Source organism: Aliarcobacter cryaerophilus ATCC 43158 (genome assembly GCF_003660105.1).
Lineage (GTDB): Bacteria > Campylobacterota > Campylobacteria > Campylobacterales > Arcobacteraceae > Aliarcobacter > Aliarcobacter cryaerophilus.
This window is the reverse complement of sequence record NZ_CP032823.1, coordinates 1,095,758-1,211,100: the sequence shown is the minus strand read 5'-3', so window position 1 is coordinate 1,211,100 and position 115,343 is coordinate 1,095,758. Positions and strand designations below refer to the sequence as shown.

Annotated in this window: 125 protein-coding genes and 1 pseudogene (2 of these 126 running past the window's edge); 70 read left to right on the top strand and 56 right to left on the bottom strand. The window is 27.1% G+C overall.

Going from position 1 to position 115,343, the window contains the following annotated elements; genetic code table 11:
- The 14 genes from ACRYA_RS06090 to selD form a co-directional block, all read right to left on the bottom strand.
- Nucleotides 1–32, bottom strand: the 5' end (the start) of a protein-coding gene (locus tag ACRYA_RS06090; RefSeq protein ID WP_105916644.1) for a DsrE family protein. The gene continues 409 nt to the left of window position 1, outside the view; the window shows 32 of its 441 coding nt (coding positions 1–32); the start codon lies at nt 30–32; its stop codon lies off the left edge, out of view.
- Complete coding sequence (locus ACRYA_RS06085; protein ID WP_105916643.1) at nt 32–475, bottom strand: MOSC domain-containing protein; 444 nt, start codon at nt 473–475, stop codon at nt 32–34. The genes ACRYA_RS06090 and ACRYA_RS06085 overlap by 1 nt, the downstream gene beginning before the upstream one ends.
- Nucleotides 472–1,263 (bottom strand): thioredoxin family protein, encoded by a 792-nt coding sequence (locus ACRYA_RS06080; protein ID WP_105916700.1) that lies wholly within the window; start codon nt 1,261–1,263, stop codon nt 472–474. The genes ACRYA_RS06085 and ACRYA_RS06080 overlap by 4 nt, the downstream gene beginning before the upstream one ends.
- A gap of 90 nt (nt 1,264–1,353) precedes the next feature.
- Nucleotides 1,354–3,120, bottom strand: coding sequence for a thiosulfohydrolase SoxB (soxB, locus tag ACRYA_RS06075; RefSeq protein ID WP_105916642.1), 1,767 nt, complete (start codon nt 3,118–3,120; stop codon nt 1,354–1,356).
- Between the two features lie 75 nt (nt 3,121–3,195).
- Complete coding sequence (locus tag ACRYA_RS06070; protein ID WP_170144477.1) at nt 3,196–3,618, bottom strand: hypothetical protein; 423 nt, start codon at nt 3,616–3,618, stop codon at nt 3,196–3,198.
- Nucleotides 3,619–3,629: 11 nt separating this feature from the next.
- Entirely contained in the window at nt 3,630–4,544 is a 915-nt protein-coding gene (gene soxA / locus ACRYA_RS06065) for a sulfur oxidation c-type cytochrome SoxA (RefSeq protein ID WP_105916640.1), read from the bottom strand.
- Between the two features lie 35 nt (nt 4,545–4,579).
- Entirely contained in the window at nt 4,580–4,888 is a 309-nt protein-coding gene (soxZ, locus tag ACRYA_RS06060; RefSeq protein WP_066155796.1) for a thiosulfate oxidation carrier complex protein SoxZ, read from the bottom strand.
- Between the two features lie 68 nt (nt 4,889–4,956).
- Nucleotides 4,957–5,409: a thiosulfate oxidation carrier protein SoxY gene (gene soxY, locus ACRYA_RS06055; RefSeq protein WP_105916639.1), complete on the bottom strand. Its 453-nt coding sequence runs from the start codon at nt 5,407–5,409 to the stop codon at nt 4,957–4,959.
- Between the two features lie 15 nt (nt 5,410–5,424).
- A complete protein-coding gene (gene soxX / locus ACRYA_RS06050) occupies nt 5,425–5,781 on the bottom strand; it encodes a sulfur oxidation c-type cytochrome SoxX (protein ID WP_105916638.1) in 357 nt (118 codons plus the stop codon).
- Nucleotides 5,782–5,791: 10 nt separating this feature from the next.
- Nucleotides 5,792–6,994 (bottom strand): c-type cytochrome, encoded by a 1,203-nt coding sequence (locus ACRYA_RS06045; RefSeq protein ID WP_105916637.1) that lies wholly within the window; start codon nt 6,992–6,994, stop codon nt 5,792–5,794.
- Complete coding sequence (soxC, locus tag ACRYA_RS06040; protein ID WP_105916636.1) at nt 6,963–8,297, bottom strand: sulfite dehydrogenase; 1,335 nt, start codon at nt 8,295–8,297, stop codon at nt 6,963–6,965. Before soxC ends, ACRYA_RS06045 begins: the two co-directional genes overlap by 32 nt.
- A gap of 192 nt (nt 8,298–8,489) precedes the next feature.
- On the bottom strand, nt 8,490–9,671 hold the full coding sequence (locus ACRYA_RS06035; protein ID WP_105916635.1) for a cation:proton antiporter: 1,182 nt from the start codon (nt 9,669–9,671) through the stop codon (nt 8,490–8,492).
- A gap of 48 nt (nt 9,672–9,719) precedes the next feature.
- Nucleotides 9,720–11,759 (bottom strand): ATP-dependent helicase, encoded by a 2,040-nt coding sequence (locus ACRYA_RS06030; protein WP_105916634.1) that lies wholly within the window; start codon nt 11,757–11,759, stop codon nt 9,720–9,722.
- A 300-nt stretch (nt 11,760–12,059) separates the two neighbouring features.
- A complete protein-coding gene (gene selD, locus ACRYA_RS06025) occupies nt 12,060–13,097 on the bottom strand; it encodes a selenide, water dikinase SelD (protein ID WP_105916633.1) in 1,038 nt (345 codons plus the stop codon).
- Nucleotides 13,098–13,319: 222 nt separating this feature from the next.
- Between selD and ACRYA_RS06020 the strand changes: the two genes are divergently transcribed.
- From ACRYA_RS06020 to ACRYA_RS06010, 3 genes are read left to right on the top strand one after another with little or no spacing between them, the layout of a single operon-like run.
- Nucleotides 13,320–14,414, top strand: a complete 1,095-nt coding sequence (locus tag ACRYA_RS06020) for a transglutaminase-like domain-containing protein (RefSeq protein WP_105916632.1) — start codon at nt 13,320–13,322, stop codon at nt 14,412–14,414.
- Nucleotides 14,411–14,737, top strand: a complete 327-nt coding sequence (locus ACRYA_RS06015; RefSeq protein ID WP_105916631.1) for a transporter — start codon at nt 14,411–14,413, stop codon at nt 14,735–14,737. The genes ACRYA_RS06020 and ACRYA_RS06015 overlap by 4 nt, the downstream gene beginning before the upstream one ends.
- A gap of 2 nt (nt 14,738–14,739) precedes the next feature.
- Nucleotides 14,740–15,015, top strand: a complete 276-nt coding sequence (locus ACRYA_RS06010; protein ID WP_105916630.1) for a heavy-metal-associated domain-containing protein — start codon at nt 14,740–14,742, stop codon at nt 15,013–15,015.
- A gap of 4 nt (nt 15,016–15,019) precedes the next feature.
- Here the strand turns inward: ACRYA_RS06010 and ACRYA_RS06005 are convergent, their stop codons facing one another.
- The 3 genes from ACRYA_RS06005 to ACRYA_RS05995 are packed head-to-tail and all read right to left on the bottom strand — an operon-like array spanning nt 15,020 to nt 18,400.
- Nucleotides 15,020–15,679 carry a response regulator gene (locus ACRYA_RS06005; RefSeq protein WP_105916629.1) on the bottom strand — a complete coding sequence of 220 codons (660 nt, stop codon included), beginning with the start codon at nt 15,677–15,679 and terminating at the stop codon, nt 15,020–15,022.
- A complete protein-coding gene (locus tag ACRYA_RS06000) occupies nt 15,672–17,252 on the bottom strand; it encodes a sensor histidine kinase (RefSeq protein WP_105916628.1) in 1,581 nt (526 codons plus the stop codon). The genes ACRYA_RS06005 and ACRYA_RS06000 overlap by 8 nt, the downstream gene beginning before the upstream one ends.
- Nucleotides 17,249–18,400: an ABC transporter substrate-binding protein gene (locus ACRYA_RS05995; protein ID WP_105916627.1), complete on the bottom strand. Its 1,152-nt coding sequence runs from the start codon at nt 18,398–18,400 to the stop codon at nt 17,249–17,251. Before ACRYA_RS05995 ends, ACRYA_RS06000 begins: the two co-directional genes overlap by 4 nt.
- Nucleotides 18,401–18,545: 145 nt before the next feature.
- Here ACRYA_RS05995 and ACRYA_RS05990 point away from each other — a divergent pair, with 145 nt between their 5' ends.
- The 16 genes from ACRYA_RS05990 (at nt 18,546) to ACRYA_RS05915 (ending at nt 34,335) form a co-directional block, all read left to right on the top strand.
- Nucleotides 18,546–20,222, top strand: a complete 1,677-nt coding sequence (locus tag ACRYA_RS05990) for a 4Fe-4S binding protein (protein ID WP_105916626.1) — start codon at nt 18,546–18,548, stop codon at nt 20,220–20,222.
- Nucleotides 20,223–20,231: 9 nt separating this feature from the next.
- Nucleotides 20,232–20,960, top strand: a complete 729-nt coding sequence (locus ACRYA_RS05985) for a TorD/DmsD family molecular chaperone (RefSeq protein ID WP_105916625.1) — start codon at nt 20,232–20,234, stop codon at nt 20,958–20,960.
- 98 nt (nt 20,961–21,058) lie between these two features.
- Nucleotides 21,059–21,271, top strand: a complete 213-nt coding sequence (locus ACRYA_RS05980) for a Tat pathway signal protein (protein ID WP_105916624.1) — start codon at nt 21,059–21,061, stop codon at nt 21,269–21,271.
- Between the two features lie 18 nt (nt 21,272–21,289).
- A complete protein-coding gene (locus ACRYA_RS05975; protein ID WP_105916623.1) occupies nt 21,290–24,112 on the top strand; it encodes a formate dehydrogenase subunit alpha in 2,823 nt (940 codons plus the stop codon).
- 10 nt (nt 24,113–24,122) lie between these two features.
- Entirely contained in the window at nt 24,123–24,737 is a 615-nt protein-coding gene (fdh3B, locus tag ACRYA_RS05970; RefSeq protein WP_105916622.1) for a formate dehydrogenase FDH3 subunit beta, read from the top strand.
- Nucleotides 24,727–25,692: a cytochrome b/b6 domain-containing protein gene (locus tag ACRYA_RS05965; protein ID WP_228199727.1), complete on the top strand. Its 966-nt coding sequence runs from the start codon at nt 24,727–24,729 to the stop codon at nt 25,690–25,692. Before fdh3B ends, ACRYA_RS05965 begins: the two co-directional genes overlap by 11 nt.
- A gap of 71 nt (nt 25,693–25,763) precedes the next feature.
- Nucleotides 25,764–26,552 carry a formate dehydrogenase accessory sulfurtransferase FdhD gene (gene fdhD / locus ACRYA_RS05960; RefSeq protein WP_105916621.1) on the top strand — a complete coding sequence of 263 codons (789 nt, stop codon included), beginning with the start codon at nt 25,764–25,766 and terminating at the stop codon, nt 26,550–26,552.
- A complete protein-coding gene (locus tag ACRYA_RS05955) occupies nt 26,545–26,970 on the top strand; it encodes a ModE family transcriptional regulator (RefSeq protein WP_105916620.1) in 426 nt (141 codons plus the stop codon). Before fdhD ends, ACRYA_RS05955 begins: the two co-directional genes overlap by 8 nt.
- A complete protein-coding gene (locus tag ACRYA_RS05950; RefSeq protein ID WP_105916619.1) occupies nt 26,954–27,316 on the top strand; it encodes a winged helix-turn-helix domain-containing protein in 363 nt (120 codons plus the stop codon). The genes ACRYA_RS05955 and ACRYA_RS05950 overlap by 17 nt, the downstream gene beginning before the upstream one ends.
- 2 nt (nt 27,317–27,318) lie before the next feature.
- Nucleotides 27,319–28,308 carry a cysteine desulfurase gene (locus tag ACRYA_RS05945; protein WP_105916618.1) on the top strand — a complete coding sequence of 330 codons (990 nt, stop codon included), beginning with the start codon at nt 27,319–27,321 and terminating at the stop codon, nt 28,306–28,308.
- A 2-nt stretch (nt 28,309–28,310) separates the two neighbouring features.
- The gene (locus ACRYA_RS05940) at nt 28,311–29,558 is read left to right on the top strand and encodes a molybdopterin molybdotransferase MoeA (RefSeq protein WP_105916617.1); all 1,248 of its coding nucleotides are present in this window, start codon (nt 28,311–28,313) and stop codon (nt 29,556–29,558) included.
- A 16-nt stretch (nt 29,559–29,574) separates the two neighbouring features.
- Entirely contained in the window at nt 29,575–30,384 is an 810-nt protein-coding gene (locus ACRYA_RS05935; protein WP_105916616.1) for an ABC transporter substrate-binding protein, read from the top strand.
- A gap of 25 nt (nt 30,385–30,409) precedes the next feature.
- Nucleotides 30,410–31,105, top strand: coding sequence for an ABC transporter permease (locus ACRYA_RS05930; protein WP_105916615.1), 696 nt, complete (start codon nt 30,410–30,412; stop codon nt 31,103–31,105).
- On the top strand, nt 31,102–32,094 hold the full coding sequence (locus ACRYA_RS05925; protein ID WP_105916614.1) for an energy-coupling factor ABC transporter ATP-binding protein: 993 nt from the start codon (nt 31,102–31,104) through the stop codon (nt 32,092–32,094). Before ACRYA_RS05930 ends, ACRYA_RS05925 begins: the two co-directional genes overlap by 4 nt.
- A gap of 46 nt (nt 32,095–32,140) precedes the next feature.
- On the top strand, nt 32,141–32,341 hold the full coding sequence (locus tag ACRYA_RS05920; RefSeq protein WP_105916613.1) for a sodium-dependent tyrosine transporter: 201 nt from the start codon (nt 32,141–32,143) through the stop codon (nt 32,339–32,341).
- A gap of 119 nt (nt 32,342–32,460) precedes the next feature.
- Nucleotides 32,461–34,335, top strand: coding sequence for a hypothetical protein (locus ACRYA_RS05915; RefSeq protein ID WP_105916612.1), 1,875 nt, complete (start codon nt 32,461–32,463; stop codon nt 34,333–34,335).
- A gap of 23 nt (nt 34,336–34,358) precedes the next feature.
- Here the strand turns inward: ACRYA_RS05915 and ACRYA_RS05910 are convergent, their stop codons facing one another.
- Nucleotides 34,359–34,658 carry a DUF3817 domain-containing protein gene (locus tag ACRYA_RS05910; protein WP_105916611.1) on the bottom strand — a complete coding sequence of 100 codons (300 nt, stop codon included), beginning with the start codon at nt 34,656–34,658 and terminating at the stop codon, nt 34,359–34,361.
- Between the two features lie 87 nt (nt 34,659–34,745).
- On the opposite strand from ACRYA_RS05910, the gene ACRYA_RS05905 reads away from it, so the two are divergent.
- Nucleotides 34,746–36,275 (top strand): B12-binding domain-containing radical SAM protein, encoded by a 1,530-nt coding sequence (locus ACRYA_RS05905; protein ID WP_105916610.1) that lies wholly within the window; start codon nt 34,746–34,748, stop codon nt 36,273–36,275.
- A 95-nt stretch (nt 36,276–36,370) separates the two neighbouring features.
- Here the strand turns inward: ACRYA_RS05905 and ACRYA_RS05900 are convergent, their stop codons facing one another.
- Together ACRYA_RS05900 and ACRYA_RS05895 are read right to left on the bottom strand one after the other, a co-directional pair.
- On the bottom strand, nt 36,371–37,468 hold the full coding sequence (locus ACRYA_RS05900) for a DUF808 family protein (RefSeq protein WP_105916609.1): 1,098 nt from the start codon (nt 37,466–37,468) through the stop codon (nt 36,371–36,373).
- Nucleotides 37,469–37,535: 67 nt separating this feature from the next.
- Nucleotides 37,536–38,282 (bottom strand): polysaccharide deacetylase family protein, encoded by a 747-nt coding sequence (locus tag ACRYA_RS05895; protein WP_133160976.1) that lies wholly within the window; start codon nt 38,280–38,282, stop codon nt 37,536–37,538.
- 72 nt (nt 38,283–38,354) lie between these two features.
- On the opposite strand from ACRYA_RS05895, the gene ACRYA_RS05890 reads away from it, so the two are divergent.
- The 8 genes from ACRYA_RS05890 to ACRYA_RS05855 all read left to right on the top strand — a co-directional run bounded on the left by ACRYA_RS05890 (nt 38,355) and on the right by ACRYA_RS05855 (nt 44,396).
- Nucleotides 38,355–39,596: a BaiN/RdsA family NAD(P)/FAD-dependent oxidoreductase gene (locus ACRYA_RS05890; RefSeq protein ID WP_105916607.1), complete on the top strand. Its 1,242-nt coding sequence runs from the start codon at nt 38,355–38,357 to the stop codon at nt 39,594–39,596.
- A 17-nt stretch (nt 39,597–39,613) separates the two neighbouring features.
- A complete protein-coding gene (locus ACRYA_RS05885) occupies nt 39,614–40,456 on the top strand; it encodes a YitT family protein (RefSeq protein ID WP_105916606.1) in 843 nt (280 codons plus the stop codon).
- 94 nt (nt 40,457–40,550) lie between these two features.
- A complete protein-coding gene (locus ACRYA_RS05880; protein WP_105916605.1) occupies nt 40,551–40,973 on the top strand; it encodes a hypothetical protein in 423 nt (140 codons plus the stop codon).
- A gap of 15 nt (nt 40,974–40,988) precedes the next feature.
- On the top strand, nt 40,989–41,189 hold the full coding sequence (locus ACRYA_RS05875) for a hypothetical protein (RefSeq protein WP_105916604.1): 201 nt from the start codon (nt 40,989–40,991) through the stop codon (nt 41,187–41,189).
- On the top strand, nt 41,182–41,391 hold the full coding sequence (locus ACRYA_RS05870) for a hypothetical protein (protein WP_105911189.1): 210 nt from the start codon (nt 41,182–41,184) through the stop codon (nt 41,389–41,391). Before ACRYA_RS05875 ends, ACRYA_RS05870 begins: the two co-directional genes overlap by 8 nt.
- Nucleotides 41,378–41,821, top strand: coding sequence for a type II secretion system protein (locus ACRYA_RS05865; protein WP_133160975.1), 444 nt, complete (start codon nt 41,378–41,380; stop codon nt 41,819–41,821). Before ACRYA_RS05870 ends, ACRYA_RS05865 begins: the two co-directional genes overlap by 14 nt.
- Entirely contained in the window at nt 41,818–43,665 is a 1,848-nt protein-coding gene (locus ACRYA_RS05860; protein ID WP_105916602.1) for a primosomal protein N', read from the top strand. Before ACRYA_RS05865 ends, ACRYA_RS05860 begins: the two co-directional genes overlap by 4 nt.
- A gap of 38 nt (nt 43,666–43,703) precedes the next feature.
- Nucleotides 43,704–44,396: a tetrahydrodipicolinate N-succinyltransferase N-terminal domain-containing protein gene (locus ACRYA_RS05855; protein WP_105916601.1), complete on the top strand. Its 693-nt coding sequence runs from the start codon at nt 43,704–43,706 to the stop codon at nt 44,394–44,396.
- Nucleotides 44,397–44,427: 31 nt separating this feature from the next.
- Here the strand turns inward: ACRYA_RS05855 and ACRYA_RS05850 are convergent, their stop codons facing one another.
- From ACRYA_RS05850 to ACRYA_RS05835, 4 genes are all read right to left on the bottom strand, one after another.
- The gene (locus ACRYA_RS05850) at nt 44,428–46,035 is read right to left on the bottom strand and encodes a YcaO-like family protein (RefSeq protein WP_228199726.1); all 1,608 of its coding nucleotides are present in this window, start codon (nt 46,033–46,035) and stop codon (nt 44,428–44,430) included.
- Nucleotides 46,036–46,115: 80 nt separating this feature from the next.
- Nucleotides 46,116–46,949, bottom strand: a complete 834-nt coding sequence (locus ACRYA_RS05845; protein ID WP_228199725.1) for a methylated-DNA--[protein]-cysteine S-methyltransferase — start codon at nt 46,947–46,949, stop codon at nt 46,116–46,118.
- Between the two features lie 13 nt (nt 46,950–46,962).
- Nucleotides 46,963–48,225, bottom strand: coding sequence for a serine hydroxymethyltransferase (locus tag ACRYA_RS05840; RefSeq protein WP_121443287.1), 1,263 nt, complete (start codon nt 48,223–48,225; stop codon nt 46,963–46,965).
- Nucleotides 48,226–48,298: 73 nt separating this feature from the next.
- Nucleotides 48,299–48,613 (bottom strand): DUF6172 family protein, encoded by a 315-nt coding sequence (locus ACRYA_RS05835; RefSeq protein ID WP_105917901.1) that lies wholly within the window; start codon nt 48,611–48,613, stop codon nt 48,299–48,301.
- A 195-nt stretch (nt 48,614–48,808) separates the two neighbouring features.
- Between ACRYA_RS05835 and ACRYA_RS05830 the strand changes: the two genes are divergently transcribed.
- From ACRYA_RS05830 to ACRYA_RS05820, 3 genes are all read left to right on the top strand, one after another.
- Nucleotides 48,809–49,951 carry a hypothetical protein gene (locus ACRYA_RS05830; RefSeq protein WP_105917902.1) on the top strand — a complete coding sequence of 381 codons (1,143 nt, stop codon included), beginning with the start codon at nt 48,809–48,811 and terminating at the stop codon, nt 49,949–49,951.
- Complete coding sequence (locus ACRYA_RS05825) at nt 49,948–50,985, top strand: CNNM domain-containing protein (protein ID WP_105917903.1); 1,038 nt, start codon at nt 49,948–49,950, stop codon at nt 50,983–50,985. The genes ACRYA_RS05830 and ACRYA_RS05825 overlap by 4 nt, the downstream gene beginning before the upstream one ends.
- 86 nt (nt 50,986–51,071) lie before the next feature.
- Entirely contained in the window at nt 51,072–51,674 is a 603-nt protein-coding gene (locus tag ACRYA_RS05820; protein ID WP_105917904.1) for a YiiX/YebB-like N1pC/P60 family cysteine hydrolase, read from the top strand.
- A 14-nt stretch (nt 51,675–51,688) separates the two neighbouring features.
- Here ACRYA_RS05820 and ACRYA_RS05815 read toward each other — a convergent pair whose 3' ends face one another.
- Nucleotides 51,689–54,049 (bottom strand): ATP-binding protein, encoded by a 2,361-nt coding sequence (locus tag ACRYA_RS05815; protein ID WP_105917905.1) that lies wholly within the window; start codon nt 54,047–54,049, stop codon nt 51,689–51,691.
- Nucleotides 54,050–54,147: 98 nt separating this feature from the next.
- Here ACRYA_RS05815 and ACRYA_RS05810 point away from each other — a divergent pair, with 98 nt between their 5' ends.
- Together ACRYA_RS05810 and ACRYA_RS05805 are read left to right on the top strand one after the other, a co-directional pair.
- A complete protein-coding gene (locus ACRYA_RS05810) occupies nt 54,148–54,513 on the top strand; it encodes a hypothetical protein (protein ID WP_105917906.1) in 366 nt (121 codons plus the stop codon).
- Between the two features lie 83 nt (nt 54,514–54,596).
- Entirely contained in the window at nt 54,597–55,328 is a 732-nt protein-coding gene (locus tag ACRYA_RS05805) for a ferredoxin-thioredoxin reductase catalytic domain-containing protein (RefSeq protein ID WP_105917907.1), read from the top strand.
- A gap of 21 nt (nt 55,329–55,349) precedes the next feature.
- Here the strand turns inward: ACRYA_RS05805 and ACRYA_RS05800 are convergent, their stop codons facing one another.
- From ACRYA_RS05800 to panB, 3 genes are read right to left on the bottom strand one after another with little or no spacing between them, the layout of a single operon-like run.
- Nucleotides 55,350–56,399, bottom strand: a complete 1,050-nt coding sequence (locus tag ACRYA_RS05800) for an AI-2E family transporter (RefSeq protein ID WP_105917908.1) — start codon at nt 56,397–56,399, stop codon at nt 55,350–55,352.
- Entirely contained in the window at nt 56,396–57,427 is a 1,032-nt protein-coding gene (gene ruvB, locus ACRYA_RS05795) for a Holliday junction branch migration DNA helicase RuvB (RefSeq protein WP_105917909.1), read from the bottom strand. The genes ACRYA_RS05800 and ruvB overlap by 4 nt, the downstream gene beginning before the upstream one ends.
- A complete protein-coding gene (panB, locus tag ACRYA_RS05790) occupies nt 57,427–58,236 on the bottom strand; it encodes a 3-methyl-2-oxobutanoate hydroxymethyltransferase (RefSeq protein ID WP_105917910.1) in 810 nt (269 codons plus the stop codon). The genes ruvB and panB overlap by 1 nt, the downstream gene beginning before the upstream one ends.
- 98 nt (nt 58,237–58,334) lie before the next feature.
- Here panB and trpA point away from each other — a divergent pair, with 98 nt between their 5' ends.
- From trpA to ACRYA_RS05775, 3 genes are all read left to right on the top strand, one after another.
- Nucleotides 58,335–59,075: a tryptophan synthase subunit alpha gene (gene trpA / locus ACRYA_RS05785; protein WP_105917911.1), complete on the top strand. Its 741-nt coding sequence runs from the start codon at nt 58,335–58,337 to the stop codon at nt 59,073–59,075.
- Between the two features lie 3 nt (nt 59,076–59,078).
- The gene (locus tag ACRYA_RS05780; RefSeq protein ID WP_105917912.1) at nt 59,079–59,816 is read left to right on the top strand and encodes an arginyltransferase; all 738 of its coding nucleotides are present in this window, start codon (nt 59,079–59,081) and stop codon (nt 59,814–59,816) included.
- Between the two features lie 85 nt (nt 59,817–59,901).
- Nucleotides 59,902–60,246 carry a hypothetical protein gene (locus ACRYA_RS05775; RefSeq protein WP_228199724.1) on the top strand — a complete coding sequence of 115 codons (345 nt, stop codon included), beginning with the start codon at nt 59,902–59,904 and terminating at the stop codon, nt 60,244–60,246.
- A 9-nt stretch (nt 60,247–60,255) separates the two neighbouring features.
- Here the strand turns inward: ACRYA_RS05775 and feoB are convergent, their stop codons facing one another.
- Together feoB and ACRYA_RS05765 are read right to left on the bottom strand one after the other, a co-directional pair.
- The gene (gene feoB, locus ACRYA_RS05770; RefSeq protein ID WP_105917913.1) at nt 60,256–62,166 is read right to left on the bottom strand and encodes a ferrous iron transport protein B; all 1,911 of its coding nucleotides are present in this window, start codon (nt 62,164–62,166) and stop codon (nt 60,256–60,258) included.
- 2 nt (nt 62,167–62,168) lie between these two features.
- On the bottom strand, nt 62,169–62,387 hold the full coding sequence (locus tag ACRYA_RS05765; RefSeq protein ID WP_105917914.1) for a FeoA family protein: 219 nt from the start codon (nt 62,385–62,387) through the stop codon (nt 62,169–62,171).
- 144 nt (nt 62,388–62,531) lie between these two features.
- On the opposite strand from ACRYA_RS05765, the gene ACRYA_RS05760 reads away from it, so the two are divergent.
- Nucleotides 62,532–62,972 (top strand): Fur family transcriptional regulator, encoded by a 441-nt coding sequence (locus ACRYA_RS05760; protein WP_066164823.1) that lies wholly within the window; start codon nt 62,532–62,534, stop codon nt 62,970–62,972.
- 67 nt (nt 62,973–63,039) lie between these two features.
- On the opposite strand, the gene ACRYA_RS05755 is transcribed toward ACRYA_RS05760, so the two are convergent.
- The 5 genes from ACRYA_RS05755 to ACRYA_RS05735 all read right to left on the bottom strand — a co-directional run bounded on the left by ACRYA_RS05755 (nt 63,040) and on the right by ACRYA_RS05735 (nt 67,871).
- Nucleotides 63,040–64,275: an argininosuccinate synthase gene (locus ACRYA_RS05755; RefSeq protein WP_105917915.1), complete on the bottom strand. Its 1,236-nt coding sequence runs from the start codon at nt 64,273–64,275 to the stop codon at nt 63,040–63,042.
- Nucleotides 64,276–64,359: 84 nt separating this feature from the next.
- The gene (locus tag ACRYA_RS05750; protein WP_105917916.1) at nt 64,360–65,160 is read right to left on the bottom strand and encodes an ABC transporter permease; all 801 of its coding nucleotides are present in this window, start codon (nt 65,158–65,160) and stop codon (nt 64,360–64,362) included.
- Nucleotides 65,160–65,765 carry a 16S rRNA (guanine(966)-N(2))-methyltransferase RsmD gene (gene rsmD, locus ACRYA_RS05745; RefSeq protein ID WP_105917917.1) on the bottom strand — a complete coding sequence of 202 codons (606 nt, stop codon included), beginning with the start codon at nt 65,763–65,765 and terminating at the stop codon, nt 65,160–65,162. The genes ACRYA_RS05750 and rsmD overlap by 1 nt, the downstream gene beginning before the upstream one ends.
- An 18-nt stretch (nt 65,766–65,783) precedes the next feature.
- Nucleotides 65,784–67,328, bottom strand: coding sequence for a ribonuclease Y (rny, locus tag ACRYA_RS05740; protein ID WP_105917918.1), 1,545 nt, complete (start codon nt 67,326–67,328; stop codon nt 65,784–65,786).
- A 6-nt stretch (nt 67,329–67,334) separates the two neighbouring features.
- The gene (locus tag ACRYA_RS05735; RefSeq protein WP_105917919.1) at nt 67,335–67,871 is read right to left on the bottom strand and encodes a 5-formyltetrahydrofolate cyclo-ligase; all 537 of its coding nucleotides are present in this window, start codon (nt 67,869–67,871) and stop codon (nt 67,335–67,337) included.
- Nucleotides 67,872–67,930: 59 nt separating this feature from the next.
- Between ACRYA_RS05735 and ACRYA_RS05730 the strand changes: the two genes are divergently transcribed.
- The 3 genes from ACRYA_RS05730 to ACRYA_RS05720 are packed head-to-tail and all read left to right on the top strand — an operon-like array spanning nt 67,931 to nt 70,358.
- Nucleotides 67,931–68,476: a TlpA family protein disulfide reductase gene (locus tag ACRYA_RS05730; RefSeq protein WP_105917920.1), complete on the top strand. Its 546-nt coding sequence runs from the start codon at nt 67,931–67,933 to the stop codon at nt 68,474–68,476.
- 8 nt (nt 68,477–68,484) lie between these two features.
- Nucleotides 68,485–69,417, top strand: a complete 933-nt coding sequence (ftsY, locus tag ACRYA_RS05725; RefSeq protein ID WP_105917921.1) for a signal recognition particle-docking protein FtsY — start codon at nt 68,485–68,487, stop codon at nt 69,415–69,417.
- 14 nt (nt 69,418–69,431) lie between these two features.
- Nucleotides 69,432–70,358, top strand: coding sequence for a hypothetical protein (locus ACRYA_RS05720; protein WP_105917922.1), 927 nt, complete (start codon nt 69,432–69,434; stop codon nt 70,356–70,358).
- Between the two features lie 19 nt (nt 70,359–70,377).
- Here ACRYA_RS05720 and ACRYA_RS05715 read toward each other — a convergent pair whose 3' ends face one another.
- Both ACRYA_RS05715 and ACRYA_RS05710 read right to left on the bottom strand, forming a co-directional pair.
- Nucleotides 70,378–71,118 carry a thioredoxin fold domain-containing protein gene (locus ACRYA_RS05715; RefSeq protein ID WP_105917923.1) on the bottom strand — a complete coding sequence of 247 codons (741 nt, stop codon included), beginning with the start codon at nt 71,116–71,118 and terminating at the stop codon, nt 70,378–70,380.
- A gap of 56 nt (nt 71,119–71,174) precedes the next feature.
- The gene (locus tag ACRYA_RS05710) at nt 71,175–72,077 is read right to left on the bottom strand and encodes an AEC family transporter (protein ID WP_105917924.1); all 903 of its coding nucleotides are present in this window, start codon (nt 72,075–72,077) and stop codon (nt 71,175–71,177) included.
- Nucleotides 72,078–72,196: 119 nt separating this feature from the next.
- On the opposite strand from ACRYA_RS05710, the gene ACRYA_RS05705 reads away from it, so the two are divergent.
- The 4 genes from ACRYA_RS05705 to abc-f all read left to right on the top strand — a co-directional run bounded on the left by ACRYA_RS05705 (nt 72,197) and on the right by abc-f (nt 76,686).
- The gene (locus ACRYA_RS05705; RefSeq protein ID WP_105917925.1) at nt 72,197–72,778 is read left to right on the top strand and encodes an NAD(P)H-dependent oxidoreductase; all 582 of its coding nucleotides are present in this window, start codon (nt 72,197–72,199) and stop codon (nt 72,776–72,778) included.
- Nucleotides 72,779–72,808: 30 nt separating this feature from the next.
- Nucleotides 72,809–73,438, top strand: a complete 630-nt coding sequence (locus ACRYA_RS05700) for an NAD(P)H-dependent oxidoreductase (RefSeq protein ID WP_105917926.1) — start codon at nt 72,809–72,811, stop codon at nt 73,436–73,438.
- A gap of 56 nt (nt 73,439–73,494) precedes the next feature.
- The gene (locus tag ACRYA_RS05695) at nt 73,495–74,988 is read left to right on the top strand and encodes a hypothetical protein (protein ID WP_105917927.1); all 1,494 of its coding nucleotides are present in this window, start codon (nt 73,495–73,497) and stop codon (nt 74,986–74,988) included.
- Between the two features lie 105 nt (nt 74,989–75,093).
- Entirely contained in the window at nt 75,094–76,686 is a 1,593-nt protein-coding gene (gene abc-f / locus ACRYA_RS05690; RefSeq protein ID WP_105917928.1) for a ribosomal protection-like ABC-F family protein, read from the top strand.
- 30 nt (nt 76,687–76,716) lie between these two features.
- Here abc-f and ACRYA_RS05685 read toward each other — a convergent pair whose 3' ends face one another.
- The 4 genes and pseudogenes from ACRYA_RS05685 to ACRYA_RS05670 form a co-directional block, all read right to left on the bottom strand.
- Nucleotides 76,717–77,193, bottom strand: coding sequence for an acyl-CoA thioesterase (locus tag ACRYA_RS05685; protein ID WP_105917929.1), 477 nt, complete (start codon nt 77,191–77,193; stop codon nt 76,717–76,719).
- A 150-nt stretch (nt 77,194–77,343) separates the two neighbouring features.
- Nucleotides 77,344–78,312, bottom strand: a pseudogene (locus ACRYA_RS10955) (methyl-accepting chemotaxis protein); the annotation flags it as partial.
- Between the two features lie 1,143 nt (nt 78,313–79,455).
- The gene (locus ACRYA_RS05675; RefSeq protein ID WP_105917327.1) at nt 79,456–79,953 is read right to left on the bottom strand and encodes a type II toxin-antitoxin system antitoxin SocA domain-containing protein; all 498 of its coding nucleotides are present in this window, start codon (nt 79,951–79,953) and stop codon (nt 79,456–79,458) included.
- Between the two features lie 8 nt (nt 79,954–79,961).
- The gene (locus ACRYA_RS05670) at nt 79,962–80,420 is read right to left on the bottom strand and encodes a J domain-containing protein (RefSeq protein ID WP_105917326.1); all 459 of its coding nucleotides are present in this window, start codon (nt 80,418–80,420) and stop codon (nt 79,962–79,964) included.
- 93 nt (nt 80,421–80,513) lie between these two features.
- Between ACRYA_RS05670 and ACRYA_RS05665 the strand changes: the two genes are divergently transcribed.
- Nucleotides 80,514–80,780: a DnaJ domain-containing protein gene (locus tag ACRYA_RS05665; protein WP_105917325.1), complete on the top strand. Its 267-nt coding sequence runs from the start codon at nt 80,514–80,516 to the stop codon at nt 80,778–80,780.
- 8 nt (nt 80,781–80,788) lie between these two features.
- The gene (locus tag ACRYA_RS05660) at nt 80,789–81,877 is read left to right on the top strand and encodes a glycoside hydrolase family 3 N-terminal domain-containing protein (RefSeq protein ID WP_105917324.1); all 1,089 of its coding nucleotides are present in this window, start codon (nt 80,789–80,791) and stop codon (nt 81,875–81,877) included.
- Here ACRYA_RS05660 and ACRYA_RS05655 read toward each other — a convergent pair.
- Entirely contained in the window at nt 81,870–82,646 is a 777-nt protein-coding gene (locus ACRYA_RS05655) for a TIGR02757 family protein (RefSeq protein WP_105917323.1), read from the bottom strand. The two genes, ACRYA_RS05660 and ACRYA_RS05655, sit on opposite strands and share 8 nt — an antisense overlap.
- A gap of 55 nt (nt 82,647–82,701) precedes the next feature.
- On the opposite strand from ACRYA_RS05655, the gene ACRYA_RS05650 reads away from it, so the two are divergent.
- Genes ACRYA_RS05650 through lptB form a run of 5 tightly spaced genes read left to right on the top strand, consistent with a single transcriptional unit; the run spans nt 82,702 to nt 85,929 of the window.
- On the top strand, nt 82,702–83,523 hold the full coding sequence (locus ACRYA_RS05650) for an SDR family NAD(P)-dependent oxidoreductase (protein ID WP_105917322.1): 822 nt from the start codon (nt 82,702–82,704) through the stop codon (nt 83,521–83,523).
- A gap of 39 nt (nt 83,524–83,562) precedes the next feature.
- Complete coding sequence (locus ACRYA_RS05645) at nt 83,563–83,811, top strand: S4 domain-containing protein (protein ID WP_105917321.1); 249 nt, start codon at nt 83,563–83,565, stop codon at nt 83,809–83,811.
- On the top strand, nt 83,812–84,798 hold the full coding sequence (trpD, locus tag ACRYA_RS05640) for an anthranilate phosphoribosyltransferase (protein WP_105917320.1): 987 nt from the start codon (nt 83,812–83,814) through the stop codon (nt 84,796–84,798).
- Nucleotides 84,798–85,214 carry a tRNA (adenosine(37)-N6)-threonylcarbamoyltransferase complex ATPase subunit type 1 TsaE gene (gene tsaE / locus ACRYA_RS05635; protein WP_105917319.1) on the top strand — a complete coding sequence of 139 codons (417 nt, stop codon included), beginning with the start codon at nt 84,798–84,800 and terminating at the stop codon, nt 85,212–85,214. Before trpD ends, tsaE begins: the two co-directional genes overlap by 1 nt.
- On the top strand, nt 85,207–85,929 hold the full coding sequence (lptB, locus tag ACRYA_RS05630; protein ID WP_105917318.1) for an LPS export ABC transporter ATP-binding protein: 723 nt from the start codon (nt 85,207–85,209) through the stop codon (nt 85,927–85,929). Before tsaE ends, lptB begins: the two co-directional genes overlap by 8 nt.
- A gap of 19 nt (nt 85,930–85,948) precedes the next feature.
- On the opposite strand, the gene kdsB is transcribed toward lptB, so the two are convergent.
- Both kdsB and ACRYA_RS05620 read right to left on the bottom strand, forming a co-directional pair.
- Nucleotides 85,949–86,671: a 3-deoxy-manno-octulosonate cytidylyltransferase gene (kdsB, locus tag ACRYA_RS05625; RefSeq protein WP_105917317.1), complete on the bottom strand. Its 723-nt coding sequence runs from the start codon at nt 86,669–86,671 to the stop codon at nt 85,949–85,951.
- 57 nt (nt 86,672–86,728) lie between these two features.
- Nucleotides 86,729–87,604 carry a DUF234 domain-containing protein gene (locus ACRYA_RS05620; protein WP_105917316.1) on the bottom strand — a complete coding sequence of 292 codons (876 nt, stop codon included), beginning with the start codon at nt 87,602–87,604 and terminating at the stop codon, nt 86,729–86,731.
- A gap of 183 nt (nt 87,605–87,787) precedes the next feature.
- Between ACRYA_RS05620 and ACRYA_RS05615 the strand changes: the two genes are divergently transcribed.
- From ACRYA_RS05615 to ACRYA_RS05605, 3 genes are all read left to right on the top strand, one after another.
- Nucleotides 87,788–88,486, top strand: coding sequence for a response regulator transcription factor (locus tag ACRYA_RS05615; protein WP_105917315.1), 699 nt, complete (start codon nt 87,788–87,790; stop codon nt 88,484–88,486).
- An 11-nt stretch (nt 88,487–88,497) separates the two neighbouring features.
- The gene (locus ACRYA_RS05610) at nt 88,498–88,692 is read left to right on the top strand and encodes a hypothetical protein (RefSeq protein WP_105917314.1); all 195 of its coding nucleotides are present in this window, start codon (nt 88,498–88,500) and stop codon (nt 88,690–88,692) included.
- A 96-nt stretch (nt 88,693–88,788) separates the two neighbouring features.
- Nucleotides 88,789–89,292: an acyloxyacyl hydrolase gene (locus ACRYA_RS05605; RefSeq protein WP_105917313.1), complete on the top strand. Its 504-nt coding sequence runs from the start codon at nt 88,789–88,791 to the stop codon at nt 89,290–89,292.
- Nucleotides 89,293–89,314: 22 nt separating this feature from the next.
- On the opposite strand, the gene lgt is transcribed toward ACRYA_RS05605, so the two are convergent.
- Together lgt and ACRYA_RS05595 are read right to left on the bottom strand one after the other, a co-directional pair.
- Nucleotides 89,315–90,130, bottom strand: a complete 816-nt coding sequence (gene lgt / locus ACRYA_RS05600; RefSeq protein WP_105917312.1) for a prolipoprotein diacylglyceryl transferase — start codon at nt 90,128–90,130, stop codon at nt 89,315–89,317.
- A 3-nt stretch (nt 90,131–90,133) separates the two neighbouring features.
- Nucleotides 90,134–91,423, bottom strand: coding sequence for a (Fe-S)-binding protein (locus tag ACRYA_RS05595; protein ID WP_105917311.1), 1,290 nt, complete (start codon nt 91,421–91,423; stop codon nt 90,134–90,136).
- Between the two features lie 135 nt (nt 91,424–91,558).
- On the opposite strand from ACRYA_RS05595, the gene ACRYA_RS05590 reads away from it, so the two are divergent.
- The 3 genes from ACRYA_RS05590 to ACRYA_RS05580 all read left to right on the top strand — a co-directional run bounded on the left by ACRYA_RS05590 (nt 91,559) and on the right by ACRYA_RS05580 (nt 95,630).
- Nucleotides 91,559–92,122, top strand: coding sequence for a gamma-glutamylcyclotransferase (locus tag ACRYA_RS05590; RefSeq protein WP_105917310.1), 564 nt, complete (start codon nt 91,559–91,561; stop codon nt 92,120–92,122).
- Nucleotides 92,122–94,332 (top strand): tetratricopeptide repeat protein, encoded by a 2,211-nt coding sequence (locus tag ACRYA_RS05585; RefSeq protein WP_105917309.1) that lies wholly within the window; start codon nt 92,122–92,124, stop codon nt 94,330–94,332. Before ACRYA_RS05590 ends, ACRYA_RS05585 begins: the two co-directional genes overlap by 1 nt.
- Before the next feature lie 68 nt (nt 94,333–94,400).
- Nucleotides 94,401–95,630, top strand: coding sequence for a ComEC/Rec2 family competence protein (locus tag ACRYA_RS05580; RefSeq protein ID WP_105917308.1), 1,230 nt, complete (start codon nt 94,401–94,403; stop codon nt 95,628–95,630).
- A gap of 142 nt (nt 95,631–95,772) precedes the next feature.
- Here ACRYA_RS05580 and ACRYA_RS05575 read toward each other — a convergent pair whose 3' ends face one another.
- Nucleotides 95,773–96,297 (bottom strand): YbhB/YbcL family Raf kinase inhibitor-like protein, encoded by a 525-nt coding sequence (locus ACRYA_RS05575; protein WP_105917307.1) that lies wholly within the window; start codon nt 96,295–96,297, stop codon nt 95,773–95,775.
- Nucleotides 96,298–96,308: 11 nt separating this feature from the next.
- Nucleotides 96,309–97,190, bottom strand: coding sequence for a DMT family transporter (locus ACRYA_RS05570; RefSeq protein WP_105917306.1), 882 nt, complete (start codon nt 97,188–97,190; stop codon nt 96,309–96,311).
- A 129-nt stretch (nt 97,191–97,319) separates the two neighbouring features.
- Here ACRYA_RS05570 and sugE point away from each other — a divergent pair, with 129 nt between their 5' ends.
- Nucleotides 97,320–97,637, top strand: coding sequence for a quaternary ammonium compound efflux SMR transporter SugE (gene sugE / locus ACRYA_RS05565; protein WP_105915129.1), 318 nt, complete (start codon nt 97,320–97,322; stop codon nt 97,635–97,637).
- On the opposite strand, the gene ACRYA_RS05560 is transcribed toward sugE, so the two are convergent.
- The 5 genes from ACRYA_RS05560 to ACRYA_RS05540 form a co-directional block, all read right to left on the bottom strand.
- Nucleotides 97,627–98,769, bottom strand: coding sequence for a sensor histidine kinase (locus tag ACRYA_RS05560; protein ID WP_105917305.1), 1,143 nt, complete (start codon nt 98,767–98,769; stop codon nt 97,627–97,629). The two genes, sugE and ACRYA_RS05560, sit on opposite strands and share 11 nt — an antisense overlap.
- Nucleotides 98,759–99,418 carry a response regulator transcription factor gene (locus tag ACRYA_RS05555; RefSeq protein WP_105917304.1) on the bottom strand — a complete coding sequence of 220 codons (660 nt, stop codon included), beginning with the start codon at nt 99,416–99,418 and terminating at the stop codon, nt 98,759–98,761. The genes ACRYA_RS05560 and ACRYA_RS05555 overlap by 11 nt, the downstream gene beginning before the upstream one ends.
- A complete protein-coding gene (locus ACRYA_RS05550) occupies nt 99,415–100,359 on the bottom strand; it encodes a cache domain-containing protein (RefSeq protein ID WP_105917303.1) in 945 nt (314 codons plus the stop codon). Before ACRYA_RS05550 ends, ACRYA_RS05555 begins: the two co-directional genes overlap by 4 nt.
- A 15-nt stretch (nt 100,360–100,374) precedes the next feature.
- On the bottom strand, nt 100,375–101,373 hold the full coding sequence (locus tag ACRYA_RS05545) for a c-type cytochrome (protein ID WP_105917302.1): 999 nt from the start codon (nt 101,371–101,373) through the stop codon (nt 100,375–100,377).
- Nucleotides 101,374–101,468: 95 nt separating this feature from the next.
- Nucleotides 101,469–102,233 carry a M48 family metallopeptidase gene (locus tag ACRYA_RS05540; RefSeq protein ID WP_105917301.1) on the bottom strand — a complete coding sequence of 255 codons (765 nt, stop codon included), beginning with the start codon at nt 102,231–102,233 and terminating at the stop codon, nt 101,469–101,471.
- Between the two features lie 248 nt (nt 102,234–102,481).
- Between ACRYA_RS05540 and ACRYA_RS05535 the strand changes: the two genes are divergently transcribed.
- The 11 genes from ACRYA_RS05535 (at nt 102,482) to ACRYA_RS05490 (ending at nt 111,520) form a co-directional block, all read left to right on the top strand.
- Nucleotides 102,482–105,058: a bifunctional aconitate hydratase 2/2-methylisocitrate dehydratase gene (locus tag ACRYA_RS05535; RefSeq protein WP_105917300.1), complete on the top strand. Its 2,577-nt coding sequence runs from the start codon at nt 102,482–102,484 to the stop codon at nt 105,056–105,058.
- A gap of 141 nt (nt 105,059–105,199) precedes the next feature.
- Nucleotides 105,200–105,634 carry a phosphoribosyltransferase gene (locus tag ACRYA_RS05530; RefSeq protein WP_176549282.1) on the top strand — a complete coding sequence of 145 codons (435 nt, stop codon included), beginning with the start codon at nt 105,200–105,202 and terminating at the stop codon, nt 105,632–105,634.
- A 2-nt stretch (nt 105,635–105,636) separates the two neighbouring features.
- The gene (locus ACRYA_RS05525) at nt 105,637–106,029 is read left to right on the top strand and encodes a DUF423 domain-containing protein (protein WP_105917298.1); all 393 of its coding nucleotides are present in this window, start codon (nt 105,637–105,639) and stop codon (nt 106,027–106,029) included.
- Between the two features lie 130 nt (nt 106,030–106,159).
- Nucleotides 106,160–106,660: a YajQ family cyclic di-GMP-binding protein gene (locus ACRYA_RS05520; RefSeq protein ID WP_105917297.1), complete on the top strand. Its 501-nt coding sequence runs from the start codon at nt 106,160–106,162 to the stop codon at nt 106,658–106,660.
- 9 nt (nt 106,661–106,669) lie between these two features.
- Nucleotides 106,670–107,254, top strand: coding sequence for an NUDIX domain-containing protein (locus ACRYA_RS05515; RefSeq protein ID WP_105917296.1), 585 nt, complete (start codon nt 106,670–106,672; stop codon nt 107,252–107,254).
- Entirely contained in the window at nt 107,251–107,676 is a 426-nt protein-coding gene (locus ACRYA_RS05510) for a hypothetical protein (protein WP_105917295.1), read from the top strand. Before ACRYA_RS05515 ends, ACRYA_RS05510 begins: the two co-directional genes overlap by 4 nt.
- A gap of 83 nt (nt 107,677–107,759) precedes the next feature.
- A complete protein-coding gene (locus ACRYA_RS05505) occupies nt 107,760–108,290 on the top strand; it encodes an LPP20 family lipoprotein (RefSeq protein WP_165786078.1) in 531 nt (176 codons plus the stop codon).
- 8 nt (nt 108,291–108,298) lie between these two features.
- Nucleotides 108,299–108,427: a hypothetical protein gene (locus ACRYA_RS10885; protein WP_265735138.1), complete on the top strand. Its 129-nt coding sequence runs from the start codon at nt 108,299–108,301 to the stop codon at nt 108,425–108,427.
- Entirely contained in the window at nt 108,424–109,431 is a 1,008-nt protein-coding gene (locus ACRYA_RS05500) for a CsgG/HfaB family protein (RefSeq protein WP_105917293.1), read from the top strand. The genes ACRYA_RS10885 and ACRYA_RS05500 overlap by 4 nt, the downstream gene beginning before the upstream one ends.
- Nucleotides 109,428–110,426 carry an LPP20 family lipoprotein gene (locus tag ACRYA_RS05495; protein WP_105917292.1) on the top strand — a complete coding sequence of 333 codons (999 nt, stop codon included), beginning with the start codon at nt 109,428–109,430 and terminating at the stop codon, nt 110,424–110,426. Before ACRYA_RS05500 ends, ACRYA_RS05495 begins: the two co-directional genes overlap by 4 nt.
- Nucleotides 110,427–110,488: 62 nt before the next feature.
- The gene (locus ACRYA_RS05490; protein WP_105917291.1) at nt 110,489–111,520 is read left to right on the top strand and encodes a bifunctional 3,4-dihydroxy-2-butanone 4-phosphate synthase/GTP cyclohydrolase II; all 1,032 of its coding nucleotides are present in this window, start codon (nt 110,489–110,491) and stop codon (nt 111,518–111,520) included.
- Between the two features lie 98 nt (nt 111,521–111,618).
- On the opposite strand, the gene pckA is transcribed toward ACRYA_RS05490, so the two are convergent.
- On the bottom strand, nt 111,619–113,196 hold the full coding sequence (gene pckA / locus ACRYA_RS05485; RefSeq protein ID WP_105917290.1) for a phosphoenolpyruvate carboxykinase (ATP): 1,578 nt from the start codon (nt 113,194–113,196) through the stop codon (nt 111,619–111,621).
- A 198-nt stretch (nt 113,197–113,394) separates the two neighbouring features.
- On the opposite strand from pckA, the gene ACRYA_RS05480 reads away from it, so the two are divergent.
- Nucleotides 113,395–114,051 (top strand): LexA family transcriptional regulator, encoded by a 657-nt coding sequence (locus ACRYA_RS05480; RefSeq protein WP_105917289.1) that lies wholly within the window; start codon nt 113,395–113,397, stop codon nt 114,049–114,051.
- Here ACRYA_RS05480 and ACRYA_RS05475 read toward each other — a convergent pair.
- Nucleotides 114,048–115,046, bottom strand: a complete 999-nt coding sequence (locus ACRYA_RS05475; RefSeq protein WP_105917288.1) for a peptidoglycan synthetase — start codon at nt 115,044–115,046, stop codon at nt 114,048–114,050. The genes ACRYA_RS05480 and ACRYA_RS05475 overlap by 4 nt on opposite strands.
- Nucleotides 115,046–115,343: the end of a methionine--tRNA ligase gene (gene metG / locus ACRYA_RS05470; RefSeq protein ID WP_105917287.1), read on the bottom strand. It continues 1,670 nt past the right edge of the window; only the last 298 of its 1,968 coding nucleotides appear in the window; its start codon lies off the right edge, out of view — the gene reads right to left on this strand; the stop codon is at nt 115,046–115,048. The genes ACRYA_RS05475 and metG overlap by 1 nt, the downstream gene beginning before the upstream one ends.

Sequence of the window (115,343 nt, the reverse complement as noted above, 5' to 3'; positions counted from 1 at the left end):
AGACAAAGAATTAAAAAGAGTTTTTTTAACATTATACTTCCTTTACTTTCATATTTTTTAAAATCTTTCCAGACTCTATAATCTTACAATAAACTCCCCTATGACCTTTTAAAATTTTTGGTAAATTCTCATTAAAAATACTCAAGTGGTTGCAAACGGTACATATTTGAGTTATTTGAATTATAGCTTCATCTATTTTGAAACATTCTGCTACTTTAAAATCATGTGGATCAAAATCTAATAAGATATTTTCTCCTAAACTTCCAAACTCTAAATCTATGTTAAATTCTTTTGCTAATTCGTATGATTTTAAACCAACAATCATAACAGTTTGGTCAAGATGTTTTTGTGCAAATTTATCAAACTCTATTCCATAATTTTTTATTAAATTTAAGCTTTCAACTTTTGGTCTTGGAAGTCCACTTGACTCTTTTGTTGCACTAAATATTTCTAAAACTTCACCTAAAATTTTCATTTGTTCTCTTTTAAAATATCTATAAAATCTTTTTTCTTCCAAGCCCCAGGATATTGTGTTAAAAGTTTTTTATTGTTGTTTACAAAAAAGAAACTAGGAGTTACTCTTTTATACTCTTTTTGTAAATCAAAAGGAAGTGAAGTTTCATCCATATCAACTTCAATAAAAATATAGTTTTTTTCTAATAATTTTTTTATTTCATTATCTGCAAAAACCTCCTTATCCATTTTTTTACAAAAATAACAACTACTTGAAGTTGCATAAACTATAATTTTTTTATTTTCATTTTTTGCTTTTATTAGGATATTTTGTTCTTCTTCTTTAGAGTATTTTGGTTCTTTATATACCTCTTGCTCTTTAATATTATTTTTAAACTCCATAAAATAACTAACTAAATTTAGATAATCATCTTCACTTAACTCACCTTTCATACTGCTTTTATTTTCATAGTGTCCTAAAGCGCTATCATCACAAATTGAGTTAAATCTATCTGGATTTTCTAAATAAGATTTTAAATAACTATTTATTTCAATCTCTTGAAACTCTTTATCATTTTCATCACCAATTTTTTTTGAACTATCAAACATTGCCCAAACTATTAAGTTTGCACTTGGAGCTTTTAAATTTAAAAGAGTATTGTTTTTTTCAAGAAAATTTTCTTTTAATAAATTCATAGGAATATACTCTTTATGACAAGATGCACATTTTGCATCAAATACTTTTTTGCCATCTTCAAAATTTGCAAATAAAGCTATTATAAAAACAAATAAAATAGATAATATTTTCATAAATTCTCCAAAATTTTTGTAAATAGAACTATATAAATTTATGGCTCTATTTAAAAAAAACATAAAGAAAAAATCTTTATGTTTTCTAGTTTATATAATCCCTGGATTACCTTTAACTCCTACAATATCAGGAGTATCAATTTTTATTTTACTAATATGTTTCATATTTTTTAAATATGTCTCAACAGTTTCCCAAATTGGTTCACCTTCACTTTTGGCTCCTACAGTTGACCAACCAGCAACTTTATATGATTTATTAGCATCAAGTTTTTCACCTGTTTTGCTTAAAATAATATTTGTGATTCTCTCTCCAATTTTTGCTTTTGGATCTATTTTATAAGATATTCCACCTGTTCTTACCATATCTCCACCTTGTTGTAAAAATGGGTCTTCATTAAATAAGTTATCAGCAACATCCTCTAATATTAGTTTTAGTTCACTTCCTTTAATATCTCTTGCATAAGTTTCAGGATATGTCATAGCTGTTTGTGTCATTAAATCATCAAAAGTGATTGTTTGATTTGGCATAACAGAAGTTCCCCATCTAAATCCTGGGCTTAGAGAAATTTGAGCACCTTTTACATCGATTAATGCATCACATATAATTTGATCCCATGAACCATTGAAGTTTCCTCTTCTAAATAGTGTTTCTTCTGTTGTAGCTATTGGGCGTGTTAGCTCTTTTAAATATGGAAGTCTTACATCTTCTATATATTTTTTCATCTCTTTATTTTCAGGAACTAAATCAGAAAAAATTGGAAGAAGTGTAAATTTGAAATCTTTAATTTTTCCATTTTGAATATCTAAATCTAAAACATTTAAGAATTTTCCATTACTTCCTGCATTACAAACATAAGTTGTACCAGATGAATTTTTAACGGGATAAGCTTCTGGAACACCATCGTGAGTATGACCACCCATTATAAAATCAATTCCGGTACAAACTTCCGCCATTTTCTTATCTGTATCAAAACCATTGTGAGATAATACGATAATAGCATCAGGTTTCTCTTCATCTTTTATTTTATCAACTAACTCTTGCATACTATTTTCATTTATTCCAAATGTCCAATCAGGAATAAATCTTTGAGGATTTGCAATAGTTGTATATGGAAATGCTTGACCAATAATTGCAACTCTTGCTTTTCCTAAAGTTTTAATAGTATATGGTTTAAATGCATGACCACTATCTTCATCATAAGCTTCAACTCCATTCATCATAGAGTCCTCTTTTACAAAAATATTTTGAGCTAAAAATTCTGCATTTAAAGCTTTAATATTTTCTAAAACTTCTTCTGCTTTATATGTAAATTCCCAATGCCCAACACAAATATCGGCTCCAAGTAAATTTAAAGCCCCAATCATATCTTTACCTCTAGTCCATAAAGCTGTTGCACTTCCTTGCCATGTATCTCCACCATCTAAAAATAGAGTTTTATCTTTTCCAAAACTATCTCTTAAAAAATCAACTACTGTTTTTATTTGTGCAAAACCACCTGTTTTACCCATAACTTTTGCATGCTCTTCAAAATTTACACATGAAAATGCATATTCAAGCCTTTTGTTTCCTTTTATTCCATAATAATCTAAGAATTTTTCGCCAACAATATGAGGAGGCTTTCCTAGATTTCCATAAAATCCTAAATTAACACTAGGTTCTCTAAAATATACAGGCAATAACTGTGCATGGCTATCTGTCATATGTATAAATCTTGTATTACCAAATGGTTTTAATTTATAATAATCTTCAATTCTTTTTGTAGTTTCTACCATTCTTGTATGAGAGTTTGCAAATACAGGAGCAGCTCCTAAAATTGCCATCATATAAACAAACTCTCTTCGACTAAATTTACTCATTTTTATTCCTTTTGCTGTATAAATAAAAAAAGTCAAGATAAAATCTTGACTTTTAAAAAATAGTTTTAAATACTTTTAGTATTTGTAACCATCACTAGGACTAGCTAATTTCCAAGTTTTTTTTGCTTGAGCTTCTTGTGTTAAAGCACTAATTGCAAAGCTACAAGCTCTCCAAGTTGCAAATTCAATTGAAACTTTTTCACCAGTTGGCTTAGCTTTATCATCTACAAGCTCAATCTCTTTTGCATCATTTTTAATAGCATCTTTAGAAGCTTCAATATATTGACTATTTTTCATACCAAATCTCATAAACTCAACACCATGTTCAATAGCTACTTTATTGTATTTCTCAGCTGTTTGAATTACTTTTTCAAGTCCATTTGTTTTTACATCACACTCTTTTTTTACATCAAGTTTTGAGTAATTTTCCGCTGCACTTAAATTTAGTCCAAAAGATAAAAGAGCTACTGATATCGAAATTTTTAAAATATTTTTCATTTTCATATCCTTTATTTTCTTACATCTGGACCATCAACTGGCATATCATTTGACATATAAGCTAAGAAATATATCAATTCAATCATAGTTTGGCTTTCATCTTTTGGTGAAACTTGACCTTGATCTACAATACAACCAGAAAGTCTTCTTTCAATTGTTCCTATATCTGTCCATTTAAGTCTTAGTACAGGAAAGTGTGTTACTTGACCTAAAAGTGGTGATAAAACCTCATTTCTAACTCTTTGTCCAGAACCTTGAATATGACAAGTAGCACAAGATAGTTTTAAATAACCTCTTTGAGTATAGTAGTACTCTTTTCCTCTTTCATAAGCCTCTTTTTCAGCTTTACTATTGATTTTTATATCAAAATTTTTACCAGCTTCTTTACTCTCATTTACCCAATAAGCTTGAAATTCAGCCATAGGACCTTTTTTTGTTCCCCACTCTTTCTCACCATTTGCTCTTAAACAATCATTAACAGCTTTTGTTAAAGATATCATCTCTTTTTTATTTTTATCATAGTAAGGATATGTTCCAGCATTTGTTAAATCAGGGAAACATGTTTGCAATGAGTTTCCATTTGCAAACTTTTTAGTATATAAAGCTTCACCTTTTTCAATAGCATCTTCATAAGGTGGCATCTCTTTTAGTGCTTCATATTGACTTCTAGCATCTTTTGAATAAGCATAACTTCCAATATTAAAATCCATATGTTTTAAATTTTTATCATATTTTTGTTCAAGTTCTTCTTTTGTGAAATAATGAAAAAATCTATCTTTATTTTTTGCTGGATCTTCAAATTTTGCTTCAAAGAACTTTATCATCTCTAATCTATCTTTTTCGGCACCTGCATTAAAGTTTGCAGCACCTAAAGATGATATAAATAGAGCTAAAACAGTAGTAGATTTAACTATTTTTTTAAGCATTTTCTCTCCTTTTATTTAAAATCAAATAGTTTAAACTATTTGATTTTCTCTACTGTTGTATCACTATTTCCTTTTAAATCTTTCCAAGTAATTTCAATATCATCTCCAGCTTTTGCACCTGTAAATGAAAATTTGAAGTAAGGGTCTTTTGATAAGAATTGACTAGAAGATACTTCGTATACAACTTTTCCACCAACTTTTGCAACTAAATATGTAATAAAGTTTGCCTCTTTTTTAGCTCTTTCAGCTTCTTGATAACTTAACATATCATGACTTGCTAATGCTTTTACTTCACATACACCATTTTTATCAATTTTTGCTTTTATTTTTGTTGTTCCTGCCATTTTATATCCTTTTTTTATTTTTATAATTTTTTATTTTATCTTTTTATTTAGTGATTAGCTGAACTAGGTCAACCACCACAACCACCAATTGTAACTTTTATCTCTTTAGAAACAGAGTGTAGTTTTCCACCAACATCTGCAATTACTGTAACAGTACCTGTTTTTGCCATTTTAATTCTAAATGCATAATCTAAAACCATATCAGGAGTTGTTGTAAATACAGCAACTGCACTTTCAGGATTTGCATCTTGGAATACTGCAATTTTAGTTGCTTTTAAATCCGTTTTAAAAGCTATTGGAATAACTGCACCATTTTCAGCAATATCTGGAGCTGTTAATGAAATTCCACCTTGAGTTGTAGTTGTTGTTCCAAAAATTTCTTTAACTGCATCATCAACTTTTGTAGCTGTCCAAGCTTTTGGTTTGCTAGCTCTAAAATCCTCTGCACTTAAACTACTTGGAATTGCAGCAACTGCAATAGCACCTAAACCTAAACCTAAAAAATTTCTTCTATTTAACATAATTCTTCCTTTATTTTAATTTATTGTTTTTAAATAAGCAACAACTGCTTTTATCTCATCATCACTTAACCATCCATTTCTTCCAAATGCTGGCATAGCAGTTATTGGATCACCTGGATTTGTTGGGTCAAAAATTTTATTATACAAAACTTCATCTGGCCACATTGCAAGATACTGCAATTTTGGTCCCATAGTTCCAGGACCATCTAGTGTTTTTCCATTTGCATCATGACAAGCTATACAGTTACCTTTTGTATTAGTAGTATATATCTTCTCACCTTTTTTAATCAATTCTGAATTATCTGCTTGAGCATTTACTACAAATAGTAAGCTAAAAGCAAGATATGTAGCATATTTTTTGATTAAACTCATAATACTCTCCTTATTTACTTGATTGAATCATATAGTCAATGATTTTTTTAAGTTCATCATCACTTAAATCAGTTCCACCTCTAGGTGGCATACTATTTATACCATTTATTCCGTTATAATAAACTTTATCTATACCATTTTTAATAATTTTTTCCCAAGCAACTTTATCACCTAAAACAGGGGCTCCTATGGCTGCATTTGCATGGCAAGCAGAACAACCAGCATTTTCATACTCTACTTGTCCTGGTTTTTGAGCTGATTTATCATTTTTTGGTAAATCTCTTAAAGTTGATAGTGGCTCATTTGCAGTTGTAGTTAAATCATCTTGTATTCTCATAATAAGATGATTTATATCACCTTTTATACAATCTTTCATACATCTTTCACCCTTTCCATATAGTGTTGGATTTGAAAGATATTTTTTCATATTTTCAACACCTTCTTTTGGGTTATTTGGTGTGTTTGTCTCTGGATAAAAACCTTGTACATTAGGCATAACTATTTTCAAAAATTTCTCTTTATCTAAAATATAATCATCATCAAGTTCTTCACCATCAATAGTTATATTATTTAAAGATAATAAATATGCAGTAAGTGCATAAGTTTCGCTATTTGTTAAAGTTTTTGGTGCATTAAAAGGCATTGACTCTTGAATATACCAAAAAAGTGTACTAGCATATGGCCAAAATGAACCTATAGTTTTATCTGGATTTTCTGGATTTGGATTTTCATCTGCTGGATTTAATCTTTGATTTTTTAAACTCTCAACACTTCCTCCTGCTAGTTTTGGATAACCTTTTCCACCACTTCCAAAATCTCCATGACACATAACACATTGAGCATCATAAAGCTCATTTCCAAGCTCTACACTTCCTTGTGCTTTTTTAGGCTTTCCATCTTCTAAAACAACTTCACCTTCGTGCATATCAAATTCTGGAAGACCTGTTCCTTCATACATTACATCTTTATTCCAAGCAGCTATCTCTTTTTTAGTAGCATCTCTTCCAATATTTAAACCATCTAACTTTTGTGTATTTACATGATATTGTGTATATTTGTCATCTTTTACTGGATACTTAACAGCTCCATCAACAGAGGATTCAGTTTTTGAAGCTGTATTTGATGTTGTTTCATTACAACCTGTAACTAAAATAGCTAAACTAATAGCTAGAAGAGTACCTTTAAGCTTTGTGATGTTTTCTAATGTGAACATTATTACACTCTCCTTTTGAAGTTATTTCCCAAGTTACAATTGCATTTCTATGATAAACACTTTCTACTCCAACAGCTTTTGTTTCTTCATCAATAGTTGGTTGAACATTTCCAAAGTCATCGTAAGAACGGCTTGATAAAAACAGAGGTTTTCCATCCCATTTGTAAATATAACTAAATCTAGTCCATGATTTTGGTAAAACCAAACCTTTTAGTTTTGCTTCAACCCAATTATTCCCACCATCAAAAGATATATCAACACCTTTAATTGTCCCATGACCACTCCAAGCAAGACCTTCAATTTCTACCATATCACCAGCTTTTAGATGAGTCCAAGGTTTTTCAGGACAAGGTTTTGTAATTACAGAGTTTACTTCATTTACCCAGAAAAATCTTACTGATCTTCCATCTTTTTGAAGCATTGTATATTTTGAAGTCTCTTCTTTTGCGTGCCAAGGTTTATCACTAAATTCAAGTCTGTTTAACCATTTAGTATTTAAATTTCCTTCCCAACCTGGAACAACAAGTCTTACTGGGTATCCTTGTTCAGGTCTTAATGCTTCACCATTTTGAGCCCACACAACCATAACATCATCAAGTGCTTTTTCAACAGGAATTGTTCTTGGATTAGAAGCATTATCACTTCCAACAGCTAACATCCAAACAGCATCTTTTTCTAAACCAATATCATCAAGTATAGTTTTTAGCATAACTCCAGTCCATTGAGCTGAACTCATCATACCTTTTATAAATTGTAAACTATTAAATTGTGGACCTCTCCATTCAGGGCTTCCATTTGCAGGACATTCAATAAAATAAGTTCTAGTTTCACTTGGATATCTTTTTAAATCTTCTAAAGTTAAAACAACTTCTCTTTTTACTTTACCATGAATCATCAATCTAAATTCATTTGGATTAATATGTGCTGTTCCTCCATGGTTTCTTGTAAAAAATAGTCCATTTGGAGTAATTATTCCTTCACTTTCATGAATTGGGCATAAAGAAATAGAAGCATAAGCATCACCTGAAGATAGAAGGTTATGGGTTCTTCTAATATTGTTATGCTCATAAGGTGAAGGAATACCATATAGGTTTTTATCTACAGGGTCACCTAACTTTTGTCCCCATGGGGCTTCTTTTATTATTGCTTCATCATCAGCTCTTAAAGACATAGGTGACAAAACAGTTGCCGCACTTATTGCTCCAGCTAAATTGATAGCAGTTTTTTTAAAAAAATCTCTTCTACTTGTAGTCTCTGTAGACAAAGAGTCTTTTTTTATCTCTAAAACTTCACTATTTTTCAAGCTAACCTCCTAATAAAATTTAATATTATTTCAAATAATTCTGAATTTTAATTATAGGTTTTATAACTTAAAACGAAACTTAAAATATTAATTTTTCTTATATAATAATTTTTAAAAATACGAAAAAATAGCATATAAATAGCATGGATAAATATATATTATATTTTAAATTTGTTTTGTTTATAAAAATATTTAAGTTTTATTTTCTATCGTTTTATTATCTAATTTAAATAACTTATATAATTTTCTAATTACTATCATTAAAATCAATCCATCTAGCATACTTGCAATAATAAAAGAGAAATATTCTTCTTGAGTTATTAATCCATAATTGTATGAAATCATTGCAATTGCAACCATAAAAGTAAGTGGCATTGAATCACTTAATGCAAAAAGTGTTGTTTGTTTTGGTTTTAGATAGTTTAAAAAAACTAGATATGAACTAATTAATCTTATAGATATTATAGTTCCCATAATAAATATAGCATGTTTTAAAATTTCTAAAGTTATCATATCTAACTTTACAGTTGAACCTGTGTAAATAAAGAAAATTGGTGCAAAAAAACCAAATCCAAAAGACTCTATTTTGTGTAATAACTCTTCTCTTTGCATAAAAAACATTTTAAAGAAAAGACCAGCCGTAAATGCTCCTAGGACAACATCTATTTTTAAAATAAGCATGATTGATACTAAAATTAGCAATAAAGAGATTGAAAATCTAATATCTTGATTATGTTTATCATCTATACTATCTGGAATTAAATATTTTTTTACTTCTGGAAACCACCAAAAAAGCATATAAGAAAATCTAAGAAGCAAAATTGTACCAATTATTACACTAATAATTGTTAGAATTGATACAAAAAATCCACTACTTAAACCACTATTCTCTGTCCAACTAGTAAAAAGAGTAAGTGCTAAAATACTTACAATTTCACCAACAACTCCTATAGAAAGAGCTAAGTTTAACCACGGTTCATCTTTTCCATACTCTTTAATTAGCATCATTAACATTCCCAATGAGAAGATAGGAAGAGCTACAAAATATGTTAAACCCAAATTAAAAAACCAACAAACAGCTCCTGCAATTGAGTATAAAAGAACAAAATATAGTATTACATTTAGAGCCATTGTTGCTTTTATTATCTTTACTAGTTTGAAATTTATCTCTAAACCTGCTAAAAACATAAGGTAAATAAAACCAAATTTAGCAACTAATTTTAAAGTTTCATCATCATAAATAAGTCCAATATAACCACAAAATAGACCTAAAATTATCTCTACTACTACTACAGGAGCTTTTATAAGTTTTGAAACAAGTGGTGAAATCATTATTATTGTGCAAATTGTAATAATTAAAATAATCTTTTCCATATACATCCTAAAAAAATATTAATATTTTGAATTTCGATATTAATATAACTATTCTTTATCTTCTATTATCATTCCAGCTTCCCTCAAAAATGGGCTAGCAACGAAGCTTGTCTTTTTTAATTTATCGTATTTTGCAAAAGATAGATATAAAATATCTTTTGCTCTTGTAACTGCAACATAAAATAATCTTCTCTCTTCTTCAAGGCTTCCACCTTTACTCATAAGCTTTCTATTGGGAAATCTTCCATCCATTAAATCTATTATATAAACCTCTTTAAATTCCAATCCTTTACTAGCGTGAATTGATAAAAGATTAACTCCTTCTCCCTCACTAAGCTCACTTCCACCTAAAATCATAGAGTTTATAAACTTTGATAAATCGGAAAAATTTTTTGATAAATTTCTAAGTAACATAGCTTTTCTATTTATTTTTGCCAAAGATTTTGTTTTTTGTATAGAATTTACTGTACCATCTTTTTGAGTTGCTCTTTTTGTTGATAACATATCTTTTAATCTTGAATAAATCATTGAAGAACTAATTGATGTAACCATTGTTTCTGGATTTTTTGTTCTTTTTAATTGCTTTAAAAGAAGATATAAATCATAAATATATTTAGCTCCATCAACTCCTAGTTTTGGATGTTTTAATATAGGATTTCCTAAAAATGCTTCTTCAAAACTACAATCTTTAAATTTAGAAACTGTTCCTAGTTCTATAAAATCGTCAAAAAGACCTAGTTGTTGGCTTTTTCTTTTTGTTTCATAAGGATTATTTATATCTTTATTTGGGTAGAAAAGACCATTTAATAAATTCCCATTTCCTAGTTTTATTAAAGCATCAAAAATATCTTTTGCTATTGCTTTTCCTATTCCTTTTCCATGTTCAACTATGTGTATAAAAGCCATCATATCGTTACTTATAACTTGTAAAACCAAAATATCTAAAATAAATTTAACTTCAACAGAATCAAAAAAACTAAGTCCACCTTTTCTTTTTGCAGGAATTCCAAACTCTCTTAAGTTTGCTTCAATACCATCTGCACTAGAGTTATTTCTATAAATTATTGCAATTTCACTGTGAGCAGTATTACTTTTTGAGATAAGTTCTGAAATATATTCATATTGTGAAAAAAGTTCATCAAAAGCTAGAAGCTTTGGAAGGTAACTTGTTTGGTTTCTAACAACTTCTAATTTTTTTGGATAAATTCTTTCATTGTATTCAATAACTTTTGTTGCTAAGTCTAAAATAGGTTTTGTAGATCTATAATTTTTTCTTAATGTAAAAACATTTGCATCTGGATATCTTTTGCTGAAACTAGAAATAATACCAATATCAGAACCATTAAAAGCATAAATACTTTGGTCATAATCTCCTACACAAAATAGTGATTGTGGCAAAAAAGCATCAAGAAGTCTCCCTTGCAAAGGATTTGTATCTTGATATTCATCCACAAGTATCTCTTTGAAATTAAATCTTTTATCTTTTAAAATTTCAAGCATTGTTGTTAATAAATCATCAAAATTTACATATCCATACTGTTTTTTTAAATTATTAAACTCATCAATAACATCTTCATATATTAAGCTATATATCTCTTGAGTTGAATTTTTCTCTTTTAACCAGCTAGTGAAATCTTCACTATTATTTGAATTTAAGTACAAAGAGTACATATCATATAAATATCCACCATCATATGGATTCGCTTCATCACTTCTATCCATAAAAACTCGTTTTTCATAAATAGATTTAAAGAGTGTTTTAAGTTCATTTGGTTGTTTTAAAGTAATATTTATCTCTAATTCTTTTAAAAGTTTATATGATACAGAGTGAAATGTTCCAGCCATAATCTCTTTTGCTATCTGTTTTGAAAATATATTAGAAACTCTTGAAACCATTTCCGAAGCAGCTTTATTTGTAAAAGTTAAAAGTAAAATTTCATTTGGTTTTACTCCATTATTGAGTAAATGAGAAATTCTTCCAACAATTGTTGAAGTTTTACCAGTTCCTGCACTTGCAATTATAAGATTGTAACCGCTTTTGCAAAGTATGGCTTCTTTTTGTTCTTGATTTAGATTTGATAGTGGCATATTTAAAAGCTTGTGTATATTTTTATATAGAATGAAATCATTTTAAAATACTATCATAAAAGGTTTAAGCTATATTGAAATGGCATAAATGAAAAAGTAAGCAAAAAAAAAGGTCGCCTAGGGGAAGCGACCTTTCTACACAAGGAAACATAAAAAAATTATCTATTTAAGAAATTTATCTTAAAAAATACTCGTATAAATTAAGTTATTCACTTAACTTATGTTGAAATTATATACAGAAAAGATTAATGTAAAATTAATCAGTAGTAAAATTTAATAAATAAATTAAAAATTCCTATTTTAATATATAATTATAGGCTTTTTAGTTCTTTCTATAACCTCTCCAATAATTTTTGCATATCCAAAACTAAAATCTTCAATCTCTTTTATAAACTCTTTTGCATCATTTTTGTTTATTGCTACTAAAAGTCCACCAGAAGTTTGAGCATCACATAAAATTTCTTTTAAAGTTGGATCAATATCTTTTGAAAAATATGTTTTATCTTCCATAAATTTTAAGTTTCTTTTTGAACCACCTGGTAAAACACCATTTAGGCATAGCTCAAAAGCTTCTTTTATAAAAGGAACTTCGCTAGATGATATAGAAAAACTAATATTTTCACTGACACACTCAAAAGCATGTCCTAATAGTCCAAATCCTGTAATATCTGTACAAGAACTAACTTTATATTTTTTCATAATTTTTGAAGGTATATAGTTTAAACTAGCCATAATTTGGGCACAATGTTTTGTTAGATTTAAATCTATTAAATCTCTTTTTATAGCTGTTGTTAAAACTCCCATTCCAAGTGGTTTTGTAAGAACTAAAACATCACCAATTTCTGCACTATTATTTCTCTTTACATCTTTTGGGTGAATTATTCCTGTGACGCTCAATCCATAGTACATCTCTGGTGTTTGGATAGTATGACCACCTAAAAGTGAACCACCACACTCTTTTATTTTTTCAAGTCCACCTCTTAAAATTTCTCCTAAAGCCTCTTTTGAAACATTTGTACTATCAAATCCAACTATATTTAAAGCTGTTTTAACCTCTCCTCCCATTGCAAAAATATCACTCAAAGAGTTTGCTGCAGCAATTTGTCCATAAATATATGGATCATCAACTACAGGAGTTATAAAATCAACAGTTTGTACTAGAGCTAAATTTTCATCTATTTGGAAAATTCCAGCATCATCACTTGTATCAAATCCTACTAAAATTTTTTCATTTTTTTGGTTTAAACTACAAAGAGCTTGTTTTAGATCCCCCGGACCCATCTTTGCAGCACAACCAGCAGCTTGAACAAATTTTGTCAATTTGTGTTCATTATTCATTTTTATATCTTTCTTAAAAAATTGAATTATTATACTTAAGCAAATTTAAATTTTTAGTTAAACTAAAGTAAAAAATAATTTACTATTTAAGGTCTGGTTTATAAACAATTTACTATCATAGAAGTCTAATTAGTTCACAGAGCATAGGTTATGCTTTGAAATAAATAGAGTTAAACTCTATTTTATCTCTTGATAGAACATATAAATTATAAGAATCATATTATGAAAAGAAGAACATTTTTAAAAACAGCTGCTACTTTTTCGGCAGTTTCAGTTTTGACTCCAAACTTTACATTTGCAAATGAATATAAAAATCCATTTGGAATTACAAAAAATCCAAGAAAATTTCAAGTAACAAATAGTTATAACTTTGAACAAAGCAATGAAGAAACACAACTTTGGATACCACTTCCAAAAGATGAGTATTATCAAAAAGTTGTAGATTTTTCATATAATGGAAATTATAGTGAAGCAAAAATTGTAAAAAATCCATACAATACAAGAGTTTTATATGTAAAATGGAATGATGTAAATATTAAGCCAATTTTAGATGTTGATTTTGCAGTAGTTTTACAAGAAAGAACAACTGATTTTTCTAATGCTACATCAAATACAAACTATCCAAGCGAAGTATTGGAATTTTTAGAAGGAACAAAACATATTCCTATAACAAAAGGTTTAACAAAATACGTAAATGATATTACAAAAGATGCTAAAACGCCACTTCAAAAAGCACAAGCTATTTATGATTGGACAGTTAGCACAATGTATAGAGATGAGAGTGTTATTGGTTGTGGAATTGGTGATGCACAAAAATCAATTGAAGAGAAAATTTATGGTGGAAAATGTACAGATATAAGCTCTGTATTTGTATGTTTATTAAGAAATGCAAAGATTCCTGCAAGGGAGACTTTCGGAATTAGAGTAGGGCAATCAAAAATTTCAAATGCTTGTGGAAAATCAGATGAAAAAGGATTTGCTGATATTACGGGAGCTCAACATTGTAGGGCAGAGTTTTATATAGATGGACTGGGATGGGTTCCTTGCGATCCTGCTGATGTTGCAAAGGTAAAGTTAGCTGAAAAATTACCAAACGATAGTAAAAAACTAAAAGATGTAAAAGAGTATTTCTTTGGATCTTGGGAGATGAATTGGATAGGATTCAATAGTGCAAGAGATTTTATTTTAGAGCCAAAACCTACACAATACCCTTTAAATATGTTGGGGTATCCTTATGCTGAAGTTGGTGAAGATGCAAAAGATTACTACAAACCAAAAACTTTTGTATATAAATATACTTCTCAAGAAGTTTTATGAAAGAACATAAAATGGTGATAATAGGTGCAGTAATAACTGCACTTTTATCAACACTTTGTTGTTTACCTGCTTTTTTATTTATCTTTTTTGGAGTATCAAGTGGAGTTTTAAGTTTTTTTACAACTTTAGAATATACTAGAGTTCCACTTGCTATTTTAAGTATTATTTTTTTTATTATTTCGATATATAATTTTAGGAAAAAAATAGCTTGTAGATGTAATAAAAAAGATATATATAAAAACTATCTCTTTTTTATTATATTTTTTATTTTGATATTGGGATTAGTTTTTTATCCTGAAATTTTACCACTTTTTATGGAGTAAATATGAGAGTTGTATTTTTACTATTTTTATTTTTTAGTTTTGCTTTCTCTTCAAATATATCAGTTTTTAAAGTTGAAGGAATGCACTGTCCTTTATGTACAACAGCAGTTAAACAAGCTATTTCAAAACTAGATGGAGTTGAAAAAGTTAGTGCTAGATTAAATACAAAAGAGGTAAGCGTAATATATGATGAAAAAGTAAAAATAGATAATATTTTAAATGCAATTAAAACAACTTCATACGAAGGCGTAGAAGTTTCTACAAAAAGTTATGAATAAAAGTTTAAATATTTTCTAAAGATTTTTCATCAAATTGATAAGTTTTATGTTGAGTTTTAAATAATATATTTTTATCAGCCAAATCTTTAAAAAGTTTAATAAGCGTTGGTTTAGAAATAGAAAATTGCTCCATAATTTCACTATAAGAGCCAAAAAAATTGTTATTTTCATCAAGATTGTTAAAAATATATTTTATAATTTCAACTTGTTTACTATCAGTAATTGCTCCAATTGTTTTTATAATATTACTATTCTTTTTTATCTCTTTTTCTTGAATTTTTGGTAAAACAACATCGTATAAACTGTTTAGAAGTTCATCTATATTTATTGGTTTTAAAAGATAGTTTTCAACTTTTAGCTTAATTGATTCTATTAAATAGTTTGTATCAGTATGTGCTGTTGTTAAAATTGCAGGTATTTGAATATTTTTACTTTTGATATATTTTAAAAAATTGATACCATTTTCATTTTCAAGTAAAATATCGCTTATTATTACATCTACTTTTTTTTCAAGTAAAATTTTCATAGCATCAATAGTATTTTTAACACCATAAATATTTGCCACAAAATCTTCTAAAATATCACTAGTATGCTTTAAAAGATTTTCATCATCTTCCAAGTATAAAATATTAATATTTTTTAAAATATCTAGATTTTTATTCATTTTTTTCCTTTTTTTCTTCAATAATTTCTTTATTTATTGGTATTTTTATCAAAAATGATGTTCCTTTACATATTTGATTATCTATAACTATTTCTATATTTTTACAAGTAATTTGCCCTTTTATATGCTTCTCAACAATCTGCTTTGACATATAAAGTCCAATTCCAGTTCCTGCACTTTTGTATTTTGTTGTGTAATATGGTTCAAATATTTTTGGCATAATAAGTGTAGGAATTCCTCCACCATTATCACTAATATTTACAAAAACAAAATCTTTTTTGCAATTTACAATAATTCTTATTACTCTATTTTCTTTAGAGATATTATTTATTAAAGCATCTTTTGAGTTTGATATTATATTTAAAAAAACATGAGATAGTTCATTTTCAAAGCTATATATTTTTGTATCTTTTTTAACAATTAAATCTACTTTTATATTCTCTTTATTTAAAAAATATTTTGATAATTCTATCGAATTTTCTACACAATCTTTTATAAAAAAGCTATTTTTCGATTTATTTGGGCTGAAGAAATTTTTAAAATCATCAAGTGTATTTGACATATTTTGTGCTAAAAGTAGGGCATCTGAAACTTTTTGTTCTACAAAATCAAGTGAAAGTTTATTTAGCCTCATTTTTGTTTGAAAACTTTGAATAATCATAGATAAAGAACCTAAAGGTTGTCTCCACTGGTGTGCTATATTATTTAACATTTCTCCTAAAGATGCAAATCTTGCTTGCTGAAACATAATAATATCTTTTTTTCTATTTTTTGAAACCTCTTGAGATATTTTTAATTCCAAATTTGCGTTTAACTCTTTTAGCTCTTTAGTTTTTTCTTCTACAATTTTTTCTTGCAAATCATGAATTTTTCTAAAGTGTACAGTTATAAATAAAGATAAAAATATTGTAAATAAAACAACTAAAAAGATAGAGATAAAAGAAAAAATTGTTATAAGATGAAAGATATTATCGGTATCTCTTTTTTCATTTATTGCTAAATTTAAATCATAATTTACTAAACTTCCTAAATAGACCAATATAGTATCTATTTCAAAATTTAAATTCGTAAAGTATTCTTTATCATTTTTTTGTTTTATATCATTTAAATATTGTAATATTTTATTCATCTTATCATCAACATTTTGGATATTTAAATTTTTTATTAACTCATTTTTATAGTAGTTTTTATTTGAAAAATGTTTTTGTATATAATTTATTACAAAATTAGTTTTTGTAGAATATGAGGTATTTTTATACTCACTCCAATTCTTATTTATTATCTCATTTGCTATTTTTAAAACTTCTAAAGTTTGCTCATAGTTTAGATTGTTCTTTTCAAATTCGCTTAAAGTATTTTGAATATTTATTCTATATGAATCATTTATATTTTCAAGTTTTATTAGAGTTTTTGTTCTTTTATCAAAAAGTGTATCAAAATCATTTTTTAAAATAAAAATAGATAATTGAGATAGTATTATAATAGTAAACATTCCACCAGCAATTATAAAAATTAGGAAATTTGCTTTGTATGAAAATTTTAAGTTATTAAAATAGTTTAAAACTTTTTTCATTTTTCAATCTCTTTAAAGTTTCCATTTTCATACTCAAAAAGATATGTTTTATTTAGAAGTTGATTGTTTTTAAAATCTAACTCTAATTCATATAAAATATTTTTTGGTGGGTTTTTTAAAGCATTTAATAGATTTTTTGAGTTTAAATTTCCTGATTTTTCTATTTTTGATATTTGATTTACCAAAACCTTTGAAGCTAAAAATGCCTCAAATGATATGAATCCAAAATTACTCTCTTTTGAATATTTTTGAATAATTTCTTGATACTCTTGAACTATTTTTAAAGATTTATCATTGTAGTTTGGAACTATTTGAGAAAAAATTAGATTTTTTGTATTAGTATTTGAATCTTCTAGCTCTTTTACAATAGAGTTCGCATCTCCAAATGAGATATTGCAAAATATTACATTTTTTAAAACTTCATCATTTTTTGCTTTTTTAATAAATAAAGAGTTTGCCTTATATGCACCAATCATTAATATTACTTCAGGTTTTGAGTTTTTAATTTCATTAAAAGCATGATTTATAGAAAGGGTATTTCTTTTGTATGTACCTGTTGATATTAGTTCTATATTTTTGTTTTTTAGGATTTCTAAAGTGGATATATATCCCTCTTCTCCATACTCATCATTTTGATAAAAAATTGCTATTTTTTCTAATTTTTTTTCATCTACAATATAATTTAAAAGAGTTTCTAGTTCTTGTTTGTAAGAAGGTCTAAAGTTTATAATATTTGAAAGATTTTTATCTCTTAAAAATTGTGCACCTGAAAATGGTGAGAAATATACTATTTCACTATCTTCTAAAAGAGGAAGGACTCTCTTATTTGTAGGAGTTCCAACTATTCCATAAAAAGATAAAATATCATCTTTTAAAAGGTTTGTTATATTTTCATAGGTTAAATCAGGTTCATATTTATCATCAAGAACTTTTAAAACAATTTTTTTATCTTTTATCAAATTGTTATCATTTGCATAGTTAAAATAGCTATTTGTAGCAATTAAAACAGAATCTCCCCAAGCTTTTAAACCAGAACTTTGTGGCATAGAAGAAGCTATTAATATCTCATTTTTTGATTTAGTTTTTTCAAAATATATTAGAAATATTAAAATAATAATAAGTGTAACAAATAAAATTTTTTTAATCATTCATAAGTTTACATTGTTTGTGTTTAAAACTCTCAGTTTAATTGTAATATGATACTTTTTAATATATATAAATTCAGGTTTATTTAACTTCTTTATATATAAAATATGGTAAAATATTTTTTACTAAAAATTAAGGGCATAGGTTATGCAAGAGTATATATACCATAATAAAGAAGGGTTGGATTTCCCTTTAAGTGAAAAGATCCATGTAACTACTAGTTTAGATGATATTGAGGGTAAAAGCTTTTTAATATCGAATTCAAAAGATGTAAATAGTGAATTTATTGCAAATGAGATAGATTTTTATATTAAAAATTCACAAGATGACTTATCAAGAAAAATCGAAAATGTTTTAAAACTATATGAGATAAATGCTACAAGATTTGATTTTGCACAAGATATTTCACATAGTGTTGATATTTCAAAAGAGGTTTTGTTAATTACTAAAAACCAAGAGGAATATGATAGTTTTACTTCACAAATATCTAAAGATGATTTTGAACTGTTTAGAATAGATGAAACTATTTTAAAAACTATAAGTGGTGAAATTGGAAACTTTGAAGTAATAGTAAAAGATAGTCATAAAGATATAACTTTAAGAGTTTCTCAAATAGTTTGGTTTGATGCAAAACCATCTCCAAAAGAGAGAATTGGAGTTTTTGACCCAAACTTAAGTAGCATAGATGAAGTAGTTAAAATATTAAAAGATAATTTAAACTCATTCTCATATAGAAAATTTACAACTTATGATAAAACTATTTGTCAATATGATGGAAGAAGAGAAGTAGTTTGTAGTAAGTGTGAAGAAGTTTGCCCAACTGTTGCTATTACAAAAGATGATACAACAAAAACTTTAACTTTCTCTCAAGTAGATTGTCACGGTTGTGGTGGATGTGTAAGTGTTTGCCCAAGTGGAGCAATAGATTATACTCCTACAAATAAAGACTCACTTTATGAAATATCAAAGTTTTATAAAGAAACACACCCTTTAATTATTCCTTCAAAAATGTCTTTGGAAAATCTAAATATAAATCTTAAAGAAAACATCTTGCCTTTTGCAATTGAAGGTGAAAAATTCTTACATGAAGGAACACTTCTAACTTTACTTCAAATATCGAGTTCTCAAGTTATTTTTTATAGTGATTTTTTGTCAAAAGGTACAAAAGATGCTATTAGAATATTAAATGATATATATCAAAAAAAATACCAAAAAGATGCTGTCTTAATTGCTATGAATGAAGATGAATTAGCTTTGGCTTTAAAAGAAGTATCTTTTGTGGAAAACTCTTATTTTAACTTCAATCAAGATGGCTTCAAAAAAAGAGAAGTTTTTTCTCATAGACTTCAAAAGATTGTTGGAAATGATGATTTAGGAGAGATTAAAACAGGAGAACATATTCATTACGCAAAAGTTGAAGTAAATCAAGATACATGTACTTTGTGCCTAGTTTGTGTAGGTGCTTGTAATGTTGGAGCTTTAGTTGCTGATGCTAGTGATAATACTTTAAGAATTAATCCAAGTATTTGTACAGCATGTGGATATTGTGAAATGTCTTGTCCTGAAGCAAATTGCTTAACAATAAAACAAGATGTAATTGAACTAAAACCAACTTGGTTTAAAGAGAGTGTTTTAGCTCAAGATAAACTTTTTGCATGTGTTGAGTGTGGAGTTGAATTTGCAACAACAAAAGCAATAGAAAAAATTGCTTCTAAAATGGCAACAATTTTTGCAAGTGATCCTGTAAAAGTAAGAAGTTTGTATTGTTGTGCTAATTGTAAGCCTAAAATTATGATGCAAAACTATTTTGATAATAGAAAATAAGGATAAAAAATGCAAGATACACAATCTATAAATAAGGCTAGAGCAATATATTACAACTTATTTGCAAACTTTTTTGTTCCAAGTTCAGATATAAAAAACTATTTTGAACTTTTTAGACTTTTAAATCTTTTAAAAGATAGCTCTTTGGATGAAGCTTCTGAAGAGTCTATCAAAAATATTTTAAATCTTCTAGATAAAGATTCAAATCAATCTTTAATACAAGAGTATGATGATATTTTTCATAATCCTGTTTATGAAAAAGTTAGACAAACAGCTTCTTTTTATGATGAGGGTGTTGAATCTGGTAAAAAAAGAGTAGAGATGATTCAATTTGTTGCAAAAACAAGGCTTAGACGTGATGAAAAAAAATATTTTGAATATGAAGATTCTGTTGGTTTCATATTTTCAATAATGTCTGAATTGTCTAATTCAATTGCTCTTGGAGAAAAACAGTATGAAAATACTGTTCATTGTATTTTTGAACAGATTTTAAATCCTTTTGTAGATGAGTTTGCAAGAAGAATTTATGAGCATAAAAAAGCAAATATTTATAAAGAACTTATGGTTGTTTTACACTCATTTATTGAGTTTGAAAGATTATATTTAGAGGTTACAAAACCAGTAAAAAAAGATAAAGCTAAAAAACAAGTAACTGATAACTGGGGCGATATATCTGCTGAAGAAAGAGAAAGAAGAGCTAAAAATAAAGCACTAAAAGCTTTAGGTCCTAAAAACTAAAAAGGAATACCTTTTTAGGGATTTTATAAAAAAAGTTAAGCTTTTTTTATAAAGTCTCTTAAGTTTAGAGGGGCTTAATTTCTATAAGGAGGTCAGTCGTGCAAGAAAGCAGAAGAGCTTTTGCAAAAAAAGCAGCAATTATCACAGCTGCTGCAGTTGTTACAACTGGTACTGTTGTATTGGCTGGAAATGGTGAAACATCTGTTCAAGATGATTCAAACAATGGTGTTATTGTTGGAAAATCTAATAAAAAAGAGATTCTATACAAAAAAACTATGGCTTGGGAAGAGTTTTATAAAAACGCAAAATAAATTTAGTAGGAGAAGCTTATGTCAGCAAATACATATGAAGCTTTAAATGCAAAAGTAGGAAGACGGTCGTTTTTAAAAATGGCAGCAGTTTCTACAGCATTTGGAGTTACATCATCTTTTGCAAGTACAGTAGCAACTAGAGCAGCAACGCAAGAAGAGATTAAAAATCCTTTTCCTGGTTCGAAAATTGTAAAAACAATTTGTACAGCATGTTCAGTTGGTTGTGGTGTTATTGCAGAAGTTCAAAATGGTGTGTGGGTAAGACAAGAGGTAGCACAAGATCATCCTGTATCACTTGGAGGGCATTGTTGTAAAGGTGCCGATATGATTGATATGGTTAAATCTGAGGTTAGATTAAAATATCCAATGGTTAAGAAAAATGGTCAATGGCAAAGAATTTCATGGGATGACGCTTTAAATAATATTGCATCAAAACTTGAAGATTTAAGACAAAAAGATGGACCTGATTCAGCAATGTTTTTAGGATCAGCAAAATTTAATAACGAGCAAGCATATTACTATAGAAAATTTGCTGCTATGTTTGGAACAAACAATATAGATCATCAAGCTAGAATTTGACATAGCTCAACAGTTGCCGGTGTGGCAAATACATGGGGTTATGGTGCTATGACAAATTCTTTGGGAGATATTCAAAACTCTAAAGCAATTATAATTTTTGGAGCAAATCCAGCGGTTAATCACCCAGTTGGTTTCCAACACTTTTTAAAAGCTAAAGAGAGAAACAATGCAAAGATTATTGTAGTAGATCCAAGATTTACTAAAACTGCTGCAAAAGCAGATTTATATGCACAAATTAGACCAGGTACTGATATTCCATTTATGTATGGAATGTTAAATATCATTTTTGAAAATGGTTGGCATGACAAAAACTTTATTAATGATAGAGTTTATGGTATGGAAGATATTATGGCAGAGGCTAAAAATTGGCCAATTGAAAGAGTTGCTGATGTAACAGGAGTTAAAGCTGATTTAATAGTTCAAATTACAAAACTTTATGCAGCATCAAAACCTGGAACTTTGGTATGGGCTATGGGATTAACTCAACATACAATAGGAACTTCAAATACAAGAATGGCACCAATTTTACAATTGGCTCTTGGAAATATGGGAGTTGCTGGTGGTGGAACTAATATTTTAAGAGGTCATGATAATGTTCAAGGTGCAACAGACTTTGGTTGTTTATCAGATTCACTTCCAGGATATTATGGTTTAGCTGAAGGTTCATGGAAATATTTTGCTTCTTCTTGGGGAGTTGATTTTGATTGGCTTAAAGGAAGATTTAAAGATCCTTCTTGGATGGGTAAAAATGGATTTACACTTGCACGTTGGTGGGCTGGAGTTTTAGCTGGACAGGAAGGTGAAGATGCTATTCATAATGCTGGAACTAATCTAAAAGCACTTTTTGTAATGGGTAATGGAATTACTTCAACTGCACAAACAAAAAAAGTAAAAGAAGCTTTAGATAAGTTAGAATTAGCAGTATTTTGTGACCCATTTGTAAATGAGGGTGCAATTATTACTGATAAACAAAACGATGTTTATATTTTACCAGCAGCAACTCAGTTTGAAACAGCTGGATCTGTAACTGCAACGAATAGAAGTGGTCAATGGAGATATGAAGTTGTAAAACCTATGTATGAATCAAAACCTGATCAAGAAATCATGTTTGAATTAGCAAAAAGATTAGGATTTTATGAGCAATTAACTGCTGGAATGCAAAAAGGTAAAGATTTTGTTTGGCCAGAAGATGCAACAAATGAGATAGCTAGAATTATTAAAACTATTGGATTAACTGGATGGAGAGCAGAAAGACTTAAAAAACATACTGACAATTGGCATATGTTTGATGAGATTTCACTAGCTGGTTATGGTGATATGGCTGGAGAATACTATGGTTTACCATGGCCTTGTTGGACAGAAAAACACTCAGGAAGCCCAAATCTTTATGATATTACAAAACCAGTTAAATTTGGTGGTATGGGATTTAGACAAAACTTTGGTTTAGAGCATGAGGGAGTTTCATTGTTGTCGCCTAAAGGTTCTGCACCTGTTGGTGGAGTTCAAGATGGTGGATATCCTGAAATTACAAAAGAGAATATTGAGGCTGTTTTAAAAATTACTTTAAGTGAAGATGAAAAAGCAAAAATGGGTGCAAACTGGAAAGTTGATAAATCTAACTTAATAGTTGAAAAATGCCTCGAAGCTGGAATTGCTCCTTATGGAAATGCAAAAGCAAGAGCAAAAGTTTGGCAATGGGCTGATCCAATTCCAAAACATAGAGAGCCTTTACATACTCCAAGAACGGATTTAATTAAAGATTATCCAAGCTTTGCAGATAAAAAAGATCACTGGAGAGTTGATACTAGATATATTAGTGAACAGACAAAACAAGATTGGGCAAAAGATTTCCCAACAAATCTTGTAACTGGAAGATTAGTAAATTTAAATGGTGCTGGTGTTGAAAATAGAGCTAGTAAATATTTAGCTAGATTAACACCTGAAATGTTCTGTGATATTAATCCAGATTTAGCAGGAAGAAATGGTATTAGAGATGGTTCTATGATGTGGATTCATTCACCAAATGGAACGAAAATCAAAGTTAAAGCAAAATACTCTTACTCTGTTACACCTGATAGAGTATTCCTACCATTCCACTTTGCTGGAATTATGGAAGGTGTTGATTTAAGCCATAGATATCCAACTGGAACGCTACCTTATGCAATAGGTGAAAGTGCAAATACAGTTACTAACTACGGTTATGACATAGTTACACAAATCCCTGAAACAAAAGGTGGTTTATGTAGAGTAGAAAGAGCTTAGGAGAAGTAACATGAGTAATAATAAAATAAATTTTGCAAGAATGAAATTCTATTGTGATGAAAATAGATGTATTCATTGTGATGGTTGTTCAGTTGCTTGTGCCTCAGCACATGAGTTACCAGTTGAGATTAGTAGAAGAAAAGTTGTTACTGTAAATGAAGGTAAACAAGGAATGGAGTTTTCATTATCTGTTGCTTGTATGCATTGTACAGATGCACCTTGTGAACAGGTTTGTCCAGTTGATTGTTTCTACATTAGAGAAGATGGTATCGTTTTACATGATAAAAACAAATGTATAGGTTGTTCATACTGCTTATATGCTTGTCCTTTTGGAGCACCACAATTTCCTAGTAATGGAGCTTTTGGTACAAAAGGTGTTATGGATAAATGTACTATGTGTGCTGGTGGTCCTGAAGATACAAATAGTGAACATGAAAGAGAACTATATGGTCAAAATAGAATAGCTGAAGGTAAAGTTCCTGTATGTGCTGCTATGTGTTCAACAAAAGCTCTACTTGTTGGAGATGCTGAATCTATAGCAAATATATATAGACAAAGAGTTTTATCTTTTGGTCATGGAACTCAATCAGCACCATTTGGTTGGGATAAAGCTTATGGAAAATAAAAGTTTTCTAAGTGAATATAAAGCTTACGTAATAGTAGGCTTTTTGTTCATGCTTTTAACATATTGGTATTTTTGGTTGGCCTCAATAGCTGATATAAACTATGTTTACCAATTTTTAATGCAAATGTTAAAAGGAAATTTTACTGGACAAATTGTACCTTTTGATACTTTAACACAATATCAACAGATGGAAGTAGGTCTTTTTGGACCTAGATATGATGCAATTGCTCCTGAAGTTATAAGAGCATTTGAAGAGAGACAACATCTTCTTCCTTGGGTTTTTTTATTTGAATTTTGTCTATTTACAATAATGTTTATTGTTGCAAAAGGTAGAAAACAAGCTAAAATTACAAGAGAAAATGAGAAAGTGCAAGTTTATTCACTTTTTCAAAGAGTTGTTCTTTTATTAAATATTGTAATTATGATTTATCTGTTTATAACTGGTTTTTCAATAACATTTGGAAACTGGACAGGTGGAGGATATCTTCCTAGACTTATGAGAGCTACACATGAAGTTGTTGGTGTTGCTTGGATTCCAGTTTGGTTTATTGTTACAGTTATTGCATTTAAAGATCATAAATACTTTGTAAGACCTAGTTCTAAAATATGGCATAAATTCTTTTTAAGAGGAAAATATGAACCTATGAATAGAATCAACTACTATATGTATGTTGCTTTTGGGTTTTTACTTGTATTAAGTGGTTTTACAATCTGGTTTATGTTTCCAGATGCAGCAACACATGCTCAAACAATACAGATAAAAAGATTTATTCTATTTATCCATTTTATGGGTAGTGCAATTATTTCGTTCTTTACATTTGAAACAGTATATTCATACTTTGTTTCAGTAAAAGGTTATATTCCTGGAGTGATAACTGGGAAATTACCAATTGAGTACTTAGAACAACTAAGAGCTGATGTATTAGAAGAAGATAAAGATTTATTAAAAAGATAGGAAAGGCTTTAGGGCTTTTTCTATTTAAAAAAAGATTTTAAATATGCAAATTTTGCATATTAAGGAAAAACATGGATAATAGCAAATATTTAAAAACAGTAATTATTGACAAACTTATAGAAAATGAAGCCAATATGGTTGAAGACGTGACAATTGAAGAAGCGCGTCTAAACCTTTATTTAAACGGAGAAAAAGCTATATCTATGATGACAATCCCAAAAGACCAAGATGCTCATGCAATTGGTTTTTTAATGAGTGAAAATGTAATCTCTTCTATTGCTGACATAGAAGAGTTAACAGTTAGTTCTGATGGATTAAGAGTAGATGTAAAAGCAAAAATAGATGAAAACTCACTACAAAATTTATATAAAGAGAAGACTTTAGTAAGTGGTTGTGGTGGAGGAGTTACTGGAAATATTGAAGGAAGTTTAGAAATTCCATTTAATCAAACTGCTTTTAAAATAAAACCAGAAACTATTTATACTGAAGTAAAAAAGTTTTATCAAGAGAGTGAACTTTATAACTTAACAGGTTGTGTTCATAAAGCTATGATTTATCTACTTGATGGAACAACTGTAACGGCTGAAGATATAGGAAGACACAATGCTATTGATAAAGCAATTGGAAAGTGTAAACTGCAAGGTCTTGATACAACAAAATCAATTTTGTTTGTAAGTGGAAGATTAAGTTCTGAGATGGTTACAAAGGCTGTGATGCACAAAATCCCAATAGTTGTATCAAGAACAGCACCAACTCATTTAGGAGTTCAAACAGCACATAAGCACGGTCTTACACTTATTGGATTTGCAAGAGGTAAAAAGATGAATCTTTATACTCACAGTGGAAGAATTGATGTCTAGTATTGACGATAATTTTGAATTTATTTTAAGTGATGAGCAAAGAAAGATAGTTTTTGAAAATCTTGATGATAATAAAAAACTATCTTGTTTAAAAGCATTTAAAGTAGCCAAAAAGATGAAAGTTCAAGCTAAAGATATGAGTGCAATTACAAAATCTTTAGGCGTTAAAATAACAGATTGTGAGCTTGGAGTATTTGGCTCTTTAGATTTTTTAGCTAAAGATGAAGTGATTTATAATAGATTAAAAAAGAGTTATAAAGAGCAAAGAATTCCTTGTAAAAATTTGTGGCAAGAGGCAAAGAGTTCATCTTTAAGAGTAGTTGGATCAACTCTTAAAAACTCTGATATTGAAGTAAGTTATTGCCAACTAGGATGTTTTAGAGAAAAAAAAGGGCTTAAAAGTGGAAATCAAAGTTAAAATTTGGATTGAAGATAATAAGCAAAATCTTATTTTTGGAAGTGGAAAAACAGAGATTTTAAAAGAGATTGAAAAAACAGGTTCAATTAGTGATGCTTCAAAAAATTTAAATATGAACTATAAAAAAACGTGGAGTCATATAAAAATCCTTGAAGAGTTTATTGAAGATAGTTTAGTTGTTACAAAAAAAGGAAGGGCTGTTGATAGTGGTTCACAATTAACTACTAAAGCAAAAGAGTTAATAGAGCTTTATGAAATTTTAGAAAAAGATATAAAAGAGTACTCAAAAAAGAGATTTAATGAACTTTTTTTAAGTGAAAACTTAATAAAAATAAAGGATAAGTAAAAGTGTATAGACTAAATTTTTTACAGTATAAAAATATGCAAAACTTGCATATTAAAGATAGTTTATCTTTGAATATTTTATCAAATAATGAAGATTATAATAGTTTAGAAGATAGTTTCAAAAAAGAGTTTGTATTTGAAAATTTAAACTATTTCTCTTTTTGTAAGAGTGGTTTTTTATATTTATTACTTCAACTAAATAAAAAAGGAAAAATTGCAGTAAGTCTTGGTGAAACTCAAAGTTTAATAGATGCTTGTGAAATTTTTTGCTATCTTGGATTTGAGATTTTATATTTAGAATTAAATAAAAATGGAAGTGTTAATTTAGATAAATTAAAAGATAAAGATATAGATTTTTTGTTTATCTCATCATATACGGTTGATACTTTTTATAAAAATAGTTTAGAAAATGTAAAACATATAACAGATGCAAAAATTATCTCAAACGCAAGTGCATCTTTTGATAAAAATAGTGATTCTATATATTTTGATTCGTATAAACTAACTGGTTTTTCAACAAAAGCAATAATACTTTTTAATCAAAATTTATTTGAAGAACAAGCTATTTTTGAAAAAGATGGAATTTCACTAAATAATATTTTTCAATCTTTGAAAAACCAAAAATTTGAAAATAGTATGAAGGAGATTTTTAAAGCAAAATTAGAAGATAGTTTAAAAGATAATCTTTACTATTTTATTGACAATAAAAATAGCTTAGAATATACACTTCATTTTGCACTTAAAGATATAAAAGCAAGAGAGTTAATAAGAACTTTAGCTTTAGATGAAATTTCAATATCAAATGGTGAAGGGTGTAGTTTAGGTTTATCAAAACCTTCAAGAGTTATTCAAGCTATGGGTTATGATGAGCTTACTAGCAGAAATGCAATAACACTTAGTTTTGAAAAAAGCTATTCAATTAGTGAAATAGATAAAATTATTAATCTCATTTCAAAAAGATATTTACAAATAAAAGTATTAAATAAAGGATAAAAATGTTTGAAAAATTAAACTATTTAGATTTTAATGAAGCAATTAAAAAGAGTTTTGAGTTGTCAAATACAACTTTAAATAGCGAAATTATTCCAATAGCTTTTTCATTAAATAAAGTTGCTAGTAAAGATATTTTATGTGTAAAAAATCTTCCAGCTTTTGATAACTCTGCTATGGATGGATTTGCTTTTAAAGTTAGTGATGCTGGAAAAACTTTAAAAATTAAAAGAGCTATTTTTGCTGGAGATAAAGATAAAAGTAGTGATGAATTACTTAATGAAAATGAATGTTATAAAATAATGACAGGAGCAAAGGTACCAAAAGATGCTGATACTATTATTGCTATTGAAAACTGTTTAAATGTAACTCAAGATAGTGCAACAATACCTGATGATATAAAAAAAGGTTCAAACTTAAGATTAGAAGCTGAAGAGTTAAAAGTTAGTGATGTTTTAATAAAAAAAGGAGAGAAAATAAACTCTTCTCATATTGCTTTACTTGCAAGCCAAGGAATAGTTATGGTTGAAGTTTATAAGCAAATTTCAATTGCTGTTTTATCAACTGGAAATGAACTCAAAGAGCCATGGCAAACAGCTTCAAATGAAGAGATATATAACTGCAACTCATTTGCAATTATTGCTCAATTAAATGAAAAAGGCTTTAATGCAACTTATTGTGGTGTTATTCCAGATGATTTAGAAAAATCAACAAATTTTATAAATAGTTTAAAAAAATATGATGTAATTATTACAAGTGGAGGTATCTCTATGGGAGATGCTGATTTTGTAGCTGATGCTTTTTTAAAAAATGGATTAGAAGTAGCTTTTCATGGTGTAAATATAAAACCAGGTCGTCCTATGATGATGGGAAATATGGATAATAGTTTGGTTATTTGTATGCCTGGAAATCCACTAACAGCAATGGTAAATATAAACCTTTTTGTAATACCAATGTTAAAAAAACTTCAAGGTGAAAATGCTTTTTATCATGGTTATATAAAAGCTATAAATCAAAGTAGTTTTAAAACAAAAATAGGGAGGGTAAATATAGTTTTAGGAAGAGTTCAAAATGGTAATTTTTATGTTACAGATAACAATAATTATGGTTCTGGAATGATTACCGCTTTTTATAAGAGTAATTCAATTTTGGTAACAAATGCTTCTACTTCAAATATACAATCAAATCAAGATGTAAAAATTATTGATTTAAATGGTATTTATTTTGAAGAGATTACAGATATTTTAAATTAAAAATTAGGAGAAAAATATGAAAAAATTATTAGCAGGTTTAGGTTTTAGTGTAGTAATAGCTAGTGGATTATTTGCAAATAGTTTAATGATGGCAACAACAACAAGTACTGAAGATACAGGATTATTAGACACTTTAGCTCCAAAATTTAAGAAAGATACAGGAATAGAGTTAAAATGGGTATCAACAGGAACAGGTAAAGCTTTAAAAATGGGTGAAAATTGTGATGTTGATGTACTTTTGGTTCATGCTCCAGAAGCAGAAAAAAAGTTTGTAAATGAAGGTTTTGGTATTGATAGAAAAGAGGTTATGTATAATGACTTTGTTATTGTTGGTTCAAAAAAAGATCCAGCCAAACTTGAAGGAAAAACTACTCAAGAAGCATTTAAAACAATTAAAGATAAACAAGCAAATTTTATTAGTAGAGGTGATAAATCAGGAACTCATCAAAAAGAGCTAGAAATGTGGAAAAATGTTAGTGATGTAACACCTGAAAAAGATAAGTGGTATATTCAATCTGGTCAAGGAATGATTATTACACTAAATATGGCTGCTGAAAAAGAAGGGTATACATTAACAGATAGAGGAACTTGGATTAAATATGAGTCACAAAAAGGTGATGCGAATACAATGAAAATAGTTGTTGAAAATGACAATTCACTATTTAATCAATATAGTGTTATTCCTGTAAATAAAAATAGATGTCCAAAAGTTCAAGAAGAATTAGCAAAAAAATTCTCTGATTGGCTAGTTAGTGCTGATACACAAAAGTTTATAGGAGATTTTAAACTTTTAAATAAACCACTATTCACACCAAATGCAAAATAATACAAATAGGAAATAGTAATAAAATATGAGTTTATTAGTAGATGGTTTTAAAGAGGCTATTGAGCTTTTAATTAGTGGAAATGATAGTGTATATTCTGCAATAATTGTTACTGTTACAGTATCTTCTTGGTCAATATTGATTAGTTTAGTATTAGGTCTTCCTTTGGGATTTTTACTAGGTTATTATCAATTTAAAGGAAAAACTGTAATAAAAACTATTGTAGATACATTTTTAGCATTTCCTACCGTTGTAATAGGACTTCTTGTATATACAACTCTATCACAAGCAGGAGCTTTTGGAGAGTATAATCTACTATTTACTCAAAAAGCGATAATTATAGGTCAGATTTTTTTAGGTTTACCTATAATTATTGCATTAACAGCAGCACAAGTTGAATCAACAGATAAAAGGTTATATCTATCTTTAAAAGGTTTGGGTGCAAAACCTTATCAAATTTTATTAACAACTTTAGTTGAAGCTAGATTTGGTCTAATGACAGCAGCAATGACAGCTTATGGAAGAATTATCACTGAAATTGGAATTTCTATGATGGTTGGTGGAAATATAAAATATCATACAAGAACAATTACAACGGCAATTTCACTAGAGACTGGAAAAGGTGAATTTGAAACAGGTATTGCTTTAGGTTTGGTACTTTTTATAGTTGCTCTTATGGTTAATATAGCATTATCAATGCTAAAAAGGAGATGGACTCAATGAATATTTTATACGAGTTAAAAAATATTGAGTATTTTTTCGATGGGAAAAGAGTTTTAAGTATTGATAATCTTATATTAGAAGAGAATAAAATTATTGGTTTTTTTGGACCAAATGGTAGTGGAAAATCTACACTTTTTTCTATTTTATCTTTTATTTGTAAGCCAGAAAAAGGTGAAATTTTAATAGATGAAAATATTAAAAAAAGCGTTGTTATGCTTCCTCAAAATCCATATTTATTAAAACGAACAGTATTTGAAAATATTGCTTATGGTTTAAAAATAAGAGGAGAAAAAGTAGATTTAAAAAATAAAGTTGAAGAGGCTTTATCTTTGGTTGGTCTTGATAGTAATTTTTCAAATAGAAAATGGAATCAACTATCAGGTGGTGAAGCTCAAAGAGTTGCTTTGGCTTCAAGGTTAATATTAAAACCAAAAGTTTTAATATTAGATGAGCCAACAGTTGGAGTTGATACAAACTCAGCACAATTAATCAAAGATGCTATTTTATTGGCAAAGCAAAAATATAATACTACAATATTTATTTCAAGTCACGATTACACATGGTTAAAACATATAAGTGATAAAAAGATAGCACTTTTTCAAGGAAGTTTAGTTGAACATGGAAATATAAATTTACTATTTCCACCATGGAGTAAAAATGAAAAAGGTGATTTAGTTAAATTTTTTATTGATGGTCAGAAAATAGTAATTCCTAACTCAAAGAGTAAAAAAAGAGATTCTGTTGTAATAATCAATCAAAATAGTATAAAAATATCTAAATTCTACAAAGATAATAAAACAGATAAATTAATAGGAACAATAACATCAATCCAAAAAGATGAAAATCAAGATAATCTACAAATAGAGTTTTCTATTTGTGGTATTAATTTCTCTTGTTTAATCTCTAAATATGAGATTCAAAAAGATATTTTGTTTCCAGGAGATAAAGTAGAAGTATTTTTCAATTTAGAGAGTGTTTGTTGGATGTAAGAGATTAAATAGTAAACTTACGATTATGTAAAAATTAGGAGCAAATATGTTTGTACAATTAAATGAGAGAGTTCTTTTAAATCTATCTAAAATAACTAGAACGAAAATAGATCATGTTGAAGATGGAATTAGAGTTAGATTTTATGAAGGTCAATATCAAGTTGCAAAGTCAAAAAGATTTGAAACAGTTGAAGAGGCTAACAAATGGCTTTTTGAATTATTAAAACCTTTTAATACAAGAAATTAAGATTTAATGTCTAAATAATATACAAATAATAAAAAATATTATAATTAAAGTCTTATTCATATAAAAAGTATTTAGAAATTATTTGATAAGCTTTTGTTTTAAAATAAAAAGGAACATAAATGAAAAAATTGTTGATAGGATTTGTAGTTCTTCTAGTAGCAGGAGCTATATTTTTTACTGTAAATAGGTCAGTTGATAAGGCTGTTACTCTAAAAATTGAAGAGTTAAATCAAAATGGTTTTTCTATAACTCAAAATAATTCTAATCTTCCAATGAAAATAAGAAAAGATGGTGAAATCCAAGTTATAGATGCTATAAAAGCATTATATTTTATAAGCAAAAATATAGAAGAGAGCCAAGCAAAAGAGGTTTTTGTTGAGTTTTTAAATATTTTTGATAGTCAATCAAAACAGTTAGCGCTTGAGGGTACAAAGTTTGATTATGAGTTCTCTTTAAATATTTTTACAAAAGAGATGAATGCAGATTTATACTTAAAAGAGTTATCAGTTGTATTACAAAATGAGTTAGAAAACAGTGAAGATGAAGCTAGTAAAGAGCTTTTAAGTATCTTAAAACAAAAGGCTATTCACTTAAAAGTAGATGATAAAATGAACTTTACTTTAGATGATATTGCATTTAGTAATAATGGTTCTTTAATATCATTAAGAGGAATAACTGGAGATAAAAATAGTCTAAATATTGCTTTATTTAAAATTATTGGTGCAAATAATGAAAGCTTTGTCTTAGAAGATATGAAAAGTTATTATAAAGAGATTGAAAAAAATATAGAGACAAAATTCTCAGTTTCAAATCTATCAATAGAGAGTGAATTTGTAAAAATGAGTATAAAAAATATCTTATTTGATGGGTCTTCTAAAAATATCAATGATAAAGTTAGCACAAAAGATAAAATCTCTTTTGATGAGTTCTCTTTTATTAGTAATGATGTTCAAAGCTTGATGAATGGTTCAAATATAATAAATGTAAAAAATAGTGAGATATCTTTTGCTTTGGATAATTTACCATATAAACAGTACAAAGAACTAATGAAAGTTATAGATAGTGAAGATGAAGATATTTTTTCAAAAGCTTTTGATAGTTTTTTTGAAGAACTTGTAAAGAATGATGTAAAAGTTTCATCTTCTGGAATTTCATCTTCATTTTCTCAAAATTCAGAGAAAATCTTTGAAAAACTAAGATATGAAGCAACCTTTTCTTTAAATAAAAATATGAAACCAGCATTGGTTAATGGATTAAAGGATATTTTTGAAAAAATTGATATAAAAATTGATTTAGATAAAGTTTCAGCAGATAAGTTAATCTTACCTTTAAAAGAGAGTTTAGGATTAAATTATAAAGATATTCCAAATGATGATTTAAAAAGATTTGAGATATCTTTAAAAGATGGTATTTATATAAATAATATAAAATTTTTAGAAGAAAAAGATTTAAAATTTACTCAACAAGAGAGTGATTTTGAATATTATGATGATGAAAATCTCACAACTTCTTATAATATGATTGGTGAAAATCTTCTAAAAATAACTTTTGGATATAAATCTTCTTTAAATGAAAATAGTCAAAAAGGTTTAGTTGTATCTTTCCCTCAATTAAAAGATAAATCGAGAGTTGTTTCTACTATTTTAGGAGATTTAAAAGAGATAAATCTTTATGAACCAAATAGTGAGCTTTTTACTATAAATCCTTATGAAAGTATTAAAAATAGCTTTTTAGCTATTGAAGCTTATGATGATACTTTGAGTGAAAATTCACTAAAAGAGTTTAGTATAATTTTAAATATAAAAGATTTTAAAGATGAGATTTTAGAGATAAATTTTAGAGCTTATTCAATTGGTTCAACTGATCCAAATGGAACTATAAACTATGAGATCTCTCCAAAAATAGGAACTAGTTTTACAAAAGATGAACAGCAGTATCCTGTGAAAATTTCTGATATTGAATTATCTGAAGTAATTGAGCAAAAAGTAGAGTAAATTTATTTAGAAAGCCTTGCTTTCTAAATAGCTTTTTTTGTTTTCATAATCTCTTTTTCTATTAGTATAAATAAAAAAGGGATTAAAGAGTATATAAATAGTTTTAAACTAAATAAAAACTCCCACTTGTAGTGTTTCATAGCATTATATAAAGCTATACAAAAAAATATAAAAAATATTCCATGCATCATTCCAAATATCTTAACAGCCATAGGTTCTTCAAAGAGATATTTTAGAGGCATTGCTAGAAAAACTAGTATTAAATAAGAGATTCCTTCAATTACAGAGATAGCTCTAAATTGAGAAAATTTCGTTCGTAACATTTCACACCTTTTATTTTTTCTTTTAAGTATAGTAAACTATTCTTTATCAAAGGTTAATATAACACCATTTTAAGTAGAATCCGCAGCATGAATATAGAAAATAAAAATATAATATTAACAACACTAAACTCAAGATTTTCTCACTCAAGTCTATCTTTAAGATACTTGTTTGCAAATTTAAAAGAGTTAAAAGATGAAGCAAAAATTTTAGAGTTTGTAATAAATAGTCAAACTCAAACAATAGTTGAAGAGATTTTAGAGTACAAACCAAAAATTGTAGCAATTTCAACATATATTTGGAATGCAACAGATGTTGCAGAAATTGTAAAATATATAAAACTAATTAGCCCAAATACAATAGTTGCTCTTGGAGGTCCAGAAATTAGTCATTTACCACATAGAGTAGATTTTGAAAAAGCAGACTACTTTATGTTTGGAGAGGGTGAAATAAGTGTTTATAACTTATGTAAAAATATCTTAGGTGGAATAAGACCAAAAGATAAGATAATTCAAGCAAAGCCAGTTGAGTTTGATAAGATTGAACTTCCTTATGATTACTATACAGATTTTGATATAAAAAATAGACATATTTATATAGAAAGCAGTCGTGGTTGTCCTTTTACTTGTGAATTTTGTTTATCTAGTATTGATAGTAGTATGAGATATTTACCAGTTGATGTTTTTTTAAATGAGATTGACAAACTTTGGAATAGGGGTGCTAGAAACTATAAGTTTATAGATAGAACTTTTAATCTAAAGATTTCTTATGCAAAGGCTATTTTGGAATATTTTTTGGCAAAAGATGAGGACTATTTTTTACACTTTGAAGTAATTCCTGATAATTTCCCACCTGAGTTAAGAGAGCTTTTAAAAAAGTTTAAAGCGGGAAGTTTGCAACTAGAAGTTGGTATTCAAACTCTAAATTTAGATGTAGCAAAACAGATAAATAGAAATTTAAAAATGGAAAAAATCAAAGATAATTTAGCATTTTTGAGTAAAGAGACAAATGCACATATGCATATTGATTTAATTGTTGGATTACCAGCTGAAACAATAGAAAGTTTTGCACAAAATCTTAATTTACTATATACTTTAAGTAGTGGTGAAATTCAAATAGGAATATTAAAAAAACTCTCTGGAACTACCTTAAATAGGCACGATGAACTGCATGGTATGGTTTATAATCCAAACCCACCTTATGATATTTTACAAAATAATTTAATACCATTTGAGCTTATGCAAGATATGAAAAGATTTGCTAGATTTTGGGATATTGTTTACAATAGTGGAAATTTTGTAAAGAGTTCAAAACTACTTTTTAAAGATGGAAAAGTTTTTGAAAATTTCTTTGACTTTAGTAAATGGATATATAAAAGAAGTGAAAGTACTTTTAAAATCTCACTTGATAGGGTTGCCGAGTATTTATTTGAATATTTAAGCCGTGATTATGAAGAGGAGATTTTAGTAAAAACAATTTTGGATGATGTTATGATGATTGAAGGAAGAAAAATCCCACCATTTTTGAAAAAATATAAAAAATATGAGAAAGATTTTATTCAAATTGAGCAAAGCCGTGCAAATAAAAGACAGATAAAAAGAGTTGATGATGAACTATAGAATGATTATTTTTTCGCTTTTAGTCCTCTATATTTTTGTAGATATTTTACACACATATTTTATTAAGTAAGTGAGATTTACTCACTTACCTAACTCTATTTTTTAAATACTTTTGTAATTTTTGAAAAAATAGGAACTATTAAAACTACAATATACCCTACAATTGCACCTAAAATAATTTCACTAAAGAATCCACCAAGAGGAATAGCTTTTAAAATTTCGTTAAAAGAACCTAAAACATGAGTTTCATGAGCGATAATTCCACCACCAACGGCAAGCATTGCAATAGTTCCTAAAACTCCAATAGTTTTTATAATATAAGGCATAGATTTTACAAAACCATCTCCAATTTTTTGTAAAGAAATATTTTTTTTCTCTTGTAAATAAAATCCAATATCATCTAGTTTTATAATAAATGCAACTATTCCATATACAAAAACTGTTGTTAAAATTCCTACACTTATTAAAACCATAAGTTTTGTTATAAAATCACTATTATCTAAAAGACTTAAACTAATAACAATTATTTCAAAAGATAAAATAAAATCTGTTTTAATAGCACTTTTTACCTTTTGCTCTTCAAAATCTTCATTTGAACTCTCTTTTTGATTTGTTTGCTCATCTTCTTGATGATGACCAAATTTTTCTAAAATAGACTCAACTCCCTCATAAGCCAAATAAGCCCCTCCAATAATCAAAATAGGAGCAATAGCCCAAGGAGCAATATAGCTTAAAAGTAAAACAACAGGAATAATAATAAATTTATTTATAAAACTTCCCTTTGCAATTTTATAAACAATTGGAAGTTCTCTTAAAGCTGCTTTTCTTTTTGCTTCAAGAATAGCAACTTCTCTTATGTGTTCAAGCTCTTTTAAAATCTCTTTTTGAGTTTTTTCATCTAATTTTTTTACATTCTCTTCAAACTCTTCAACTGATGAAGCTTTTTCTAGCTCTTTTTTTAGTATTTCTGAAGTTGTTTCATTTGTAAAGTTTGCAATAGCAGCAAGATCATCTACTAAAAGACCACTAGATTTTATACTTGCTAGTTTTGTATAAGTTGCTATATCATCAAATAGAAGACCAATATCATCAAGTGAAGTTGCAAGAGATTTTGCAGTTGTAGCTGCAGTTTTTCCTGCAAGTGAACCAATATCATCTGCTAATATTGATAAATAGCCCAATAATCCAGCCATTAAATTCCTTTTTTATAGTTTTTAAAATTGAAATAGTATTGAAAATCTACTAAGATAAATATATAGTCTAATAGTTTTCTATATTCTCAAAACTCCAACCACCATTCTTTAGTAGCTGAATCAGAGTTTTTAAGTTCTCTTTTCCATTGAAATTATTGCTAAACATAAAATCATGCATTAGAAGAACTACTTTATTTTCTTTGCTTGATAGATTTTTCTGATAGATTTTTTCCATAGAATTATATATTTCTTGAGGAGTTAGTATTGGTCTTCCATTTTTTTCATAAGCCCACTCTACATCCCAACCATAAATATAATAACCCTCTTTATAAATATCATCATAACCAAAAATCTCTTTTTCTCTTTGTATTTTTTCTATCATATTGTCATTTTTAGTAATTGTTGGAAGTCTAAAAACATTTCTTCCCGCAAGTCTTACTGGTAAAAAAGCAGATGAAGTATTTGAAATATTATCAAGACCTATTATTGAATTTGCCTTTTTTATATCTTCTACAACTAAAAGGGGATCACTATAAAACTTTCTATATCTATTGTTTGCATGAGAATATGTATGGTTTGCTATTAAAATATTTGGATAGTTTATAGCATCTTTATATATATTTTGAAAATTTTCAATTTGACAACCAATAAAAAACATAGTAACAGGAATATTCTCTTCTCTTACAGTCTCTATTATATTTTTTGTTGCTCTTATTGGACCATCATCGAAAGTTAAAAGTGCTATTTTATTATTTGTAGTTGCAAATGAGTATATTGATAAAATTGTAAAAATAGATAAAACTCGACCAATCATAAACACAAAATCCCCTAAATGCTTAAATTAAATTGTGTATAATACAAGAAACTGAATAAAAGAAGAGAAAAATTGGATAAAATTTATGATTTAATAGTTATTGGTGCAGGACCTGCTGGAATAATGGCAAGTATAAGTGCAGCAAAGGATTTAAAAAAGGTATTAATAGTTGAAAAAATGCCACAAATTGCTCTAAAATTAAAAGCAACAGGTGGAGGAAAATGTAATCTTACAAATACTTTATCTCAAGATGATTTTTGTACTAAATTTGGTAAAAGTGGAAGATTTATAAAAGATGCATTAGATAGTTTTACAAGAGATGATTTGCTTGCTTTTTTTGCTTCAATTGGAGTTCCTACGATTGCTAAAGATGGATTTAGAGTATTTCCCGTAAATCATAGTTCAACAATTATTTTGGAAGCATTGAAAAATGAGCTTGAAAGATTAGATATTGAAGTTAAAACTTCAATAGATATAAAAAATATAAAAAAAGAGGAAGATATTTTTGAAATAAAGACAGATGAAGAGATTTTTAAAAGTAAAAATATAGTTTTAGCAACTGGTGGTTTAGGTTATCCAACTTTAGGAGCGACAGGAGATGGATATATTTTTGCTTCATCTTTTGGTCATACAATAACACAAACAACTCCAGCTATGATGCCACTTTTTACCAAAGAGAAAAATTTTGCTTCTTGTAAAGCTGATACAATTGCAAAAGCTATACTAAAAGTAAATATTCCAAAATATAAAAACTTAAAACTAACAGGAGATTTAATCTTTACAAAAGAGGGTTTGCGAGGTCCAGTAATTTTAGATTTTGCTAGAGAAATTACTCCAATTTTAGAAAAATATGATGAAGTACCGCTTTTGATAAATTTCTTAAAAGGTAAAAATGAAGAGGATATTTTTCAACATTTTAAAAATGAAATAGCGAAAAATCCACAAGATAATATTTTACAAAATTTAGAAACTTTACTTGCAAGTAGTGTTTCTAAAGAGATTTTAAATATTTGTGAAATTGATGAAAATTTAAGATTTAAACAAATAGAGGGAATTAAAAGAGAGAAACTAATAAAAACTCTATCTTGGACACCTTTTACTATTGTTGGACACGATGGATTTAGACAAGCTATGATTACAAGAGGTGGAGTTGCTTTAAAACAGATAGAGCAAAAAACTATGCAAAGCAAAATTGTAAAAGGTTTATACTTTTGTGGTGAAGTTGTAGATATTGATGGACCTTGCGGTGGATACAATCTTCAATGGTCTTTTTCTAGTGGTTTTTTAGCTGGAAAATTGAATAATAATATTTAATAAGAATTAGGAAAAATATGAAAAAAACAGATTTAAAACACTATATATTTATAATTTTAGGCTCATTTGCAATGGCATTTGGTACGGTGAGTTTTTTGTCTCCAAATGAGATAATTACAGGTGGAGGAGTAGGTATCTCTTTACTTTTACATTCAATTTTTCCACAAATCACTTTAGGTATTATTATTGCAGTTGTAAGTATCCCATTTTTGATTTTATCTTATATCTATTTTGGAAAATATTATCTATTTAAAACATTTATTGTAGTTGTTCTTTTGTCAACATTTACAGATGTATTAAAGGAAGTTTTAAAAATAGGAGCAATAACAAATGATATTTTAATAGCTGCAGTTTTTGGTGGAATTTTTATAGGTTTAGGTGTTGGATTAGTTATAAAAGGAAGAGCATCTACAGGAAGTACATCGGTTGTAGGAGAAATAGTTGCAAAAAAGACAAAGTACAAGGCAGCAGAAGTTTTATTAGCTATTGATGCAACAATTATGTTTGCTTCAGTTTTTATTTACAATGATATAGATAAATCACTTTACAGTATGCTTAGTGTTTATGTTGGAATTAGAGTACTTGATATTATTCTAACAGGAAGACCATCTAAAAAGATAGTAAATATTGTATCAAACAATGTTGAAGTTTTAAAAGAGCAAATAAGAGAACGAATAGAAGAACACGGTACTATTTTAACAGGAATAGGTCTTCATCAAGGACAAAATAAAACTATTATTTACGTTACAGTTGATGCTGGAAAGATTGATTTATTAAAAAATTTAATCACTAAATATGACCCAGATGCTTTTATGATAATCACAGAAGCATCAGAGTTTCTAGGCAGAGGGTTAAAGTAGTTTTGCTTTGATGCAAAGGTTGATTTAGTTGCAAATTAAAAAAAATATACTATAATGTAATATTAATTATTAAATACAAATAGGAATATAATATATGTTATTGATGAAACTTGAAGCACGAGAGAAATTTGCATTTTTACAATTGGCTCATTATTTAGCAAGAGTTGATAATAGTTTTGGAAGAGAAGAAGAAGAAGTTATCTTAGAGTATTGTGATGAAATGGGAATTGAAAATATCGATTCATTTGATATGGATAATTTTAATTTAGAAGCAACTTTAAATAATTTTAAAAGTCAAAGAAGTAAAAAAATTGTTGTTTTAGAACTTATGATATTAGTTCATATTGATAGTGTTTTTAATATAAATGAGCAAATTTTGATAGAAAAAATTTCTCAAAACTTTGGTATTGGAAATAAAGATTTAGATGATTTTTCATCTTGGGGAAAATCTGTTGCAAAACTTTATGAGATAGCAAAAGTTTATATGAGTGATGATTACGAGGAGTTGATATCTTAAATTATGAGTAAAAGTATGGAAATCATTAGGCTTTTAAATGAAAGAATTGACAATTTATTAGAAGAGCATGCAAAAATAAAACTTGAAAAAATAGCTCTTGAGCAAAAAATAAGCGAACTAATAGATGAAAATGATAAGCTTGAAAGAAACAATCAAGATATGATTTTAAAAATTGATAGTACATTAACTTTAATAAAGGCGAATACAAGTGATTAAGGATTTGACATTTCACATAAATAACAAAGCTTACACAATTTCTGTCGATGAAGAGCTTGAAAAAGAGCTTTGTAAATATTTAGATACTGAAAAAAATAATGATACAAAATCCCTTCTTTTAGCATATTTAAAGCTAAATCAAGAATATAGAACTTTTAGAAAAGAGGTTGAGGATATTGCAAATAAAATTGCGGGGTTTTAGAAAAAAAGCATTTTCTACTCTTGAAATAGTTATTTTTATAGTAGTTATTGCTACTATTTTATCTTTTTTGCTCCCAAAACTTAATACTTTTTTGGAAAATAGTGATTTAGTAAAACTAAAATCAGATATAGCACTTATAAAAAATGGTATACAAAAAGATAAAGCAAAAAATATATTAATACAAAAATTTGATTATATAAACAAATTAGATAATGCAAACATAGATGTTGAAAACGAGAAGTTATTTGAATATATTTTGGATTTTCCTTTTATTTCAACTTCTACAAATGCATCTAAAAATGGATATTGGGCAAAAGTATCAGATGATAAATATATATTTTTCACAAGAAAGAATAAATATGAATTTTTATTAAAAGATAGTCAATTTTTATGTGCAAGTAGTGAAAAATTATGCGAGGATATATTTTGAACTATTATGAAGTAGCGATTTTAAAATCTCCTTTACAAAACTTAACTTACGAAAGTGAAGAGATTATTGAAAATGGCTCTTTGGTAGAAGTTATTTTAGCAAAAAGAAAAAATTCAAATTTAGCAGTAGTTATAAAAAAAGTAGATAAACCAGATTTTAAATGTAGTACAATTTTGAGTATAAAAGATGAGTTCTATACTGATTGTATGATTGAAATTGCCGATTTTGTTAGTAAATACTATATTTGTTCTATGGGATTTTCTTTGAGTTTATTTCAAGCTTTTAATAAAAATATTTGTTATGAAAATTTGAGTACTGATTATAAAAAAGAGATAAATTTGTCATCTTTTCAAAAAGAAGCAAAAAGTTTTTTAGATAGTAAAAAACAAGCTCTTCTTTTTGCAAAAACTGGTGCTGGAAAAACTGAAATATATATAAAAACTATAAAAGAGGTTTTAAAACAAGGAAAACAAGCAGTTTTTTTAATGCCAGAAATCTCTCTTACTCCACAAATGGAAAAAAGACTTGAAGAAGTTTTTGATTCAAGTGTTGCAATTTGGCATTCAAAAGTAACTATAAAAAGAAAAAAAGAGATACTATTAAAACTTCAAAATGGTGAGATAAAATTAATAGCAGGTGCAAGATCAGCTCTTTTTTTACCTTATAGTAATTTGGGTTTGATTATTGTAGATGAAGAGCATGATAACTCTTATAAAAGCGATACTACTCCTAGATATAATGCAAAAGATTTAGCAATTTTTATAGCAAAAAAGTTTGATTTAAGACTTATTTTAGGAAGTGCAACACCTTCTTTAAATAGTTTTTATAAAATTCCATATTTTGAGCTTGATAAGACATTTTATGAGACAAAAAAGAGTTATATTTTTGAAAATAGTGGTCAAAATATTTCAGAAAAAACTCTTCATTTGATAAAAAAAAGTATTGAAAATAAAAATCAAACAATAGTTTTTTTACCTACACGTGCAAATTTTAAGCATCAAATTTGTTTTGATTGTGGGAAAAGTGTTGAATGCCCATTTTGTAGTGTTTCTATGAGTTTGCATAAAAATGATTTGGCTCTGAAATGCCACTATTGTGGATTTGCACAAAAAATTCCAGAGTTTTGTCCATCTTGTAAAACAGGAATTGTAAGAAATCATAGGGTTGGAACTGCCCAAATAGAAGAAATCTTAAAAAATGAGTTTCCTAATAGTATTATAAAAAGATTTGATAAAGATAGTGTAAATAGTGAAAAATCTTTAAAAAAGATTTTAGATGAGTTTAATGAAAATAAAATAGATGTTTTGGTTGGTACTCAAATGCTTTCAAAAGGACATGATTATCACAATGTAAAACTTGCAGTTGTACTAGGTATGGATAGTTTGCTAAATATGAGTTCATATAAAGCAAGAGAAAATGCCTTGAGTTTGCTTTTGCAAATATCTGGAAGAAGTGGAAGAAATGGCTTTGGCGAGGTTATAATTGAGACAAAAAATGAAGACTTTTTTAAATATTATTTAGAAGAATCAAATTATAAAGAGTTTTTAAAAAGTGAGTTAGAATTTAGAAAAGATTTGTATCCACCTTTTGTAAAATTAGCAAGAGTAATTTTATCTTCAACAAATGGTTTAAAAGTAAAAGATGAATTACAAGAGATTGTAAAAGATTTAAAAAACAATAAAGATATTGAAGTTGTAGGATTTGGCGAGTGCGCAATTTTTAGAATTTCAAATAAATATAGATATGAAGTTGTTATTCGCTCAAAAGATGTAAAAGCACTTTTAAAATCTTTACACTATTTGAAATCAAATAATATTTCAATAGATATGGATACAATTTATTAGAATTTGAGTAAAATTGATATTAAAATGAGGAGAGCAATATGATAAATACAAAAGAAGATTTTAAGGCACTTGTTGAGAGTATAGAAAAAGAGAGTTGGTATAAACAACCTTTAGGATTTGGAATTGCTAGAGTTAGCAGAGGAGTTTTAAATTCAAACTTGATTTTAGAAGCTACATTTCCAGTTGTAAATTGGAATGAAAATCATAAAAGTGCTGCTATATTTTTGGCAGCTTTAAAACAAAGTGGACACAATATTGATTGTACAAAAAGTGAAGCTGTATTTGATATTTGTGATGGTTTCTTAGGATATTGTGTAGAAGCATTTAAACCATTTTATGAAGAAAAAGAGCTTCACAAAAACCTTCAAGTAATCTCTACACTAGCTACATTGCCACTTGATAGTGGATTAAGTGGTGATGATTTTAAAGTTGTATTTGTTTTTAAAGATGAAAAACCACAAAGTGTAGAAGCTACATATTTAAAATTGTATGCAAAATATAGCAAAAAAACAGATGAGCCAAATCTTGAAGGAATAGAAGATTTACTTACAAATTGTGCTTGGATAGATGCTATTCCTTTGGAGCTTGATTGGTTAAGACAAAATGAGATTTTATTAAAAGTTGGAGCAAAATATCCAAAGGTTGATTATGTTGGTAAATATTCAAGATTTTTAAGACATATTATCCCATCAAATGATGAAACTTCTTGCAAAGCAACTCTTTTAAAATAGTTAAATAGCAAGATTATCTTGCTATTTATTTTTATATATATTTTTTGTTTTTAGAATCAAATAAGTTTAAAATGTTTTTATATTCATTTGCAAACTCTAAGTTTATTAAAGAGCTTTTTTTATCAATAATATCTAAAGCTCTTTTGATATTTTTCTCTTCAAAAATATCAAAAAGGGCATCTTTGAAATCTTCAAAATTTAAGTTTTCTTGAGTTATTCTTAAAACCTGAGCCAAAATATAGTTGAATTTTTTATTTGATTGTTCAAGGTAAAAAATAGCCTCTTCATACTCTTTTAATTTAATCAAGACATCAGCTTTGAATTCACCTAAAGAGAAATCCTCTTTAAAAATAACTCCAATAAATGCACCCATATTTATAGAGTCATCAAAGCCATTTAATTCATCAAGTAAATTTTCTAAATCATATTTATCTTTGTTTAAAATAAAATCTCGGATTAGTTTTCCTTGATTTTTATTGTTGTAAATCATATCTTCAAGTGGATAAATCTCCGAAAAATCTGGAACAATCATATGACAAGAGTAGAATCCTAAATAGTCATATTCTCTAAGATATATTGTTTTGTTTTCTTTATTTAAAATCTCTTTTAGAATTATAAATTGTTCACTACTTTGTTCTATATCAAATTTCCAAGGAGTATAAATAAATGATTTTTTAGAACTTAAAAACTGTAAGCCTACTTTTGCATTTGAATCAACAAAATGAGACTCTAAATTTGAGTTTGAAGCAATATCTTCCATATCAAAAGTTGGTTTCTCAAAGCTATCTAGTTCATCTATTTCTCTTCCTTGTAAAAGCTCCGTTAATGTTCTTTCAATTGAAACTTCCAAAATAGGGTGGCTTCCAAAAGATAAAAAAAGTGTATTATTTTTTGGATTTATAAAAGCTATTGCTGTAACTGGATATATTCCACCCAAAGATGAATCATAAACTTTTATTTTAAATCCTTTTTCTTCTAAAGATTTTATATCTTCAGATATTTTTGAAAACTTATTTAAAACCTCTTTTGGAAACTCTGGAAGAGCTAGACCATCTTTTATAACTTTTATTTTTACATTTCTTTCAAATATCTCACAAAGAGCTTGAACTTTTGCTTCATCTTTTGTGTTTCCTGTTGATAAACCGTTACTTGCATAAAGATTTGCTAGTAAATTTATAGGAAAATATACTTTTTTTTGTGAAGTTTGATTTATAAAAGGTAAAGAGATTATTTTTGAAAAATCATTTGAGTTAAAATCCAAAAAATCATCTTTTTCAATACCTTCTAAAGTATAATACTTTTTTATCTCTTCATCCAAAAAATCACTATTTTTATCAAATGCTTTTTGGTCTGGAAAAAAAGTTCTATTTTCTAAATAGTAATCATTAAAATATAGATTTGTTTGTAATCTTTCTATAAATTCACCATAAGCACTAGCTAAACAAGAGTCAGATATTGAGCCTTTACCATTTGAAAAAATATAATTGTTAGCACCTTCAAAACTTAGGTTTACCGAAAAACTATTTTTTACAGGATTTTTCTCTTTAGAAAGCCTTATTTTATAACCTAAATCATCTATTATTTTTTTCATTTTTGTTAAACTTACTTCTAGTGGAGCATCTTTTGACAGTAGTTTCATTTTACTTCTTTCTTAAAAATTTTGTGAAGTATAGCCAAAGATTTTGTTGTTTTAGTGCTTATTTAAATATTTTATTAATTTTAAATATTTTTTTTCGATGCTTCAAAAGCTAATAAATTCTCTTTTCTCTCAATCCCCCATCTATAACCACTCATAGCTCCGCTTTTTGCTATAACTCTATGACAAGGAATAAGGTAGCCAATATGATTTTTACCAATAGCATTTGCAACAGCTCTTATTGATTTTGGTTTATCTACAATATTTGCAATATCGCTATAAGTTGCAATCTCTCCATTTGGAATATTTATTAATGCTTTCCAAATATTTATTTGTAGGTTTGTTCCTTTTACCAAAAGTGGATATTTTTTATTTTTTATAAAGATATTTTCCAAATATTCGCTTGCTAGTTTTTCATCAAAAACTAAATTTGCATTTTCCCAAAGTTCATTAAATCTTTGAAAAATATCTTTTTTATTGTTATCACAAAAACCCAAATAGCAAATTCCTTTAGATGTAAAACCTATTAAAGCTTCACCAAAAGGAGTTTTTCCAAAACCATAAGTAATTTGTACATCTTTACCTTTTTCTTTCCACTCTTTTGGAGTAACGCCTATTAGATTTACAAAAAGCTCATGAAGCCTACTAGTACTTGATAGTCCAATATCTAAACTACTATCAAGAATAGATTTGGACTCTTTTATATGCTCTTTTGCATAGTTTAAAGTAACACTATGCAAAAATTGTTGAGGAGTAAGACCAACATAATCTTTAAAAACTCTTATAAAATGGTATTTACTCATTCCAACATTTAAAGCAATCTCATCAATACTTGGATGAGATTTAAAGTTTTCATCTATGTATTTGATAGCTTTTTCTATTTGATTATAAGTAGAACTATTTTTTTCTATTTCCACTTTTTTCTCTTTATTAATACGTCGAACTAGTGTAAATAACAAATTTAGAAGCTAGTTCTTCAAGCTCTTTGTTTATTTTTTTATGTAACTCTTTATCTTCAATATTATCTAATACATCACAAATTTTATTTGCAATATATTCAAACTCTTTCTCTTTCATTCCTCTTGCAGTTAGTGCAGGAGATCCAATTCTAATTCCACTTGTAACAAATGGACTTCTAGTTTCTCCTGGAACTGTATTTTTATTTACAGTAATTCCAGCATCACCTAAAGCAGCATCAGCTTCTTTTCCTGAGAATGGTTTATTTAAGAAACTTACTAGAACAAGATGATTATCTGTTCCACCACTTACTATATCATATCCTCTTTTTACTAGCACTTCACCTAATACTTTTGCATTAGCTTTTACTTGTTTTGCATAATCTTTCCATTTTGGATCAAGTATTTCTTTAAATGCAACAGCTTTTGCAGCAATTACATGAACAAGTGGTCCACCTTGAAGTCCTGGGAAAATTGCACTATTTATTTTTTTAGCAATCTCTTCATCATTTGTCATAATCATTCCACCTCTTGGACCTCTTAGAGTCTTATGAGTTGTTGTTGTTACAACGTGAGCATGAGGGAATGGACTTTGGTGTTCATTTGCAGCAACAAGTCCTGCAATATGAGCAATATCAGCAAATAAAATAGCTCCAACAGAGTCAGCTATTTCTCTAAATCTTTTAAAATCAATCTCTCTAGCATATGCACTTGCACCACAAACAATTATTTTTGGTTGAACTATTTTTGCAATCTGCTCAACTTTATCATAGTTAATTCTTCCATCAAGTTCAACACCATAATAAAATGCAGAGTAGTTTTGACCAGAGAAGCTTGGTTTACTTCCATGAGTTAAATGTCCACCATGAGATAAATCCATACCTAATATTTTATCACCAGCTTTTAATAATGCTGCATATACTGCACCATTTGCCTGAGATCCACTATGAGGTTGAACATTTGCATATTTACAAGCAAATATTTCACAAGCCCTATCAATTGCTAGTTGTTCTACTTTATCAGCTTGTTCACATCCACCATAATATCTTTTATATGGATAACCTTCAGCATATTTATTTGTAAATACACTTCCCATTGCTTGCATTACTGCTGGACTTGTAAAGTTTTCACTTGCAATCATCTCAAGATGATTTGTCTGTCTTTCAAGCTCAGCTTCAACTATCTTAAATACCTCAATATCAGCTACCTCTAAATTATCGTTTGTGATATAGTTCATTTATCTCTCCAATTTTTATTTTTCAAATTTTAACAAAATTGTAGTTTATAAACAATCCAAAAATTGCTAAATATTAATCTTCTAAAATTTCATCATCATTTGATAATTTTTTTTCTCTAAATATTGCTTTAGCATCTATCTCTAAATAAAAACTAGCATAATTCTCACTTTGAGCCAAATCTACATTTTTTATAACATCAGCAAAATTTATAACTTTTGCATCTTCTTTTTTTTCCCCAAATTTACAATCAAAAAACCAAGAGTTGAAACCATCTGGTAGTTTTTTACTTTTTTCTCTTTTTATATATTTTCGTATATCATTCTTGATACTATCAATTTGTCTCTCTCTTGTTTTATTTGGTATATCTATTAAAAATAGTTTTTTCACTTTAAATCCTTTTTAAATGGTTCCTATTTTAAAAGGAACTGTAATTTTTTTTTGACTACTTTTTATAGCGGGGAATTAAAAATCCCCTAAAAAGTAGCAAAAACCTAAAGAGCTTTAAGAATAAAGCTTTATTAAAAGTGGATTATATCAAGAAATATTTGATATAATCATTGATATTATGAAAAAAGAGAAGATTTGCAGTTTAAAATTACAAATAAGATAAAAAATTTAGAAATAGGTGAATTAAAAGATAATCTTTTTCACTATTCTTACGATAGCAAAACTTTAAAATCTCTATTTAAAAATAATATTTCAAAAGATAATATCTCTTATATTACAGCTCATAGCAGTTTTAAAGGTGAGATTTACGAAAATATAATATATGAACTTTTGATGGATTATGCTTTAAATAACGATGATATAAAAGGTTTTGTGCTAAAAGGTCCATATCAAGATATGGAAAACAAGTTTATAAAAAGTGGACTTTTAATTGATAGAACTTCACAAATAGTTTTTAAATCAGCATATAAAGATATAAGCGAATTTGATGCAATGTTTTTTACTGAAGATAAGCTATATTTTGTAGAGATGAGTACTTCAAAAAAGACTTCAAGCTTAAATAAAAGACTTGCAAAAAAATATGCACTTTTAAAGATGATATTTCCATATTTAGAGATAAATGCTTTGATTGTCCTTACATCTGGCTCTATTGGTTTAAACAACTTTCCTTCATATGCAACTATTTGGGTAACAAAAGATTTAGATGATGATGATTTAATAGAAAAAATTATTTTTGCTAAAAAAGTTAAAAATGATTTACAAACATTAAAAGCTCCAGAAAATAAGAAATATTTAGAAGCTTTTAGTTTAAAATATAAAAAATTTGCATATTTTCCAACTTTGGAGTGGATTTTAAATGGTGCTAGAAAAAATCCAAAATTTAAAATTGATTTAAGTTTTTTCTCAAATTCTAAAATGAATTTATATTTTGATATTTATACAAAATTATATATTGGATATTTGAATATAGATTGTTTTAGAGAATTTTATAAAGATTTTGAAATGGAGCTAGAAAGTGATAGAGTTTTTGTAACTTTAGAAAAAGTTACTCAAACTCAAATTGATATAGTGTATTATGCAAAATTAAAAAATAAGAAATTATATAGAATAAGAGTAGAAGATGGTCAAATACCATCTATAAAAGAGAAAGAACCAGATGGTTTTACAAATGCAGAAGTAAGATTTTTTTCAAAAGTTTTAGAGGATAGGCATCTTTTAAATTCAAAAGATATAAACCATATTTTAAAAAATATTTCAATAATTGAATTTAAAAAATGACACTACTTATTACCTATTTACTTTTAACTCTTGTTTTATCCTTTCTGTGCTCACTACTTGAAGCTACACTTTTATCTTCAACTTCTTCATATATTGAGAGTTTAGATAAAAAAGGTTATAGCCAAAAAACTGTTGAGTTAGCAAAGGATGTAAAACAAAATATTGATAAATCAATATCATCGATATTGACTTTAAATACTTTTGCAAATACTATGGGAGCAGCTGGTGTTGGTGCGCAAGCTGCTATTATATTTGGTTCAAACTGGCAAGCTGTAATTGCTTTTGTTTTAACTTTAATGGTACTTTTTATATCTGAGATATTTCCAAAAACTCTTGGTGCAATTTATTGGAGAAATTTTATAGTTCCAGCTACTTATATAATTTCATTTATGGTTAAAGTAACTTACCCTTTTATTTTTCTTGCTACTTTTATAACAAATGCTTTACAAAAAGGTAGAAAAAACGAGGCAAACTTTTCAAAAGATGAGATTATTACAATAGTAAATATGAGTGAGAAAGAGGGAGTTTTACAAGCAAAAGAGAGTATTTTAATAAAAAATTTGTTTAAACTAAAAAATATAAAAGCAAAAGATATTATGACTCCAAGAACTGTTGTATTTGCTTTTGATTCTAAAACAACTGTAAAAGAGGCACTTTTAAATGATAATTTATATGTTTATTCAAGAATACCTGTTTATAATGATTCAATAGATGATATAGCAGGAGTTGTTTTTAAACAAACTATTTTAGAAAAAAGAGTCAAAAAGAAAAAGAATACTATTTTAAAAGATATTATGGTTCCTATTCATAAGGTTCCAGAAAATTTATCTGTATCAGTTTTATTTGATCTATTTATTAGAATGAAAATGCATCTATTTCTCGTTCAAGATGAATATGGTCAAACAAGTGGAGTTGTAACACTTGAAGATACTCTAGAAACAATGCTTGGTATTGAAATTGTTGATGAAATGGATCAAGTTACAGACATGCAAGAGTTTGCAAAAGATGAGAGTAAAAGATTACAAAGAGTATAAAAAGGGTTATATATGAGTAGCTTAAACAAAGAGATAAATTTTGCTAGAGTATTTTACTTTCCAAATATGGAAATTTTTTAAAAATTATGATAATTAGAGTTGTAGCAATACTTTTTTTACTAATATTTGCATCTTTTGAAGCAAAAAAATTTATTAGTAAAAGTAAAGAAGACGTATCTATTGAAAGTATAAAAAAACAGATAAATCTTCAAAGTGGAGATATTATTGTAAAAAAAGAAGAGAACGAATTAAGCAATTATCTAGCGACTTTTGACTCTTCTGCTTATTCTCAAATTGGACTTATTATTGATACAAAATATGGTTTTAAAGTTGTTCATATAGAAATAGATGAAAAAGATGATGATTTAAAAATATCAGATTTTAATGATTTTGTAAATTTTTCAACTAAAATAGGAGTTTATAGATATAAAAGTGAAATAAATATTAAAAAGTTATCAGATATTATAAATGATTTACAAAAATCAAATACTAAATTTGACTATGATTTTTATCTAAATAATGATAAATTATACTCTACAGAGCTTATAAATTATATATATTTTAAACTTTTTGATGAAGATTTATATACATATTTGAGTAATTTTTATGAAAAAGATGAGATTTCTATAAATAGTATTATAAAAAATCCAAAACTAGAAAAAAAATTTGAAATAGATTTTAAGTTTTAGATTTTTTTAATATTTTACTGCTCTTGCCAAAGTAGTTCTATTTTAATATCATAAATATCAGTTCTTTTAGGTTTTATAAAAAATTCATCTATTGTATATTTTGAAATATTAAACTCATCATTTATCTTTTCTATTTCAATTTTAAGCTTATCTTCTAATCCATTTTGCAAAGATTGAAGAGCATTTATTTCACCTTCAACACTTTTCATATCACCTCTTTCTTTTAAAGCTCTATTTACTCCTCTCGAGCTTGTAGCTACTTTTGAAATAATTGCTGTTTTACTAGATTTTCCAAAAAAAGCTCCCAAAATTGATGTTCCAATAGATATTATGCTATTTGTCGTAGCACTTATAGCATCTTGTTCCTCTTTTTCTAATTTGTCAAAAAGTTTTGATATTTTTTGTTCTAAAAGGCTATTTTCTTTTTCAAATTTTTGTTTTAGATTTTCTATTTTTTCATCAATTTGTTCGTTTAATCTATCTTGTATTCTTATTTTAAAATCATCTAAACTCTCATATTGTTTTGATGATATTTTTAAAATATCATTTTTATATAGAGTTAGTTTGAAATTTCTATATACATAATCAGCAAAATTTCTCTCCAAAATTTTCAACTCTTTCTCATTTTGAATAAAACTAGGAAGTTCATAGTAAAATGAGTTTATTTTCTCTTTTTCATCAAAATTATTAGTTAAAATATCTTCTCTTTCATCAAAGTTTATCTCTTTGGCCTTTTCGTCTAAATATATTTTAAAATATATTTGTTCTTTTAAATCTACATTTTTTAGAGTATAAAGATAGTGAACACTAGAAGAAAAAAGTAAATACCCTTGCATATAGTAAGCATTGTTTTGTGAAACATAACTATATTTTTCTTTTAAATTACTTACTATTATAGGTTTTGATTTTCCTTTTGAAACATCAATAAATGGTTCATTTAGTTTAATCTCTTCTTCTGATTTTGTAGAATATTCAGTTTTTTTGTTTTCCATTAGTTTTTTTATAGCATCTTTACTTAAAGGACCTTTTAAATATGACAATGCCCATCTTGTTTCAAAAGTTTTAATACTCTCTTCATTTATATTTTTCATAATAAAATTTCTTTTAGCAAGTGTTCCTAAAGCCAAAGATAACTCTTGTTTATTTAATCCATTTTCACTAGCACTACTTAAACCATCGATTACTTTTTCTATATCTTGTTTTGTTTGAAGTCTTCCTATAAACCAAGTTCCTATATTTGATAGACCCTTATAATCAATATCTACAGGATTTTGAGTTGAAAGAATAACTCCTATTCCAAAACTTCTTGCTTGTTTTAAAAGTGTTAGCATTGGTTGTTTTGATGGTGGATTCGCTTGTGGTGGAAAATATCCAAATATCTCATCCATATAAAGGAGCGCTTTTAAAGATGTAGTTCCCTCTTGTCTTCTCATCCAAGCTAATATTTGATTTAGTAGAATTGTTACAAAAAACATTCTTTGAGAGTCATTTAGATGTGCGATTGAAAAAATATTTACTTTAGCCTTTCCACTTTGACTATATAACATTTTTGAGATATCTAAACTCTCACCTTCTAACCAACTGCTAAAAGATGGACTTGCAATAATTGTATTTATTTTTAGTGCAAATTTTAATCTATCATTTTGAGCAAAAAAAGTCTCCAAATCAAAAACTCCAATTTTCGAAAAAGGTGGAGTTACTATTAAAGTTATTAACTCTTCTATAGTTAAATCTTTTTGTTCTTTAAAGTAGCTTGTAAAAATTGATGCTAAAAGAATTGATTCTTTTGATGTTTCATCACTTTTGGTATCTATTAAAGATAAAATTGAGTGTACTGTTGAGTTTATAATATTTGAAAACAACTCCATATCTTCCAAAATCTCTATAGTAGGTGCTTTAAAAGATGAAAGGATTGATACTTGAACTCCTGCACTGCTTCCTGGTGTGTAAATTGTAAAGTCAGCACTATCTTTTAGTTTTTTTACTCTACTTAAATCTTGAAAATCTCTTTGTATTCCTTCTTTGTAGTTATTTGCAACTTTTATAGCTAATTCTTCTTTTGTTAATCCACTGTTCGTCACTTCACTATCATCTAGCCAAGGCTCAAAATCACTTGGATTTAATTCTGGAAAATTTAAAAGAAGATTTGTCATATCTCCTTTTGGGTCAATTATAATTGATGGTATTTCATCAATAGCAGCTTCTTCTAAAAGAGTAATTCCAAGTCCTGTTTTACCACTTCCTGTCATTCCTATAATTGCAGCATGAGTCAATAAATCTTTGTTTTGATAAATCAAAGGTGAGATTTGACCATTGATTTTTTCTTTTCCAATAAAAAAAAGTTTTAGCTTTTCATAATCAAAAGTGCTATTCATAAATATCCCTAAATAAAGTTTGAAATATTATAACAAAATAAAATGCTTTTTCTAAAAAAATATAGTATAATTAGCTAAATTTAAGAAAAGGAGTATTTATGGAACTTGGAAATATCCCTAAAATTGATCAGTTCAAGGATAACAAAGCAGTAGAGATGCAGCAGGTAAGATCTACTTCAAATTTAGCAAAAACTGATGAACAAAAAGAGTTAAAAGAGATTCAAAAGAAAAGTATAGATCAAGCAAGAGAAAACTCTGATGTACAAAAATCACAAAATGAATCAATTTCAAGTAGTAAATTTGAAGTTATGCTTTCAAATACAAATTTTGGATTTAATAGTAGCTCACAAGATTTTTTTGTAAAAGTTGAGAGAGGAACTGTTGAAAATCAATACCCAACAGAAGATATGATGCGAGTAAAAGCTCAAATGATATCACTACAAAAAGCAGATACAGAATCTTAAAAATATTGGCTTAAAAATTCTTTTTTAAGCCAAATCTATTTTAAAACTTATTATAATTTTGCCTTATTTTAAAAGGTTTATAAATGATAAAAAAAATTGATATTAACTCTTTAGTGTTCAAAAATGAACTTGAAAATACAAAAGAGTTTACAAAAGATGTATTAAATAAGTATGATTTTGTTTTTAATCCAGATGATGAAGTTAATTTATCTGTACAAATGGGATTAGCTAGAAATATGCTTATTTATGGAAAAAGATATTGCCCATGTTTTATGGTAGTAGAAAATGATGATGAAAATAGACTTTGTCCATGTGTACCAGCTTTGAATAGTGAGATACCAAAAAATGGAAGTTGTCATTGTGGAATTTATTGTACAAAAGAAAAAGCCCATGAATTACTTTTGAATATTGATACAAAAGAAGCTATTACTACACATTTTAGAGGTTTGACAAAAAAAGAGTGTGAAGAGTTACTTAACAATAATGAGATAAATTCTATAGAACTTGAAGCACTTTTAGAAGCAAGAGAAGAGGGTGCTGTAAATTTTTGTTTAGTAGATACAAGAGAGTGGATGGAGTGGGTTAATATAAGAATAAAAGGAGCTGACTTTTTAGTTCCAACAACTAGTTTTTATAATGCTTTAGAGCAGATAAATGATAAAAAAGATATACCTATAATTTTATATTGTCACAGCGGAAGTAGAAGTGCTTATTGTCAAAAAATAATGCTAAATATGGGATTTTCAAAAGTTGTAAATCTTGATTATGGGATTATGAGTTTTGGTGGTAAAACTTTAAGAGGTGAGCCAAAATAAAATTTGGCTCTTTTAAAATTATTATAGGATACTTTTAGTTTCAACCTCTTTTATATACTTTCTTAAAAGTTGCATAGTAGATACAAAAAGGCTTACCATTGCAGGTCCAATTATCATTCCCCAAAATCCAAAAGTACCAAGTCCTGCAACTATTGCAAAAAAGATTATCAATGAGTTTATCTTTGTAGGAGTTTTTACCATTTTTTTATTTATATAGCTTATTATTAGAGGTTTTATAAAAGTATCCGCGATTATTGAAATAATAATGATAGAGTAAACTGCTATAAAAATTGCATTTGATATAGTTCCTGTACTTGCTTCATATAAAGCTACAGGAAGCCACATAATAACTCCACCAACAACAGGAACTAAAGATGCAAAACCATATAAAACTCCAAGTAAAAGCCCATCATAACCAAAACTACTCAAAAAAGCTCCAAAAAGAAAACCTTGAAATATTGCAGTTACTAAAATAGAGTAGAAAACGACACTCATTACACTTGATGATTCATTGAACAATATATTTGCATCTTCATTATTTATAGGAGTTATATTTTTTAGATAAGTTGCAATTTGGTTTGAAAATAGAGTAAAAAAGAAGAAAAAGATTAAAATCAAAATCATATCAATCATAAATTTTGCACTATTTTTACCTAAAGATGCACTAAAAGATACAAGCTGTTGTACTGTTTTTCCAATATCAACAGATGATGATATTTTATTTATAAAATCATTTAAGAAACTAAATTCTGCAAAAAAACCAATAACCATAGTTTTTATTTCTGTTAAATTTTTTATTAGATGTTGTTGGTCAACTTGGTTAAAAAATGTTGCAAATGAGATTATACAATACAAAATAGGTAAGAAAAATAATGCAGTCATAGCAAGAGTAAAAATAGTTGTAGAAACGGCTCTATTTCTTACTTTACTATTTATTCTTAAAAACATTGAGTTTGTAGCAATAGTAAGAAGAGCTGCTACTGAAATTGACTTTAAAAATGGATCAAAAAGTTCTATTAAAAAATAGAATAAAACAAATGCTAAAAGCATTAAAAAATATGCTGGTTTCAAAATAGGTTTCCTTGATTATTTTCATTTAATTTACTTTGAGGTGGAGTTAATCTAAACATCTCATATGTTTTAACACTAGCAACCCTTCCTCGTGCAGTTCTTTCTATATATCCATTTGCTAGTAAATATGGCTCAATAGCATCTTCAATAGTTCCTTCATCTTCACTCAAAGCTGCTGCCATAGTTCCTAATCCCATAGGTCTTCCACGATTAGATATAAGAAGTTCAAGTAGGTTTATATCCATTTCATCAAAACCATTTTCATTTATTCCTAGTTCATCTAAGGCATATTGACAAGTATTTAAAAGTATAGTTTTTTCACCTTTTACTTGTGAAAAATCTCTAACTCTTCTTAAAAGTCTTAAAGCAACCCTAGGTGTTCCACGACTTCTTTTTGACATCTCTAAGCTAGAGTTATCTTCGCATCCTATTCCCAATTTTACTGAAGCTTTTTGAATAATTTTTGCTAGTTCTTCTTCTGTATAAAACTGCATTCTAAAATGCATTCCAAATCTTTCTCTTAGTGGGTTTGAAAGCATTCCAGCTCTTGTTGTTGCACCAATTAGTGTAAATCTTGGTAAATCAATTTTTACAGTTTGAGCAGCAGGTCCTGAACCAATTATTATATCTAGTCTATAATCTTCCATTGCTGGGTATAAAATTTCTTCAACGGCAGGACTAAGACGATGAATTTCATCTATAAAAAGAATATCTCCCTCTTCAAGATTTGTCAAAATTGCTGCTAAATCACCACTTTTTTCTATCATAGGACCAGCTGTTATTTTTATATTTGAACTCATTTCATTTGAAATAAGATATGAAAGGGTAGTTTTTCCTAAACCTGGAGGTCCATAAAATAAAATATGGTCAAGTGCTTCACCTCTTTTTCTTGAAGCATCAATAAAAACTCTTAAATTCTTTTTTATTTTTTCTTGACCTATATAATCATCCCAATTTGAAGGTCTTAAGCTTTGCTCATTACTCTCTTCTTCAAAAGATACAGTTTCTACTTCAACTAATCTTTGCATTAATACTCTTCTTCCATACTAGGAAATTTTTTTGTTTGTACATCTTCTCTATATTTGTTTGCAGCTTCTTTTACTAGGTTGGCTCCATTTAAATAGTGTCTTACAAATTTTGGTTTAAAATCTTCAAAAAATCCTAACATATCAGACCAAACCAAAACTTGTCCATCACAATCATTTCCAGCTCCTATTCCAATAGTTGGAATATTTACAGCTTGTGTAATTTTTTTTGCAACATGACTCATAACACCTTCAATAACAATTGCAAAAGCTCCTGCTTTTTCAACTGCTATTGCATCACGTATTAGTTGTTCTTCATCTTGCTTATTTTTTCCTCTAACTTTATATCCACCTTCACTTCTTACATATTGTGGCATAAGTCCAATATGTCCCATAACAGCAATAGCATTTGATGTAAGATGATTTATAATATCAGCTTTATCTTCTCCACCTTCTATTTTTACGGCACTTGCAAGTGTTTCTTGATATACTTTTGCACAATTTTTTAATGCTTCATCTTTATTTATATAAGTAGCAAAGGGCATATCAGTTATCACAAAAGCATCTTTTGCACCATTACAAACAGCTTTTGTGTGATAAATCATTTGATCTAAAGTTGCACTTAATGTGTCACTTTTACCCATAAAACTCATATTTAAGCTATCTCCAACAAGTATCATATCAGCACTTTTTGAAAATAGGTTTGAAAATAGGGCATCATAGGCTGTTATAACTGTTAATTTTTGTCTATTTTTTGTTTGTTTTATCTTTGTTATATTCATTTTTTCAAAATCGTGTTTAATTATACTCATATTTAAAATCCTATATTAAAATGGTTAAGATTATAACTAAAAATAGATTTTAATTCGGTTTTAGATAAAATCAAAAAAATTTATTTTTAGGAAAAGAGTTGAAAAAATTAGTTGGATATATTACTACATCTTTACCAGATAACAATTTTACAGTTGATTTGGCATATAGTTTAAAAGATAATGGTGTTGATATTTTGGAGTTGGGTGTTCCTTTTTCAGATCCTATTGCTGAAGGACCAATAATAGAAAAAGCAAATTTAATGGCTCTTAAAAATGGTTTTAAACTACACGATCTTTTTGAAGTTTCATCAAAAATAGCAAAAGATATTGATACTTTGTGGATGGGATATATGAATCCATTTTATCACTATGGTTTGGAAAATTTTTTAAAAAAAGCAGAAGAATTTGGAGTTTCTGGTACAGTAATTCCAGATTTACCATATGAAATGTCACAAAAATATGAACCAATTTTTAAGCAATATAATAAATCAAATATTACTTTTATAGCACCAACAACACCAAAAGAGAGAATAAAAACTCTTGTAGAAAACTCTTCTAAATTTATTTATATGGTTGCATATGCTGGAATAACTGGAAGTGGAAGAGATGAAGATTTATCACAGATTATAGAAAATGTTAGAGAATATTCAAAAACTCCACTATACATTGGTTTTGGAATAGATGAAAAAACTTGTAAAGCAAAATCAAAAAATCTTGATGGTGTTATTGTTGGAAGTGCTTTTGTTAAGCATTTGTTAGATGATAGTTTAAATAATAATGAAAAAATAAAAAAAATATCTAGTATAGCAAAAGAGATAAAGCAGAAGATAAACGAGTAGAAAATGAATTTTATTAATCCTGATTTAGAGTTTTTTGAAGAGAATAGAGATTGTTCTTATTTTGAAGATAAAAAATCAGATATGAGATATAGATTTTTAAATTCTTGTAGTATTGAAGAATATCAAAAAAAGCTAGAAAGAGGTTGGAGAAGATTCGGAAAAATACATTTTGTACCAGAGTGTAAGAGCTGTACAAAGTGTGTATCTATGCGAATTGATGTAAAGAATTTTCAGTTTTCAAAATCACAAAAAAGAGTTTTAAATAAAAACAAAGATACAAAAGTTTTTATAAGACCTCCAACTGTAACAAAAGAGCATATGGATTTGTACCATAAATATCATACTTTTATGCAAGATAAAAAAGGTTGGAAGTATGTACATATAGACCACGAAGACTATATAAAATCTTATGTTGAAGGAAATACAAAATATGCAACAGAGTTTCTATATCTTAGAGATGATGAGTTAATAGGAGTTGCTTTAGTAGATATTTTACCAAATGCAATATCTTCTATTTACTGTTTTTATGACCATAATTTTGAAGAGTTTTCTATTGGAAAGTTCTCTATTTTAACTCAAATAAATATTGCAAAAGAGTTAAATGTTCCATATATTTATTTGGGATATTGGATAGATAATCACTACTCAATGGGATATAAAAAAGAGTATATGCCTTTTGAGATTTTAAAAAATAGAGCAAACTTAAATGAAGAGCCAATATGGGAAAAATTCATACAATAGAAGTAGTTTTTTTCTAAATATCTAAAAAATCATTATAATTAAAATAAATTTTAACTATAATAAAAATTTAAAACGAAGGATTTGTATGAAAAAATTAGTTATTTTTCTATCTTTTGCTACTTTGCTTTTTTCTCAGGGCACAGTTGAGCAAAAAACATATAACCCAAATGTTGATTGTCTTATTTTAGAAGATGAAAATTCAATAATTTGTAAATTTGAAGTAGAGTTAAATAGTGAGAACAATCAAACATTGATTATAAACTGGATTGACCCAAATGGTAGTATTTCACGAACAAGAGAGATGATAATTCCAGCAGGGGATACTTCAGCTTATGATTTTAGATATTTAGATGGAAGAGAAAAAGGTAAGTGGGATTTTAAAATTATCTACAACAACCAAGAATACACAACAAAATTTGAGTTAAAATAGTAGTAGCTTTTACGCTAATACTATTTTTGTAATGTTATATGCTATAAATGACATTATCCAAGCAGTTGTTGTAGTAAATACAAACAAATACCCAAGATATTTCCATCCACCAGCTTCTTTTGCAAATACCATAGAAGCAGCCAAGCAAGGCAGATAAATCATCACAAATACTATAAATGAAATTGCAGCTTCAAAAGGAATATTCGTTTTTATTTTCTCAACTAAAGTAATAGTTGGTTCATCTGGATTTTCACTCTCTCCTAATCCGTATAAAATAGATAGAGTCGAAACAACAACCTCTTTAGCAGCTAACCCAGCTTCAAGTGCAACAGCCATTTTCCAGTCAAATCCCAAAGGAGCAAAAAATGGCTCACTAAATTTTCCAATTTTTCCTAAATATGAGTTTTCAAGATTGTATAAAGCTAATTCATTTTGTAACTCTTGTTTTAATTCATCATTTATTGATAATTCAATTTTTTGATTTATCATCTCTTCAATATTTGGATATTTAGGATAGTTACTCATAAACCAAATTAAAACTGATGCTACTAAAATAAATGTTCCAGCTTTTTTTAAATACATAAAAGCTTTGTTTGTAATCTCTTTGTAAACTAGTTTTAGTGAAGGTAGTCTATATTTTGGCATCTCCATAACAAATGGCTCATCTTTTCCTTTAAAAACTACTGCTCTTAAAAATTTTGCAGCAAATAAGCCAAAAATTGCACCACTAATATAGATTATAAATAGTATATTCCCCGCATTATTAGTACCAAAAAATGCACCTACAAAAAGTACATAAATAGGTAATCTAGCACCACAAGACATAAATCCAATAATAAATAGAGTTAATAATTTATCTTTTTCATTTTTTAAAGTCCTAGCTGCCATATAAGCTGGAACACTACAACCAAAACCAGTAACAAGTGGAATAAAGGATTTACCATGAAGTCCAAATTTATGAAAAGTTCCATCGAGTAAAAAAGCAACTCTACTCATATAGCCAGTTCCTTCAAGTAGTGAAATTCCCAAAAACAAAATCAAAATATTTGGTAAAAACATAACAACAGCACTAACTCCAGCTATTACTCCATCTGCTAAAAGTGAAGATAGCTGATTATCTCCAATTATATTTTTAATAATATTTGAAAATAGTAAGAAGAAACTATCTATATAATCCATAGGAATTTGTCCTAAAGTAAAAGTTAGCTGAAATAATCCCCACATTAAAAATAAAAATATAGGAAGCCCTATAAATTTATTCATCAAAATTGAGTCTATTTTTTCCGTAGTAGTTTTTTCTCTATTTTCTTCAATTTTTAAACATTGTTGTACAATATTTTTTACAAAATCAAATCTTTTAGTTAAAATCTCATCACCATTTAAAATATCTGTATTAAAAGATTGTTTAAAGACTATTTTATCTTCTTCAAATGTTTTTAAAATTTGATCTAACAACTCTTTAAGTCCATCTTTATTTGTCGCACTTGTTTTTATGCAAGGTGTATTTAAAAGAGATGATAGCTTTTCATTATTGATTAAAATATTCTCTTTTTTTGCTTCATCACTCATATTTAGTGCAATAATCATTTTTTTATTTAAAGCTAATAATTCACTAGTAAGCAAAAGATTTCTTTGAAGATTTGTTGAATCAACAACATTTAAGACAATATCATAGTTATTTTGATTTAAAAAGTTTTTTACAACTTTTTCTTCTAGTGAGTAGTTTTCAAGTGAATAAGAACCAGGTAAATCAATAATTTTAATATCATAATCTTTATATTTAAAAATTACCTCTTTTTTTTCAACAGTAACACCTGAAAAATTTCCAACTTTTAATCTCGAGTTTGAAATTGAGTTAATAAGCATAGATTTACCAACATTAGGCTGACCTACAAGAGCTATTTTTATAGTTTTATTCATTATTATCCAACTTTAATTTTAATAGCTTCGCTATTTCTTAATGCAACTTTGGATTGATTTATTTTTATCTCAATAGTTTTTTTAGCTAAAGATTTCGCTGTTACACAAATTTGGTTTCCTACAATTATTCCAAAAGAATAGAGTCTCTTTTTTAAAACATCATCACAGTTTATAGCTTTTATATTAGCAGTTTTTTGTAAATCTAAATCATTTAGTGACATTTTTACACCTTTAAATATTAATAATGATTATTATAATGTAAAATTGATTAAATTGTATTAATTTATATCAATAAAATATAAGAAATATTTGAATTTTTCTTAAACTTTAGATATACTAGATTTTTATTTTTTAAAGGTGTTTTTATGTTGAATAATTATGAAGAGATTATAGAAGAGTTAAAAAAGATTGTTAAGCAAAAAGGTCTTAAGTATACAGAACAAAGAGAGATTGTTCTAAGTATATTACTTCACGCAAATGGTCATTTAACTGCTGAAGAGGTTTATAACCAAATAAAAAAAGATTATCCTAACTCAAATGTTGGAATTGCAACAGTTTATAGAGCGTTAAGTTTTTTAGAGGAAGTGGAGCTTATTGCTTCACTTAATTTTGGTGTTGATGGAAAGAAATATGAAAGTAATATTAAATCTCATCATGACCACCTAATTTGCACAGATTGTGGAAAAATAGTTGAATTTGTTGATGAAGAGATTGAAAAACGACAAGAAAAAATAGCAAAAGCAAATAAGTTTAAAATAACTGATCATTCAATGCAATTATATGGTATTTGTGAAAGTTGCCAGTAAAATCTTTTTAAAAAAAAAGAACTCATAAAATAGCTTATGAGTTCTTTTTATTCTTTTTTAAATTTAATTATCTTTGTTTTTTACCTGCAATTACAAGTCTTAAAGCATTTAATCTAATAAATCCTTCTGCATCTTTTTGATTATAAACTTCATCTTTTTCAAAAGTCGAGTATGCATCATCATATAGAGATTTTGAAGAATCTCTTCCAATAACCATAACATTACCTTTGTAAAGTTTTAATCTAACTTTCCCTTCTACATTTTTTTGAGTTGCATCAATAGCAGCTTGAAGCATCTCTCTTTCTGGACTAAACCAATATCCTTGATAGATTAGTTTTGCATATCTTGGCATTAACTCATCTTTTAAATGAGCAGCTTCTCTATCAAGAGTTAAAGACTCAATAGCTCTATGAGCTTTTAGCATAATAGTTCCACCTGGAGTCTCATAACAACCACGTGCCTTCATTCCAACATATCTATTTTCAACTATATCAACTCTTCCAATACCATGTTTATTCCCAAGTTTATTTAAAGATTCAAGTAAGTTTGCAGGCGATAGCTTTTCACCATTTAATGCAATTGGATCTCCATTTTTATACTCAATTTCAATAATTTCAGCTTGATCAGGAGCTTTTTCTGGACTTGTTGTCCATAACCACATTGTCTCTTCTGGTTCATTTGCTGGATTTTCTAAGTGAAGACCTTCATAAGAGATATGTAATAAATTAGCATCCATTGAATATGGGCTTATTTTTGGGTTTCCATTTTCATCAACGTGTTTTTGAGAAATCTCAATATTATGTTTTTTAGCATACTCAAGTAAACTCTCTCTTGAGTTTAACTCCCACTCTCTCCAAGGTGCAATTACTTTTAAATCTGGATTAAGTGCTAATGCTCCTAGCTCAAATCTAACTTGATCATTTCCTTTTCCTGTCGCTCCATGACTAACCGCTTGTGCACCTTTTTCATTTGCAATTTCAACAAGTTTTTTTGCGATAAGTGGTCTAGCTATACTTGTTCCTAAAAGATATTCACCTTCGTAAATAGCATTTGCTCTAAACATAGGGAAAACATAATCTTTTACAAACTCTTCTTTAACATCTAAAATATAAACATTTTCAGGTTTAATACCACAAGCAATAGCTTTTGCACGTGCAGGTTCAACTTCTTCCCCTTGACCTAAATCAGCTGTAAAAGTTATAACTTCTGCATCATATTCATCTTGAAGCCATTTTAAAATAATAGATGTATCAAGCCCACCGCTATAAGCAAGTACAACTTTTTTAATATCTTTTTTACTCATAATTTTTTCCTATTTTTGGTAATTTATGGTGTGGATAATACCAAAGTTTTGTTGTAAATCCATTTAAACAATATTTAATATTTATTAATTTTTAAGTAAATCTTTTTTATTTGCTATATTTTGTAGATAATCACTTATTTGAATTAGGCAAAAAGTTATTATAAATATCATAAGTCCTGGAAAAAAGCTTAAATGCCAAGCAATATCTATAACAGCTTTTCCATCACTTAAAAGACTTCCCCAGCTCATTTGTGGTGGATTTACTCCAAGACCTAAAAATGAAAGACCAGATTCTGCTAATATAGCACCTGCAACTCCAAATGAAAAAGAGATAAGAAAAATAGGAGCTAAAAGTGGGGCAAAATATTTTAAAATAATTTTTACTTTATTTACATTTGCTATTTTTAAGATTTTTATAAATGGCTTATTACTAAGTGCAAAACTTTCACTTCTTATCATTCTTGACATTCCCATCCAACCAGTTATTGAGATTACAAGTATCAAAACAAGACTATTTGCTTCAATATATGAAACTAAAGCTAAAAGAAGAAAAAATGTTGGAAAAGTTAAAAATAGGTCAATTATAATAGTAATAGTTTTATCAATATTTCCTTTAAAATAACCAGCAGTTATTCCAATAATTAAACCCAAAAAAGATGAAAAAGATGCCGCTAAAAAACCTATTATAAGTGAAGTTTGACCACCTTCTAAAACTCTAGCAAATACATCTCGTCCTAATCTATCTGTTCCCATTATATGCTCAAAAGATGGTGATAGAAGAATTTTACTTGGATTTAATTCATATGGTGAAACTGTATAAAAAATTGGAGCTATAAACATAGATAAAGCTACAACTATTAGCAAAATTAAAGAAAATCTAAACATTAAGCTTTATAACTAAAGTAAGATAGTGAACTTTTACCAAACTTTCTAGTTTTTTCTAAACTATATTTTCCTAAAATTTTTGGAACTTCAAGTTTTGATTCATGTTCTATTATTATTTTGAAAATATTGCTATTTTCAATATTTTCAATCATTCTAAAAGATTTATCATAAATATCTTCCATTCCTTCTCTAAAATCAAAAGGAGGGTCAACATATAAAACAATTTCTTCTTTAGAATTTTTTAAAAAATCTAAAATAAGAGGAGTTTGAACAAATGCATTTCCTTGAATAGTTTGACACTTTTCAATATTTATACTTTTACAATTTTTAAGTAAAATAGAGTAAGATTTTTTATCAAGCTCTATAAAATAAGCTCTTTTTGCACCACGACTAATTGCTTCAAGCCCAATAGAACCACTTCCAGCAAATGATTCTATAAATATTTTATCAATGATATCAAATTGTAAAACATTAAATACAGACTCTTTTAAAACTGCTTTTGAACTTCTTGTTACATCCAAAGATGGTAAGTTTAAAACTTTACCTTTGTATGCACCTGCTATTATTTTTGTTGTTGGTTTTGTTATCTGTTTTATTTCATTCATTTTTTACCTTTTTCTCGATTACCTAGCATAGCTTTCAGCTCTAATTTCTCTTATTACGTTTATTTTAATTTCACCAGGATATTGAACTTTTTCTTCTATCTCTTTTGCTATTTCAGTTGCAAGCAACACAGCTTCATCATCATTTACAAGTTTTGCATTTACTATAACTCTTACTTCTCTTCCTGCATTTATGGCATAAGCATTTGTTACTCCAATTTTACTTGTAGTTATATTTTCAATCTCTTCTACTCTTTTTAAGAAACTCTCTAAAACTTCTCTTCTAGCACCTGGTCTTGCAGCACTTAAAGCATCTGCTGCACAAACGGCTGCACTTTCAACGTTTATTGGTTCTTCATGACCATGATGGGCATAAATTGCATTTATTACAGTTTCACACTCTCCATATCTTTTGCAAATTTCTGCACCTAAATCAACATGGCTTCCAGGAGCTTCATGTGTTAAAGCTTTTCCAATATCATGCATAATTCCAGCACGTCTAGCTAATATTGCATCTCCACCCATTTGAGATGCAATAAGACCAGCGAGATGAGCAACTTCTAAAGTATGTGCAAGTGCATTTTGTCCATAACTTGCTCTATATCTTAACCGTCCAACAAGTTTGATAAGCTCAATATGCATAGATTTAATTCCAAGCTCCATAACAACATCTTCGCCTTCTTTTTGTATCTTTTTGTCAAATTCAGCTTTTACTTTGTTATAAATCTCTTCAATTCTTGCTGGTTGAATTCTTCCATCTTCAAGTAGTTCTTGAATTGTTCTTGTAGCAATTGCTCTTCTATATAAATTAAAAGAGGAAATTGTAATAGTATTTGGAGTATCATCTATTATAATATCAACTCCTAAAAGCATCTCAAGAGCTTTTATATTTCTTCCTTCTTTTCCAATAATTTTACCTTTTGTCTCTTCATCATTTAAAGGAATATTATTTATAAGTCTTTCAGCTGCAAACTCTCCTGCATATCTTGTAACTGCTTGAGATAAAATATTATTTACCTCTTGTTTTGAATTTTGTTCTGCTAATTTATATTTTTTTCTAAATATTGAAGCAATTTCAGCTCTTGAATCTTCTTTTACTTTTTCAAGCATTAACTCTTTTGCTTCACTTTTTGTAAGTCCACTAGCATTTTCCAATATTTTTATAGCTTCAAGAGTTTTTTGTTCGTAAGTTCTTTTCTGCTCTTCAATACCATCTTTTAATACTGCAATTTTTCTATTATTTTCGCTAATTTCTTCTTTTTGAGCTTTAATAAGTCTTAATTCATTTTCAAGATGCTCATTTAACTCTTTTTCCTTCTTTTCAATCTTAAAAAGCATGTTTTCATACTCTTTTCTAGCACTTTTAAACTCTCTATCACACTCAAATTTTGCTTTTAGTTGGGCATCTTTTAAAGCAACTTCTGCTTCGTGTTCTATAACTCTCGCTTTTGCCTTCGCTTGTTCAATAAAAACTTCAAGCTTGGCTTTATTTATCTTCTTTAAAATAAAAACTGTAACAATTGAACTAAAAGCCCCAAATGCAACAGATATTAATAAAATCTCCATTTTAACCTATCCCGTAATTATATAATCTGCTTCAATATCGTAATTATCACTTAAAATTTCTTTACTTTTACAAAGTTCAAGTTGTATAAAAACTATTTTTGGTCTGTATTTTAATCTATAAAAAAATCTATCATACATACCTTTACCAAACCCGATTCTTTTGTTTAAAACATCAATTCCAACAATAGGAACTACTGCTAAGTCAATCTTATTTGGTTTTAAAAAAGAGTTTGTAGGCTCTTTTATATTAAACTTTTTTTTATGAAGTGGTAGTCTATACTTTACTATTTTAAAACTATCATCTTCCATAAATGGTACATAAACTATTTTTTTCTCTCTTCTTAACTCATTAATTAAAAGTGTTGTATCTACTTCAATATCAAGTGGGAGATACAATAAAATATTTTTTGCATCATTAGTTCGTATAATACTCTTTAATTTTTGAATAATTCTCTTATTTCTTGAATATTTTGAAAAAAGTGCTACAAATTTTAATCTTTTCATACATGATTGTCGAAAATCACTTTTGTGATTTGTGTTCATTTAAGCCTCACTTAGGTAAAATCTCTACCTAAAAAACAATTTTATCTAAAGGAATTAAAATGAAGTTTAAAACTTTAGCAATTTTAACTATTTTACCAATTTTATTTTTTGCTGCTTGTGATTCAAAAAGTGATAAAAATCAAAAAACTACAATAAATAGTGCTGAAAAGCAATTTAGTTTAAATACAATTAATAACTCACAAATAAATATATCTTTAAATCAAGATAAAATAAATTTAAAAGATATAAATAATAAAATAGTTTTATTAAACTTTTTTACAACTTGGTGTCCAGCTTGTAAGGTTGAAATTTCAAATTTAGTTCAAATTCAAGAAGCTTATAAAAATGATATTGTTGTAGTTGGAATTTTGCTTGAAGAGTTTAAAACAAATGAAGAGATAAATGAGTTGCTTAAATCTTATAATGTAAACTATACTGTAACAAACTCGGGTGAAGCTTTTGAATTGGCAAAATCATTGGGTGGAATTAAAGCGATTCCTACTACTTTTTTAATAGATAAACATGGAACATTTTTTCAAAAATATACAGGTTTAGTTCCAAATGAGATGTTAGAAATTGATATTAAAAAGCTTTTGGAGAAATAGGATAAAAAATGTTTAACTTTCTTAAAAAAAATAAAGAGAATCAAGTTGTTGAAAATAAAGAAGAGAGTGAAAATTTTTTTTCAAAAGCTTTTAGCAAAACTTTTGCTTCAATAAAAAGTGTAGTACCCCAAAAAAAAGAGAAAATATCTTTTGATGAGATTGAAGAGATTTTAATAGAGTCAGATGTTGAGTATGAAATTATAGAAAAAGCTATGAATGGTTTACCATCTATGATTACAAGAAAAGAGTTAAGACACAGACTTGTAATGCTTTTTGAACATGCTCCAGATGTTGATTTCTCAAATCTTCCAAAACCTTATGTAAGATTGATAATTGGTGTAAATGGTGCTGGAAAAACTACAACTATAGCAAAGTTAGCTTCTAAATTGAAAAAAGAGGGACAAAGTGTAATTTTAGGAGCTGGAGATACTTTTAGAGCTGCTGCAATAGAGCAACTTAGCGCTTGGGCTACTAAACTTGATATCCCAATTATAAAAACAAAACAAGGGCATGATTCAAGTGCTGTAGCATACGATACAATTAGCTCTGCCATTTCTAGAAATATTGATAATGTTATTATTGATACAGCAGGAAGACTTCAAACTCAATCAAACTTAAATAATGAGTTAAAAAAGATAGTAAAAGTTTGTGAAAAAGCTTTAGAAAATAGACCATATCAAAAACTAATGATTTTGGATGGAACTCAAGGAAATAGTGCAATTGCTCAAGCAAAAGCTTTTAATGAAATTGTAGGAATAGATGGTATTATTGTAACAAAACTTGATGGAACCGCTAAAGGTGGTGCACTATTTTCAATATCAAATCAACTTGAGCTTCCTATTTTTTATATAGGTGTTGGTGAAAAACAAGATGATTTAATAGAATTTAGTCCTGATTATTTTGTAGATAGTTTACTTGATGAGATTTATATTAAAGATTAATAGAAGAGGAAAGTATGAAAAGAAGAACTAAAAATTTTGTTGAAGATATATTGATTATCATTGGTGTATTGTTTATTTTGTATCTAATCTATTTTTTTGTTTTTTCAAAAGATAATGATTTATCATTGGAAACAATAACAAAAGAGACAAAAGTAGAAATTGAAACAAAAGATTCAAAAGTATTTGTTGCAGAAAGTGGTTTTCTGACTAAAATCTATGAAGATATAAAAACTAAATTATTTCAAGATAATAATGAGGAAGTTTTAATTGTAAAAAAAGTAGAAGATGAAAATAAAGAAGAGAGTACGAAAAATATCTATCTTTCTCAAAGAGCTGAAATATTATCAAAGCAAGAAGAGAGAGTGAAAGATTTAAATACTGAAGAGCAAACTATTAAAAGTGAAGAAAATATCTCTACAGATAATACAAATACTGAAGTTTTGAAACAAGAAGAGATAAAAGATAAAGTTGTTGAAAACATAGATGAGCAAAGAGTTGAAAATAAATTAGTTACTGAACAAAAACAAGAAGAACCAGTACAGCAAATTAAAGATAATGAGCATAAAGATGAAACTATTTTGATTGATTCAAAAACTAGTTTAGAAACAAAAGCTTTAGAAGATGTAAAAACAGATGAGAATAGTGAGGAAGTTCATCATGAAGTGTCAAATATTGATGATTTTTTTGATAAATTTGATAAAAAAATTTATAGTAATATAGATAGAAATTTTGATAAAACAACTTTTAAAAGAGGTGATTTTGTAAATATTAGAGTGACTATTTTGAAAGATGGAAGTTATGAACAATTAACTTTTTTAAATGGAAATAGTGATTATTTTAATAAAGTAAAGCCACAAATAGAAGAGATGTTTCCTCTAAAGATTGAAGAAAATCTAAAAACTCATTTTCCTAGATATTATAGAATGAAGATAGATTTTTAGGTCTATCTTCTTTTTTTAATTATTTAAAATCTATTCCATATTTTTCTAAAAGATTAACCCAGACAATACTATTTCCATCTTTATCAAATAATGCTGGAGTTCCTTGAACATTTAAACTTATTCCTAAATTTATATGTTCTTCAAGCTTTTTCTCTAGTTTTTCTAATTCATTTTTAGAGTATTTTGCATTTTTTACTTTACTTAAATTATCTCCAATATTAAACTCAAACATTGCATTAATTTTTTCATCTTTTGTTTTTTTACTCATAATGTATATACTTAAATCTTTTGCATTTTCATGAAAGTCTAAAGGAAAGAAGAATACTTTTATTTTTACTTTATCTTTTATTTGAGGTAAAAAAGTTTCAAATTTTTTGCAATATGAGCACTCAGGGTCTGTAAAAAGGATATACTCATCTTTCCCATTTCCATAAGTAAATGCTTCTTTATCTTTTAATATAGCTAAGTTTACAGGAGCTTTTATTTGCATCCCCGTTGTTGTATTTATAACAGCACCTGAAATAAGATAGTTTTTATCTTTTGTTAGAAAAATTTCATCTTTATTTCCTTGCACAACTACTGAAAGAAGATATAAACTTCCTATATCGTAAGCTTTTTCAACTTTTATACCAGCTTTTTTAAATATTTCTAAATTTTCAAACTCTAACATCTGTTTGTTTGTTAGCTCTTTTTCTTTTGCTTCTAGAGTTAAAGCTATAAATAAAAAGAGAAATATAACATTTTTTAATATTCTAAACATTTTTTTCCTTAAATTTTTTTGCAATTCTTGCTAAAATTTGGTTAATAGTTGATAAATTATAAGATTAATATTTTAACTAGATATGTTGTAATAAACGATATTAAAATTCCATAACCAACTATTGCAGAACTTAGTCTTGGTGCAAGACCTGCCATTGCTGCTATTGCACCTGCTGTTATCATTGGAGCCATAGCAGCTTCAAGAATTGATACAGTTCCTGCTAAATTATTCCATCCAAAAATTTTACAAACAATAATTGCAATAATTGGAGCAAAAATAAGTTTTACAAAAAGTGCTACACTAAAAGGTTTTATATCCTCTTTTGGAAGCTTAAGTTGAAGTTGAAGTCCAGCTGCAACTAAAGCAACAGGAACAGTTGTTAAAGCAAAAGCCTCTAATACTTTTGTAATTGTAGGATTAAACTCAACACCTACAAGAAATAGAGCAAAAATTAGAGTCAAAAACGGTGGAAATGTTAGAACTTTTACAGTTATTAGTTTAAAAGTCACTTTTGTTTTACTTGTATATAGTGATACAATAAATGTTCCATATATTGCAAATGCGAAGAAAGTTCCAAGTTGGTCATAAACTAGTAAATATGGCATAAAGTTATCATTTGGTAAATAAGTATCAAGCAGAGGAATACCTAAAAATGAGCTATTTGTTAAAATAGCAACAAGCATTAAACTTCCAGTTACCTCTTTACTAAAATTAAGAATTTTTGATAAAAAAAGTATCAAAAAAGCACTTAATGTCATAACAGTCCAAGCAACAATCGCAGGAATCATAAGCTCAATGGAAAAATCCATCTTAGGAGTTTGTAAAAGAATAATTGCAGGATAAGATACATAAAGTACAAATTTATTTAAAGCAATTGAGCCATCTCTTTGCATGATATTTAAACGGTTTAGCATATATCCTAAGAATAGGGCAAATAAAATCAATAATATATTTTCCAAAATAGACCTTCTAATATAAGTAGATTGGAACTTTATCATAATATGATTTAATTGTTTAATACAGAGATTAAGATTATTTTTGATACATTCATATTTGAAATAATTTTAAAAGGATATATATGAAAAAAGTTTTAATTATAAATGGACATCAATATTATGATGTAGTAGCACGTGGTGAATTAACAAAAAAATATATAGATAAAGCAACAAAGTTTTTTTTAGATAATGGTTTTGAAGTAAAACATACAAATATAGAAGAGGGTTATAAAACTCAAGATGAGTGCGAAAAATTTGAGTGGGCTGATGCTATAATTTTACAGTACCCAGTTTATTGGATGGGAGTTCCTTGGATTACAAAAAAATATTTTGATGAAACTTTTACTCAAGGAAGACATTATGAAAGTGATGGAAGAAGTAGAAGTGATGAGAGTAAAACTTATGGAAGTGGAGGACTTTTAAAAGGTAAAAAATATATGTTAAGTATTACTTACAACTGTCCAAAAAGTGAGTTCAATAATCCAGATGGCTTTTTTGATGGTTTATCTTTAGATGAAGCAAATGTTGCTACTCATAAAACATTTCAATTTGTTGGACTTGAAGCTTTAAAAACTTACTCTGTTCATGATATTTTTAAAGGTGATTTAGATTTAAATAAAGAGTTGGTTAAATTTGAAGAGACTTTAAAAGAGAATTTTTTATAAAATTACAAAATTAAATTAAAAGGATAAAAAATGGAAAAAACATTTCAAGAAGCTATGGATTTTAGACATGCTTGTAAAATATTTGATGAAACAAAAAAAATAAGTAGTGATGATTTAAATTTTATTTTGGAAGCTGGAAGAAAATCTCCTAGTTCTTTTGGTCAAGAGCCTTGGAAATTTTTGGTTATTACAAATGAAGAGTTAAAAGCAAAAATTAGACCTTTTTGTTGGGATCAACCTCAAATTACAACTTGCTCACATTTAGTTGTAATCTTAGCAGCAATAGATAGTACAAAACCAACTTCAAGTGAAGTATTAAGAAAGTTTAATAGAAGAGGAATGGCTCAAGAGATGGTAGATGCTTATATTAAAAAATATACAAGTCATTTGGAAGATACATTTAGTAGCGATGAAAAAACTTTTGCTTGGACTTCAAGACAGACATATATTGCAATGGCAAATATGATGACAGCAGCAGCTATTAGAGGGATTGATTCTTGTCCTATTGAAGGTTTTGAAAAAGAGAATGTTGAAAAAGTTTTAAATCTAAATACAAAAGAGTATCAACTTTCTGTAATTGTTCCTTTTGGTTATAGAATAAAAGAGCAAAGTACACAAATAAGAGATAAATTTGAAGATATTGTTGAATTTATAAACTAAGTAATAAAATGTTAATATATATCAAAATTTAAAAAATTATTTAAGGGCTTAAAAAGATGCTAAGTATTAGTGATATTGAAAACTGGCTTAGAGATTATGGTATAAGCAACTATCATATATCAGAAGATTTTTATGTTTCTGTTCAAGGAAATGTAAATCTAAGTGAGAAATTAAAAGGTCAAAAACTTCCTATTAAGTTTGATAGAATAGATGGATATTTTGATATAAGTAACAATGAATTACCTAGTCTTGAAGGGTGTCCAAAAATTGTAATGAAAGATTTTAACTGTTCATACAATAAATTAACTTCACTATTTGATTGTCCTGTTGAAGTTGGTGATTTTGATTCTTCTCATAATAATTTAAAAAACTTATCATATGGACCAAAAGAGGTAAAAGGTTTTTATGATTGCTCTTTCAATGAATTAACTTCAATAAAGGCAAGTCCACGTACTGTAAAAGGTCATTTTAAGTGCAACAATAATCGTCTTACTACTTTAGAAGGTGGACCAAAAAGTATTGATACATATTTTGATTGTTCAAACAATATTATTGAAAGATTAATGGGTGGACCAATTTCGGTAAAAGAGGATTATCTTTGTAATACAAATAGACTAAGTGATTTAGATGGAGTTGCCGATGAAATTGGAGGAGATTTAGTAACAGATATTAAACTAAATATTACTTCTAAATTTGAAGAAGATGGACAGTTTTATAGATATAAAGGTAGCGAAGCTGTTTCTCATATTTATAGACCAGTAGTTGCATTAACAAATAATGAAGATATACAAGCATGGCTTGATAAGTTTGATATAAAAGGTACTACAATATTGCCTGATAACTCTGTTGATGTTCACGGTGATGTAAAGTTGTCAAATAGGCTTCCAAACCTTTCTAAATTACCTATAAATTTCAATTATGTAGATGGAGATTTTGATATAAGTGAAAATGAGTTAGTTTCTCTAGAAGGAAGCCCTACAAGGGTTGGTGGAAGTTTTTTTGCTCATAAAAATGAATTAAACTCACTTCGTGGAGGTCCAAAAGAGGTTAAAGGAAGTTTTGTAATATTACACAACAATATAACATCACTTCAAAACTCCCCAACTATTGTAAAAGATGATTATATATGTTCACATAATCCTTTAAGAACTTTAGAAGGTGTAAATTCAGTACAAGGGTATGTTTTTACAGGAGTTTATATTCCAAGACTTAAGTGTCAAAAGTATAACTATAAAGGAATTACAACTTATAAGTATCCAGGTGATGCTGTTATGAAATATTTAGATGAAGAGTATATTTCATTAACAGATGAAGAAAAAGCATTTGAAAGTACTAAAAAGAATTTAGAAAAAGTTATAAAAAAAATGTTAAATGCAAATACTCTTACAAAAGAGATGATAACGGATAATTTAATTAAAAATCTTACAAAATATCAGCTTGATCAATTAAAAACAAAAGTTTTGTGGATAAAAAATCCACCAAATGAAGATAATAGCGATATTATAAGCGAAGATGATATTATGAAATTGGCATTTGAGAAAGAGCTCTAAGCTCTTTTAAGCCATAAAACTTATTTTTTGGATATAATCGCCAAATTAAAATTAAAAAATCACAAAAAAATAGAAATAGTTAAATAAAAATGGAGAAGATATAATATGGTTCAAATAGTTAATTTAAAAAAATCTTTCGGAGCAAGAGTTCTTTTTGCTGAGATAAATCTAAAACTTGATACTGGGAAAAGATATGGTTTGATTGGTGCTAATGGTGCTGGTAAAACAACATTTCTAAAAATTCTTTCAGGACAAGAAGATGCAACTGAAGGAGAAGTACAAATTCAAAATGGGAAAAAAGTAGGGGTTTTATCTCAAAATCAATTTGCTTTTGAAAACTTTACTCTTTTTGATACAGTTTTAATGGGAAATAAAAGACTTTATGATGCTGTAAAAGAGAAAGAAGAGTTGTATTTAAGTCCTGAATTTACAGATGAAGTAAATAATAGATTAGCAGAGCTAGAGATTATTTGTTGTGAAGAAGACCCAACTTATGAATATGATATTAAAGTTACAAAAATTCTTGAAGATTTAGGTTTTCCAGCTTCTACTCAACAAAATTTAATGAGTACATTAACAGGTGGAGATAAAGTTAAAATACTTTTAGCACAGGTTTTATATCCAAAACCAGATATTTTATTTTTAGATGAGCCTACAAATAACTTAGATATTGATACTATTGGTTGGCTTGAAAATCAACTTCAGCACCATGATGGAACAATGGTTGTAATTTCTCATGATAGACACTTTTTAAATGCAGTTTGTACAAATATCTTAGATGTTGATTTCAAAAAAATAAGAGAGTTTAGCGGAACTTATGATGATTGGTATATCGCATCAACACTTATAGCAAAACAACAACAAACAGATGTAAGTAAAAAGCAAAAAGAGAAAGAAGAACTTGAAAAATTTATTGCTAGATTTAGTGCAAATGCTTCAAAAGCAAAACAAGCAACTTCAAGACAAAAACAACTCGATAAATTAGATATACAAGCTATTGAAGTATCAAGTAGAAGAGATCCATCTATTATTTTTAGACAAAAAAGAGAGGTTGGAAAAGAGCTTTTAAATATTAAAAATATCTCAAAATCTTATGGAGATAAAGTTGTTTTAAATGATATTTCATTTACTCTTGAAAAAGGTGATAAAATTGCATTAATCGGTCCAAATGGGGTTGGAAAAACAACACTTTGTGAAATCTTAGTAGGTAATTTACAAGCTGATAGTGGAGAAGTTTTATGGGGAGCAACTATTCAAAACTCTTATTTTCCTCAAAATACAACAGATTTTATAAATGGAGATATGACTTTATATGACTGGTTAAGAGGCTTTGATAGAGATGCTGATATTGGAGAGATTAGAAATTGTCTTGGAAGAATGCTATTTAATGGTCAAGAGCAAGAGAAAAAAGTTGATTCTTGTTCTGGTGGTGAAAAACACAGAATGATGCTATCTAAAATTATGTTAGAACAAGGAAATTTCCTTGTTCTTGATGAACCAACAAATCATCTTGACCTTGAAGCTATTATTGCTTTAGGTGAGGGTTTACATCAATATGCTGGTTCAGTTATTTGTGTATCTCACGATAGAGAGTTACTTGATGCTTATGCAAATAGAATTATTGAAATTCAAGCTGATGGAACTATTATTGACTTTAAAGGAAGTTATGAAGAGTTTATGGAATCTAAATCAGCTTAATAAAAAGAGAAGGCTTATCTTTAAGCCTTCTTAACCTTTTGCATGTCTTGATGACATTCTAAAATCTCTTCTTTTTAAAGCATCATTATATCTTCTCTTATCATCTTCAGTTACAAGTTCTAATTTAGGAACAGGTACTGGTTTACCATCTTCATCAACAGCAATCATAGTAAAATAGCAAACATTTGTATTTTTCATAGTATGATCTTTTATATCTTCTGATATGACTTTTATACCTATTTCCATAGATGTTCTTCCTGTATAGTTTACTGAAGCATGAAAAGTTACCAAAGAGCCAATTTTAACTGGATTTTTAAATAGTACCATATCAACAGAAAGTGTAACAGCATAGTGACCAGAATATCTAGCAGCACAAGCATAAGCTACTTGATCAAGCATTTTTAAAATTTCGCCACCATGCACATTTTTTCCAGAAAAATTTGCTTTATCTGGAGTCATTAACATAGTCATTGTGACAGTCTTTTCTCTTTTTATCTCTTCATTCATCTTTTATACCTTAAAATATTTTTGATATGGTATTTTATTGAATTAATCTTATTCAATAATTTTATTTTATTCTATTTCATAATTTTTTTTAAGTAAAGGAAAAAAAGTAACACAAAATCACTCACCGCTTTTTTCTATGAGTGAATAAATTTAGAAACTTTCCCATTCGTCGTTACTAGAACTACTTGTTATCTCTTTTGTAGAGTTAATATTTGGTTTTGAAGTTTTAATTATTTTTTTAGGTATTGAGGCTATTATATGTTCTTTTACCTCTTTTTTTATTCCTATATCTTTTGCTTTTACTTCATTTTTACCTTCAAACTCTTTTTGGTTTGCATCTTCTACTATTAGTTTTGCTATTTCATCTGTACTTAAAGCAATATCATGTGATTGACTAGCTACCATTGCATTTTGTTGTGTTTGTTGATCAAGTTGATTTACTGCATCATTTATTTGTTCAATTCCAAGAAGTTGTTCTTTAGAAGCATTTTCAATATCAGATATTAGGTTCATTGTTGAAGATATATTATTATTTAGATTTTTATATCCATCAATCATATTTGTAGCTATAGTTTTTCCTTCATTTGCTTTTACTGTTGCTCTTTCAACTATTGTTTTTATCTCACGTGCTGCTTCTGCGCTTCTTGTTGCTAGATTTCTTACTTCTTGTGCAACAACTGCAAACCCTTTTCCTGCTTCTCCTGCAGTTGCAGCTTCAACTGCTGCATTAAGAGAAAGAATATTTGTTTGGAATGCTATTTGATCAATTACACTTATTGCTTCATTTACAAGATTTACTTGAACATTTATCTCATCCATTGCAGTTGTTGTTTGATTTGCCATAGCTTGACCTTCATTTACTGCTTTTGTAACACCATTTGAAAGCATAGACATTTTTGCAATACTCTCTGTATTATTTCTAATATTACTAGTTATCTCTTCTAGTGCTGCTGCTGTCTCTTCTAATGATGCTGCTGCTTCATTTGAGCTAATATTTAATTTGTTTACATTAAAAAGAAGCATTTTTGAACTCTCTTCTAGTGTAAGACCATTTGATTTGTTTTCAACTAACATATGATTTATAATATTTGAAAGATTATTTATTCCAGTTGCAACTTTTCCATTATCATTATCTATTTTAACTCTAAAGTCAAGTTTAGAGAAGCTATCTAATACATTTACAACTTTATTTATATCAGAGCAAACATTTGATTTAGTAACTTCAAGCATTTCATTGAAGTTTCTTTTTAGCTCTTCTAAATCATCATTTATAGTTGATTTTTCTATTTTTATATTTAAATTTCCAGCTTTTACTTGATTAACAACTCTTTTCACATCTTCAATTAGAACATTGTCTTGATTTATTAAATCTTGTGTTTTAGATATATTTTGGTTTATTACTTTTGCCATTGTTCCAAATTCATCTTTTCCATCAAGAGTTATTAATTCTACATTTGAATTCTCTTTGTTTGAAAAAGCAAAAAAACTCAAAAGACCATTTTGGAAAATATTAAGACTAGATACAATGTTTCTAGTAATTAGCTGAATTGTTACAAATATACTTAAAATTGTTATCAGTAAGATAGTGATAATAAAAGTTGTAACACTCGATACTGTTTTTTTTAATTCTTCTCTAATCTCTATATTTCTTTCACGATTTCTCTCTTGCCATTTTAGTAAAGCAGCTTTCAGTGGTCTCCACTCTTTTGTTGATAGAGTGTTATCTTCTTTTGTTAAGGCTTCATTATTTTTTAGTTTTTCAATTATTTTGTTTAATAGAATAATTTGTGAATTATATAAAGGAGCAATTTCAAATTTTTCAAAACCTTGAAATTTTTTAGAGCTATCTTTTAAAACTAAGATTAAATCATCAAGCTCTTTTACAGCTTGAATAAAGTTTTCTTTTGCTTTCGTATCATTTGGATTTATTATTATTCCTCTTAAAGCATTTGAAACTTGAAGACCTTGTTCACTAGTTTTTGTAATAGTAATAGCTAAATCAGATATAGAGCTACTACTTTCAAAACTATTGTTGATTTTAGACATACCATTATACAGGACAGCTGTTACAATACCTAATAAAACTATTGTAATAATAGATATAATATTTATCTTATAGTTTACTTTTAAATTCTTTAAGCCCATTTAATTATCTCCTTGAAATATTAAGTTTATAAAAATAGTAGCATATAATATCTGATATTAAAACTATTATTAAAAATTAATTTTTTTAAATAACAAAATATTATAATTTATATTATTTTAGAAAATTATTGTTCCATTTTCACTTTTTCTTACATTTTCTAGATTAAAACATTCATTAGAAAGATTTCTTACACTAGTATCTTTATATAAGTTTACAACTTTATGAATAGATTTCAACTCATCAGCTGTAAAAATAGTTTCATCAAAATCTTCATCTATTTTTGCAAATTTAAGCTCTTTAAATCTTTCTCTTTCAACTATTTCAATCTCTAAAAAGTCCATTAATTCTTGAATAAAAAATACTCTATCATCCTCTTCGTCTTCAAACTCAACATTATCTAAAATTAGAGTAAAAAGTTCATCTAAAACTTCAGCTTTTACACCTCTTGGAGTTTTTATAAATGTTTCACCCAAAATCTTTTTTCCACAAAAATTTATGTGATTTAACTCTATAAAAAATACCAAAAGCTCTATCTTTTTGTGATTTAAAGCTTTAACTTGTTTGTGTAGCATATACAATATAATATTTGCTATTTTTGTCATATCTATATTCATAAAAATCCTTATTCCGCGTAAGCTTGCATTAAAATATCTCTATATTCGTTTAATTTCTTCATTTTTTCTTCATCTCCACCATTTAAATCAGGATGATAAATTTTTGCTAACTCTTTAAATCTCTTTTTAATCTCATCTTTTGAAGGAGTTGATGAAAAACCAAAAAACTCTTTTGCTTCTTGTAGTTTTGAAGTTTTATTATAGAAATTTCCTTGAAAATTCTGATTGTTAAAGTTATTGAAGTTTTTAAAATCAAAATTGTTGTAATCTTCTCTTGTAAAACTATTAAATCTAAAGTCAAATTGTTGAGCTCTTTTTTTTAAAGCTCTTTTTACAAAATATATAATAGTTACAAAAAATAGAACAATTCCACCAATAATTGCCAAAAAAACTCCAAAATTTGTGAAAATTAAATATAAAATACCAATAAATATAGCAATTCTAATAAACGAAGCTAAAAAATTCATATATAAAAATACCTTTTTTAAAAAATTTTTGCATTATACAATAAGTAGATTAATCATAATATTTTTGTACAATATCTTCTTTAAAGGATTTATATGAACTATGATGATTTTATCAAAGCTGTTGAACTGTTTGGAATTATTTCAAATATGAGCAAAAAAGATATAAAAAAAAGATACTTAAAACTATCAAAAAAGTACCATCCCGATATGAGCGGTGGAAATAGTGAAAAGTTTATGGAGCTTAAAAAGTCTTATGAAATTTTGCAAGAATATATGGATAGTTATAACTTCTCATTTGAAGAAAGTGAATTTAAAAAACAATTTCCAGCGTTTACAAACTACAAGAATTGGGTTAAATAGGAAAATTTATGAAGAGTTTAATAATAGTTTTATTTATGATAGTTTCAGGTTTTGCACAAGATAACTATTCAAAGAAAGATATTGAAAAAATGATAGCAAAAATGGTTGTATTAGGATTTTCTGGTACTAGTATAGATAAAAATAGTCAAATTTATAAAGATATTGAGTTTGGTTTAGGTGGAGTTATATTGTTTGATAAAGACCCAAATGATAAGACAAAAGCAAAAAATATAGAGAATAAAGCTCAACTAAAGAAGCTAAATCAACAACTACAAAGTATTAATAAAAGTAAACTTCTTATTTCTATAGATCAAGAAGGTGGTATAGTTCAAAGATTAAAAAGTGAAGCTGGATTTGTAAATACTTTAAAAGCTAGCCAAATATCACAAAATGGTGAAGTTGTTGCAAAAAATAGTTATGAAGCAATGGCAAAAGATTTAAGTAGTGTTGGAATAAATCTTGATTTTGCACCAGTTGTTGATTTAGCTATAAATAAAGAGAATAAAGTCATTGTTACAAGGGGAAGAAGTTTTGGTGAGAGTTCAGGAATTGTTACAAAATATGCTTCTATTTTTGTGGATGAGTTAAAAAAAGAGGGTGTAATTTCAACTTTGAAACATTTTCCAGGACATGGTTCATCTTTGGCTGATTCACATTTAGGTTTTGTAGATATTACAAAAACTTGGAGCAAAAAAGAGCTTGAACCATATAGATATTTTATTAAAAACAATAAAGCAGATATGATTATGACAGCTCATGTTTTTAATGAAAACTTAGATAAAAATTATCCAGCGACGCTATCTTATAATGTAAATACAAAACTTTTAAGAGAAGAGTTGGGATTTAAAGGTGTTTTGATTACTGATGATTTACAAATGAGTGCTATTAGTAAACATTATGATTTAAAACAAACTCTTACTTTGGCTATAAATAGTGGTGTAAACTTACTACTTTTTGCAAATCAGTTGGCAAAACCAATTACTCTAAAAGAGATAGTTGATACAGTTTATAGTCAAATATTAAGTGAAAAGATAGAACTTAAAAAAATAATAGAATCAAATAAAAAAATAGATTTATTGCAAGAAAAAATTAAATAAGTTTTTCTTGTCCTAATCTATATATCGCAAAATCATATTTTATAGGATCGTTTTCATCAAACTCTCTTAGTTTTTGCGATATTTCTAAAGCAGATTTTAGATTGTAAGTTTTATTCTGTAAAAGTCCTAGCTTTTGAGAAACTTTAAATGTATGAGTATCTAGCGGTAAGATTAAATCTTTTTTATCTATTTTCTTCCAAAGTCCTAGATCAAGACTATCAAATCTCACCATCCATCTTAAAAACATATTCCATCTTTTATATGGTGCATTTGAATCTTTTATTTTTCCATTTTTATCTCTTTTTAGTGGATTTCCAACTAAAAAATCAAAACCAAAAGAAGAGTAGTTTGCTTTTTCTTTTATTTTTTGTATAACAAAATCAATACCTTCTAAAACACTATTGTTATCTTTATAACCTTCAAAAAAAAGTTCTTCAAGGCTATTTTCTTCTTTTAGTATTCTAAAAGTTTTGAAAACAGCTAAAACATCAGAACTGTTTTGAAATCTATAATAGTGATTTTTTAATTTTTCTTCAATTTGCTTTTCACTTTTTTCTAGAAGTGAAAAATCTAAACTATCTAAAAACTTAACTATTTGTTTTGCATTTCCATAAGCAAATAAAGCACAAATAAGTATTGAATACTCGTCTTTTTGTTTTTTTGCAACCATCAAAGGGTCTGGTTTTTCGTAACTTAACTCAAAACTATTGTTTCTACTATTTGCTTCAATATCTAGAAGTTCTTTTAATTCTTTATCTTTTTTTGTCATTTTTTTACTCAAATAAATTTTAGGTATAATAGCCAAAAAATTATTAGGAATTAAATTGCAAAATATATTAATAACTGGATGTTCTAGTGGAATAGGACTTGAAACTGCACTATTTTTACAAAAAAACAGTATAAAAGTATATGCAAGTGCAAGAGATGAAAAAGATGTAAAAATACTAAAAGAATTGGGATTAAAAGCTTTTAAAATTGATATTAGAAACAAAGATGAGATAACTTTTGCATTAAGTCAGATTTTAAAAGAAGATCAAAAGATTGATTGTATCTTTAATAATGCTGGTTTTGCAGTTCCAGGTGCAGTTGAAGATATAAGTACAGATATTTTAAAAGAGATATTTGATACTAACTTTTTTGGACTTCATGAATTGACAATTCAAGCTATGAATATATTTAGAAACCAAGGATATGGAAAAATAATCCAGCATAGTTCTGTTTTAGGAATTATATCTTTAAAATTTAGAGGAGCATATAATTCAAGTAAATATGCTATAGAAGGGCTTTGTGATACTTTAAGACTAGAAACTTCAAATAGTGATATTTTTATAAGTACTATAAATACTGGACCTGTTAGTTCAAAATTTAGAGAAAATTCTTTGAAAAATTTCAAAGAAAAAATTGATATCGAAAATAGTTTTTGGAAAAATTCTTATGAAAAAGAGTTAAAAGCTAGACTTGAAAGTAGTGATGATAAAGGAATATTTACACTTCCACCAAGTAGTGTAGCAAAGGTTGTTTTAGAAATAATGAAAAGTAAAAAACCACAACCTAGATACTATATTACAAAAGCTACATATATTTTAGGTTTTGCAAAAAGAGTTTTAAGTCAAAAATTGCTTGATAAATTACTTCAAAGAATATAAGAAAAATCATTTTAGTTTAAATTTGTTATAATCTTTTTTATGAGAATAGATAAATTTTTAAACGCTGTAAATATAACAAAAAGAAGAGCAGTTGCTGAAGATATGTTGGAACACAAAGTTGTGTTTTTAAATGATGTTTCAGTAAAAAAAGCGAAAGAGGTAAAAGTTGGAGATATTATTGAGATAAAATATCTTGATAATAGTGAAAAATTTAAAATTCTTCAAATTCCAACAACAAAATCAACTCCAAAATCAAAAATAGATGATTATGTACAAAGGGTAAATTAGATGTTTTTAGAGACAAAAGCAAAGTTTGATGAAATTTTTCAAGATAAGTTATCGCATGATGATATGAGAGAATATTTTTTAGCTCTTTATGAAAGAGGAGAGACTGCAAGTGAGCTTGCTGGAGCTGCTAGTTCTATGAGAGATTTCGTAATACCTCTTCCAATAAGTGAAAGTTTGAGAGAAAAAGCTATTGATATAGTTGGAACAGGTGGAGATAAAAGCTATAGTTTTAATATTTCAAGTACGGTTTCAATTTTACTTGCAAGTACGGGTTGTTTTGTTGCAAAGCATGGAAATAGAAGTGTTACAAGCAAAAGTGGAAGTGCTGATATGCTAGAATCTCTTGGAATAAATTTAAATTTAAGTCTAGAAGATACAGCAAAGATGCTTGAAGAGACAGGTTTTGGATTTATGTTTGCTGCGAATCATCATCCCGCAATGAAATATATCACACCAGTACGAAAAACTATAGATCATAGAACTATTATGAATATTCTTGGACCACTTTGTAATCCAGCTGGCGTTTTTAAACAAGTTATTGGAGTATTTAGCAAAGATTTTATAAGTAAAATTGCAACTGCTCTTGATATGCTTGATTGTAAAAGAGCAATGGTTTTGTCAAGTCTTGATGGTATGGATGAAGTTTCAATTTCTAGTATTACTTGTGCAACATTTTTAGAAAATGGAAAACAAAGTGATTTGGAGATAAATCCAGAACATTATGGTTTAAAATTAGCTTCAAAAAATGATATTGTAGGAGCTGGTCCAGAAATTAATGCTCAAATTACAAGAGATATTTTAGCTGGAAAAGAAAAGGGTGCAAAATTAGATATTGTTTTAATAAATTCAGCTGCTGCATTACTTGTAGATGGAAAAGCAAGAGATTTAAAAGAGGGCGTTGAAATAGCAAGAGATGCTATAAATGGTGGAAAAGCAAAAAGAAAATTAGAAGAGATAATAAAATTTTCACAAAGGTATTCTTGCTAATGAAAAGAGAGTTTCTGCTTGATTTAAGCACTATTTCAATTTTTATTGATGAGCTTAAAAAAATATTAGAAAATAGAGATTGCATTGTAATTTTAAGAGGAGATTTAGCAAGCGGTAAAACAACACTTGTTAAGTATTTTGTAGAATCTTTAGGGATTGAAGATATTGTAAATTCTCCAACTTTTTCTCTTCAAGTTGTATATGGTGAAGATATTTTTCACTATGATTTATATAATAAAACTTTGGAAGAGTTTATTTCTTTAGGTATGTTAGAAGAGTTTGAAAAAAGTGGTTTACACTTTGTTGAATGGGGCGATACTAAGCTAGAAAATATCTTAAACGACTATGGTTTTGATGTAGTTGTTATAAATATTTTAAAAAATGATGATAAAAGGTTGTATAAAATAGATGAATAACTTAAGAATTGTTGATATCAAAAAAAGTATTAAAAAAACTGAAATATTACATGGGATTTCGCTTGAAATAAATTCAGGAGAAATAGTTGGTCTTTTAGGACCAAATGGAGCTGGAAAAACTACAACTTTTTATACAGTTTGTGGTCTTGTAAAACCAAGTAGTGGTAAAGTTTTTTTTGATAATGAAGATATTACAGCAATTCCACTTCATAAAAGAGCTTTAAAAGGAATAGGTTATTTACCTCAAGAATCATCTATTTTTAAAGATTTAAGTGTAGAAGAAAATCTTCTTTTAGCAGCTGAAATTGTAATAAAAGACAAAGAAGAACAAAATAGACGAGTTGAAGAACTATTAGAACTTCTAGATATTGAACCTATTCGTCAAAGAAAAGGAATTTCTCTTTCTGGTGGTGAAAGACGAAGAACTGAAATTGCAAGAGCTTTGGTTTCAAAACCAAAATTCTTATTGCTAGATGAGCCTTTTGCTGGTGTTGATCCAATTGCAGTAAAAGATATTCAAGATTTAATAAATGAGCTTACAAAGATAGGAATAGGGGTTTTAATAACTGATCATAATGTAAGAGAGACTTTGCAAATTTGTCATAGAGCTTATGTTATGAAAAGTGGAAGTTTGCTTGCTAGTGGAACATCTGAAGAGATTAAGAATGATATAAATGTAAAAGAGCATTATTTAGGAGAAGATTTTAATTTTTAATAAAATCTTCTTTTGTAAGCTACTTATTAAATATCTTTAAAGCTCTTTCTAAATCCTCTTTTGTATCTATTCCAAAAGATTTTGAACTAACTTTTACCATAGCAATTTTAAACCCATTGTCAATAGCTCTTAGTTGTTCTAGTTTTTCAATATTTTCTAGTTTTGAAGAGTTTAAACTACAAAATTTATTTAGAGATTTTTTTGTAAATCCATAAATTCCTAAATGTCCAAAATATGTAGAATCTTTATCACCATCTCTATGATATGGAATTTTTGCTCTTGAAAAATATATTGCTTCTTCAAGATTATTTATTACAACTTTTACCAAATTAGGATCATCTGCACTTTGACTATTTATCTCTTTATAGCAAGAAGTTATTAAAGTATTTTGAGAATCTTTTACCTCTTTTACTCTATTTATTACAGCTTTTACAACATCAATTTCAATAAATGGTTCATCTGCTTGAACATTTACAATAATCTCATCATCACTTAAGTTTAAACTATTTACAGCTTCATTTATTCTATCTGTTCCACTGTTATGGTCAATACTTGTCATAACTGCTTCAAAACCATGCTCTTTTACTAAATCATAAACTTCTTTTGTATCTGTTGCGATTACTACTTTATCCAAAGAACTAACTTGTTTTGCAGTTCTTATAACCATAGGAAGTCCAAAAATATCTACTAAAATTTTGTTTGCAAATCTACTTGAATTTAATCTTGCTGGAATTATTATCATAAAACTTTCTCTTTCATTATTTTTTATTTTATTATATAGTTTTATATCTTTAAAAGTTTATACAATTGCTTTTAAGCTCTTTGCACTAAATAGTCTTATTGAATCACTTTTTAGATTCTTTAACTCATTAGAACAACCATTTTTTGAAAAGATAACAATAATATCAGCAGATATATCTTCACTTTTTAAATCTTCTAAAAATTTATTAAATTCACTTTTTTTTACTTTGTTGTCACTATATTTACAAAATCCTGCAACTATTTTTTCTGAAGTTGTTTTTGCTACTATTGGAATTTGAATTTTTTCACTCCAATATTGTCCGTGTTGTTTTATTGGGTCTTCAATAAAGCTATTTTTTATAAAAGTTAAAGCTAACTCTTCAAATATAAAATCACTAAAATCAGACTCTCTTCCTTGAAATTTTGTTTTAAATTCTTCATAGTTTCCATCTTTAATACCTTTATAAATTGGAGATACAAATGCAAACCAAAATCTAAGAAATGGATTTATAAAAATTAATTTTTTTACAGCTTTTGAATCACCTCTTTTCCCCAATAAAAAATGTTCAGAAGAGTCGATATCTATAATCGCTTTTTCATAAAGTGAATCAACACATTTCATTCCCTCTTCAAAACTAACATGAGCTCTTTTGAAAGCATTTGTTGTTTTTCTATCTCCTAGTGCAATTCCCGAAAGAATAGCGTGTTCTATGTGATAACCACCAGTTAGGTGATTTACTTCATTTCTTAAGTAGTTGTAGTTGTTTAATATATGTTTTTCAATGAGTTCTAAAATAGGCTTAGTTGTATCAATTTTTATATCAAGTCCACCAAATATTGTGAAATATTGTATTGCTACTTGCATATTTTCTATATTATTTGTTTTACAAAAATCTTTAAATTGCTCTTTGAATGATTTATCTAATATAATCATAATAATTTATATTCCTTTTTTTAAAAATTGATTCTACAATAACAAATATCATATATTGATAAACTATAAATTTAATAAAATGAAAAGTTTTATCATTTATTTTTAAAATAAATAAATTTCTTTGACATTAAAACTATTTTTTGTTATTATTTCGCCTAATAAATTATTTATAAAGAGTAAAAAATGGAAAACAATATGAAAAATATAAGAAAGAGTAGTAATACTAAAATAATTATAGTAAGTGACGATAAAGAAATTTTAAAAAAAGAATTTAAAGATTTATATTCGGATTTTGAAGATTTAAAGATTATATCAAGTAGTGACAGTATTAATTACAAAAATATATCATTTAATGATTTACTTGTTTTGGATATGGATATGCCAAGTGAGACTTTTGATAAAATAGCTTCAAAGGCAAATAGTTTGCTTGCACTAACTCCAAAAATTGTTATTTCATCAAAAAGCGATGATGAAAATATTTCTAAAGCGGTAAATATACAAGCTTATTCATTTTTATTGAAACCTTTTAATCCGATGAACTTAAAATTAGCAATAATTATGTGTATAAATCAGACAAAAAGGTCAGATAAAGTTGAGTTGGGTAATGGTGTTTATTTTGACGAGTATAGAGATCAATTCTTTAAAAAAGGTGGAGTTTTAATTGATTTTACTAGACTTGAAAAAGGATTTTTAAAACTTCTAATTGAAAGAAGAGATGAAATTACTGATTATGATACTATAAAAGATTTAGTATGGAAAGGTAAGGATATGTCTATTTATACTATGAGAAATATTGTAAATAAGATTAGACAAAAAACATATTATGAAATAGTAAGAAATCACTCTAGTAGAGGCTATACTATAGATATTTTAAAAAAATAAAAGGGTTTATATTGCAAGAAATTATTGTTTCAAAAGAAGAGTTAATAGAACTATTTGAAAAAGAAAAAATCATAGACACTGGTAAAGGTTGGTATATGGATGATAGTTTTATTGATATTATAGCTTTACATGAAATTGAACCAAAATTTCTGCAAGACCTTACAAATGCAAAACTATATAAAATAATAAAAAAGAAGAGTAAATAAAATACCTTCTTTTTTATCTTCAAACTCTCATCATAAAGAAAAAATAACTTGTTTTTGAATATAATTTAAATTTATTAAACATAAAGGGTGTATAAAATGAAAAAGGTACTTTTATTTGTAATATTTGCTCAATTTTTATTTGCAAATGGAATAGGTGTTTCTGTAAATGGTGGTCAATATGGTTCGATTGATACATTTAGATTTGGTGTATCAAAAGCTTTTGATGAACCAATATATAGTGGAGATATTTTAGCCTTAAATGGTTTTCATGAGGTTGGATTTTCATATTTTAGTACTGAGCATAATAATATAAAAGCGATATCTTATTCTCCTGTTTTTACTTTGGATTTTGTAAGTTTTGATATTGCTTCATTTAAGCCATATTTAGAAGGAGCAATTGGAGTTGCTTATTTATCTGATACGAAAATAGATAATAAAGATTTATCTACTAGATTTCAATTTGAAGATAGAATAGGAATAGGTTTAAAAAATAGAAATTTAAATTTTTATTTAAGATTTATGCACTATTCAAATGCTGGAATTAAAGAGCCAAATGATGGATTAAATAGCACAATGGTTGGTTTCTCTTATAGATTCTAAAAAAAGGATAACAGCCTTAAAATTAGGCAGTTATCTTTTTACTTTTTATTACAAAAATAGTTAAACAAATTAATAATATTGCACCTGATTGTAATATTCCCATTGTTAACCAATTTCCAGCTATAAATCCAATTTGAGGGTCTGGTTGTCTATAAAACTCTGCAGTTATTCTTGCAATTGTATAAAAAATTCCGTACATCAAAGCTAGTTGACCATCAAATTTTTTTCTATTTCTAAAGTAAACAAGGATTAAAAATACTACAATACCTTCTAAAAATGCTTCATATAGTTGAGAAGGGTGTCTTAAAATTCCATCAACATAAATTCCCCAACTAACATCTGTAACTCTTCCTACAAGTTCTTGATTGAAGAAGTTTCCAATTCTACCAAAAACATAGGCTGCACTAACACCCAAAACTGCAATATCAGTTATAAACCAAAAATTAATATTCTTTCTTTTACAAAAAAGTATAGAAGCAATTATAAATCCAATAAAAGCTCCATGATAGCTCATACCAGCAATTCCAACATAAGTTCCATTTACATATGGATTAAATATTTGCCAAGGATTTGTTAAATAGTAAGTTGTATTTGAGTCATAAAAAAGAATATATCCCAATCTTGCACCCAAAATTACACCTATTTCAGCCCACCAAATGTATGAATCAAAAATATCTTGATTTATATTTATATTGTCATATTTTATAAACCATTTTGCAATAAAAATAGCACTAAGTAGTGCTAATGCATACATAATTCCATACCAATGAACTGCAATATCTCCAATGCTAAAAGCTACTGGGTTAAAATGAGAGTATATATTTTGCCAAAATTCCATTTTTTAGTCCTCTAAAGCTTCAGCTATTAATTCTATTGGATTTTTAAATACCACATCAACATCAGCTAGATAAAGTGAATTTGTTATTTGCATTCTACAAGCACTGCATTCAGCACTTACAATTTGTGCTTTTGTATCTTTTATCATTGCAGCTTTTGGAGCTCCAGCAGCCTTTGAAAACTCATATTTTTCTGTTTGCATAGTAACACCACCAAAACCACAACATCTATTTGAATCACTCATCTCTTTTAAAACATAGTTTTGTTTTAAAAGTTCTCTTGGTTCCTTCCAAACATTTTGCATTTTTTTTGCATGACAAGGATCGTGGTAAGTTACCATTTGATCAAATTTTTTACCACTTTTTGCAAGCATATTTTTTAATTCTGTATTATTTTCAAGCCATTTTGTTGCTAAAAATATTTTGTTTGATAGTTTAATAGCTCTTTCTTTCCATTGGGGTTGGTCATGTAAAAAATGCTCCCAATCTTTGTTTATCATTGCACTACAAGTAGCTTCTGGAATTATTACTGCATCAACACTATCTATCCAAGACTCAAAGTATTCAATATTTTTTTTAGTTAAATAATCAACTGTATCAAAAGCTCCTGTAAAATAAGCAGGTGCTCCACAGCATAACTGTTTTTTTGGAATAAAAATATCAAGTTCTAATTTTTTTAATATTTTTACTAAACTATCCCCTGTATTTGTGTATGTATAGTTACTCATGCATCCAATAAATATAGCAACTCTGTTTTTCTTAATATCATCAATTTTATTTGAAAACTTAATATTTTCAGGGTATTTGTTTAAAAAACTAATACTATCTGCATATGGTAAAGCACGATTTTTTTTAACTATTGGAAGAGAAAATCTAGGAATTGCACTTTGTTTTTCTTCATTTATTTTAATTCCACATGTTTGAAACATATATCCTAGTTTTGACATAAAGTCCATAATTTTTCTATGTCTTAAAAGGAAGAAAAATAGTCTTTTATACCAAGCAATTCCAAATTTTTTCGCAATATCACTTCTTACTTGCTCAATAATCATATCTGTTGGTAAATCATTTGGACAAACTTCAACACAATTTGTACATAAAAAACATGATTCAAATATATTTTTTGCATTTTCATCTAGTTCTAGTTCATCTCTTTTGTAAGCTCCCAAAAGGTCTATAAATCCTCTAGGACTTGTAGCTTCGTCTTGATTTATATTAAATATTGTACAAACAGGTTTGCACTTACCACACTTCACACAATCGTCAGAAATCTTTGTATAATCAAATTTATTCATTTAAAAAAAGCCTTAAAAATTTTATAATAAAGGCTTAATATACTTAAAAATTGGTTAAAAGTTGTTAAATAGGGAATATATAAGCTCTTAAATTAAAAAACGATACTATTTATAAATTTATATGAAAGGTTTTATATGTACTTATTTGGATTTGGTTCGTTAGTAAATATAAAAAGTGCTCAAAATTCATTTAAAAATAGAGAGCTTAAAAAAGAAGATTTAATTCCTGTAAAAATAAAAGGTTATAAAAGAGTTTGGAACTCTATAGAGTCTATTTGTTTTGAAGATAAACTTGTAAACGGTATTTTTTTAAATATACAAAAGGATGAAAATTCCTCTATTTTTGGAGTTATGATAAAAATAAGTGAAGAAGAGTTTGAAGTTTTAAAATTAAGAGAGAAAAATTATAGTTGCATAACTATAAAAAAAGAGTATGTTTTAAATCAAAAATTAGATGATGATTTAATAGCTTTTATGACAACAAGAGATGATAAAATAGCAAAAAATGGAGATGAGAATTGTTTTATACCTTCAAGATATATTCAAATTGTAAAAGATGGAGTTAAAAATTTCTCAAAAGAGTTTCAAGATAATTTTGAAAATACTTTTACAAATTTTCCATTTGAAATAAAAGATGGTATTTATACTTTTAGTGATCCAATTCAAAATCAAGCTGCAAAAAATAGTGAGAAATTATAATGAATAAAAATATAAATTGTTTTATTATCACATCAAAATTATCAGAAAATAAAAGAGAGAAAAAAGAAGATAGTTCAATTTCTAAAGAAAAAGATATTTTAAGAATAACATATTGTGAAAATGACTCTTTGGAAAAATTTGAAGAAGATGTAAACTCTTTAATTGGAAAAAATAGAACTTTTTCATATTTTTTAAATAAAAGATTTATTCCATTAACAATCTCATTTATCTCAGTATTTATAATTTTAATTGCATTTTTAACAATCTCTGTTTATGAAGATTTTTTAAAAAGAGTAATTCTTGAAACACCAAATAGTTTTGAATTAAAAGATTATATATCTTTAGGATTTGTAATTTTTTTATTTTTATCTCTTTTGTTTATGCCAAAAATTTTAGATGCCGAAGGAAACGAACTAAAAAACCTTATTAACTCATGGTTTAATAAAGAGGTTCGAAAAACAAAGCGATTAAAATTAGCTTATTCAAATTTTGATATAAAAACAGAAATTCATCTATATAACTTTGACTTAGAAGAACAAAATCATTGGCTTTGGTCTATTTTTATAAATATGATTTTAAATAGATTTGAAAATATATATTTTTGTGTAAGGGCTGATAAAATTCAAGTTATCCAAAAAAATCTTGAAAATTTAAGTATAAAAAATATAAAAATAGTTAAAAATGAGAAGATAGGAAAAGCTTCAAATATTGAGATTTTATTATCAAAAAAAGAGCAAATTTTTTACTCTTTGATGCAACTTTGCTCTACAAAAATTGTTAAAAGTAAAGATAAAAAAATATTTACATCTTTAGAACTTTTTGAATATTGTGGAAAAAATTTTATAAAATCTGAAGATGAAAATAATTTAAGTTTTGGTTTTCAAAGTTTTATAAATAGAAGTTTTGATGATTTTAATTTTTTATCTCAAGAAAAATCTTTACAAATATTTTTTACAAATAGTGTTAAATTTAAAGAGTTAAAATCACAAAAAAAAGAGTTGTCTCAATATTTGAGAAATCATCTTGAAGATTGTGTTTTAAAGTTTGAAAATCCAATATCTCTTTTGATTTTATTTTACTATGTTAAAGATTTAGTTTTAGATGAAAAAAGAGTTATTAAAATAATAGAAAAGTTTATAGTCTCAATAAAAGATAAACAGCAATATGAACTAATAAATGATTACTGGTTTGAAATAGCTGGATTTATGTTTGATTCAAGTGATATTAATAGTTTTGAAAACTCTTCAAAATCTTATTATAGAAAATTATCAATAATTACATTAAATGATCTGGCATTTTTATTTGAAAGAAGTGGCTATTTTGAACAAGCAATACTTTTAAATAGATATTTATATGAGATTAATCCAAATAAATATATCTTAAATATCTGTTCATTATATGAAAGAATGGGACAATTTGAACAAGCATATAATAGTTTACCAAAAGAGCTAAAACTTGGCAAAAATGAAAGACCATCTGATATTGAAGTAAGATATTATCAAAGAAAAGCTGCTTGGATAATAATTTCTCAAAGAAATGATAGTTTAAAACAAGAGGCTATAGAATCTTTAGAAAAATTAGAAAAACTACTTTTCTCTCACAATGAAGATAATGAACCTTTGTGGTTATGGCATTTTTACAATATCAAAGCAAATCTTTGTGAGTGGGAAGAGAACTATGATGAAGCTATAAATTTTTATAAAAAATGTTTAGCAATACCAGCTTTGGGCTCTTTTGAATATGGAGCAACTTTTGTAAATATGGCAATATCTTATAGATTTAAGTATATTTTAGAGATAAATAAAAATGATGAAACTATAAACAAATCTATAAACCTAGGAAAAATTGGTTTGAATTTAAAAGAGTCTGTTGGAGATAGAGATGAGATGCCAGTTGTTTTACACAATTATGCTTTAAATATTTTATATAAAATCTCAAATAGTTTTGATGAAGAACTTTGTAATATTGTTTTAAAACAGACAAATGAAGCGCTTGAAATTTTAGAATATACAAAATCTATAAAAAGATTAGGAATGGTTTTAATTGAGAATTATATTTCAAAAAGTTTATTAAATCTTGATACAAAAGATGTTATAGCTAAACTAGAAAAAAATATATCTCTTTTTAAAGATAATGAATTAAAACAGATGAAGCATATTTATAATGAATTTATAAAAGATAAAAAGATAGAAGAGTTAGATTTTTTATGAAATTTTACTTTTAAAATATCTATAAAAAAAGTAGCAACAATCTTTTAAAATCTTGTATAATTTAACTTATGCAAGATTTACAAATATCAAAAAATAGTCTATTTTTTACTCTTTTTCTAATTTTTGTTTTTATGATAAATATTTCATTTAACTATTTTTCATATAAAGAGTTAAAAAATGAGTATATTTTTGAAACAAAAGCAGAAGTTTTAAATATATATCCAAAAGAAAAATTTGATGTTATAAAGCTAAAAGGTGAAGGTTTTGAATTCTTTGCTTCCTTTTCAAAAGATGATAATATAAAAAAACTAGATTTTTTAAATGTAGTTTTTGATACTAGGAATATCACATTTTATACTTATTTAAAAGGTTTTTTCACAAAAGTTTTGTACTTTGAAATACTTGAAAAAGAGAATAGGGTAAAAGATAAAATTATCAAAAATGTAGAAGAAAACCATGATGATTTTATGATAAAAGAGCTTTTTAATGCTCTATTTCTTGCAATTCCAGTTTCAAGTGAACTAAGAGATATTATTACAGCTTATGGAATTGCACACGTTGTTGCCCTTTCTGGTTTTCATCTAGTAGTTTTATCTTTTGTGATTTATTGGATTTTATATATTCCTTATAGTTTTTTACAAAATAGATATTTTCCATATAAAAATCGAAGATTTGATATTTTGCTAATAACTATGTTGATTTTATTATATTATTTAATTTTAACAGATATTGTTCCATCGCTTTTAAGAGCATTTGTACTTTTTTGTATAGGAATTTATCTTCTTCGAAGTAATATAAAAGTTATTTCATATATAACACTTTTTTATACTTTTTTGATAGTTATTGCACTTTTTCCTCAATATATTTTTAATATTGGTTTTTGGTTTTCTATTTTTGCAGTTTTTTATATCTATTTGTTTATTCAATATTTTAAAGATGGAAATAAAATTTTACTTTATATATTTTTTAATATCTGGATGTTTTTAATATTTAACCCAATAGTTCATTACTTTTTTGCTCAAACAGCATTAGAACAGTTTTATTCAATTCCTATTACCATATTTTTTACAATATTTTATCCACTTGAAATAGTTGCACATATTTTTAATATATCTTTATATTTTGATGATTATTTAAAAATATTTTTGGAAAATAAAATTAATGTTTATGAAGTTTATACTCCTTTATATTTTTTTATACTATATATTTTGTTTTCATTTTTTTCAATTTGGAGTAAAAAATCTTTTTTTGTATTAAATATTTTGATGATAGGGTTTAATTTATATATTTATATTTAATTTTTTAAAATAAAAATTTAACTCTTCTCATTTTTTCAATAATATGTATTATTTGTGGCTATTTGATTTACAATAAAGAAAAATCACAAAACCTACTTTTTGAAACCTTTAAAGATTTTATCAAAAGTAGATTTTAGTAATTTCATCTCTTATAATATGAGATTATTGAAGCTTTAGCTATTGTATGTGAGTTTAGCATATATCCAACAAGTGCAGGAGTAGAGTTTTTATCTAAACCTAAATTTTCAATATCAAGTGCATGAACAGTAAAAATATATTTATGTGCTTTATCTCCAATTGGTGGGCAAGCTCCTCCAAAACCACTTTTTCCAAAATCTGTTATACTTTGAATAACATTTTTTTGCTCAATATTTCCAAAACCTTCTGGTAGATTTGTATTGTTTTTTGGAATATTAAAAACTATCCAATGCCACCATCCTGAACCAGTTGGTGCATCTGGGTCATAAACTGTAATTGCAAATGATTTTGTATCTTTTGGATAATTTTCCCAAGATAACTCTGGAGAAATATTTTCTCCACTACATCCAAAACCATTAAAAACCTGTTTTTGTGTTAATTGACCTTTTAATGTATTACTTTTTAGTGTAAAGTTATCTGCAAAGATGAAGCTTACAAAAAGAGTTAAACTTAATACTGTTTTTTTCATTTTTTATTCTCCTATTTTTGTCGTAAAATTATAATTGTAGCAAAAGTTGATAATAAAATCCCAATAAAAACTCCAAATGAAATAGTATATCCTTCAAATAAAAACATTATAATAGCAACCAAAGCAGGGCTTAGATAAATATATGCCATAACTTTTTTTGCACCTAAAACTAAAGTTGCTTTTTGATATAAAAATAGTGTGATTATTGTTGTTCCTATTACTAAATACAAAAGTAAATATATGTGATTTAGATCCAACTTATTCCATTCATAAGGAATATTTAAAATTTGCATAGTTAAACTCATCCAAATAATTCCACCAATTAGTGTAGCAAAAACTAAAACAAGTAATTCATCTTTTTTACTATATAAAAGCTTTATAAATACAGGATACAATGCCATAGAAAATGAAGCAAGTAGAAAGACAATATCTCCATTGTTTAGTGATAGAGATAAAAATAGATTTAAATCTGCATTAAATACAACAATGCAAGTTGAAATTATTCCTAAAAAATAAATAAATAGTTGTTTTAAAGCAATTTTTTCTTTAAAGAAAAAGATACATAAAATAGCAGTCATCAAAGGAACTAAAGTATAAATAGCTCCACTATTTAAAACTGTAGTATCTTCTAAAGCTTTTAGCATTCCTATAAAATATAAAGTATATACAAGGCTTACAATCATAGCTTTTGGAACTACTTTTATTACTTCTTTTAGTCTATTTTTGTTGAAAATAACTATTGGAGATAAAAATATAAGAGCTAAAATAAATCTTAATAGAGTCAAAGATATTGGATCAATTATACTTGACAATTTTTGTGAAGCTAAGAATGAACCAGCTATTAAAATAGTTGCTATTAATATCATAATATGGGCATTTACTCGTTCATTCAAATAAAATCCTTTTATTTATTTTAAGAGTATTTTATCTAAAAGATTATAAAATGGACTTCTTAAAAGCTAGGACGACCTAGCCTCTTTACTCAACAGAGGACGGCCTCAATTTTCAAATAAAGGTTTTTTATGAGTTGGATAATACTGTTTTTAGCTGGATTATTTGAAATAGCTTGGGCTATTGGTTTAAAATATAGTGAGGGTTTTACAAAATTAACTCCTAGTATAATTACTATTATTACTATGTTTATAAGTTTTTATCTTCTTAGTCTTGCTTTAAAATCTCTTCCTTTAGGAACTGCATATGCTATTTGGGTTGGAATTGGAACTATTGGGACTGTTATTGCTGGAATATTTTTGTTTGGTGAGTCTATGAATTTGATAAGAGTTGTAAGTATTTTATTTATTCTTCTAGGAATTATTGGTCTAAAAATAACTACAAATTAAATGTATATATGAAAGTTGTTCCAAAGTTTTCTTTTGAAACAACATCTATTTTTATACTGTTTTTTAGACAAATATTTTTTACAATACTAAGACCTATTCCAAAACCACCTGTAATTTTATCACCTCTATAATATCTTTCAAAAATTGTACTAGTATCTTTTATTCCAATGCCTTCATCTTTGAAAATTAGTTTTATACTATTTTCCTCTTTTTTTAAACTTACATAGATATTTGAACTATTTTTTGAGTATTTTATAGCATTTGAAAGATTATTATCAATCAATCTAAAAGCCTCTATTTCATTAAAAAAAATCTCTATATTTGGTTCTATACTCTTGTAAAAAGTTATATCTTTGCTTACTGCTAAATCATTAAAAAACTCGACTCTTTTTTCCAAAAATAAAGAGATATTTATGTTGGTTTTTAGCTCTTTTACCTCATTTTGTTGCATATAATACTCTAAATCTTCATATATAATAGTCATATTTTTAAGAGCTGATTTTATTCTTAAAATATTTTTATCATTTTTTATTCTCATTGCTAGCATATCTGTATTTATTCTTGCGACTCCTATTGGAGTTTTTAGCTCATGCATTGCATCTTTTAAGAACTCATCAAGATATACATTTAATTTTTTATATGGTTCAATACTCTGTTTTATAACAAAAAATGAGAGTAAAAAGATAAAAAATGTAACTATTAAAAGAAGAATTAAAGCATTATAAATAACTTCACTATAATCAATGTTTTTACAAACAATCAAAGATGAAGCATCTAAAATATTTGCTTCTAAACTTTTTTTATAACAAAACTTATCACTAAAAATTTTAAAATCTTCATCAAAAAAGATTAAAGAGTTATTTGAAGCAAATATCTCATTTCTATTTTTATCAAAGATTGAAGAGAAATATATATTTGATCTTGGATAGTAAAAAATATTACTATTTTGTTTCTCAAAATTCTCTATTTTTAAAAAGATTTGATTTGAATAGTTTTGTAAATCTATCCTATCTTTTATATCTTGATTTTTTATAGTTGCATCTATATAAAAATATATTGGAATAAATGCTATTAAAAGGCTTATGATTACTTGAATTACAATATATTTTAGTTCAGATTTTCTATTTATCAATTTTATATCCCAAAAATCTCTTTGTTTTTATAAAATCTTTGTTGGTTTTTTCTCTAACTCGTTTAATACACATTCTAATATCTGCATAGCTTATATCTTTATTTTCCCAAACATTTTCATGTAAGCTTTCAATAGAACTAAAGAATCCTCTATTTTGAACCAAAAATGCTACAAGTTCAAGCTCTTTAGATGATAAATCTACTATATTATCACCTTTATAAAGTAAAGATTTTTTTATGTTGTATTTAAAATCAAGTTCTAACTCTATGCAATCATCACTTGAATTAAAATGATTTTTTATAAGTGCTTCTATTCTAAATTTTAGCTCAATCATATCAAAAGGTTTTCGTATATAATCATTGCAACCTAAAGTGTATCCATGACTTAAATTTTTTATATCTGTAAGTGAAGTTAAAATTATAATTGGGGTATCAATATAAGCTTCTCTTACATATTTTACAAGCTCAAAACCATCCATTTTAGGAACTCTAATATCAAGTAATAGTAAATCATATTTTTTGTCGAAAATTGCATTTAAAGCATCTTCTCCATTATCAAAATCATCAACCATAAAATCAAGCTCTTCTAAAAACTCTTTTATTGAAATTTTATATAAATAATCATCTTCAAGAAGTAGTATTTTTATCATCTAATTATTATCTCTTTTTTAGAAATATCTTTTAAATCTTTTTTATCTTCTTTTATATTTATATCTCCAAAGTAGTCATATTTAGGTAAGTATTGAAAACTATTAAAATTTTTATCAAAACTTATAAGTAAAATTCCAACACTTTTATTTCCAAACTCTCCTAAAGGAACTTGAGTAAAAACTTTTTCATTTGTTTCATAATAAAAACTATCATTTTTAAGGCAGTTTGGATTTTTTATTAAAATATCGAGTAAATTTTTACTAAAACTACTATTTAAAATAACATAATTTTCTATTTTTGTATTATTGATATGATAAGTTGCAATATTTAAATAATCTTTTTCAAGTAAAATCATAGAGTCAATACCTAATCCTTTTAGCCTATTTATAAGTGGATTAAAATCAACTATTACTTCAATAGAACCAATAAATAAGTTATTATGGTTATAAATTGGTGCTATTGCTTTTATATTAAATCTTTTTCCCAACTCAGTTGAAACATAAGGCTCATTTGAATTTTTTACTTTTACAAGTCCTTCTCTAAAACTATCTAGTTTTAGTCCAAAATCTACATCTTCCCAACTTCTAGTAAAAACTTCTAAATCTTTTGTATGAATTTGTATATCTATACTATTTTTTGTATATGTTTTTATAATATTTAGGAGTTTTAAAAGCTCTTTTTTTAGTTCTATATGGTTGTTTTTTTCTAAATTATTTATAATATCTTGATTTTTAGAAAACATTAAAGCTAAAGATAAAGCTTGGTTTTTTTGATTTTCTAGTTCATCTTGTACAATTTGAACTTGATTTTGCACAAAAATATCTAAAGTTTTTTCATTTAAGATATTGTTATATTTATATAAAAAGAATAATAAAGTAAATATAAACAAAGCAAATAAAATAAAAGTTTTTTTATAACTTTTTATAAAAGGAAGTATCATAAAGATACTCCTTTTTTATTTATTAGTTTTGATAAATTGTCCAAATGGTCCAAATCTTCTATCAATCGAATCTTTTCCTTCTATATAAGTGTCAGGAGCTTTAACACTTGCATCTGGAAAATCTTTTTCTCTATTTTCTTTTTCTGGTCTTTCGTGTTCATCTAAATTCATATAAACAGCTACATTATATGACTCTTCATCTGTTAAAATTGGATGCTCTTTTGTAGCACCTAAAGGCATATTTGCTTTAATAAAATCCATAGCTTTTAAAGTTCTGTACATTCCAGCACCTTTGTTGTAGCTATCTTTTCCCCAAAGTGGAGGATATAAATAACCATTTGCAAGACCTTCATTTTTAATACCTTCTCCATTTACTCCATGGCAAGAAGCACAGTGAACATCATATACAACTTTTCCCTTAACTGGATCAGCTTTTGTTGTTTGTATCATTTTTCTATTTACTTCAGCTAAACCAGTTCCTTCAACTTTTGCTCCAATTGGAACACCTTGACTTAACCAATAAATATAAGCTTCCATAGCCTTCATCTCTTTGCTTGAATTTGGAAGAGATTTTCCATTCATACTTCTTTCCATGCAGCCATTTATTCTATCTGCTAAAGTTCCTATTACATTCTCTCTAGGTCTATATTGTGGAAAATTTCCATAAATTCCTACAAAGGGAGAAGAATATTTTTTTGTTCCTGCTTCTAAGTGACAACTTTGACATGAAAGATTATTTCCTGCATATCTCATATTTTCATCTTTAACTTCAGGACCTATATGCTTATAAGTATTAGCTACTAGCTCTTTTCCATATTTGATTAAATCTCCAAATTGGTTATTTGGAATTGTATTTTCATCTGGAATTTTATACTCTAGTTTTTCCCCTTCATATTTGTATCCAATACTGTTTCTTTCTTGTATAAGTTTTTTATCAAACTTCACAACATCAGAAGCAAGCACAGAACCAACACTTAATGCACTAAAAATGGCAACTGTTATAATCTTTTTCATAAATAATTCCTCCTACGATTTATTAATATAAAGAATCATACCTTTTTAATATAACTTGAATGTAACAAAAAATAGATAGATTTTTACAAATCTATCTATTTTGGTTCATTTTCAATCTTATTTATTACAGTTTGAATATCTTTTGTTCTATTTTGTGAACTAGGATGTGTAGAGAAAAAGTCATTTCCTCCACTTTTCCCTTCAGACATATTTTCCCAAAATTTAGTAGCTTCATTTACATTGTAACCAGATTTATACATTAGATAAATACCTATTTCATCAGCTTCACTCTCTTGCATTCTTCCATAAGGAAGCATAACTCCCAAATTTGAACCCAAACCATAAGCTTGATTAAATGCATTTTGATATTGTGGAGCTGTTGCTGCAACTGCTACACTTCCAATTAGTCCAACACCTTGTTGTATCATTCCTTGAGTTACTCTTTCAGCTCCATGACGTGCAAGTGCATGAGCTACTTCGTGAGATATTACAGTTGCTAATTGGTCATCATTCTTAGCATATTGTAAAATCCCTGTATATACAACAACTTTTCCACCAGGAAGACAAAAAGCATTTGCTTGGTTATCATCAACTAAATTGAATTCCCATTTGTAGTTTGGTTGATTTGCAGCAACTGCAATTCTTTGTCCAATAGCTTGAACTCTTGCGGCATCTTTTGTACCCGTTATAACTTTTACTTCACTTAAAGACTCTTTATATGACTTTTCACCTAAAGCCAACTCTTCTTGTGATGACATAAGAATTAGTTGTGAACGGTTTGTATATGGAGTTTTGTGCGTACAAGCTGAAAACAAAATAGCCACAAATGTAGTAAATATAACAATTTTAAAATATCTCATTTTTTCCTCTTTAATATAAAATCTTACTATTTAATCAAAAAAAAGTATAAAAATAGTTTAATTTCTGATTGTACATAAATTGTACAACATTATAGTACTAAAATCTATTAATCTTTTCATATAAACTACAAGTGTAACTTTTATTTACAAAATATAAATTTGTACAACTATAAACAATAATTGTACAAAGATATTTATAACTTTGTGATATAATTCACCCAAATTCTTAAAATTTAATAGGAGAAAAAATGAGTTTATTACAAGAGTATAAAGCACACGAAGCACAAAGACAAAGCGAAGGTGGATTACCAGGTCTTGCTCTTACGGCTGCTCAAGCTGCTGATTTAGTAGAGATTTTAAAAGCAAGTAAAGTGGAAGATGCACAGTATGCATTAAATTTATTTAAAAACAAAATCAATCCAGGTGTTGATGATGCTGCTTATGTAAAAGCTGCTTTCTTAAATGATATAGTTCAAGGTAAAGTTGCATGTTCTGTTATTTCAAAAGTTGAAGCTATTGAAATTTTAGGAACAATGATGGGAGGGTACAATGTACCACCACTTGTTGAAGCATTAAAAGTTGCTGAAGTTGCAGATGCAGCTGCTAAAGAGTTAAAAAATACTATTCTTGTTTATAACTCATTTAATGATGTAAAATCTTTAATGGATTCTGGAAATGCAAAAGCTAAAGAAGTTATTGAATCATGGGCAAATGCTGAGTGGTTTACAAATAAACCAGCTTTAGAAGAAGAAATTACTCTAACAGTTTACAAAATCCCAGGTGAAACAAATACTGATGATTTATCTCCTGCAACTGTTGCATTTACAAGAGCAGATATTCCATTACACGCAACTGCAATGTTACAATCAAGAATGGAAAAACCTTTAGAAAAAATGGAAGAATTAAAAGCAAAAGGTCATCCATTGGCTTATGTTGGTGATGTTGTTGGAACTGGATCTTCAAGAAAATCAGGAATAAACTCAGTTCAATGGCACATGGGAAGAGATATTCCAGGTGTTCCAAATAAAAGAACAGGTGGAGTTGTAATTGGTTCAATCATAGCTCCAATTTTCTTTAACACAGCAGAAGATTCAGGATGTTTACCAGTTGAAGCAAATGTTGATAGTGTTGAAACTGGAGATGTTATTACATTAAAACCATATTCAGGTGAAATTTTAAAAGATGGAAAAGTAGTTTCTACTTTTAAATTAAGCCCAAATACTTTAACAGATGAGATGAGAGCTGGTGGAAGAATTCCACTAATTATTGGAAAAGGTCTAACTGCAAAAGCTAGAGAAGCTTTAAAATTATCAGCTTCAGCTGCATTTATTGCTCCTGAACAACCAGCTAACAACGGTAAAGGTTATACTCAAGCACAAAAAATGGTTGGAAAAGCTTGTGGTGTTGAAGGTATTAAACCTGGAATGTATGTTGAGCCAATTGCAACTACTGTAGGAAGCCAAGATACAACAGGACCAATGACTAGAGATGAGATTAAAGAACTTGCAGCATTATCTTTTGGTGCTGATATGGTTATGCAATCATTCTGTCACACAGCTGCTTATCCAAAACCAGCAGATATTAAATTAAGACATACTTTACCAGATTTCATTAATTCAAGAGGTGGAGTTACACTTAAGCCAGGTGATGGTGTTATTCACTCATGGTTAAATAGACTTTGTTTACCAGATACTGTAGGAACAGGTGGAGATTCACATACAAGATTCCCAATTGGTATTTCTTTCCCAGCTGGATCAGGTCTTATAGCATTCGCAGGTGTTACAGGTATGATGCCTTTAACTATGCCAGAGTCTGTTTTAGTTAAATTCTCAGGAAAAATGCAACCAGGTATTACTTTAAGAGATTTAGTAAATGCAATTCCATATTATGCAATTAAACAAGGACTTTTAACAGTTCCTAAGAAAAATAAAAAGAATATTTTTGCTGGAACAATTGTTGAAATTCAAGGTTTACCAGACTTAAAAGTTGAGCAAGCGTTTGAATTATCTGATGCATCAGCTGAAAGATCAGCAGCTGCTTGTTCTGTTCAATTAAACAAAGAGCCAATTATTGAGTATTTATCTTCAAATATAGCTTTAATTGAAAAAATGATTGAAGAGGGTTATGAAGATTCTAAAACACTTCAAAGAAGAGCTGATAAAATGAAAGAGTGGATTAAAAATCCAAAATTACTTGAGCCAGATGCTGATGCTGAGTACTTAGCTACAATCAATATCAACCTAGATGATATTAAAGAGCCAATTTTAGCTTGTCCAAATGATCCAGATGATGTTGCAACTTTAAGTGAAATCTTAGCTGATGACTCTAGACCAAAAAATATTGATGAAGTATTCGTAGGTTCTTGTATGACAAATATTGGGTTATTTAGAGCTTTAGGAGAAGTATTAAAAGGTGAAGGTGTTGCTAAAGCAAAATTATGGGTTGCACCTCCTACAAAAATGGATGAAGCTCAATTAACAGAAGAGGGATATTATGCAGCATTTGCAGCAGCAGGTGCTAGAATAGAAATTCCAGGATGTTCATTATGTATGGGTAACCAAGCACAAGTAAGTGAAGGTTCAACAGTATTTTCTACATCTACAAGAAACTTTGATAACAGACTTGGTAAAAACTCAAAAGTTTATTTAGGTTCTGCTGAAGTTGCTGCAGTTGCTGCACTTTTAGGAAGATTACCTTCTGTAGAAGAGTATTTGACAATTGTTGCTAAAAAAATAAATGAGAGCAACAAAGATGGAGTTTATAAATACCTAAACTTCCACCAAGTGACATCTGATCACTTAACTACACTTTTAACTTCAAGATAATTGAATATAAATATATAAAAAGAGATTTTCTCTTTTTATATAAACTAAACTTCACAAAACCACAAAATAAGCAATAAATTGTTAATATACCTTTTTTAAATAAAGGATATTTTTTTGAATAAACTATATTATAGTTATGAAATGTGTAAAAAAGATACTCAAAAGCTAGTAGATATTTCTAAAAGTTTTCAAGCAGATGCATTTTTAAGTGTTGCAAGAGGTGGATTAACTCTATCTCATCTTATGTCACAAGCATTAGATCAAAGAAATATTTTTACAATAAATTCAATCTCTTATGATAGAAAAAATCAAAAAGATAGTATAAATATTTTTAATATTCCAGATTTAAAATCTTATAAAAAAGTTTTGATTATAGATGATATAGTTGATAGTGGTAAAACTATGATAGAAATTTTCAAGATATTAAATGAAAAATTCCCAAATACAGAATTCAAGTTAGCTACACTTTTCTATAAAAAAACAGCTTTAGTGAAACCTGATTTTTATATAAAGCAGACAGATATTTGGATTGAGTTTTTTTGGGAAGTTGATATACAAAATAAAGAAGAGAGATAGATATGATTTATGATAGACGAGCTAGAATTTTTTTAGCAATTATAGCTTTGCTTATGGCAAGTGCAATAGCTTTTGGAGCTTTTGGAGCTCATGGATTAAAGAAAGTTTTAACTCCAGAAATGTTAAATGTATTTCATACGGGGGTTGAATATCAGTTTTATAACACTTTTGGTTTAATGTTTGCAACACTTTTATCAATGTTAAGACCATATAATAAGAAGTTAAAAGTTGCTCAAGTGTTAATTTTAATTGGAACACTTATTTTTAGTATATCTTTATATCTTCTTACAATTTTAAACCTTCCAATTTTAGGAGCAATTACACCAATAGGTGGAACTTTACAAATTATTGCATATGTTCTTTTGGCTTATGCAATATTTAAAGATGATAAATAAGCAATGCTTTGTTCTCAAAGCACTTTAGGTTTTTGCTACTTTTTATGGGATTTTAAATCCATGCTATAAAAAGTAGAAATAAAAAAAACGGTTCCTTTTTTTAATAGGAACTATTTAAAAAGGAGAAAAAATGGCAGTAAAAGAACATTCACTAGATATTTCAGCAAAACTTGATATGCAAGAGATGAAAAATGCAGTTATTCAAGCACAAAAAGAGATAGATAATAGATACGATTTTAAAGGAATAAGTAAAGAGATAGATTTAAATGTTGGAGCAAAAACTTTAACTCTTGTATCTTCTAGTGATAATAAAATTGATGCAATGTTGGATATTATGATTTCAAAAATGAATAAAAGAGATATAAGTATAAATTCACTTGAAGAGCTAAAAAAAGAGGATAGTAGTGGTGGAAATAGAAAATATAGCTACAAAATAATTGATAGCATAGAAAAAGATGAAGCAAAAAGAATTCAAACAGAGATTAAAAATTTAAAACTAAAAGTAAGCGCTGTAAATCAAGGTGATACTATAAGATTGACTGCTAAAAATATTGATGATTTGCAAGCAGTTATGAAACATTTAAAAAGTTTAGATTTGAAAGCCCCATTGGTTTTTGATAATTTTAAATAGTGGATTTTTATGAATAATATTATTGAAGATTTAAAAATAAGTCCACTAAAAGAGACGAATTATATAAAACCTTTGAAAGTAAACTTTACTTTAAATGGTATAAAAAAGAGCTGGGAAGCAGTAAGAAGTCATGATAGCGTATCTATTTTACTATATCATGAAGAAAAAAAAGCATTTTTATTTGTAAAGCAGTTTAGAATTCCTGTTTATTTAAACGACAACAATATTAAATATACTTATGAGCTTTGTGCTGGACTTGTTGACAAAGATAAATCTATTGAAGAAATAGCTATAGAAGAAATAGATGAAGAGTGTGGTTATAAAGTTGAGCTTAAAAATCTTCAAAAAATAACTTCTTTTTTTACAAATGTTGGAATAAGTGGAGCAAAACAATATCTATTTTTTGCAACAATTTGTGAAAATCAAAAACTTCATAGTGGTGGTGGAATAAATGATGAACAAATAGAGTTGTATTTTTTAAATGTAGATGATATAGATAGTTTTATTTTTGATGAAACAAAAGCAAAAACTCCTGGATTAATTTTTAGTTTATATTGGTTTTTGAAAAATAAAAAAGAGTTGGAATTAAAATGAAGATATTTATTTTATCTCTATTTATATTTTTAAACTTATTTGCTGAAGAAAATTCAAATAATATCAATATTAACAACTCTTTTATTACGAAATATGAGTATGGAAAAATGCTATACAACAACCCTAGAGGAATAGGGTGTAACAACTGTCATGGAGATGATGCAAGAGGTAAAAAACTTGTTGAGTTTAAGCATATTCAAAATCAAGAAGAGTATTTTTGCTCTTTAATTGCTCCTGATATAAAATATATAGAGTATGATGTTTTTTCAAAAAAAGTTAATTTGAAAAAAAATGATAATCTGAAATTTGAAAAAGAACAAGTATGTGATAAATTAATCTATAAAGCAAATGTTATGCCAACATATTTTATGGTTGAAGAGGAGATTGAAGCCATTTATTACTATATTCAAAATATGAAGTAGTAAAATAGCAAAAATAGTATTTATTTAACTATTTTTTCACAAATATGTACTATTATTTTAAAATCAAAATCTTAAGGAAAAATATGTCTATTTTAAAAAAAGCATTAAGTATATTTTTGGTTCTATCATTTTCAATATTATTTGTATCTTGTAGCTCTAAAAATGAAGATATAAATGAGATAGCTGTAACTGAATGTACAATTGCAGGAGCAAAAGCTCCACTTTGGGCTTGTGGGAACTATAGTGAAGAGAATAGATTTGTAGCAGTTGGGTCTGCTCCTATGTCAAAATTAGGACACGATTTTAGTAGAAGAGAAGCTTTGGCAAATGCTAGAACAAATTTAGTAAATGATATAGAACTTGAAGTAAAAAACAAAGTTGAAAGTTATATGAATTCAACAGGATTAAAAGAGAGTGAAAGTATAGAAAGAGTTGTAACTATGGTATCAAGACAAACTTCAAATATGACTTTAAAAGAATCAAAGCAGATAAGCTCATGGGAAAATCCAAATGATAATTATATATATATTTTAGTAGCAATTCCAAAAGCAAATATAGAAAAAACAATCAATAGTGAAGTTCAAAAAGCACTAGATTCTTTAGATAAAATATAGGAAAAATTATGAAATCTTTATCTATTTTTTTGATTTTTTTATCAATATTTTTTAGTGCTTGTTCTTCAAAAGATAATACTTTAATAGATACAAAAACACAACAGCAAAATGCAAAAGAGGCTTTACGAGGATTATGAGATTAAAATCAGCACTTTTTTTTATATTTGTTGTTTTTTTTATATCAGGATGTAGCCAAAAAGTACTTATAAATAGTACTAAACCAGCTATTATTGATAGAGCCTCAAATACAAAAAAGATTGCGGTTTTAAAGTTTGAAAATGACAATGTAGGACTTTCTACAAAAATAGAATCAGCTTTATATAGTGTAAAAGTAGATGATAAGTCATATTTTACAGTTATTAGTAAAAATAACAGAGAAAATATCATAAACGAGCAGAAATTTCAATATTCAGGACTTGCAAATAAAACAAATAGTGTTGAAATAGGTGAGCTTTTGGGTGCTCAAGCACTAATTAGTGGAAAAATTGAGAGTACAAATGTTCAAAGAGATAACTATTATGAAACAAGATATAGATGTATTGATAAAAAATGTCAATATACACAAGAATATAGGGTGTCTTGTACCAATGCAAAGTACTCATTAATAGCAAATATTTCAATGATAGATGTTCAAAAAGGTGATGTTATTTATACAAATAACTATACAAGAAATAGAAGTTATAAAAAATGTTCAGATGAAAGTGGTGGTTTACCACAATCAAATGTAGTTTATGACTTTTTCGCAAATAGTATTGTAGATGAATTTTTGCCATATATTGCACCTACAAAGCAAAGCTACTATTTAGAGCTTTTTGATGATCCAGATATTTCATACACAAAAGAACAAGATATTCTTTTGGAAAATGGTTTAGAGTATTTGAAGCTTGGAGAATTAGATAGAAGTATGGAGCTTTTTAGTAAACTTTTGGATTCAACAAATGATAAATGTTATGTTGCTTCTTATAATTTAGGTGTTATAAAAGAGAGTTTAGGAGAGTATGAAAATGCAAAAGAACTTTATGATTTATCAGATAAATTAACACTAAAACCAAATAAAACAGTAATAGAAGCTATAACTAGAATAAAACAGAGAATTGAAGAGAGAAATATATTAAACAATCAAATAGAAGCTCAAAAATGAAATATTTAATAGCTATATTTTTTGCAATTTTTTTTGCAATTTTTTTTGTAGCTTGTTTTGGAATAAACAAAGATGAACTTTCACAAAATAACTCTTTAAGATATCCATCTTGGTACTTAAATCCACCTTTAAATGAGGGAAATATAGTTTATGGAGTAGGAGTTGCAAATACAAAACAAGAGGCTATTTTAAATGCTTTAGATGATTTATCTTCAAGATTAATGTTAACAATTGAATCAAATCAAGAAATAAGTTTGAAATCTTTTAGAGATTATAGAGAGTATGTTACTAAAACTACAACTTTTAATATAAATACAAAGAGTGAAAAATTAACTTTTAAAGATTATAAAATAGAGGATTTTTATAGTTTCCAAAAAGATATTTTTTATTTAATCAGCATAAAAAAGAGTGATTTAATAAATAGTTTAAATAGTCAAATATCAAATCTTTATGATGAATATGAAGTTTTAAAAAGAAATAATGATGATATTTTAAGTAAAAATTTAAAATACAAAGAGCTTTTAGAAAAGTTTTATATAAATCTAAACAAAGCAGAACTTTTAGAAAGCTTACAAAATAAAAAAAATAGTGAAAATAGATATATAAAAACAGTTCAAAAAATAGAAGAAGAGATAACAAATATCATTTCAAAGATAAGGTTCTTTATAAAAAGTGATTATAATTCGGAAATTTTTAAAGAAGTTTTGAAGAGTAGTTTAAATAAAAAATTATATAAAGTTGTAGAAAAAAAAGATAGTGAAAATATTTATGAGATAGAGTTAATTTCAAATCAAAGTAAGATTAGACCATCTGGTTTTTTTATTATTGAGAATATTTTAAATATTAAAATAAAAGATGAAAATAATAGACAAATATCAAGTAAAACTATTGAGCTAAAAGGTGTATCATCAAATAATTTTGATGATGCAAAGATTAATCTAATTCAAAAACTAAAAAAACATACAGAGCAAAATAGTATTTTGCCATTTGATTAACTAGCACATACGCAAGGGCTTTTTTGATATAATCCATAAAAAATATAATTTAAAGAGAAAATATGAATGCAATAACAAGAGTAAAAGAAGCAATAGAAGAGATAAAAAAAGGCAACATGGTAATAATGCTAGATGATGAAGATAGAGAAAATGAAGGAGATTTAGTCTATTCAGCTGCATTGAGTACTCCAGAACTTGTAAACTTTATGGTAACTCATGCCAAAGGCTTGGTTTGTGTGAGTGTCTCAAATGAAACAGCAAAAAGGCTTGAGCTTTTTCCTATGGTTTCAAATAATACATCATCGTATGAAACAGCTTTTACAGTTTCTGTTGATGATGTAAATGCAGCAACAGGAATTAGTGCAATTGAAAGAGATAATACAATAAAAATTTTAGCAAATCCAATAGCAAAAGCTATAGAACTTGTAAGACCAGGGCATATATTTCCACTTATTGCAAAAGATGGTGGAGTATTAGTTAGAACAGGACATACAGAAGGAAGTGTTGATTTATGTAAGTTAGCTGGTTTAAAAGGTGAAGCAGTTATTTGTGAAATTTTAAAAGAAGATGGAACAATGGCAAGAAGAGATGATTTAGATATTTTTGCTGCTAAACACAATTTAAAACAGATTTATATATCTGATTTAGTTGAATATAGACTTGCAAATGAAACTTTAGTTTGTGAAGTTTCTAGTACTGAAATTAAATTTTTTGGTAAAGAGGCTATAAAAAAAGAGTTTAAAGATCATCTTGAAAATATTCATACAGTTATTCTTTTTGGAAAACAAGAAGATGTAAATCATGTTAAATTTCATACAATAAGACCTGATATAAAAATATTCTTAAATGATAATAAACTAAACTCTATGTTAAAAACTGTAAATTTTTTACAAAGTAAAGGTGGAGTTTTAATATTTTTAAATAATTCAAACAAAAATCAGGAACTAGAAAAAAACTATGGAATAGGTGCTCAAATACTAAATTCCTTAAAAATTAAAAAAATTAAGCTAATGACAAGTGGAGGAAAACACTCTTTTGTAGGACTTCAAGGTTTTGGTTTAGAAATTTTAGAAGAGATACAAATAGAGGGATAGAAAAGATAAAAAAGAAGCTTATACCTCTTTTTTAGATTTAAATAAAAAAAGGTAAGGATAAAATCCTTACCTTTTTTGCTTATCTACAATTAACTATATTATAACTGTGGACCAGCAGCTGTAAAATCATATTCACTTTCAAGTGTTAAATACTTTTTAAAGTTTTCTATATACATCTCTGCTAATTTTCTTTTTGCTTTATCATACTCTAGTGGGTCAGACCATGTATATCTAGGAGTTAATACATGAGTATCTACACCTTTTAGTGTTTTTGGAATTTGGATATTAAATATTGTCATATTTTGGAACTCAGAATCATTTATAGAACCATCTAAAATAGCATTTATACAAGCTCTTGTATTTTTGATACTCATTCTTTTCCCAACTCCATAAGGACCACCTGTCCATCCTGTATTTACTAAAAATACATTTACATTGTGCTCATCTATTTTTTTACCTAATAGTTCTGCATAAACAGTTGGATTTAATGGTAAAAAAGCCTCTCCAAAACAAGAAGAGAAAGTTGCCATTGGCTCGTTTATTCCTCTTTCAGTTCCTGCTACTTTGGCTGTGTATCCACTTAAGAAGTAGTACATTGCTTGCTGTTTATCAAGTTTTGCAACTGGAGGTAAAACACCAAAAGCATCAGCACACAAAAATATAATATTTGTTGGATGTCCACCTCTCATAGATGGAGTATGGTTTTCTATATGATTTATTGGGTAAGAAACTCTTGTATTTTCTGTTTTTGATTTATCAGAGTAATCAACTACACCATTTTCATCTGCAACTACATTTTCTAAAATAGCACCTTTTCTAATAGCACCAAATATTTCAGGTTCACTATCTGGGTCAAGATTGATTACTTTTGCATAGCAACCACCTTCAAAGTTAAATACTCCATTATCATCCCAACCATGCTCATCATCACCAATTAATGCTCTATTTGGATCAGTTGACAAAGTTGTTTTTCCTGTTCCAGAAAGTCCAAAGAATAGTGCAGTATCACCATCTTTACCAATATTTGCTGAACAATGCATTGGTAGTTTTCCTTCTAATGGAAGCCAGTAGTTCATCATAGAGAAGACACCCTTTTTCATCTCTCCAGCATACCAAGTCCCACCAATGATTGCTTCATTATCTTCAACATTGAATATAACATAAACCTCAGAGTGTAATCCGTGGCTTGCATATGCCATGTCAACAGTTTTACAAGCATTATATATAGTAAATTCTGGTTTAAAGTTTTCAAGCTCTTCTTGAGTTGGAAGAATAAACATATTTTGAATAAAATGAGCTTGCCAAGCAACTTCAGTAATAAATCTTACTGCTCTTCTTGAATCTAGCGAAGAACCACAGAAAACATCTGTTACAAAAATATCTTTGCTACTTAGTTGTTTTTTAGAGTTTGCAAGTAGATCAACATAAACCTCTTTTGAAACTTTTCTGTTTATATCTCCCCAAGCAATATATTTATTTGATGGGTCTTGATTTACAAAGAACTTATCTTTTGGACTTCTACCTGTAAAAATACCTGTATCAATCATTAAAGCACCAGTAGAAGATATCTTTGCCTTCTCATTTTTTACCGCGAAATCGATTAAAAAATCGATATCCGAATTTCTAAATATCATACCAATGTTTTCTAAACCTAATGAGTCTTTAATATTAGACATAATTTAAATTCCTATTCTAATTTTTAATGCGAAATTTTATCCAAAAAAATATAAAACTTTCTGAAAGATGAGTAATTTTCATAACAAAATAAATATTTCTTAATTTTTATAAAAAAATATCAAAAAAAGCAAAAAAATAGTTGAAAAATATTTCAAAATGTAATATAATTTAAAAAATAATTCAAAAGAAGGATTAAAATGTTTATAGTTGATGATATTCTTGATAAGTTAAAAAATATTTTAAAAACTGATAGCAAGACAAAAAAAGTATTTGATAAAGAATTAGCAGAGGCTTTAGATTTAACTCAAGCAAATTTTGCAACAATGAAGAATAGAGGAAAAATTCCATATACAAATATTTTAAATTTTTGTGCAAAGAGAAAAATTTCTATAAATTGGCTTTTGTATAATCAAAATCCAAACTCTTTAATAGACAGTACGGATAGATACTGGATAAAATATTATCCAACTGTAAATGTAAGTGCTGGTGGAGGTGCTTATGATAGTGAGGATTATTGTGAAAGTTTGGAGCTTCCTGATTGTTTCTTAACTATGTTAGGTGGCAAAGAAAATCTTAAAAATATAGATGCAATAAATGTTGTTGGTGATTCAATGGAGCCTACACTAAACTCAAACAATATAATTTTTGTTGATAAAACTAAAAATGATATAAGTAGAGATGGAATATATGCATTTACAACAAATCATGGACTTTTTGTAAAGAGAGTACAAAAAAGAGTAGATGGATTTTTAGATATTATTTCTGACAATAAAGATTATCCTGTTCAGATTTTAAAAAAAGACGAACTAAATATTTTAGGAAAAGTTATTAGTTCGTTTGGAAAAATATATTAAAACAGAGTTTGAAATTTTTGCGAGTTTTGTAGAAAATAAAAACTCTCTTGATTTGTAAAACCTATTAAATAAGCACAGTTGAAATTTGAATTTTTTAAAATATTTTTAAGATCTTCTATATTTTGTATAATTATTTGTTCTTTTTCATCTAAAAAAGATATTTTATATTTTGAAACAAATATAGTTTTTGCATATTTAAATTCATGTTTTAGATATTCAATTTCTAGAGGGATTAAATTTTTATTTGTTTGACAAATTATAAAACTATCACTTTTCCCACTCTCTATTGGTTCGAAATTTTTATCAATAAATATTGCTTTAAAGTTTGAGTATAGTTTTAATTTTGAAATATCAATATTTCCTTTAAAAAAATCATAAATATTTAAAAAACTACTTAAATATATTTTTGATAATCTTAATTTTGAGAAATATATATCTTTATATGAAAAACTCAGTTCAAAAAGAGAGTGTTTTATTAGATTTTTTATATTTTTTTGATCTATTTTTTTTTCAAACTTTTTACTATTTGGATAGATAATATCTAAAAGATTTTGATTTTTTGAGATTAAAATATCTCCATTTTTGATATCATCAAGAAACTTAAAGATTTTTTCTATATTTTTTGAGATTAGAAAAATAGGTTTTGTGTGATTATTTTGATATAACTTCAACATATCAAAAGTTTCATCATTACAAAAATAAGATTCGATTTGTAAAATAGATAGCTTATATCTAACTATTTTTACTAAAGCTAATTCTAGATTTTTTACTTTTATAAAAGCAACTTCATTATCAATAACTTTAAAATCTTTTTCAAAAATAACTGCATAAGCTCCATTTGTTATAGCTATTTGCAAATCATCAATATTTTTTGCAATAAACATATCAGAAGTTTTTACTTTTTTTGCATCACTGCTTATATTGTTTATAAAAGAGATAGATGGAGAGTTTAGAAGTTCTCCATCAACGATATCAACTATTGAAGAGATTTTCACTAGCTTATTTTTGTACCAATTTTTTTAGGTTTTTCAGGTCTTATTAGGCTTAATCCATTTTCATCTTTTGCTGCTAAAAGCATTCCTTCACTTAAAAGACCCATTAGTTTTGCAGGTTTTAAGTTTGCAACAACACAAGCTTGAGTTCCAACAAGTTCAGATGCACTATAAAATTCTTTTATTCCTGCAACAACTTGTCTTGGGCGATTTTCTCCTAAATCAACTTGAAGTTTTAGAAGTTTTGAAGATTTTGGAACTTCAACAGCTTCTATAATAGTTCCAACTTTAATAGTTGTT

Excerpts from the sequence above, each read along its gene's own strand:
- ACRYA_RS06085 (WP_105916643.1), bottom strand. The coding sequence starts at position 475 with ATGAAAATTTTAGGTGAAGTTTTAGAAATATTTAGTGCAACAAAAGAG.
- ACRYA_RS06080 (WP_105916700.1), bottom strand. The coding sequence starts at position 1,263 with ATGAAAATATTATCTATTTTATTTGTTTTTATAATAGCTTTATTTGCA.
- soxB (WP_105916642.1), bottom strand. The coding sequence starts at position 3,120 with ATGAGTAAATTTAGTCGAAGAGAGTTTGTTTATATGATGGCAATTTTA.
- ACRYA_RS06070 (WP_170144477.1), bottom strand. The coding sequence starts at position 3,618 with ATGAAAAATATTTTAAAAATTTCGATATCAGTAGCTCTTTTATCTTTT.
- soxA (WP_105916640.1), bottom strand. The coding sequence starts at position 4,544 with ATGCTTAAAAAAATAGTTAAATCTACTACTGTTTTAGCTCTATTTATA.
- soxZ (WP_066155796.1), bottom strand. The coding sequence starts at position 4,888 with ATGGCAGGAACAACAAAAATAAAAGCAAAAATTGATAAAAATGGTGTA.
- soxY (WP_105916639.1), bottom strand. The coding sequence starts at position 5,409 with ATGTTAAATAGAAGAAATTTTTTAGGTTTAGGTTTAGGTGCTATTGCA.
- soxX (WP_105916638.1), bottom strand. The coding sequence starts at position 5,781 with ATGAGTTTAATCAAAAAATATGCTACATATCTTGCTTTTAGCTTACTA.
- ACRYA_RS06045 (WP_105916637.1), bottom strand. The coding sequence starts at position 6,994 with ATGTTCACATTAGAAAACATCACAAAGCTTAAAGGTACTCTTCTAGCT.
- ACRYA_RS06035 (WP_105916635.1), bottom strand. The coding sequence starts at position 9,671 with ATGGAAAAGATTATTTTAATTATTACAATTTGCACAATAATAATGATT.
- ACRYA_RS06030 (WP_105916634.1), bottom strand. The coding sequence starts at position 11,759 with ATGCCACTATCAAATCTAAATCAAGAACAAAAAGAAGCCATACTTTGC.
- selD (WP_105916633.1), bottom strand. The coding sequence starts at position 13,097 with ATGAATAATGAACACAAATTGACAAAATTTGTTCAAGCTGCTGGTTGT.
- ACRYA_RS06020 (WP_105916632.1), top strand. The coding sequence starts at position 13,320 with ATGAAAAGAAGAACATTTTTAAAAACAGCTGCTACTTTTTCGGCAGTT.
- ACRYA_RS06015 (WP_105916631.1), top strand. The coding sequence starts at position 14,411 with ATGAAAGAACATAAAATGGTGATAATAGGTGCAGTAATAACTGCACTT.
- ACRYA_RS06010 (WP_105916630.1), top strand. The coding sequence starts at position 14,740 with ATGAGAGTTGTATTTTTACTATTTTTATTTTTTAGTTTTGCTTTCTCT.
- ACRYA_RS06005 (WP_105916629.1), bottom strand. The coding sequence starts at position 15,679 with ATGAATAAAAATCTAGATATTTTAAAAAATATTAATATTTTATACTTG.
- ACRYA_RS06000 (WP_105916628.1), bottom strand. The coding sequence starts at position 17,252 with ATGAAAAAAGTTTTAAACTATTTTAATAACTTAAAATTTTCATACAAA.
- ACRYA_RS05995 (WP_105916627.1), bottom strand. The coding sequence starts at position 18,400 with ATGATTAAAAAAATTTTATTTGTTACACTTATTATTATTTTAATATTT.
- ACRYA_RS05990 (WP_105916626.1), top strand. The coding sequence starts at position 18,546 with ATGCAAGAGTATATATACCATAATAAAGAAGGGTTGGATTTCCCTTTA.
- ACRYA_RS05985 (WP_105916625.1), top strand. The coding sequence starts at position 20,232 with ATGCAAGATACACAATCTATAAATAAGGCTAGAGCAATATATTACAAC.
- fdh3B (WP_105916622.1), top strand. The coding sequence starts at position 24,123 with ATGAGTAATAATAAAATAAATTTTGCAAGAATGAAATTCTATTGTGAT.
- ACRYA_RS05965 (WP_228199727.1), top strand. The coding sequence starts at position 24,727 with ATGGAAAATAAAAGTTTTCTAAGTGAATATAAAGCTTACGTAATAGTA.
- fdhD (WP_105916621.1), top strand. The coding sequence starts at position 25,764 with ATGGATAATAGCAAATATTTAAAAACAGTAATTATTGACAAACTTATA.
- ACRYA_RS05955 (WP_105916620.1), top strand. The coding sequence starts at position 26,545 with ATGTCTAGTATTGACGATAATTTTGAATTTATTTTAAGTGATGAGCAA.
- ACRYA_RS05940 (WP_105916617.1), top strand. The coding sequence starts at position 28,311 with ATGTTTGAAAAATTAAACTATTTAGATTTTAATGAAGCAATTAAAAAG.
- ACRYA_RS05935 (WP_105916616.1), top strand. The coding sequence starts at position 29,575 with ATGAAAAAATTATTAGCAGGTTTAGGTTTTAGTGTAGTAATAGCTAGT.
- ACRYA_RS05930 (WP_105916615.1), top strand. The coding sequence starts at position 30,410 with ATGAGTTTATTAGTAGATGGTTTTAAAGAGGCTATTGAGCTTTTAATT.
- ACRYA_RS05925 (WP_105916614.1), top strand. The coding sequence starts at position 31,102 with ATGAATATTTTATACGAGTTAAAAAATATTGAGTATTTTTTCGATGGG.
- ACRYA_RS05920 (WP_105916613.1), top strand. The coding sequence starts at position 32,141 with ATGTTTGTACAATTAAATGAGAGAGTTCTTTTAAATCTATCTAAAATA.
- ACRYA_RS05915 (WP_105916612.1), top strand. The coding sequence starts at position 32,461 with ATGAAAAAATTGTTGATAGGATTTGTAGTTCTTCTAGTAGCAGGAGCT.
- ACRYA_RS05910 (WP_105916611.1), bottom strand. The coding sequence starts at position 34,658 with ATGTTACGAACGAAATTTTCTCAATTTAGAGCTATCTCTGTAATTGAA.
- ACRYA_RS05905 (WP_105916610.1), top strand. The coding sequence starts at position 34,746 with ATGAATATAGAAAATAAAAATATAATATTAACAACACTAAACTCAAGA.
- ACRYA_RS05900 (WP_105916609.1), bottom strand. The coding sequence starts at position 37,468 with ATGGCTGGATTATTGGGCTATTTATCAATATTAGCAGATGATATTGGT.
- ACRYA_RS05895 (WP_133160976.1), bottom strand. The coding sequence starts at position 38,282 with ATGATTGGTCGAGTTTTATCTATTTTTACAATTTTATCAATATACTCA.
- ACRYA_RS05885 (WP_105916606.1), top strand. The coding sequence starts at position 39,614 with ATGAAAAAAACAGATTTAAAACACTATATATTTATAATTTTAGGCTCA.
- ACRYA_RS05880 (WP_105916605.1), top strand. The coding sequence starts at position 40,551 with ATGTTATTGATGAAACTTGAAGCACGAGAGAAATTTGCATTTTTACAA.
- ACRYA_RS05875 (WP_105916604.1), top strand. The coding sequence starts at position 40,989 with ATGGAAATCATTAGGCTTTTAAATGAAAGAATTGACAATTTATTAGAA.
- ACRYA_RS05855 (WP_105916601.1), top strand. The coding sequence starts at position 43,704 with ATGATAAATACAAAAGAAGATTTTAAGGCACTTGTTGAGAGTATAGAA.
- ACRYA_RS05850 (WP_228199726.1), bottom strand. The coding sequence starts at position 46,035 with ATGAAACTACTGTCAAAAGATGCTCCACTAGAAGTAAGTTTAACAAAA.
- ACRYA_RS05840 (WP_121443287.1), bottom strand. The coding sequence starts at position 48,225 with ATGAACTATATCACAAACGATAATTTAGAGGTAGCTGATATTGAGGTA.
- ACRYA_RS05825 (WP_105917903.1), top strand. The coding sequence starts at position 49,948 with ATGACACTACTTATTACCTATTTACTTTTAACTCTTGTTTTATCCTTT.
- ACRYA_RS05820 (WP_105917904.1), top strand. The coding sequence starts at position 51,072 with ATGATAATTAGAGTTGTAGCAATACTTTTTTTACTAATATTTGCATCT.
- ACRYA_RS05815 (WP_105917905.1), bottom strand. The coding sequence starts at position 54,049 with ATGAATAGCACTTTTGATTATGAAAAGCTAAAACTTTTTTTTATTGGA.
- ACRYA_RS05810 (WP_105917906.1), top strand. The coding sequence starts at position 54,148 with ATGGAACTTGGAAATATCCCTAAAATTGATCAGTTCAAGGATAACAAA.
- ACRYA_RS05805 (WP_105917907.1), top strand. The coding sequence starts at position 54,597 with ATGATAAAAAAAATTGATATTAACTCTTTAGTGTTCAAAAATGAACTT.
- ruvB (WP_105917909.1), bottom strand. The coding sequence starts at position 57,427 with ATGCAAAGATTAGTTGAAGTAGAAACTGTATCTTTTGAAGAAGAGAGT.
- panB (WP_105917910.1), bottom strand. The coding sequence starts at position 58,236 with ATGAGTATAATTAAACACGATTTTGAAAAAATGAATATAACAAAGATA.
- ACRYA_RS05780 (WP_105917912.1), top strand. The coding sequence starts at position 59,079 with ATGAATTTTATTAATCCTGATTTAGAGTTTTTTGAAGAGAATAGAGAT.
- ACRYA_RS05775 (WP_228199724.1), top strand. The coding sequence starts at position 59,902 with ATGAAAAAATTAGTTATTTTTCTATCTTTTGCTACTTTGCTTTTTTCT.
- feoB (WP_105917913.1), bottom strand. The coding sequence starts at position 62,166 with ATGAATAAAACTATAAAAATAGCTCTTGTAGGTCAGCCTAATGTTGGT.
- ACRYA_RS05765 (WP_105917914.1), bottom strand. The coding sequence starts at position 62,387 with ATGTCACTAAATGATTTAGATTTACAAAAAACTGCTAATATAAAAGCT.
- ACRYA_RS05760 (WP_066164823.1), top strand. The coding sequence starts at position 62,532 with ATGTTGAATAATTATGAAGAGATTATAGAAGAGTTAAAAAAGATTGTT.
- ACRYA_RS05755 (WP_105917915.1), bottom strand. The coding sequence starts at position 64,275 with ATGAGTAAAAAAGATATTAAAAAAGTTGTACTTGCTTATAGCGGTGGG.
- ACRYA_RS05750 (WP_105917916.1), bottom strand. The coding sequence starts at position 65,160 with ATGTTTAGATTTTCTTTAATTTTGCTAATAGTTGTAGCTTTATCTATG.
- rsmD (WP_105917917.1), bottom strand. The coding sequence starts at position 65,765 with ATGAATGAAATAAAACAGATAACAAAACCAACAACAAAAATAATAGCA.
- rny (WP_105917918.1), bottom strand. The coding sequence starts at position 67,328 with ATGGAGATTTTATTAATATCTGTTGCATTTGGGGCTTTTAGTTCAATT.
- ACRYA_RS05735 (WP_105917919.1), bottom strand. The coding sequence starts at position 67,871 with ATGAACACAAATCACAAAAGTGATTTTCGACAATCATGTATGAAAAGA.
- ACRYA_RS05730 (WP_105917920.1), top strand. The coding sequence starts at position 67,931 with ATGAAGTTTAAAACTTTAGCAATTTTAACTATTTTACCAATTTTATTT.
- ftsY (WP_105917921.1), top strand. The coding sequence starts at position 68,485 with ATGTTTAACTTTCTTAAAAAAAATAAAGAGAATCAAGTTGTTGAAAAT.
- ACRYA_RS05720 (WP_105917922.1), top strand. The coding sequence starts at position 69,432 with ATGAAAAGAAGAACTAAAAATTTTGTTGAAGATATATTGATTATCATT.
- ACRYA_RS05715 (WP_105917923.1), bottom strand. The coding sequence starts at position 71,118 with ATGTTTAGAATATTAAAAAATGTTATATTTCTCTTTTTATTTATAGCT.
- ACRYA_RS05705 (WP_105917925.1), top strand. The coding sequence starts at position 72,197 with ATGAAAAAAGTTTTAATTATAAATGGACATCAATATTATGATGTAGTA.
- ACRYA_RS05700 (WP_105917926.1), top strand. The coding sequence starts at position 72,809 with ATGGAAAAAACATTTCAAGAAGCTATGGATTTTAGACATGCTTGTAAA.
- ACRYA_RS05695 (WP_105917927.1), top strand. The coding sequence starts at position 73,495 with ATGCTAAGTATTAGTGATATTGAAAACTGGCTTAGAGATTATGGTATA.
- abc-f (WP_105917928.1), top strand. The coding sequence starts at position 75,094 with ATGGTTCAAATAGTTAATTTAAAAAAATCTTTCGGAGCAAGAGTTCTT.
- ACRYA_RS05685 (WP_105917929.1), bottom strand. The coding sequence starts at position 77,193 with ATGAATGAAGAGATAAAAAGAGAAAAGACTGTCACAATGACTATGTTA.
- ACRYA_RS05675 (WP_105917327.1), bottom strand. The coding sequence starts at position 79,953 with ATGAATATAGATATGACAAAAATAGCAAATATTATATTGTATATGCTA.
- ACRYA_RS05670 (WP_105917326.1), bottom strand. The coding sequence starts at position 80,420 with ATGAATTTTTTAGCTTCGTTTATTAGAATTGCTATATTTATTGGTATT.
- ACRYA_RS05665 (WP_105917325.1), top strand. The coding sequence starts at position 80,514 with ATGAACTATGATGATTTTATCAAAGCTGTTGAACTGTTTGGAATTATT.
- ACRYA_RS05660 (WP_105917324.1), top strand. The coding sequence starts at position 80,789 with ATGAAGAGTTTAATAATAGTTTTATTTATGATAGTTTCAGGTTTTGCA.
- ACRYA_RS05655 (WP_105917323.1), bottom strand. The coding sequence starts at position 82,646 with ATGACAAAAAAAGATAAAGAATTAAAAGAACTTCTAGATATTGAAGCA.
- ACRYA_RS05645 (WP_105917321.1), top strand. The coding sequence starts at position 83,563 with ATGAGAATAGATAAATTTTTAAACGCTGTAAATATAACAAAAAGAAGA.
- trpD (WP_105917320.1), top strand. The coding sequence starts at position 83,812 with ATGTTTTTAGAGACAAAAGCAAAGTTTGATGAAATTTTTCAAGATAAG.
- tsaE (WP_105917319.1), top strand. The coding sequence starts at position 84,798 with ATGAAAAGAGAGTTTCTGCTTGATTTAAGCACTATTTCAATTTTTATT.
- lptB (WP_105917318.1), top strand. The coding sequence starts at position 85,207 with ATGAATAACTTAAGAATTGTTGATATCAAAAAAAGTATTAAAAAAACT.
- kdsB (WP_105917317.1), bottom strand. The coding sequence starts at position 86,671 with ATGATAATAATTCCAGCAAGATTAAATTCAAGTAGATTTGCAAACAAA.
- ACRYA_RS05620 (WP_105917316.1), bottom strand. The coding sequence starts at position 87,604 with ATGATTATATTAGATAAATCATTCAAAGAGCAATTTAAAGATTTTTGT.
- ACRYA_RS05615 (WP_105917315.1), top strand. The coding sequence starts at position 87,788 with ATGGAAAACAATATGAAAAATATAAGAAAGAGTAGTAATACTAAAATA.
- ACRYA_RS05605 (WP_105917313.1), top strand. The coding sequence starts at position 88,789 with ATGAAAAAGGTACTTTTATTTGTAATATTTGCTCAATTTTTATTTGCA.
- lgt (WP_105917312.1), bottom strand. The coding sequence starts at position 90,130 with ATGGAATTTTGGCAAAATATATACTCTCATTTTAACCCAGTAGCTTTT.
- ACRYA_RS05595 (WP_105917311.1), bottom strand. The coding sequence starts at position 91,423 with ATGAATAAATTTGATTATACAAAGATTTCTGACGATTGTGTGAAGTGT.
- ACRYA_RS05590 (WP_105917310.1), top strand. The coding sequence starts at position 91,559 with ATGTACTTATTTGGATTTGGTTCGTTAGTAAATATAAAAAGTGCTCAA.
- ACRYA_RS05585 (WP_105917309.1), top strand. The coding sequence starts at position 92,122 with ATGAATAAAAATATAAATTGTTTTATTATCACATCAAAATTATCAGAA.
- ACRYA_RS05580 (WP_105917308.1), top strand. The coding sequence starts at position 94,401 with ATGCAAGATTTACAAATATCAAAAAATAGTCTATTTTTTACTCTTTTT.
- ACRYA_RS05575 (WP_105917307.1), bottom strand. The coding sequence starts at position 96,297 with ATGAAAAAAACAGTATTAAGTTTAACTCTTTTTGTAAGCTTCATCTTT.
- sugE (WP_105915129.1), top strand. The coding sequence starts at position 97,320 with ATGAGTTGGATAATACTGTTTTTAGCTGGATTATTTGAAATAGCTTGG.
- ACRYA_RS05555 (WP_105917304.1), bottom strand. The coding sequence starts at position 99,418 with ATGATAAAAATACTACTTCTTGAAGATGATTATTTATATAAAATTTCA.
- ACRYA_RS05550 (WP_105917303.1), bottom strand. The coding sequence starts at position 100,359 with ATGATACTTCCTTTTATAAAAAGTTATAAAAAAACTTTTATTTTATTT.
- ACRYA_RS05545 (WP_105917302.1), bottom strand. The coding sequence starts at position 101,373 with ATGAAAAAGATTATAACAGTTGCCATTTTTAGTGCATTAAGTGTTGGT.
- ACRYA_RS05540 (WP_105917301.1), bottom strand. The coding sequence starts at position 102,233 with ATGAGATATTTTAAAATTGTTATATTTACTACATTTGTGGCTATTTTG.
- ACRYA_RS05535 (WP_105917300.1), top strand. The coding sequence starts at position 102,482 with ATGAGTTTATTACAAGAGTATAAAGCACACGAAGCACAAAGACAAAGC.
- ACRYA_RS05530 (WP_176549282.1), top strand. The coding sequence starts at position 105,200 with ATGTGTAAAAAAGATACTCAAAAGCTAGTAGATATTTCTAAAAGTTTT.
- ACRYA_RS05525 (WP_105917298.1), top strand. The coding sequence starts at position 105,637 with ATGATTTATGATAGACGAGCTAGAATTTTTTTAGCAATTATAGCTTTG.
- ACRYA_RS05520 (WP_105917297.1), top strand. The coding sequence starts at position 106,160 with ATGGCAGTAAAAGAACATTCACTAGATATTTCAGCAAAACTTGATATG.
- ACRYA_RS05515 (WP_105917296.1), top strand. The coding sequence starts at position 106,670 with ATGAATAATATTATTGAAGATTTAAAAATAAGTCCACTAAAAGAGACG.
- ACRYA_RS05510 (WP_105917295.1), top strand. The coding sequence starts at position 107,251 with ATGAAGATATTTATTTTATCTCTATTTATATTTTTAAACTTATTTGCT.
- ACRYA_RS05505 (WP_165786078.1), top strand. The coding sequence starts at position 107,760 with ATGTCTATTTTAAAAAAAGCATTAAGTATATTTTTGGTTCTATCATTT.
- ACRYA_RS10885 (WP_265735138.1), top strand. The coding sequence starts at position 108,299 with ATGAAATCTTTATCTATTTTTTTGATTTTTTTATCAATATTTTTTAGT.
- ACRYA_RS05500 (WP_105917293.1), top strand. The coding sequence starts at position 108,424 with ATGAGATTAAAATCAGCACTTTTTTTTATATTTGTTGTTTTTTTTATA.
- ACRYA_RS05495 (WP_105917292.1), top strand. The coding sequence starts at position 109,428 with ATGAAATATTTAATAGCTATATTTTTTGCAATTTTTTTTGCAATTTTT.
- ACRYA_RS05490 (WP_105917291.1), top strand. The coding sequence starts at position 110,489 with ATGAATGCAATAACAAGAGTAAAAGAAGCAATAGAAGAGATAAAAAAA.
- pckA (WP_105917290.1), bottom strand. The coding sequence starts at position 113,196 with ATGTCTAATATTAAAGACTCATTAGGTTTAGAAAACATTGGTATGATA.
- ACRYA_RS05480 (WP_105917289.1), top strand. The coding sequence starts at position 113,395 with ATGTTTATAGTTGATGATATTCTTGATAAGTTAAAAAATATTTTAAAA.